This window comes from Planococcus salinus (assembly GCF_003719725.1).
Classification (GTDB): domain Bacteria; phylum Bacillota; class Bacilli; order Bacillales_A; family Planococcaceae; genus Planococcus; species Planococcus salinus.
Genome location: NZ_RIAX01000010.1, coordinates 55,001 through 135,890, shown reverse-complemented (window position 1 = coordinate 135,890; position 80,890 = coordinate 55,001). Strand labels below are relative to the sequence as shown.

Genomic DNA, 80,890 nt, shown 5'->3' with positions numbered 1-80,890 from the left:
CGGCGGTAACACGGGTTCGAATCCCGTAGGGGTCACCAAATTGTTGAACGAAGACAGCAATTTGCGACGACGCAGCGAAGCGAGGAAGGAGCAAACCCTCACACGCTTGTATGTATGGTTCGCAATTTAATTTTCATGGAGGATTAGCTCAGCTGGGAGAGCATCTGCCTTACAAGCAGAGGGTCGGCGGTTCGATCCCGTCATCCTCCACCATGTGTGTATTAGTCGGTGGGGTAGCGAAGTGGCTAAACGCGGCGGACTGTAAATCCGCTCCTTCGGGTTCGGCAGTTCGAATCTGCCCCCCACCACCAGTTTTATATTTGGCATTGGGGTATAGCCAAGCGGTAAGGCAACGGGTTTTGATCCCGTCATGCCCTGGTTCGAATCCAGGTACCCCAGCCATTTTTTATTGTTTTGAGCCATTAGCTCAGTTGGTAGAGCATCTGACTTTTAATCAGAGGGTCGAAGGTTCGAATCCTTCATGGCTCATTTTTCATTTATTTTCTGCGCCAGTTCAGCGCGGGGCCTTAGCTCAGCTGGGAGAGCGCGACGCTGGCAGCGTCGAGGTCAGGGGTTCGAGCCCCCTAGGCTCCATTGTTCCATGTGTATTGTACTATCCATGTGTAAAAAGCCCGTATCCATTCAAAATGGATGCGGGCTTTTTTTAGTTCCCGATGTATTCCGATTGTGGACGGAAAATAACGTTGTCCTGCTGCTGTTCAAGTATATGGGCAGTCCACCCGACGATGCGTGCCACGCTGAATGTGGGAGTGAACAATGCGGGGGGCATGTCGATGGAACGCATGATGGCGGCAGCATAAAATTCCACATTGGTATACAGAGCCCGTCCCGGTTTTCGGTTGTTCAGTAGGCGAACGATTTCTTTTTCAGCTGCCACAGCCAAATCAAGCCACGGATCTTCTCCGTGCAACTTCAGACATTTCTCCCGCAGTAAAATCGAGCGAGGATCTTCTGTACGGTAAATGCGGTGGCCAAATCCCATGATCTTTTCGCCGTTCTCCAGTTTTTCGGTGATGACAGGTTCAATCTGCTCGGGAACACGGATTTCCTCCAGCAAATCGATGACGCCGGACGGTGCTCCTCCGTGAAGCGGCCCTTTCATCGTGCCAAGAGCTGAGGTGATGGCAGAAACCATATCCGATTCGGTGGAAACCGTGACACGTGCAGCAAAGGTGGAAGCATTCATGCCGTGCTCCATTGTTAAATTCAAATAGGTTTCCAATGCTTCTGTCTGGGCAGCGGTCGGTTCGACTCCGGTTAGCATCCACAAGTAATTGGCGGTATGACCCAGGTCTTTTCTCGGTTCGATAATTGGCTTTCCTTGTTTTAAGCGGTGCAGCACAGCAGTCAGGACCGGAAGCGCTGCAATTAATGCCACCCCCTGTTCTTCCGCATCGGCGTCGACGAACGTTTGATGGGTGTAGGCGGACACCAAGGTCCGGAGTCCGTCCATAATGGGTGTTTCCGGTGGCAGAAGCCGTGCGATTTCCAGGATGTGCTCGGGAATCCGGCGGTGCAGCAGCAATGTTTGATTCCAGTTGTTCTGTTCGGTTCCCGATGGTAAACGGCCATGCCAGAGGAAGAAAGCGGTCTCTTCAAATGAGTGGTTGGCGATGGCTTTGTCGACCGTCTCCCCTCTGTAGCGTAATTCTCCTTTGTCGCCATCGACTGAGGCAATCCGTGTCTGTACGGCAACGATTCCTTTCAAGCCTTTCTGAAACATGGTGACTCCTCCTTTTTGTTTTATTTTACCCCTATCTTTTGATAATAAAAATTAATGATTTATAATCAAATTAATTAAAAATATGAAACATAAGGAGCAGCCATTATGGAGATAGCCTGGTTGAAAACCTTCGTAGATGCGGCGCAGACACTGAATTTCCGTAAGACATCTGAGCGCCTCCTGATGTCGCAGCCGGGGGTGACGGTGCATATCCGCTTATTGGAGGACAGCCTTGGAGTAGAACTGTTTAAGAGAGACAAAAACCGGGTGTCGCTGACGGAAGAGGGAAAACTGTTTCAAAAAGAAGCTGCAAGCATTTTGCATCAACTGCAGGAAAGCGTTGAAAACCTGCAGGCATTCGCTCAGGGGTACCGGAAAAAGTGGGTATTGGCCATTTCCCCATTGATGGCTGAAACGGTTCTGCCGTATGTGCTGAAGTCGTTCACTTTACATCATCCGGACGTGGAGCTGGTTATTCAAGTGGAGGAATCAGAGAAAATCGAAGAATTGGTCGAAGCACGGGAAGTTTCTGCTGGCATATCCGCCCTTCCTGCCACGAAGAGAAATATGCAGCACAAAATCGTTTATGAAGACCCCGTTTTATTCGTGCTGCCGCGAGATGCTTACGATGATGAGTCAGCACCTCCAGTTTCTGCAGAAGAAGCGCTGCAATCCTATTTGCTGTTTACACACCATCACCCTGTATACTGGGAAGAATTAGTGTTGAAGCTGCGGCGGCGTGTGACAAGGCTGCGGACCATGAAAGTCACACAGGCCCATATTGCCAAGCGCTTTATCCAGGAGGGGCTCGGGCTGTCGTTTTTGCCAAAATCGATGGTGCGTCGGGAGTTGGTGGAAGGGCGGTTGATGGAAGTGCATTTTGACTTGTTTCCATTGCCTTCTGTGGCCACGTATTTTATTTTTAAAGATATGGGGGAATTGGAGCAGGAGTTTTTGGAGAGGATTCAATCGGTGTATTTCAGTTAAGGTGAATAGAGTGAATTGCGAATAAATATACGTAATCGTGTCCGGTTGAGCCAAAGTACCTCCAACAGTTACAATAAGTCTATCTGAATAAGGGGGTATAAAATAATGAATAAACGAAATATATCGATTATCGGTGTACCGATGGACCACGGACAAAACCGGAGAGGCGTCGACATGGGGCCGAGTGCCATCCGATATGCAGGAGTGGTTGACCGGATTGAGAACCTTGGCCATACGGTAAACGACGAAGGTGATATTCAAGTCGGGCATGCGGATGGCAGTCTGGATATGGATACGAACCTTCGCAATTTATCGGTTATCACAGAAGCGATGGAAGAACTGGGCGAAAAAGTCCATAATGTGGCAGCGGCAGGAAACTTCCCGCTGGTTCTCGGCGGCGACCACAGCATTGCCATCGGAACGCTTGCAGGAATTTCAGCGAACCATGAGAATTTGGGTGTGATCTGGTACGATGCGCATACCGATATGAATACAAGTGAAACATCGCCTTCGGGCAATATCCACGGCATGCCGCTTGCTGCGAGTTTTGGGCACGGCCACGAGAAACTGACACAAATCCGCGGCTATGCACCGAAAGTGAAGCCGGAAAACATTGTCGTAATCGGTGCCCGTTCTGTCGATCCAGGGGAGCGGGAATTAATCAAAGAACGTGGCATCAAAGTTTACAGCATGCACGAAATTGATAAGCTGGGCATGAATGCCGTCGTTGAAGATGCCATCCGTTATTTGAAAGAAGAGCGCAACACCGATGCAGTTCATTTGTCGTTGGACCTGGACGGCATCGATCCGATTTACACGCCGGGTGTCGGCACGCCGGTGCCAGGCGGCATCAGCTACCGGGAAAGCCATTTGGCAATGGAAATGCTGTTTGACGCAGGAATCATTACATCCGCTGAATTCGTGGAAGTCAACCCGATTCTGGATGAAAAGAACCGGACGGCTGATGTGGCAGTCGCGTTAATCGGTTCGCTGCTTGGTGAAAAACTGGTTTAAAAACAGGCGAAAGCCTGTTTTTTGTTTGCCGAAAATTAATTGGAAAAAAGTTGGTTTCGTCTGCCTGTAATTTGATACGATAGAAAGGGAAAAATAAATGAAACCTTTTCAGGGATCACTCGTATATAAAGAACAGCCGCATGGGCGGAAGGAAATGAGATTATGGATGCGTTAGTCAATAAACGGATAAACAGAGTAATAAAAGGCGATCAGAACGCATTCGCCGAAATTGTGGAACTGTATCAGAACCAGCTGTATCAAATCTGTTACCGCATGCTTGGCAACAGGCATGAAGCAGAAGATATAGCACAGGAAGCTTTCATGCGGGCTTACGTTAATATTCACACATTCGATCAAAAGCGGAAATTTTCCACGTGGCTGTATCGCATAGCCACAAATTTATGCATAGATCGAATCCGCAAGAAGAAACCGGATTATCACCTGGACGCGGAAGTACGCGGCGCCGAAGGCTTGAACATGTATTCGTCCATCGCAAACGATGATGAGCTTCCAGAGGACGAATTGACGCGGATGGAAGTGCAGGAACGGGTGCAGTACGAGATAAGTCGCTTGCCAGATAAGTACCGTGCCGCTATTGTATTAAAGTACATTGAAGAATTGCCGCTGGCGGAAATCAGCGAAATTTTGGATTTGCCGCTGAATACCGTGAAAACGCGTATACACAGAGGGCGGGAAGCTCTTCGAAAGCAATTGAGCAATTTGTAGGAGGCGAGCACGATGAATACGTGTCCGGAAAACATCGTCCAATGGATGAACGATTATTTAGACGGTGATATTGCACCGGCTGACGAGACTGCGCTGAAAGAGCATTTGGAAAGCTGCAGCGCTTGTCGGAAACATTACCAGGAATTGAGCAAAACAATCGCATTTGTACAAAGTGCATCCCATATACAGCCGCCTGGAGATTTTGTCCAGGCGACGATGGCAAGGCTGCCGAAAGAACGCCAGCGGGCTGGTTTCCAGCGATGGTTCAGGCAGCATCCTCTTTTAACGGCAGCCGCGTTGTTCTGTATCCTGATGAGCGCCATGCTGTTTTCCAGTTTCAACGATGAACAGCAGTTTGCCTTTACGAAACAGCCAAATTTGGTTGTGGAAGGTGAAACGGTGGTCGTGCCGGAAGGGGAAGTTGTCACCGGCGATATCACCGTGCGAAACGGGGATTTGCGGGTGGAAGGTGAACTCCAGGGAGATGTCACCATCGTCAACGGGAAATACATGGCATCAAGTGGTGTCATCAGCGGAGAAGTTGAAGAAATCGACCAAGCATTCGAGTGGCTTTGGTATACCATCAAAAACGGCGTGAAAGACGCAGCCTCCATTTTCGGCTCAGATAACACTGAGACTGACTGAAAAAAACCTGTCCTTTTCCTTGGGACAGGTTTTTTCTATAAAGGCAAGGGTAATTCACTTATGATATACTAATTGATATGTAGATGTAGAAAAGCGAGGGTTGCAGATGCCGTTTCTGGAGAACTTAACAGACCTTACACCACTCGAACTTCTGGGAAATATTATAGATATTTTATTAGTATGGTTCGTGATATATAAATTGATTACCGTCATAAAAGGAACGAAAGCCGTTCAGCTGTTAAAAGGGATTTTCTTCATTATCATAGCACGGCTGGTTACGGAAGCGCTCAATTTGGAAACACTGAGCTGGATCATGCAACAAGTCCTCAATTGGGGGTTCCTGGCCATTATTATCATCTTCCAGCCCGAACTGCGGCGGGCATTGGAACAGTTGGGGCGCGGCAGACTGTTTTCCAGCAATACCTTGAACGAAGAATCTGAGCGGGACCGGTTGATCGAAGCGATGACCAAGTCGGTCAGCTACATGGCGAAGCGGCGCATTGGTGCATTGGTATCGATTGAGCGGGAAACGGGATTAAGTGAGTACATTGAGACAGGTATTCCAATGAATTCTGACATTACGTCAGAGTTGATGATCAATTTGTTCATCCCGAATACGCCGTTGCACGACGGAGCCGTCATTGTGCAAAAAAATCGGATTGCGGCGGCAGCCTGTTATTTGCCGCTGTCCGAGAGTCCGTTCATTTCAAAAGAATTGGGGACACGGCACCGCGCTGCTCTTGGGATCAGTGAAGTGACCGATGCCATTACAATTGTGGTGTCAGAAGAGACGGGCGCCATCAGTTTGACCGCGAACGGAGATCTTCACCGCAATTTGTCTTTGGAGGATTTTGAAGTGAAGCTGCGGCGCATCTGGTTTGGCGACGAAGAACAACAAACCACTTCTTCCCGGTGGAATTGGAGGGGGAAAAAGAATGGATAAAATGATGGACAGCCCTTGGTTTCTTCGGATCACGGCACTGCTCTTAGCCTTTCTTTTGTTCTTTTCTGTCCAAGGGGAGAATAATGACAACAACAATTCAGCCGATACGGGCACAATAGATGAAGTGATTGAAGATGTGGGACTTGAAGTGTTTTACGATAATACCAACTTGGTGGTCAGCGGTGTACCTGAAACAGTTGACCTTCATATTTCCGGACCGCCAAGCCGGGTCCAGACCACCCGCCAACTACAGGACTTCAGCCTCTTTGTGGATTTACGTGACCTGCCGCTCGGTGAACATCGTGTGCAGGTCCAAACCGAGAATTTGTCTGAACAGCTGACAGCCAGAGTGAATCCGGCTTTCCTGAATGTGACGATCGAGGAGCGGATCACACAGGAATTCCGGATCGATCCGGAGATGAACGAACGTTTAGTGGCTGAAGGGTTTGTCATCGACAGTATGACTGCCAATCCGGAAACGGTCAGTATTACAGGCGCTCAAAGTGTGATTGACGCCATCAGTTTTGTCAAAGCGTCTGTCAGCAGGGAAGAAGAAGTCAGTGAATCGTTTACGACAGAAGCGAGAGTCCGCGTCCTGGCCAATGATTTGAGCAAGTTGGACAATGTGGTCATCGTCCCTGAAGCAGTGGAAGTGGAAGTGGAAATTGAGGAATACAGCCAGGAGGTGCCGGTCAGTCTGGAACAGACCGGTACACCACAGGCAGGGGTCACGATTGACAGTTTAAAAGTTTCGAATGATACGGTCCGGGTGTATGGGCCGCGCAATGCAGTGGATCAATTGGAAGAATTAACAGTGGAAGTGGATACCGGAGCGATTTCGCCTACTGACACCGTCATGGAAATCGAATTGGAGGCGCCTGCCGGGACAAGGTCGGTGGCTCCGGGCGAAGTGACTGTAGAAGCCGGCATCACGGTGGATGAAACCGCCCGGCTTTCGGAGGAGGCACCGCTGATTCCTGCGCCGGTATCAGATGCTGCTCCAGACGATTGATGTTTCCTTAAATGCGAGAAAACCTTCACAAGGCTTCATGGCTTCTGTCCTGGGCCGAAGAAATACAGATTATAAAAGACGAATATACAAATTACAAGCAATCAACAGGCAGCTTGGAGGAGAGATGAGAATGGGAAAATATTTTGGAACAGATGGTGTGCGTGGCGTTGCCAACAGCGAATTGACACCTGAACTGGCATTTAAACTGGGGCGTTTTGGTGGTTATATCCTGACAAAGAGTTCAAAAGAGAAACCGAAAGTGCTGATTGGCAGAGACACACGGATCTCAGGCGAGATGCTGGAAGGTGCACTGGCTGCCGGATTGCTGTCAGTCGGAGCGGAAGTGATGCGCCTCGGCGTTATCAGTACACCAGGGGTTGCTTATTTGACGCGTGTCATGAGTGCCGAAGCAGGCGTCATGATTTCGGCTTCCCATAACCCGGTAGAAGACAATGGCATCAAATTTTTCGGTTCAGACGGCTTTAAGTTATCCGATGATCAGGAAGCGGAAATCGAAGAATTGCTGGACAGTGGAGAAGATACATTGCCGCGTCCGACAGGTGGCGATCTCGGTAACATCAACGATTATTTCGAAGGCGGCCAGAAGTACATTCAGTATTTAAAGCAGACGGTGGATGAAGATTTCGATGGCATCCATGTGGCACTCGATTGTGCACACGGCGCAACGTCCACGCTGGCCACCCATGTATTTGCTGATTTGGATGCAGACATCACTTCGATGGGGGCTTCTCCAAACGGCTTGAACATCAACGACAAAGTCGGCTCGACACATCCTGAAAAGCTGGCGGAACTGGTAATGGCAAAAGGCGCTGATATCGGACTGGCTTTTGACGGCGATGGCGATCGGCTGATTGCAGTCGATGAAAAAGGGCGAATTGTGGATGGCGACCAAATCATGTACATATGCGCCAAGCATTTGAATTCAGAAGGCCGACTGAACCAAAGTACAGTCGTGTCCACAGTCATGAGCAATATGGGCTTTTACAAAGCGCTTGAAGAACACGGCATGAAGAGCCGGAAAACGGCAGTCGGCGATCGTTACGTCGTGGAAGAGATGCGGAAAAACGACTACAATTTGGGTGGCGAGCAGTCGGGCCATATCATTTTCCTGGATTACAATTCAACGGGTGACGGCTTGCTGACAGGCCTTCAGCTGGTCAACATTATGAAAATCACCGGTAAAAAATTATCGGAACTGGCAGGGGAAATGACCATCTTCCCTCAAAAACTGGTGAATATCCGTGTCACGGATAAACACGCCGTAACGGACAATGCCAAAGTGGCAGCAGTGATCGAAGAAGTGGAAACCGAGATGGGCGACAACGGCCGCGTGCTCGTACGCCCTTCCGGCACCGAGCCGCTTGTCCGCATTATGGTCGAAGCCGCTTCTGCAGAAGACTGCGACACGTATGTAGAGCGCATTGCTGAAGTTGTGAGAGCGGAAATGGGAATGGAATAAATGAGTGGTGAGCCCAAAAGCTGAAAAGCTTTTGGGTTTTTTTTGGTTGTGGCCGTCTCTTTTTGAAAAGGGATTTTGTGAACGCGCATATAATTTCACGAACGCAAATAAAGTATCGCTGAACGTGCATATATTCAAATGAACGCGCATATAATTTTTTATGCGAGCATAAAAGAATGTAACCGCGCATAATGATGATTTTCTCGCCTGAGCATCCGAAGCCGCTCGGGCGCTTGCGCTTTCGATATCAAAAAGGTATGATAAAGTTGCCTGTTTAAGGCCGCATAAAAGGGGGAAAGAAGTAAAGTGCGTATAAGGAAGACAATGACAGCGCCTGTACTGGAAAAATCGGATGGACCAATCAGTTTCCAGTAGACGAGGAGGAGGAGTATCGAGATTTCGGCGGATACCTCCCGGCCGCGAAGCCCGGTCGTTATATTCATTCTTAAAGCAGTGGAGCAATCGGCTGTACAACGGAATGGATGGGCTCACCTGAAGCGTTTGTGCAGAAAAGCAGACGCTTGTTTTGATATTCAGAAAAACGGAGGAATTGACATATGTGTGGAATTGTTGGGTATATTGGAGAGAATGACGCGAAAGAAATTTTATTGAAAGGACTGGAGCGGCTGGAGTACCGTGGATACGATTCAGCGGGAATCGCCATCCGCAACGGGGAAGGCATTACAGTATTCAAAGAAAAAGGACGGATTGCGGATTTGCGCGACGCTGTATCGGACGATGTAAAAGGTTCGACAGGCATTGGGCATACACGCTGGGCGACGCACGGCAAGCCGAACAAAGTCAACGCACACCCGCATCAAAATGCTTCTGACCGCTTTACAATCGTCCATAACGGCGTGATCGAAAACTATCACCACATCCAGCGCGATTATTTGGCTGGAGTGGAAATGGAATCCGACACGGATACGGAAGTGATCGTTCAGCTGATCGGCAAGTTTGTCGATGAAGGCATGACGACAAAAGAAGCATTCAGCAAAACGTTGACCTTACTGAAAGGTTCATACGCCATCGCGTTATTGGATGCTGAGGAAGAACAGACCATTTTTGTAGCGAAAAACAAAAGCCCCTTGCTTGTCGGTTTGGGCGATGGCTTTAATGTGGTGGCATCCGATGCCATTGCCATGCTGCAGATCACGGACCAGTTTGTGGAACTGATGGACAAGGAAGTGGTCATCGTCCGCAAAGAAGGCGTGGAAATTTCAACGCTGGAAGGCGAAGAAGTGACGCGTGAGCCGTTTACAGCAGAGCTTGATATGAGCGATATCGAGAAAGGGACGTACCCTCATTACATGCTGAAAGAAATCGATGAGCAGCCGGCAGTAATGCGCAAAATCATCCAGGCATACCAGGATGACAATGAAAAATTGACCATCAAGCCTGAAATCCTGGATGCCTTGCAGGAAGCGGATCGCCTGCACATCATTGCAGCGGGCACGAGTTATCATGCCGGGCTGATCGGCAAGGAGTATATTGAAAAGATGGCCGGCATCCCGGTTGAAGTGCATATTGCCAGTGAATTCGGCTACAATACACCATTACTGACGGAAAAGCCGATGTTCATTTTCATTTCCCAGTCGGGTGAAACGGCGGACAGCCGCCAGGTGCTGGTGAAGATCAAGAAACTCGGCCATGCTTCCCTGACCATCACCAATGTGGCGGGTTCCACGTTGTCCCGTGAAGCGGACCATACGTTATTGTTGCATGCAGGACCGGAAATCGCCGTGGCTTCGACAAAAGCATATACGGCCCAGCTGGCGGTGCTGTCGATTTTGGCAGCTGTGACAGCGGAAGCCCGTGGCAGAGAGCTCGGCTTTGATCTGGTGCAGGAACTCGGCATTGTGGCGAACGCGATGCAAGCGCAAGTGGATGCCAAGGAAGAGATGGAGCAGATCGCCAGAGACTTCCTGTCGACAGCGCGCAACTGTTTCTTTATCGGCCGCATCTTCGACTATTTCGTCGGTCTGGAAGGTGCTTTGAAACTGAAAGAGATTTCGTACATCCAGGCGGAAGGCTTTGCAGGAGGCGAACTAAAACACGGAACCATCGCGTTGATCGAAGAAGGCACGCCGGTCATCGCCATTGCGACGCAGGAAGTGGTCAACTTGAACATCCGCGGAAACGTCAAGGAAGTGGCGGCACGTGGCGCGAATCCGTGCATCATTACGATGGAAGGGCTGCAGGAGGACGGCGACAACCACGTTCTGCCGAAAGTCCATGAAATGCTGACACCGCTTGTGGCGGTCATTCCGCTTCAGCTGATCAGCTATTACGCAGCACTGCACCGCGACTGCGACGTCGACAAGCCACGCAACCTGGCGAAATCTGTGACGGTTGAATAAATACGAAACTAACAGAGCCGGATCCTTTGGGGTCCGGTTTTTTGTACGTCGATATTGCTTGGAGCATCAATAAGCTGCGCAAGCCGCTGAAATGAAGGCCGTTGGAGTAATAAGGATTGTTCGAAACTGCTTCTGAAAGCAAAAGAACGTTCGTAACGCGTTTTGATGCGTTGACGGACGCTCTTACCTGGGTTTTTCAGCCAAAAAACAGCGGCGATTGTAAGTACTTCGCTTCGAATTCGCTGACTTTCAAAGGCTTGTCATACAGATAACCTTGGAAAATACTGCAATTGTTTGCTTGAAGAAATTCAGCTTCTTCCCTTCGCTCGACTCCTTCAGCCACCAATTCACATTCAATGCTTGTGGCCAGGTGGATGAGTGATTTCAAGACAGCTTCCGATTTCCGGTCCTGACCGATTTTTTGAACGAAGGATTTATCGATTTTAATTTTTGTGATGGGGAAATGGGTCAAATACGAAATCATCGAGAATCCGGTTCCAAAATCATCGATGGCAATGGAAATTCCTTTGGACTTACAGAGAAGCAAGTTTTCCAGTGTTTTTGGTGAATAGGTAAGTTCAGCCTGCTCAGTTATTTCAATTTCGATCAAGCTTGGTTTAATTTTGTATCGGTCCATCAGTTTGAAAAAGCTATCAAAGAAATCAGGGTTGCCGAGAAGGGAAGGCGTCATATTGATGGCTGTGCGAAGGTTCCATCCAAACTGTTTTTCCCATTCCTTGATTTGAGCAAATACTTCTGTAAGCAGGTGGGAAGTCAACGGAACAATATTTCCGGTTTCCTCGGCCAGTTGGATAAATTCGAGTGGTGAAAGCTCACCAAGCTTCGGATGAGTCCATCGCGAAAGTACTTCAACGCCGGTAAGATTCCCAGAATTTCCATCAATCTGTGGCTGCATGGTGTAGTGAAAACCGTTTGCCTTTAAATCCCCACCCAACCCTTCTTCAATAACGGAATTGCGGTTTCGCAGAGCTTTCATCTTTGGACGGAAAAAAACGCAGGAAGAGCCTCCAACGTTTTTAGCTTCGCTCATCGCGATTTCAGCATAAGAAAGCAATTCATCTGTTGTTTGCGCATCGAACGGGTGACATGCAATGCCCAGACTGAAGCTGACAGTGACTTCTTCTGAATTGGCTAAGTTGATGGGTTTGCAGAAAACTTGTTCAATTTGATGTGCAAATTCCGCTAAATTCTCACCTTTGCGGTATTTTCGGAGAATGATGAACTCGTTGCCATCCAGGCGGCCGGCGTAGCATGTTTCGTTTGTAAACACTTTTAGCTTTTCTGCTGTTCTTTTCATAATGGTGTCGCCGGCATGGTGTTGATGTACAGCGTTAATGAAGTTTAAATTATCGATGTGCAGGTGGAAGATTGAAAATTTATTTCCTTGTTCCATCAGTGAGCTGATCTTTTGGATCATCAATCGGCGGTTTGGCAGTCCAGTCAAATAGTCGTAGAAAGTAGATTCCATTAATTGTGCTTCTGTTTTTTTCCGTTCGCTCACATCTTGGAAATATATAGCCAACCGGCCTTTTTTCAGTGGACAGGCTTTGATTTGGAACCATGTATCAAGCGGTTTGTAATAATCGACAAATTCCACTATCTCCTGTTTTTTCAATACATGTTCATAATGGCGTTGGAAATTTGTATTTACCGCTTCTGGAAACACGTCAAAAAACCCGCGTCCCATCATACTTTCACGCTTACGTTGAAGAAGCTCTTCAGCGATGTCATTGAGGTAAATCACTTTCATGGAATCATCTAATAAGCAGAATCCTTCTGTCATGCTTTCCAAAACTATTTCTGCAGTAATCGGTTGAAGTGAATTTGAATAGGGGGTAATCGGTTTATGGTAAATAATCGCTCCGTTTGAATCTTCCGATGCTGATGAAATTCCTCGCACTTTCACTTGCAGCCATTGAGTTTCATTCTCTCCCAGAAGAAATGGATGTACCAGTTCGTGTTCATTGACCTCGTTTCTCAGCACTTGTTTAATTGATGAAAGCTCTTTTGCATTCCCTGCTTTTTCTAAACCATCAAGATAATTGGCTCCTGTCTGCCATAAGAGAGCTGATATCTCATGGGAAACACAAAAATCAATCCAAGACTGATTAACTCTGAGAATCGTTCCATTCCGATCAATGGCAACCAGAAATTCATCAATCGTATTTATCCATTCCTGAATTATCCCGTTATCCTTTTCCAATACATTAAACACTCCTTATTTGAATCTGTACAGTGGTCCTAAACCTGTTCGGTGCAGCCGGGGATTAGTTGTTTTTCGGAAAAAGAACCTGGATTCTTGCGAAGAAATGATCTTTAAGAAATCGGTGGACAAGGCTGCTGGCTATTTCCATATACATTTGTACTTGTTTGAAGAATTGACTACGATTTCAAATGTTCCCAGCAGCTCGCACATACTGTAGAAAACAAGCAACCGTGAACGGGACATGGTTTTGATTTTCTCGTCATCTATATAGCCGATTGAGTCAATTTTTTTATCGAAATAATGCTTTTCGGTATACAAAGGAGGATTCATCCAACTGCTTAATCCGGTTTTCGACAATTGAAAATCCGACAATTGAAAAATAGAGCCTTCAATATAATGGTCATCCCGCGAACAGATCAATATTAAACCGTGTTTTTCTGATACATTTATGGTTTCTTCCCGTGTCAAAAGCATAACTTCAATCGTTCTGCCGATGAACTTTTTCAAATTGTTCATTTCATATTCAAGTAAAGGTGGCTTCCTTTTAAAAATAAACATTCGTTTTAAACCTTTCTTTTTGTATTTAAAAATAGGTCTTTCTCTTTTAAAAATTATTTCCGCCGTAGAACTTTATCCAGCAGGTTTAATTGTAATAATAAGTATTATATAACTGTCTTGTATAATGGTTAATGGGTTGATTTACCTTAAAAATCCATTTTATATTTTTATTTTTACTGAATTTTAAAGTAATAAGTCTTTAAATTAGGATAATCGGTTGAAATTACGGAAGTGGAAAGACGAAAAAGGGACTTTTTAACAAGTCAGTTTTAGAAGAAAGAATCTTTCTACTTTCTGATAATTCAATAAAAAACTTTCTTCCGTCCATGCGACTCCATCATTCCTTAAAAAAACGAATTCAACTATTTTGATTTAGAATTACGAAATAAACTTAAGGCACAAAATAATTCAAAAATTTGTTAATAATAGATATAAGTAACTATTAATTTCACAAGAAATGACGTAAAATGATACAGAGACAGAAAATTCATAAAAATAAATAGACCTAATTTGGTGGTTAAAATAGTGACCGAAAGTTACTGGTTTTATTCTGCCGTATGACCAAACAGCAAACGGAGGCTCTGTTAATGGAAAAACAACATACAAGATATTCGCGGTTGGCACATATAACGAAACTGATCAATTCCAAATCCGAATTGCGTCCATTGCTGGAACATGTCATCACGGCGATCTCGGAAGAAATCATGCAATGTGATTCTGTCGGGATTTACTTGCCGCAGGAAGACGGGAAATTCAGGGGGTACGTCGGGAAACCGGAAGTCATTAACGGCATGACACTGGACATGCATGTGGTTGACACGGATTATGACTTGCTGGCAAAGGAAGTAATTGAAACGCAAAAAACAATTTATATACCCGACACAGCGAAAGACAATCGCCCCGATCCCAGAGCGGTCGGAGGCTTTGGGATAAAGTCGTTGCTGGCTCTTCCCATTTCCTATGAAGGGGAATTGTTCGGGCTTGTCTTTCTGTTCGACTATGGAATCCCCATGAATTTGACGGAGAGTGAAATCCAGACTGTGGAAGCATATGTCCACATGGCTGGAGTAGCGATCCGGAACGCCCAAAATTTGACCCGCAAAGAAAACCTGCTCACCGAAAAACAATTGCTTCTGGATCTTACGCGGGACTTATCCATGAGTTCTTCCATACCGGCTGTTATAGACAAATGCTTTTACTATGTCGGAACCGTTTTGAAGAATGACAATATTGGCGTCCATTTGCTGGACCCTCTGGCGGGGGCGAAGATAAAGCCTGCCAATTTAAGCGGGAAAAGCGATTGGACCGAGGAAGAGTGGCTGGAAAGGCATGACGAACTGCGTTTTGATCCGTCTGAGGATCCTGTTTTCCATGAAGTGATCCGAACCAAGAAACCATTGCTGATCAGGGATGTGTCCAAAGACGAAAGGCCGAACCAGGACGTTTGCCGGTCTTTTGGCATTGAAGGGATGCTTATGCTGCCGTTTGTGACCATGGGCAAGGTGCTGGGTGCTTTGATCCTTGTGGATTTTGAAAAAGGAGGACCGGGTTTTCAGGAAGCGGATATTCAATTGGCGCAGTCGATTGCAGACGCCACAGCCTCGACGCTTTCGAATCTGCTGTACATGGAAAAGCAGGAAGTTCTGATAGAAGAACGAACGTCCGAAATCCGTGTTAAAAACAAAGAGCTGGAACAAGTCGTAGCAGAACTGGAGAACCTGAGCCGTGAAAAAGAGCTGGTCTTGAATTCCGTGGGGGAAGGGATTTTTGGTTTGGACCTGGAAGGGAAAATCACTTTTTGCAACCCCGCCGGCGAATCGATGCTGGGTTATGAAAAAGGGGAACTCATTGGACAGTCGTATAACCTCATTTTTGACAAAGACAGTCATGCAAAGCAAAAATCGTTGCCTATGGAAGAAGATTTGAAGTTCCGCAAAAAGGATCAAACCCGTTTTTCCGTTGAGTATGTCTGCTCGGCGATCAAAGAAAATGGAAAGAAAATCGGGGAAGTGGTGACGTTCAGGGATATAACGGAACGGAAGCAGTTGGAGGAAGAGGTCCGGTATCTGGCTTATTATGACAGCTTGACCGATTTGCCGAACCGGATTCTGCTGGATGATATATTGAAGCAGGAAATAACCCGCGCCAAAGCTGCCGATCAGAAACTAGCCGTCCTTTACCTGGATCTGGACCGTTTTAAAATCATAAATGACAGCCTTGGTCATAGCTATGGAGACCTTCTTCTGAAAGCTGTAGCCGAGCGCATACGCCTCAGTGTGACGGAAGAAACAATCGTTTCCCGGCAGGGCGGGGACGAGTTTACAATCATACTGCCCAACTTCCGAAGCAGGTACGATATCTTAAATTTGGTTGATCAACTGACAGCTTCGTTTGCGGAACCGTTTTATTTAAATGGAAATGAAGTCTACATGAAAACCAGCATAGGGATCAGCTTGTTTCCTGAAGACGGGGACACGGCAGAAGTGCTGATTAAAAACGCCGATGCTGCCATGTATAAATCCAAAGAAAAATCCGGCACCTACCATCATTTTTTCAGAAGTGAAATGAATGACAGGAACCTGGAAAACATCATTTTGGAGAATGCACTGTACAAAGCACTGGAGAAAGAAGAACTCGTTATTTATTACCAGCCTCAGATTGACAGCCGAACAAAAGAAATGATCGGGGCAGAAGCTTTGCTTCGGTGGAACCACCCCACTGAAGGCATGATTTCACCGATTCATTTTATTCCGATTGCAGAAGAGACGGGGTTGATCGTACCGATTGGGAAATGGGTCCTTGCCAATGCGTGTAAACAGTTGAAGCAATGGCATATGCGGGGATATTCAAACATGACGGTTTCGGTGAATTTGTCCGGCAGGCAGTTTGAGGAAGACGATCTGATTTCCATGGTCAAAAGCATTTTAGTGGAAACGGATATCGCTCCGGAGTTTTTGCATATTGAATTGACTGAAAACCAGATTTTCAAAAATACAGAAGTGACCTTGGAAAAGATGAGAGAGTTAAAAAGGCTGGGCGTTAAAATAGCGTTGGACGATTTCGGCACGGGATATTCCTCATTGGGGTATTTGAAAAACTTCCCGATTGATACATTGAAAATAGATCGGTCTTTTATGTTGGATATTGTCAAAGATAAGGACAACGCCGCGATCACCGATACAATTATTACATTGTCACGGAATTTAGGGTTGAATGTCATTGCTGAAGGTGTTGAAACGGAAGAGCAATTGGCTTTCCTCAGAGCCAAACAATGCAGCATCATGCAGGGCTATTATTTCAGTAAACCGATAGAAGCCGGAGAATTGGCGAAGAAATATTTAAACCACCTATAAGCTGCCTGTTTTCTAAGGCTGCCACGCTAAAAAAGCTGAATCCACACGGGTTCGGCTTTTTTCATTTCAAATGCAGACAACCACGAACCATTTTTCATATAATCAAAGAAAAGGGAGGTGGTCCGCCATGAAAGCGCCGGAGAGCTTGTTAGTGGTTTGGAGGCAGTTTGATGATTTTCCGATGGAGACGTTGACGAAAGCGTGGATTTTTGCGCAAGGAGGTACAAAAAAGCAGCGCGATGTCGAGACGATGAAATGCCACCGGCAACGTTACGGCATTACGGGGAATTGTTTTGACCTGGCGATTTGGCTGCTCGACGCGTTTAAGGAAGCAGGAGTGGAAGCCTATCCGATCGGAGACGATTTGGGAACAGAAGATGCGCATGCCGCGGTCGTGGCGGTGGATGAAAAAGGCCGGCGCTTTTTATGCGACCTGGGCGACCAGTGGCTGCAGCCAATTTTAATCGATGGCCATGATGAAGCCTACACCGTTGCTGAACTGGCAGGTTTTTTTCCGGCGGCCACTGTTCAGGTCAAAACGACAGGAACAGCTGTTGAAGTGCTGTATCACCGGCCGAACGGCAAAACGTCGCAGCAATGGTATTCCGCAGAACCGGTCAGTATGACAGCTTTTCTGGAAGCAGCTGAGTTTTCACAGCGCCATGTCTATCCGAAAGCGTTGGTCGAAGTCCGTCTGCCGTATAAAGACGAAATCGCTCACTGGGAATTCGAGCATTGGGAAAGTTTTTTGAGCACCAGTGACGGGCTGTTTCCAGACCCACCGCTGGGCACTCTGGCGGAATGGGTCGAGCGGCTCCATGAAAAAACCGGCTTTGACCGCCGATTTTTGAAAGAAAGCCTGAATCTTTACAAAGAAATGAATCAGTGACCGCTTTTTATGGTAAAATAATTGTAATAATTTTGCTCTATTAGGTTATTAAATTCCATTTTTCCGTTAAGATTTCCTGTCATTTTCCGATATAAAAGAAAGTGCGAAAACCAAAAAATAACGCAGGACGACAAATAATGATCAGATAGGAGAAACTCATGCACAAGATGGACGAAGTGGAAACAGCAAAGTTTAACGACAACAAGCTGGCGGAACTGGCGGAAACGCTGGAAGGCGCTGACCGGCAGGTGGTCCGGGAAGCGCTCAGTGAAATTCTGCAGCTGCGCGAACAGGAACAAAAACTGCAGCAGGAGCTTCAGGAACAAAAGCGCCACCTGAAGGAAGCCGTCGCTTTCCTCAGCAACTGGGCAGAAGGGTTTGACAGCATCATCCAGAACCCGGTCAACCTGAAAAACGAAGACCTGCTGCAAACCCGCTACCATGCCCTGCGGGAATCGGCCAAGAACCTGGTCGCCAGCAGCCGCCTGAAAGTAAAAAACATCATGCGTCACCACGAATAAAGAGACTGCAACACGTCAGCTGCGCGGTAAGTTATAATAGAGGAATCAGTAAAGAAAAGGTGTGTATGCCGATGGGTTCGTTTGAACGTTTTTCCCAGTACATAACTGAAAACACAGAAGCACTGGCCAATGAAGTAGTGGAAAAAGTCCTTGCTGCGCTGCAGTTGGATATTCCCGAGCAGGAAGAAGGGCAGGCGATTGCGATGTATATCGGCTTGCTGGAGTTCTTCGCCGACTCATTGAAGGAAGGCGGCTGTGAAGCCGTGCCGGAAGCATTGATTGAGTGGAGCAAGAAAAATGCTGAAGTCCAGGTGGCGACAGACGGCCGCATTTCAGAAATCGTGAGGCGCTATCCGCCGACGCGCGAAGTGTTCAATGACCTGTTCACTGCCATCAGCCTGGAACTTGATTTATCGCTGAAGGATCATGCGTTCCTGATGAAGCGCATCAATGCCATCCTCGACATCAGCCTGAACGAAACATTTTTCGCGTTTGAGCGCCTGTCCGAGAAAATTCAGGCAGAAACGGAAAATGAGCTCGTCAAATTATCGGCACCGATTGTGCCGGTCAAAGACGATATCGTCATTCTGCCGTTAATCGGCTTTATCGACAGCGATCGCCTCGAACACATCAAAGGCAGCGTCATCCCGAAAATCGCCGAGAAAAGAGTCGACCATGTCATTACCGACTTCTCCGGCATCATGACCATCGATATGCAGACCGCTGAAGCCATGCATCAGATCGGCAGTATGCTGCGTGTCATGGGCATCCATCTTGTCGTCGCCGGGCTGCGTCCGGATCTGGTCCAGGCCATTGTCAGCAGCGGCATCGACATGTCGCGAACTGAAGCATATGCAACGGTCAAGCAGGCATTGGAAAGCATCCGCTGAGTCTTACAATTGCAGTCCAAACAAAACCCCTTCGCCTTTTTTTCCATCGGGAAAAAGGTGAAGGGGTTTTTAAATTCAGACAGGCGCTTCGGCATCAACCGGAAGCCGGTACAGTCTTTCGATGTCTGCCGGAAGCAGCGGTTTATTGAAGTAATAGCCCTGTGCCTGGTCGCAGTGGCGCTGCCGTAAGAATGCCAGCTGTTCATCGGTTTCGACGCCTTCGGCAATGACGTTCAATTCCAGATTATGCGCCATGCGGATGATGGTATCTACAAGTGCGGCGTCTTTTGTATCCGCCTGGATGTTGCGTGTGAAGTATTGATCGATTTTCAATGTATCGATCGGAAACAGCTTCAAATAACTCAATGAGGAATAGCCTGTGCCAAAATCGTCAATCGACAGATGAAGCCCCATCGACTTCAATTCTTTCATGGCCGTGACGGCACTGCTGGCTCCCTGGATGATGCTTTCGGTCAATTCCAGTTCCAGGTATTTGGGGTCAAGCCCCGATTGGTCCAATGCCTGTGACACCGTCGCTGCCAGGTTGCTCTGCGAGAACTGGCGGGCAGAGATGTTGACGGCGACACGGAACGGCGGCAGCCCTGCATCCTGCCAGGCTTTGTTCTGTCGGCACGCGGTGTGCAGGACATACTCACCCAACTGGACGATAATGCCGGTTTCTTCGGCAACCGGGATAAAATCGGCCGGGGACACGATGCCCCATTCCGGATGCTCCCATCGGATCAATGCTTCCACACCGATGATTCTTTCAGTTTTGATGTCAATCTGCGGCTGATACTGAAGAAAGAATTCGCCTTGCTCCAACCCTTTGCGTAAACCCGTTGCGAGCCTCGATTTTCTGGAGACGCTGTCGTTCATTTCCTGTTTGAAAAATTGGAAGCTGTTTTTCCCTTCTTCTTTGACGCGGTACATCGCCATGTCGGCGTGCTTTATCAACGAATCCTGATCGTTGCCGTCCGCCGGGTACATGCTGATGCCGATGGAAGGGGTGATAAAGACCTCTTCTCCGTCAATATGGAACGGTTCACTCAATTGATCCAAGATAAGCTTTGCCTGTGTTGCCGCTTTTTCATAATCGGTGCCCGGCAGCAGCAGGATGAATTCGTCTCCGCCCAGGCGGGAAACAGTATCCGTATCCGTCGTGATGAGCTGCAGCTGTTTGGTGACTTCCACCAGCAGCAAATCACCGATGGCGTGGCCGAACGTGTCGTTGACCAGCTTGAAATAATCCAGGTCAATCGACAGCAGCGAAAAATGCGCATCGTTTTCTTTGGACTGCCGCAGCGCGGAAGCCAGGCGGTCATTGAACAGGTGGCGGTTCGGCAGCCCTGTCAATGAGTCCAGGTACACCAGGTTGCTGATTTCTTTTTCGGTGGCCTTGCGCTCGGTGATGTCGCGGATAATGCTGCTGAAGAAAATCCCTTTGTTGGTTTCCCAGGCGCCCAGTGACATATCAAACGGAAACTCGGTGCCGTCTTTGCGAAGCCCTGTCAGCTCGACGGTTTTTCCGATGACACGCGGCTTTTTCGTCTCAAGATAGCGCGCCATGCCCTGCCGGTGAGCGGTCTTGAATTGATCCGGTACAATCAGATCCAGATTCAGTCCGAGCACTTCTTCTTTCGCATAGCCGAAAATCGTCTGCGCTCCTTGATTCCACTGCAAAATGTTGCCATTGCTGTCGGAGACGATAATGGCGTCGTTCGCCGATTCGATGACCGACTGGAATTTCCGTTCGGATTCGGCTGTTCTTGCACTGATCTTCTGATCGACGCGGACGTTCACCGATGCCAGGATCAGAATCATCAGCATGCTGATTCCGATGGCATATGCCAGTATCGGGCTGCTGATGGATGCGTGACCGGCATGCGGATGGGCGGCATCAGGCGAGAACATCGCAGCGGCCATGCCGGTATAATGCATCCCGACAACGGCCCCAGCCATGATGACGGCAGCCGCCACCTTCTGCCAATGAAAACGGGACATCTGCTGGACCGAAAACAGCAGGTAAAGGGCAATGAGCGACGTGGCATAGGCGATGATGACAGACAGCACCCACAGAAAAGGATCATACGTAATGGAGGCTGGCATCTGCATCGCTTCCATGCCGAAGTAATGCATCGAAATGATGCCTGTGCCGATAAACAAGGCGGCGATGACCAGCCGGAGGCGGTTGGGAGACGGCTTGCTGATGGTGTAAAAAGCGATGCCGCACGCCAGCAGGGCCGGGATGATCGAAATGATGACCATTGATATGTCATAGGTAACTTCCATGTCAAGCTGAAACGCCAGCATGGCGATAAAATGCATCGCCCATGTGCCGAGTCCCAGCACAATGGCACCCGAGCCAATCCAGCGGAAGCGGCGGATTCCTTCGGAGTCGGCAAGACGCGTACTGATGTCCAGTGCCACAAGAGAGGTAAACACGGCTACGAAGATGGAGAGGAGAATCAGTGAAAAATCATAAGAAAACGTTACGGTTTCCATTGGCTGCCAACTCTTTCTATCGGTAATATAAATTGAACTTAATACTCTTTACTTGTTGATATTCCGCAAAACAGCTCCGCGAAAACCCAGTGCTCCTGCATCGCTGCGCTGCTTCGTCGCAAATACAGGGCCGAAGGAAGTTCGGCCCATGTATTTCCTGCGGGCTTGCGCTGAACTAACTCGGGCTAACGCCCGAGTGGATTTCAGCACTTCGCTATCCCGCTGGAGTCTCCGCTGTTTTACTCCATATCTTTATGGAAGACTCCATATTTTTAATTCAACTTGTAGAGGTTAAAATCAGTGTGTTGAGAGGTCGGTAATGAGTATGTGTAGGTAATGATTTGAAAGTTGAAAGAATAACTGTTATTTCTTTATACAATACCCCCATTGTGTAAATAGAATAGCACGAAAAAGGTCTTATTACATCGTTTTTTAGTAAATTTTTGTATATTTTTTGTAAATTAACATTCAAATGGAAGCTGAAGCCAGCGGTCCGGTTAGCGTGTGCAAAAACTTACCGGAGAGGAACAGACCCAAGAAACGGTACAGACGTCTTTTTTCTTGTAAATTTCCAACAATACGGTTCAAGAAAAGAATGCTGTTGCCGATATAGGAAGTAAAGTCTGTTGCTTTTGCATCTGGATTGTTGATGGAAGAAGCATTGGCAAAAGGACAGTTATGAAAAACAGATAAAAGGGGACAGCCGATGGGAATTTTCAAGAAGTTTAATGCAGGGGTGGTGGCGGGGTGTGTAATCATGCTCGCCGGCTGCGACATTGAAATCAATATCAATTCAAGCAAGGAAGCGGAAGAAAAAGAAAATGCTGGGCAAGAAATGGAAAGCGCCAAACCGCAGAAAGCTTCGCTGGAACAGGAAATCAGCATCAACGGAATCGGGCTTTATGACTCTGTCGAATCAGTTGAAGACGAGTTTGGCATACCGAGTGACGAAATGGAAGAGGCGGGAAGCTACAGCTATGAATACCAGGGGCTCGGCATTTCGTTCGGTTTTGACAAAGAAACCGATGAAGTAAACGCCATCATGGTGGAAAGCGGCATTGCCAAGACGGGAAAAGGAGTCATGCTGGCGGATGAGTATGATGAAGTGATCAAACGGTATTCCGCGTTCAATGTGGAGGCATTTAACAACAGGTCCGTCGTTGTGCATGATGATCGCCACTTCCTGGCTTTTAATTTTGACCAGGACAGTGAAGTCGTACTGTTCTCCCTTATGGATACAAAATTCTACGAAAAGGAAACGGGCATGTCACTGGATGACTTTATCGGTGAGATGGAGCGGATTTCCAGGAGCCCGGTGATGGGCGTTGGCCAGGAAACCGTGGAGTATGAACAGGAACAGCCGGAGAAATTTTACGAAGTGGCCGAAGAAGAGCAGGAATGGGAAGCCCCAGAAGAGCAAGTGACGGAACTCGCAAGCTCCGCTGACACCACTGTCAGCTATGCTACAGAAGTCGAGGAAATGCATCTGTATGCGGCGCTGATCGACGGCAAACCGTCCAGAGCGCTGGAATTGCTGGATGACTACCAATACGATTTGAACTACCTGTTCAGTCCGTCGGGACACCCGTCGCCTTACTTCCAGACGACGTTTCTCCATGCGGCGGCAGAGTACAGCACATTGGAAGTGGTGCAAGAAATGGTGGAGCAGGGAGCCGATCCGGACACGCTGAACCCCGACGGCTACCCGGTGCTGTTCACTGCGATTCGCAACAACAAAACCGACATTGCGGAACATTTACTGGACTGGGGAGCTGATCCGGGCTATGTGGGCTACGACACATCCGAGAGAAGCATGTCCAACAGCGCTACGCCATTGATGCTGGCGGCAGAGCGGGGAAATGTGCCGCTGATTGAAGACCTGGTTTACCGGGGCGTGGATGTCGACCAGCAGAATGAAGTAGGTGAAACCGCCTTAATGTTCGCTGTCTATCATGATCGATTGAACGCCGCCCAGACGTTGGTGGCTTTTGGAGCGGATACACAAGTAAGAGACAATACGCATGCCCATACGATTTTTGATATCCCGGCTGACGAGTGGGGGCTTAGTGGGGAAATGGTGGAATGGCTGGGTTCTTTGGGTAGCGAGTTGAATTAAGCTTTCTGCTGTTTACTATTTATTCAGCAGCGACAGAAAAAGACGAGCCGCGTAGATGAATACGCGGCTCGTCTTTTGTATACTTGATTTTTTATTTTTGCAAAATGGCTTTCTGCTGAACGAAATCTCCAAGGAGGGGGATTTCGTCCTGGTCGCCCTTAAGTGCGGCTTCCTTCAGTATGGATTCGAAATCATTGGGGGCCACCGGTTTATAGAAAAGGTAGCCTTGGCCGACAAGACAGCCGTTTTCCCGCAGGATCTGCCGTTGGCTTTCAGTTTCGATGCCTTCAGCCACCACTTTGAGATTTAAATTTTGGCTCAAATCGATAATCGTTTTGACGATGGAATACTGGCCGGTTTTTTCCAGTTCGTCCATGAATGATTTATCGATCTTTATGGTGTCGATCGGCAGATTTGGAAGGATGGACAGGGAGGAATAGCCGGTCCCGAAGTCGTCAATGGACGTTTTGACTCCTTCTTTCATAAGGCTGTCCAGGATGTCCCTGCTTTCTTTGATGTCCTGCATCATGCTTTCGGTAATTTCGAGTTCCAGAAATTGAGCGTCCAATTGAGATGTCTGCAACGCTTTCTGGACGGTTTCCAGAAACTCGCCATGCTGGAATTGGAGGACAGAGACGTTGACAGAAACACATAGAGGAGGATACCCCTGTTCCTGCCATTGCTTATTTTGCCGGCAGGCTTCGTTTAGAACCCATTCCCCAATCGGGATGATCTGTCTCGTCTCTTCCGCAATGGGGATGAACTCCAACGGCGAGATCCAGCCAAGCTGAGGATGGTTCCAGCGCAGCAAGGCTTCCATTCCCACCACTTTCTTGCTCTGCAGATCCACTTTCGGCTGGTAGACAAGCGATAATTGCTCGTTCGAAATGGCCGTCTTCAAGTCGTTCTCAATTTGCAGTTTCCGCATCATCACCTTGTCCAGCTCAGCGTTGTAAAAGCTGAAGCTGTTTTTGCCGTTTTCCTTTGAAAGATACATGGCCGCATCGGCGTTTTTCATCAATTCTTCGCTGGTTATACCATGTGCCGGAAAAATACTGATGCCGATGCTTGGCGTGATGTTGATCTCATGGTCTTCCGAAAACATCGGTGGCTGAAACGCTGTTAAAATATTTTCTGCCAATGCCACACATTTGGCTTCTGTTGCACGGGCGAGGACAATGGTGAATTCGTCTCCTCCGATTCGGAAAAGCAACGCATCCGCCGTTAGCGATTTTTTCAGCCGCTCCGCTGTTTTCACTAATACTTCATCGCCGACGTGATGGCCAAGTGTATCGTTCACTAATTTGAAGCGGTCCAGATCGATTAACAAAAGAGCAACTTTACCATCCCGGCTGTTCTCTAAAACCGTTTCTATTTTTTCGATGAAACTCCCGCGGTTGTTCAAGCCTGTCAGTGGATCGTGGTAGGCCAGGTGCCTGAATTGATTGGTCAACTTCCTGTTTTTATAGAGTATTTGGAATTGGCGTCCCAGTACGATGAAAAAAGCTACGAGCAACCCGACGCTGAGGATGTTGAAATCCCAGTTGTAGCTATCAATGACCAGAAACAACAGAAGAAGAATGCTGGTATAAGGGATAAGGACGTCTTTGTTTCCGAGTGGATTCGGGACTCCCAACTTCGCTTCGTTCTTGTGATCGATCGCATAAAAACCGGTAATGCCGATAAAGAAAATGGCAAGCACCCAAAAAAGATCAACGATGTTACCAGGCTGGTAAGTTTCCGTATAAGCAAAATAAGAGTAAAGAAAGTCAGCTGCTACCTGACAGGAAAACCCCGTAACACAAAACAGCATGTACTTTTCTGCTTTGTTGTTCTGAATCAGGTAATACAGCACCGTGATGATGAACAAAATCGTTAAATCCACGATGGGGTAGATGACGGTGATGATCGTCACCAGCCAGGAATTTTCGGCCATGACCAGCACGGGATTAATGAGAAAGTGAAGAATGACGGTAGTGACCGTAATCATGACAATCACAATATTGAACGTATGCGGGTTGTCGTAAATAGAAGCGCTTACTTTTCTGGTTTTGACGAATAAGGCGGACATAAAGAACAAATAGGCGCACAACCAGGCGATGTAGGAATTCTCTTCATACACAACCGTTCCTTCCCTGATCTGTGCGTAGAGCCACAGCAAGTTGGAACTCAAGTAAATGGCAAGGCCGATGCTCAGCAGCAGCCAAAAAGCTTTTTCATGGCGCTTCTCATGTCGGTAAGCCTGAATCAGCCACACAAGGCTGATTATGCCCACCGCAATCTGAAGCACGATGACCCCGATCGATACCAGCCAGTCATTTCCTTTGAACAGCCACGCCCAACTGTAAAATATGCCGACGATCAATACAAAGCCCAATATGAGTACGTGTTTACGCTTAAACAAAGGTCATTCCCCCTGGTGTTGGTTGTTTCTTTATTTTTCTTTCTGTATAAGTTGATTTAATTATCTTCACTTGCCGATATTCCGCAAAACAGCTCCGCTTTCCTGCGGGCTTGCGCTGAACTAACTCGGGCTAGTCGCCCGAGTGGATTTCAGCACTTCGCTATCCCGCGGGAGTCTCCGCTGTTTTGCTCCATATCTTCATGGAATAGTTAATAGTTTAAAACCAACTTATGTAACTTCACCATGTTTCTGTAGTAATTAAAAAGATTACGGTTTGTGATAAACGCTGTAACATCCGACAATTATTATCATTAATATCCATTAAGTTAGTCTATTATACCTTTATATCGTTTGAATATATAGTCTTATTTTCTGTTATTTTTTGAATTTGAAATGAGTAGAATAAGAGAACGAAGGAAGATTGAATTGCTGAGCTTCGATGGAATAAATTATAGAAACGGATTGTTAATAAATGGCTTTTCCTATATCTTTATCTTTAGCGGCATTTACTGCGTATTTGAAAAGAACCATTCCGAACTGAATGCTGGAAAAACCAATTGTCACCATCGAAAGGAGCCGATCATGAACATCCAAACAAGCCAATTTGGCGAAATTGAAATAGCCGACGACCGCGTGCTGTCGTTCGCAAAAGGAATCCCGGGCTTTGAAGATATGAAAGAATACGTCCTGCTGCCGGCAGATGAAGAAGGCGAATCGCCGTTCTTTTTCCTGCAGTCGATCGAATCGGCGGAACTCAGCTTTTTCCTGGTCGATCCGTTTTCATTCTTCAAGGATTACGACATCAAACTGGAAGAGCAGCTGGTGGAGCGGCTCGAACTCGAAGAGCCGACAGACGCCATCGTCCTGACCACCGTCTCCGTCACAGGGGAGATGAAAGACGCCACCACCAACCTGAAAGCACCGATCATCATCAACAACACCAAAAAGCTTGGCATGCAAATCGTCCTGGACAACAAAACCTACCAGATCAAACAGCCCCTGTTCCAAGCTGCAAGGCAGGTGTAGCAGATGTTAGTACTGGGAAGAAAAAAAGGTGAATCCATCGTCATCGACGACGACATTGAAATCACCGTGACCGCGGTCGACGGGGACATGGTGAAGCTGGGCATCAACGCGCCGAAGCATATCACCATTCATAGGAAAGAAGTGTATTTGGAGATTCAGGAAGAGAACAAGCAAGCGACGTCGAATGTGATTGATATTGGGGATTTTTTGAGGATGAGGAAGTGAGGGAGGGAGTCTGCAGGGATGCAGGCTTTTTTCGTATTTCTCGCGCTGCGGAGTTAGACCCCCCTCGCGCCCCGGTGTCAGACTCAATTGTTCCTCAAATTGTGTCTGACGCGGGGGCGCAAAAACAAAACCGCTGCAAAAACAAATAATCTCTAGAAATATTTTCAAAAAAGCTAAACATTTTCAAAACACCTCCGATATAAAGAGTGTAAGGCAGTCCAAACGGATTTGGGCGCTTGCAAAATACAAAAAACATTACACGGAGGTAATACACAATGATTATCAATCACAACATCGCAGCACTTAACACGCACCGCCAAATGGGCAGTGCACAAAGCGCACAAATGAACAGCATGGAGAAATTGTCTTCTGGTCTTCGCATTAACAGCGCGAAAGATGATGCAGCGGGTCTTTCAATTTCTGAAAAAATGCGTGGACAGATTCGCGGGTTGGAGCAGGCTTCAAGCAATGCTCAAGATGGAATCTCTTTGATGCAAACAGCTGAAGGAGCGTTGAATGAAACACATTCAATCCTTCAACGTATGCGTGAATTGTCTGTTCAATCTTCCAATGGCACAGGTACTGAAGAAGACCGAAAAGCAATTCAAAGTGAAATTAGTCAACTTACGTCTGAAATTGATAGAATTGGCAATGCAACAGAATTCAATTCGAAAAAATTGCTAAACGGCTCACAAAATCAACAATCAACTTTGTCTGCAGCTGCTACAGGAATTAAGGGCGCTGAAGTAATAAATCCTATGGCAGAAGGTACTTATAAAATAAATGTATCTGCAGCCACAGAGGTAGCTACCGATATCGTAGCGGGCGGGACAGGCATCGATCAAGAAACCGAATTAACTGTAGTGTCAGATGGAACTAAAGTTGATGTAGGTTCTAAATTCACTATTAAAGTAGAAGGAGGGTCAACCTCCGATTATAAAGTGACTTTGTTGGATGAAGATGGAAACACTTTTGGTGCTGTCGCTGACGACGACGATAACAGTGGAACAATTACTTTTACTAGCGGCTCAGAAAGCATCGAAATTGGTGCTGGAATCATTTCTGGTCAAGGTACTGCAACATTCACTGTTGGAGAAAAGGTAAGCGCCGAAATATTGGACAGTAACAATAACAGTGTTGCAAGCGTTACTAATGAAGTTACTACAGACGGAAAATTAGATGTAGGTGGAATTAGATTAAGTGCAGATCAATCTTTAGCAGTAGATACTAATGGCACTGATACTGTAGAGGTTGATGGAGAAGCTATTAAATTCCAAATTGGCGCAAACGAAACCCAAACTACGACTTTAGCAATTAGAGATATGAGATCTCAGGCTTTGGGTGTATCTTCAATTGATCTATCTTCTAGAACTGGTGCAGAAGAAGCTATTACTGCAATTGATTCTGCTATCAAATCAGTTTCAGAAGAGCGTTCTAAACTAGGTGCTATGCAAAACCGTTTAGATCACACTATCAACAACTTGAACACATCAGCTGAAAACCTAACAGCAGCGGAATCAAGAATCCGCGACGTTGATTATACCGAAGCAGCATAAGCGAGCAGAGGTACAGTCGTCCTGACCGGTAACAGTCAGAGATTACGATCGGGTGAATTGCTGGAAACCCCTGATAGCTTTTATTGCCACAACGCAGCTGGAAACGGCAGACGTGACGGCTCTGAAAAAATAAAAGATTGGGCAATCAGCAGCCAAGCTCCTGTCTCGAAAGAGTGGAGAAGGTTCAACGACTAGGATAGACCATCTAAGGCGAGAGCTACGATGATGAAATCCGTAGGTGACACAGTGTCCATCAGCACTGATTGATCCGAAGTGCCCGGCCCCTACTAATACTAGAGGGTGAAGATATAGTCTAGTCATTTATGAAAGTAAATGTTCGCACGATGGCGAAAGAAATGATGAACCAAACGAAGAACTCGATTCTTGCACAAGCATCACAAGCGATGTTGGCGCAAGCCAACCAGGCGCCTCAGCAAGTTCTTCAATTGCTGCGTTAATATTAAAAATGTAAAAGGAGCCTGATATTGGGCTCCTTTTTTTAGCGATTTAGGAGGGTTTATGTGGCTTATCAAATGAGACAGTGGATGGAAACATATAGAAATCGTACTGATTTAACCAACCTATTATCACATTTAACTAAAGCAGAGGGGAACCTAAGTGCGACTGATGTACTAATAAAAATATTAAACGAAAAAGAACTTACTGGAAGTTCAAAAGGTTACATAATGGGGAACCATAAAGTTGTTTGTTTCCAAAACATCCCACTCCATTCAGTTGCTGAAAACGCAATATTGCACTATGAAGAAGCTGAAAAGACTTTCTCTCAAAAACTGAGATATTATCCGTGCGGGTTAGCTTTTCCAAAGGCAGCACTGTACCAATTGGTTGATGAAGAGGGAAGAATTATACCAGAAAGAGGAGTACGTCCAGTAATCTATGAAAAAAAAGAGTTGGCAAAGTCTTTATTACCAGAGGAACATTATTGGAGAATTGTTAATTTTGAGTTGAACGGCTACATAAATGAAGAAAAAGGCATGATAGATTGGACTCATGAAAGAGAGTGGAGACTGTGGGGTAATCTAAACTTTTACTATCAAATAACAACTGTTTTATTAAAAGACGCGGAGCAGTACAGGGAATTTATAAATAAAATTGATAAAAACATTCTAGCTCAATTGGCTGGAATAGTGGTTTTAGATAATCTTCTATATTAATGTATTAGCAATTAATGTATTAGCATTTCGTACAATTAGAAAAGGTAAATGAGAGGAGGGATTCAATGGATATCGCAGCCTTATCAATGGCACTCAGCCAAATGAACGTCCGGCAAGAAGCGAGCGTTTCGGTGATGAAGAAATCGATGGATCAGGCGGAGACGAATGGGGACAGTGTTGTTAAGATGCTGGAGCAGTCTGTTCAGCCGCATCTTGGTGGGTCGGTTGATTTGAAAGGGTAAGCTGGACTTAAACTGAAAGACAAAAAGCCATGGGATTATCCGTGGCTAAAATCGCTCCCTGTGCTGAAAACAATTCGGTTTATACATAATAAATACATGCCAAAACGCCGTGTCCAGGAACCCCAAAGGTTTCCGGCCACGGCGTTCGTATGTTTATCAGAAAAAGGAAATAGTCATAAAAGTGTCCAACACAGGGGCAATTTGGGAACTGCTGGCAGTAGAACGTCAAACATGCTTTCACAGGCCTAAAATTATCGCCTGAAAGTTAACTTTTTCTGGAAAATGACGATATAATGAGCAGAGAGTACCGGGTACATGGACTTACCCACTAACCATAAACGATTTTCAATCACTGATTCAATTAAAGATTTCCAGTGATTCATCAAGCATCAGGAGGCACAGAACATGATTGTTCGGCATAATATCGCTGCATTGAAGGTTCAGCGGAATTTAAATGAAAATAACCAGAATGCGGCAAGAAGCAGTGAAAAGCTGGCGAGTGGCTTGCGTATTGACCGGGCAGCGGACGAAGCGGCCGGTCTGTCGATTTCGGAGAAAATGAGAGCGCAGATTCGCGGGTTGGAACAGGCGCAGCGCAATATCCAGGACGGCATTTCTCTGACCAGTACAGCCGACGGGGGGGCTGTCTGGCATTCAAGAGCAGTTGCAGCGGGCAAGAGAACTGGCGGTTCAAGCTGCAAATGGTACGTTATCTTCTGAAGAGCGAGGAGCAATTCAAAAGGAAATTGAACAGATCAAACGAGGAATTGATGACATCGCCAATAACACGGATTTTAACGGAGTAAAACTGTTAAATGGGACAATGCCGGCTGGCTATACTAGAGGTACGTCTGGTGCTGTTGCTCCTGGTGGTTTTGGCAATGCACTAGCTCTGAACGTGGCATCGAATGGTGAATTGGATTTAAGAACAAATGAAGGTTACCCTGCTACGGGAAATGATGATGGTAAAATTCTGATATATGGCGGAGGCAGCACTTCTACGCCTTCTTTGTTGATTGGAAATGCCGCACATAATCTAAAAGAGAATGTATCGCAAAATACAGTGGAAGAAAACGGTGTCTTCAGAACTGTTTCCACTATAAACGACATTCACGTCACCCAAACCGTAAAAGTGGTGGATGACAAGTATGAATTTAAATACACGATAGAAAATAACAGTGCAGAAGACCAGGAGATCGGTTTTTATTTCCACATGGATACGATGCTGGGCACTGATGACTACGCTCCGTTTGTAGTGAATGACCATCCTGTTCTGAACGAAGAAGCTTTTATTGGAAGCAATCTCCCCGAAACATTCAATGTTTATAACAATAATGGAAATCCTGATATAAAGGCTGGTGGAGTGATAAAAGGAGCAGCGATTATTGAAGAACCTGCAGAACTGAGAATAGGGCAATACGGTGATGTTGCCGATGCCGCTGGATGGATCGATGATGGTAGTCCGGTTGGCGATAGTGGTTATGCGTTATTATGGTCAAACCGTACGGTAGCTGCCGGCGGTTCATTTAAAGTAAACACATTCTATGGACTGGACGTTCCGCCGACAATCGCGAACCCGTCAGAAGGGATAATTGAAGAAGGACCTTACGATATCCTTTTGCAGGTGGGAGCAAACAGCGGAGATCAGTTTAAGGTTCGGCTATCAGATGTGCGGACAACTAAGCTGGAAGTCGACGATATTGAAATCGATCCGTTCGCCCGCGCGATGGAAGCATTGGAGAAACTGGATAAAGCCATTCAAAAAGTATCGTCTGAACGCTCAAAATATGGAGCTTATCATAATGCATTGGATCATACTTACTCAAACGTGGAAAGCAGTGCGATTAACCTGACTTCAGCCGAATCCAGAATCCGTGATACGGATATGGCAAAAGAAGTTATGAACCATGCCAAGGCTTCTCTTCTTTCCGAAGCCTCACAAGCGATTCTGGCGCAGGCAAATCAGGTGCCTCAACGCGTTTTGGAGTTGCTTAAGTAAGAAGTAGTAACGGGCCCTGTGTCAATCACAATTTGAGGAACAATTGTGTTTGACACAGGGCCCTCGCGGTGAGGTGCTTCGACTGTTATTACTGAGATAATAGGTTGGATTGTGGCTTCATTTCTCTTTGTTGATGGGTCTAACAGTTGGCTGCCTACCAGGCACCGTCCGAATGAGAACGATAGAAGAATAAAAAGAAAAAAGCAGAGACAAATGCGTCCCTGCTTTTTCTTATGGGTTATTTAAGGTAATGTCGTGATCGCCTACGTTTCGGAAAATGATCTGGTCCGGATTATCGAATTCAAATGTGATTCTGACATCCATTGTCGGTGAAGCTTTCATAATCGATTTCTTACCAGTGCCTTGCATCTTTTTAACACGAAGACCGTCAGAATATGGCTTGCCATTCGCCAGAGTAGTAATAGCAGAATCTACTGCCGCTTGGTGAGCAGGTGATAATTTTTTATATGCACATTTAAACCTGGTAAAATTGCTCCCTGTGTTGAAAACAATTTGAGTTATCCATAATAAATACATGCCAAGAACGCCGTGTCCAGGAATCCCAAAGGTTTCCGAAAACGGCGTTCGCATGTTTATCAGAAAAAGGAAATAGTCATAAAAATGTCCAACACAGGGGCGATTTAGGAGCTGCTGGTAATCAAACTAAGTCGGTCAAGCGGAACCGTCATGTCTCCTATTTATTCGCCATCAGGTCATCTTGCTCAATCTCAATCTTCAGCCGCGCTCCAGTTTGGGTCTTAGCCAATATTCTCTGCAGCTTCTCCACTGTGATGTTCTGTGAACCATTTTCCAGACGGGAGATGAGCGGTTGGGCTACTCCTACTAAGTCGGCAAACTGTTGTTGGGTCAAGCCAAGCTGTAGCCTCAAGGTGATCAATTCTTTTCTTAACTGAAAATTCATTTGTTCTTCGGGATCATTCCATACCTTCTCGAAGTTTTTGTCCGTTGCCGCTCGTTGTTTTGCGTAGCGTTCTACGAAATCCATTTCATTCACCCTTTCTTTTTATCCAGTCCTCACGAATTCGAACAGCCCGCTGAAGTTCGTTTGTCGGTGTCTTTTGAGATTTCTTCGTAAAACCATGGGTAAGGAGTAAAATGGTTCCTTTCCATGTAAAGAAAAAGATTCGGTATATATTGCTACCATGCTTTACTCTCAGCTCATAAATTTTTTCGCGCTTAAAATAATCGATGTGGGGGTGGCCCCATCTAGGTCCAAACCGTTGTAGCAGTTGAATGTCTCTTAATATTTTATCGGTATCTTTTGCAGGAAGAGAGTCTAAAAAATTATCTATCGGAGAAAGTCCATCTTCTGTTTCGTATGCTTTTGTAGACTAATTTAAATTATCCATAATTAAATATACCTCATAAGTTATATTTCCTTTTATTATAAGCAACTAACCCTCTCTTGTCCAAAATCCATTTCTTCAATTCTTTTCTCCCTCGATTATGGGAACTTATAATCTGAGCCTTATCAGAAAAATGATATACTTGTATTAACAGAAAACGAAGACGAAGAAAAGTTCGAGTTGACGGATACGATGGAATTCCACTTTGTAGCGGACCCTGTGTCAGTCACAATTTGAGGAGCAATTGAGTCTGACACCGTGGCGCGAAGTGACGTAGTCTGACGCCAACCTGTTCCTTTAAGAGTTAAAAGGAATTTATAACACTCCAAGCGCCGGCGCGTCTATGGGGTAGGCGAAGCAAGAAGACAAGCGTTCTTTGCTTGGCTTCTTGCGGGAGCCATCCCCTAAGCGTCCGAAGCGTTTATAGAAAACAACCCCCAATATAATTTTTTTCCCACAATTATCCTATTCTTTTTTCCTCTCCCATCCTGTACACTAAATTCAAAACATTTCACATAAGGATGTGCACTTCTATTGACGAGTCCGATTTCTTCGAATTGGTTTTATTATACGACGATGGCTTCGCTTGCCAAGGCGATGCCTGCTGTTACTGCCACTGATTCTTCTGCCTCTGCTCCTGCCGGCCAAGAGGAGGACGTGAGTTCGTTGTTTTCGATGCTGTTGAATTCAATGCTGCAGGGGTTTGATGCGCCGGGTGCGGCACCGGCTGTAGCGCAGGAGACGCAAGCGTTCGCTCCGCTGATGAATGCGCCGGTGCCTGTGAATCTTCAGCAGGCCGCCGGTAAAGAAACGCCGGCTGGTTCGACGGACAAAGCCGATTTGAATTTCAAACCGGTGCAGTTTATGAAGCTGGAGAATACGCTTGACGGCAAGCTGAGCGGCAGCGCCGTGCATTTTATCAATGCCGGGAAAAAGTATGATATCGATCCGAATCTGCTGTCGGCGATTGCCATCCATGAGACGGGCAACGGTTCATCGAGGGCCGCCAATGAGAAAAATAATGTAGCGGGCATGATGGGCAAGAACGGCCTCCGGAGCTATGGTTCTGTTGAAGAAAGCATTTTTGATATGGCGCGCAACCTGCGCCAGAATTATTTGGACCAGGGCAAGACGACGGTCGCTGAAATCGGCGCGAAATATGCCCCGGTCGGCGCGGCAAATGATCCGACCGGCCTGAACAACCACTGGACGACCGGCGTCAGCCGCCAATTGAATAATCTTGTGTGAATAAAATCGATTCCAGCGAATCGGTTTTATTTTTTTGCGGAGATTATTTTATAAAAACGCTAAAAATTTCTCATGTTGTGCCGATATATAGTTGTAGTAAGAGCGGTTGACCGGACGGTGAAGATTCTTCCCCACCTTCATCCGCTGTTCATCAGGATGAAACAAGGGGAGAAGCGCCATGGAAGTGAAACAGACGCCCGTCATTCATTTTTCGAAAACGAGTGAAGTGCAGGCAGTGGAACCGGTGAAAATGCCGATTGCTGCAGAGGCTAGGAAGACGGAAGCCGCCGCTCAAGAACAGGTCACGAAAGAAGTGCTTGAACACAAAGTGGACGGCATGAACGACTTTTTGGAGCCGACGTCCACGGCGGTGAAATTTCAACTGCACGAGGAACTGAACGAATATTATATTCAAGTGGTGGATACCAAGACCGATGAAGTGCTGAAAGAAATCCCCAACCGGAAATTCCTCGACATGTATGCGTCGATGACCGAGCTGATGGGAATGATTGTAGATGAAAAACTGTAACAGACGAAACAAGATCGGAGTGAGATAGATGCGTGTGGGCGGATTGGCATCCGGTATAGATACCGATTCCTTAGTGAAAGAAATGATGGCGGCACAGAAGCTGCCGATGGATAAATTGACGCAGCAGAAAACCTGGACGGAATGGCAAAAAGACTCGTACCGTGACGTCAATCTGTCGCTGACCAGCCTGCGGACGATGGCGAGCGACTTGCGTCTCCAAAGTACATTCAACTCCTATACGGCAACAGCAACAGGGACATCAGAAACTCCAGGTAAAGTAAGCGTCGAGACTACCGCGAATGCAGTGAGCGGTTCGTATAATGTCAATGTCGGGAGCCTTGCGAGTGGGGCGAAAATGCATTCGGCACATACGATAAAAACAGTCAGTGATTCAAGTAAATCAGCTAAATCGAGTGATGTAATCGGAGTTGCAGGCAGCATAACCATCAAAGGCAGTGGAGCAACTGCTGAAGATGTCAATGTGGCTATCTTAGCAACCGACACTTATGAACAAGTGGCGAAAAAAGTCCAAGACGCGACAGCCGAAGCAGAGCCGAAACTGCGGATGAGTTTCGATAATACGACTTCCCGATTCTTCATTTCCACAAAAGGAATGGGCACAGATCAGAACTTCGATTTGACGTTCAGTGATGCAGCATTGGCAAAGCAAGTCATAAACCAACCTGATCCTAATAATGCCGGCTCATTTTTAACTACATTTTCTACAGAAAATGCAGCTGATGAAAATTTTATGACAGCCGCCGCCAATGGCTCGGTAACTTTTGAAGGAATCGAAGTCACAGATTTAACGTCCAATAAAACAACCATCAATGGGTTGACTATAAACCTAATGGAAGCAGGTAACGCCACGATCACGGTCCAAGCAGATCCAACAAATACGTTCGATAAGATCAAGAGCTTTGTCGACAAGTACAACGAAACAATTGCGGATATTGAGAAGCAGCTGGTCGAAAAGCGCTACCCAAGTTTTCAGCCTTTGTCGGACGAGCAGAAAAAGGATATGACCGATAACGAAATCGAGCTGTGGGAAGAAAAAGCGCGCAGCGGGTTGCTGCGCAATGATCCGATTCTGAAAAACGCCATCCAGCAGCTGCGCCGTTCTTTCACCGATGAAGTGGAAGGCATACCGGACGGCAATATCCAATTATTGTCGCAGATCGGCATTGATACCGGCAGCTGGTCGGAAGGCGGAAAACTGTTCATCAAGGAAGATGAATTGAAAGCGGCATTGGCCAATCAGCCTGATGAAGTGATGGCGCTGTTCACCAACCGCGTCGGAGACGAAAACGTCGGCGTCGGCGGCCGCGTGTATGAAAGCTTGAACGTGGCACTGAAAAGCTTGGGCGAAAAGGCGGGGAGCCCCACCAGTTTAGTGGACAACAGCCAGATCACCAAGCGCATCCGTCAGATGGACGAAGAAATCAGCAGGTGGCAGGACCGTCTCGTGCGCATCGAAGACCGTTACTGGAAACAGTTCACGGCGATGGAAAAAGCCATCAGCCAGATGAACTCGCAAAGCGCGTGGATTTCACAGAGTCTGGGGATGATGTAGATGGAACAGCAGCATGATTTGTTGCAGCAGCTTCTGGAACTGACCGAAGCCATCCTGGAAAAAGCGCAGACAATCGGTTCGAAAATGGAAGACAACCAAGTGGAAGATCTGGTGGAACTGCAGCTTTACTTCGACAAAAGGCAGGAAGTCATCGACCGGCTGGAAGCGTCAAGAAACGAATCGGCATTCGACTGGTCGCCGGAAGGCCAGGAGAAAATAACGCAACTGCAGGCGAGTGAACAGCAGCTGATTCCACTGATGACACAACTCCACCAGGCATTCGCGGGCCAGATGAACCGCATCAACCAAACCAAGCAATTGTCCAAAAAATACAGAGGCGCCTACCAAAGCGCACCGTCAGACGGCACGTTTTTTGACAGACGGAAGTAAAAAAGAGGGGGATCCACATGGTAACGATGAATCCATACCAGAAGTACCAGCAAAATTCAGTCATGACCGCTTCGCCGCAGGAACTGACATTGATGCTCTACAACGGCAGCCTGAAATTCATGAAACTGGCGAAAAAAGCGATGGCCGAAAAGAATTTCCAGGACAAAAACATCAACTTGATCAAAGCGCAGAACATCACACAGGAGCTGCGCGTCACGCTGAACCCGGATGTTGAAGTTTCGAAAAACATGGAGCCTTTGTACGAATACATCTACAACCGCCTGATCGAAGCCAACACCCAAAACGACGCAGCCATCCTCGAAGAAGCCGAAGGCCTGATGACCGAACTGCGCGACACCTGGAAACAAGTCATGGAACTGGCGAAAAAATAATTTTCTCGCACTTGTATGTAATGTATCTGTAAGTTGAACAAAAGAACTATCATAAACCTAATTTATTCCTACTGCATTGAGCGCCGGCGCGTCCACGGGCTGGGCGGAGCTGTGAGACGGGTGTTCTTCCCGGCTCATGGCGAAAGCCTTGCCCAAAGCGACCGAAGCAGTGGTGAGAGTGGGTTCTTTGCTCAACTTATCTAGTACAATACCTGGAAATACTAAGAACTGAAATGAGGTTTTTGATGTGGACAAGACATCATGGATAGGCATATTGCTTGGCGTGGGCGTGCTGCTCGGCGGCGTGGTCATGAAAGGGTCGGAACTGAGCGCTTTATACAACCCGGCGGCACTGGTCATCATCTTTGCCGGAACCGCCGCTGCCATACTGATCGGCTTCCCGATGGACGAGGTCAAAAAAATTCCGAGCCTGTTCAAAGTGCTTTTCACCGACCTGAAAATCATTCCGGTGAAAGAACTGATTCCGATGTTTACGGAATGGGCCATGGTGGCTAGAAAAGAAGGTCTTTTGGCGCTGGAAGACAAAGCGGAAGAAGTGGAAGACCCTTTTTTGCAGCGTGGCTTGAAAATGGTGGTCGACGGCCAGACGCAGGAAACCATCCGTGACATGATGGAGGAAGAAATCGCGGCGATGGAAGAACGCCACGAGCTCGGCGCAAAAATCTTCAGCCAGGCCGGCACCTATGCGCCGACACTCGGCGTTCTGGGTGCGGTCATCGGACTGGTGGCGGCGCTGGGCAATCTGGATGACATCGCGCTGCTCGGGAAATCGATTTCCGCCGCGTTTATCGCGACACTGTTCGGGATTTTCACGGGTTATGTACTGTGGCACCCGTTCGCCAATAAACTCAAGCGCAAATCGGAAAAAGAAGCGAAGATGAAACTGATCATGCTGGAAGGTCTGCTGGCGGTCCAGGAAGGGTTGCCGGCACGGACAGTCGAAGAAAAGCTGCTGACGTATCTGCCGGCAAAAGACCGCGTGCTGGAACCGGAAGAAAGCGAAGGTGTCCAAGTTGAAGCGTAAAAAAAAGAAGGAAGAGCACATGGATGAGTCCTGGCTCATCCCGTATGCCGATATTCTGACGCTTTTGCTGGCATTGTTCATCGTGCTGTTTGCATCGAGTAAAATCGATGCGCAGAAATTTGAACAGATTTCGCAGTCGTTTGACGGTGCGTTGAACGGCGGTTCCGGCGTTTTGGAGCACGAAGCTTCCGTCGAGCAGTACGGGGACATCGTGCAGTTTCCGTCACCTGCCGAAGTGGAGGAAGCGGAAGAAATGACACTCGAAGAAGATTACGAAGCCCTCGGACAGCTGGAGGAGAAGATCACCGGGTTTATTGAAGAAAAAGGGCTGTCATCCAAAATCCAGACTGAAATGACCGGCAAAGGGCTGGTGCTGAAAATCACGGAAGGGGTTTTGTATGCGTCCGGCAGTGCGGACATCACGGAAGGTTCCAGAGCGGTGGCAAAAGAGATTTCAAATTTGCTGGTGACCGACCCGCCGCGCAAAGTGTTCATCGAAGGCCATACGGACAATGTGCCGGCCACTTCCGCCGAGTTTCCGTCCAACTGGGAACTGAGTTCGGCACGGGCCATCAACTTCATGAAGATCCTGCTGGAAAATGACGAACTGGATCCGAAGAAATTCAGCGCTACCGGATACGCGGAGTATCATCCGGTCGCCCCCAACGATACTGCACAGGGCAAAGCGAAAAACCGCCGTGTCGAAGTGCTGATATCGCCTTATGAGGAATAAATGACGAAGAACAGAGGTGTATGATGAAACTTATACGGGTTACGTTAGTCAGTTTTATTGCTGTGGCCGTTTTGACAGGTGGAATCATGTTTTTTCTTGGGAAGGATGATGCGGGTTCCGCGAGCGACCAAGCTTTATCGGCTGAAGAGCTGGCCGAGTTGAGTGTCGATACGGACAGCATCACGACGAACCTGGCTTCCCCGAATCATTACGCGGTGGTCCAGTTCAATATTCAGCTGAGCAGCGTGGAAGCAAAAGAAGAAGCGGCAAAGCGGACGGCAGAAATCCGCGCAGCGGTGATCGCCACGGTGGCCGGTCTGACGAAAGAGGAGCTAACCGGAACGGACGGCATTGCGACGCTCGAACAGGAAATTTCAGCGAAGCTGGACGGCATTATTCAAAAAGGGAAAGTCGAGCGGGTGCTGGTGACGGAATTTAAAGTGCAATAATGCAAAATTCCGCTAAACATTCCGGCGGACCTGCCGATATAAAGACTATACAGGAAATCAGGTGATCATTTGCAGTCAGCTCAATTGGACAACTGCACGATTTGCGGTCAATTATTTCTGAAAGACCATACGGATTATTGCTTGCATTGCTACAGGAACATCGAGCGGCAGCACAAACAAGTGATGGCGTTTCTGAAAATCGAGCAGAACCGGCATGCCACGATCGACACAGTGAGCGAAGCGACAGACGTTCCGGTAAAGCAGATCGCGGAATTTATTCGTGAGGGGCGCATTTTCGCCAATGATTACCCGAATCTCGGTTATCCATGCGCTCATTGTGGTAAAGAAATAAAGCGGCAGATGCTGTGCAGTGATTGTTATCAAAAATTTACATCGGATGTCAGTACAGCATTGAAAAAAGACCGGCTGATCGCTGAAATGACCAATCCTCAACGGAAGTTGAATGAGGCGCATTACTGGCGGTTGAAGAAAGACAAATAAACAAACAGGGCGGTGAAGGAATGAATATCGATAAGACGAACGGTTCTTCCTTTATTCAATCTTACCAAAAAATGATGCCGGTCTCGAAAGTCGAGAAAACGAGGCCGGTCCAGACGGAAGATCAATTGCAGATTTCAAGCCAAGCGAAAGAGATGTTCGAAAAGAAAACAGAAATGGATGCCGGCAGACAGGAAAAGATCAATGCGTTGAAAGCGCAGATCCAAGCCGGTGAATACCATCCCAGCAACAAGGAGATAGCCGATAAAGTACACGAGTTCTGGTTCGGCAAATAACACTTCGCCTGAACGAAGAGGAGGATGCCGGATGCCTGATTTACTCGTCACCACCATGGAAAAACTGATCAGCCTGCACAAGCGGCTGATTGACTGTGCCGATCAAAAGAAAACAATTTTAATCGAACGCCGCGTCGATGAGCTGAACCGGCTGGTGCCGGAAGAAGCCGAACTCATCCGGCAGCTGGAAAGCCTCGACAGCGAACGGCAGCAGCTGATGGCCGATCTGTCGGAAAAACAGACAGCTTCGAGCTTCGGGGAGTTTATCGAACAACTGCCGGACGGCGCAGCGAAAGACAAGCTGCAGTCGCAATTGGCGTCTCTGCAGCAGCTGATGGCTGAGCTGCAGGAGAAAAACAGGACCAACGAACAGCTGCTGAAAGACTCCATGCGCTTTGTCCATCACATGATTGAGCAAGTGACAAAGTCGAAGCAGCAAAACTTCAACTATCAATCTCCCAACAGCCAACAAAAATCACCGACGAACAATCGCGGCTTTTTCGATACAAAAGCCTGATTGAAGGTAGAAGGAAGGGTCAACCATGGTTTCAACATTTCACGGATTAGAGCTGGGCAGACGCGGGTTAACAGCGGGGCAGGCCAGCATCGCCACAACAGGCCACAACATTGCCAACGCCAACACAAAAGGCTATTCACGCCAACAAGTGAACAACGTCACCGCACAGCCGCTGGATACGTGGACAACGGGGAATGTCAATCCGGGCCAGCTTGGTTCCGGAGTTTCCGTCGAATCCATCACCCGTGTGAGAGACCATTTCCTCGACCGCCAATACCGTGACCAGTCGGGGACACTTGGCCAGTGGCAGGCAAAGCAGGCCACGTTTGATCAGCTCGAGACTGTGATCAACGAACCAAGCGATACGGGCTTGAATGCAGCGATGGACCGGCTTCAAGGCGCCTGGCAGGACCTGGCGAACGATCCGGCAAGTCCGTCCGCACAGGCTGTAGTAAAAGAACGCGGGCAGGCCTTTTTGGAAGTGGCTGAATCGATGGACGTTTCCATGGGGGCGGTGCTGTCGGATATTGAGCGGCAGACAAACGCAGCTGTCAGCGACGCCACGGAGTACCTCAAGCAAATTGATGCGCTGAACCAAAGCATCAAACGCACCGGCACACAAGCGAACGATTTGCTGGACCAGCGCGATGCTGCAGTGGAACAGCTGTCCAAACTCGCCACCATCAGCGTGATAGAAGACAAAGGCATGTATACCATCAGCCTGAACGGGACGGCGGTGGTCAAAGGAACGGCTGGTGAAGAAACCGCAACAACAGCCGAACCCGACGTAGCCGCTCTTCTCCGGTCGTCAACCGGCGGCAAACTGAAAGGCCTTGCCGATTCCAAAATCTTGGCTGAAAATCAGCGCACAGCCGTGGCGAATATTGTGAGCGATTTTGCTTCCGCCAACGGCATAAAAGAGGAAGACGGGTCAAAAGGCAATTTGTTTATTCAAAACGAAGACGGGTCGCTGGAAGTGAACCGTTCCGGTGACAGGCTGACGGTACCGGAAAATCTGGAGACGGATTTGGAGCCGATCAAAAAATCGTATCAGGCACTGGTCAGCGAACTGGGCGCCAAAAGCCAGTCGGCCACCAGCTCGATCGCCAATTACGAAGCCACTTTGCAGGCCACAGACAACCGACGCCAATCCGTGACGGGTGTCTCGCTTGATGAGGAGATGGCGAATTTGATTAAATTCCAGCATGCTTACAGCGCGGCGGCACGGCTGGTGTCCACAACGGATCAAATGCTTGATACGATCATCAACCGCATGGCTGCGCGTTGATGATCGCTGGGGGAGGTCAATAGAATGAGAATTTCACATCAAATGCTGCATCAGAATTCACTGGCGAATATGAACAAAAGCCTCGGGCGTTTCGACAAAGCCTACAACCAGGCCGTGACCGGCAAGCAGATCCAGAAACCGTCTGATGATCCGCACGGCGCGGGCAAAGCGATGCAGCTGAAAAGCGCGATTGCTGCCAACGATCAGTATGAACGGAATACGAACGAAGCCAATTTATGGCTCGATGAAACCGACCAGACGGTTTACGGCATGGTCAATGTGATGCAGCGCGTGCGCGAACTGGCGGTTCAAGGTAACAATGACACCTTGTCCTCAGAAGACCGCACCGCTGTCGCCGGGGAAGTGGAAGAATTGACCGAACAGCTCCGCCAGTTTGCCAACGTCAAAGTGAACGGCCATTATTTGTTCAACGGACAGGACACCGCGAACCCGCCGTTTCCGGATGGCGGCACAGGCCACGGATTTGATACAAACGCCAAAGAGTTCACGATTGCGGGCGGCATGAAAATTCCCGCCAGTGTCACCGCTGACCGGTTGTTCGGCAGCGGCGATGACGAACTGTTCGCGGCTCTTGGGACTTTATCAGAAAACATCCGTTCCGGAGAAGATGTGCCACTTGAAGACATCGACACCGGAATTGACCGTCTGTTAGCCGTTTCCGCGGAAGTCGGCGTCCGGCGAAACCGCGTCGAAGCTGTCAGCCAGCGCATCCAGGACAGCAGTCTCCAACTGACATCGATGCTGTCGAAAATCGAAGACGTCGATTTGGCGGAAGCCATCACGAAGTTGAAAAGCGAAGAAAGTGTGTACCAGGCAAGCCTGTCCGCCTCGGCCAAAATCATCCAGCCGAGTTTGATGGACTTCCTGAGATAAACTGATGACTCGCGTGCCACAACGGACAACGTTGTGGTGTTTTTTTATGGGAATTTAGAGGAACGCGAATAAATCTTCTGGAACGCAAATAAATCCTCCGCATCGCAAATAAGTTTCCCGGAACGCGAATAACTCCGCACCATCGCAAATAAATCGAATTCATCGCAAATAAAACGCCAAAAAGGCCGACACGGAATCGATTCCGTGTCGGCCTTTTTCTCATCCTCTAATCGTATTCACCAAGCCCATCATGTCATCCGCGAACGAAATGGCTTTTCCCTGTGACTGGATCAGCCGCTGGGTGGCAATCAATTCGGTCATTTCTTCTGTCATATCCACATTCGACATTTCCAGCGAACCTTGTCTGATCCGGACGGCGCCGCTGTCCGGGCCAGCCAGATTCAACAATTGCAGATTGCCGCTCGCTACTTGCTGTGCTTCCGTTCCAGGAAGCTGGTAGCGGTTGCCGCCGGCTTTTTCAAGCAGATTCGGCCGGTCGATGGTGGCTACACTCAATTGAAATTCCGCCGGTTGTTTGCCGGCATCTTTGAATGTCACTTGCATGGTGCCGTTTTGGTTTACCTGAATCTGGTCGTAATCGTTATCAAACGAAATCGGCTGGTTGTTGCTGTCGAGTACGGCGTCCCCGGTTGCCGTCACCAGATTGAGCTGATTGGAATTCAGCACCGGCTGTACCTGGAATGAACCATCTCGTGTATAAAAAACAGTGCCTTCCGATGCCACACGGAAATAACCGGTGGATCCTTCAATGGCGAAATCGAGCGGCCGGTTTGTTTGGACGAGCGATCCCTGTTCATGCCGGAGCGAAGTTTGTGCTACTTTCACGCCCGAGCCGACGCGTATTCCATTCGGCGTTGTCCGGCCGATTTCGTTTCGCAGGCCGGCCTGTCTTTCAATCGACTGAACGAGCGTATCGGAAAAGTTGGCTTCCTGCCGCTTGTAACCGTTTGTGCCGGCGTTGGCCACGTTGCCTGCGAGGACGTCAATTTTTTTCTGCAGCTCACGCATTGAAGTAGCGGCAGAATTCATTTGGATATTCATGGTTGAGCTCCTCCTTGCTTATACACGGCCAATTTCATTGACGGCTTTTTCCATGCTGCGGTCATAGGCCTGTATAACTTTCTGGTTTGATTCGAAGCCACGGTAGGTGTTCATCATATCGGTCATCGTTTGCGTCAAATCGACATTCGATTGTTCGATGACTCCCTGTTTGACAAAAGTAGCTGTGTTGTTTAACAGGGCGACTTCATTGACGGACTGCGGAATATTTCCCGCGCCACCGTCCCAGCGCAAAAGTCCCTGCCCTTGTTTCACCAGTTGACCGGGCTCTTCCGTATAGCCGAGCCATAAGCTGCCGGCACCGGTTCCGTCCTGACGTGTGATTTGGCCATCTTCCTGAACGGTAAATTCTTTGGAATCCACTTGGATCGGCTGCAGATTTTCGCCTAGTACACGCTGTCCTTCGCTGGTTGACAGGAAGCCTTCTGCATCCACTGAAAATTGGCCGTTCCGTGTATAGCGGACTTCATCGTTCTCCAGTGCTACTGCGAACAAGAGTGTTCCGCGCTGCTGAGTGGCGGGGTTGAGCGGCAGTGAACCATCGAGCAGTGAAAAGTCGGTGGAATTGCCGGTGTCTTTCAAAGAACCCTGCACAAAAGAAGGAATGCCTTCCTGTGCATAAACTCCTGTATTCAACGTCCCGATGGTTTTGGGCTGCGTTGGAATATCGGAAATGTTATTGTCAGTCCCCATCGCCTTCAGCAATTGGGAGGGAAACGAACGCAACACCGTTTGATCTTGTTTAAAGCCGGGGGTTTGGGCATTGGCCAAGTTGTTTGTTAAAATTTGCTGTTTTCTATTGTTCGCCACCATGCCAGCGGTGGCGGTGTATAATCCACGAAACATAAAGGAATCCTTCCTTTCAAATGCAATAAAGTTATTATAGCGTCGATGTTGCGAGATGGAAAGGACAAATGTAATAATAAGTTGGAAAATAAAGTAGAAAAAATTTTTTCTTGAAAAATTACACAAACGAAAAAACATGTGATACTATGTTTTGGTATAAATCTTTTAAAATGCTACAAAAGTTTGATTTTCAACGATATTTTTTATTCGACATTGCGAAAAAGGCAAACTTTTCGAAAGAAAAGGACGCAAAGCCACGGGCCTACGTATGAAAATATAAGGTAGCCGGGTTACCGAAAAATGGGCAGATTTTATTAATCCACCCCTTTTTTGGGTGGATTTTTATATAGCAAATAAATAATATGCAGGAGGAAGAAAATGAAACTATTTACCCCCACTGTCCAGTCGCTTGAAAATGCGCTGTCGACTGCCACATTAAGGCAGAAAGTCCATTCTTCAAACATTGCGAATGTGGATACGCCCAATTACAAAAGCAAACGGGTGGATTTCCAATCGGCTTTAAACCAGGCGATGGACCAGCAACCGTTGGCCAGCCACAAAACCAACCCGCATCACATTCCTTTCAGTAACGAAAACACCCAATTTGCCCCGGAAATAAAAGTGAATAACACGACCAAGTATCAAAACAACGGCAATAATGTGGACATGGACCTGGAAATGGCGGAACTGGCAAAAAACCAGCTGTGGTATAACGCGGTAACTGAGCGGATCAACGGCAAATTCGGCAGTTTGCGCTCAGTGATCAATGAAGGGAGATAACAGAAATGACTTTGTTTAACGGCTTCAACATCAGTGCTTCGGGACTTACCGCCAATCGGCTGCGAATGGATGTCGTATCATCAAATATAGCGAACGCCAATACGACACGAGCGCAGCTTGTGGACGGCGAATGGGTCCCGTACCGGCGGAAATCCGTATCACTTGCACAAAACGGCGTTTCGCCATTTGAACAGCAATTGCAGTCAGTGATGAGTAAAGGGACTGAAAAAGTGTCGGGCGTAGCGGTTTCGAAAATCGAAGAAGACCCCACCCCTTTTACCCCTTCGTATGATCCATCGCATCCCGATGCGGACGAGAACGGCTATGTTTATTTGCCGAATGTGGATCCGATCAAGGAAATGGTGGATCTGATGTCGGCAACACGTTCGTACGAAGCCAACGTGACGGCATTGAACGCATCAAAAAGCATGTTTATGAAAGCACTGGAAATTGGCAAATAATTATTAAAGTCTCAGGAGGCCCATGATGAATACTATCAGTCAGATTCAAACTCCTTTTCTGCAGGATCAGTTTATCCCGAAAGCGCAAGCGGATAAAAAAGTGGAAGGGTTCAGTGAAATGCTGAAACAGCAATTGGAAAACGTTAACCAGTCGCAGAAAGCATCCGACGTGCTGACCAACCAGTTGGCGGCCGGAGAAGCGAAGGACATTCATGAAGTGATGATCACTTCTCAAAAAGCGAGTCTGTCGCTGCAGTTGACGACGCAAGTACGCAACAAAGTGGTAGAAGCATATCAGGAAATTATGAGAATGCAAGTATGAATTCAACGAGTGGGATGAGGAAAAGATGAAGGAAAGGTTAACGGGTTTTAAAAACAAAGCAAAAGAGTCATGGAGCGGCTTGTCTCCCGCCATGAAGTGGACCATCGCCGGCTCTTTCGCCGGGACCATCCTCTTGCTTTCCATGCTGGTGTTTTTCACCACCCAATCCGCTTACTCGGTATTGTACTCGGGCTTGTCCCCCGCAGAAACAGGGGAAATCAAAGCGGCCATTGAAGAGCGGGGAATTCCTGTGGAGGTTTCGGCAGACGGCAAAACCGTCAGTGTGCCAAATGAAGAAATTGCCAATTTGAAAGTGGATCTGGCAGCGGAAGGCATACCGGAAAGCGGCAATGTAAATTACAGCATTTTCAGTGAAAACATGGGGCTCGGCATGACGGACCGGCATTTTGATGTGGTGGAACGCGATGCCATGCAAAATGAGCTGTCGGGGTTAGTTCGCCAGATTGAAGGCGTGTCGGATGCCAATGTCATGATCACGCTGCCGAAAGAAAACATCTGGGTGACAGAAGAAGAGCAAGTGGCTACCGCTTCTGTAGTGGTAAGCGGGGAACCATCTTTTCAATTGGATCAGAAGCAAGTGAACGGGCTGTACCACCTCATCAGCAAGTCGGTTCCGAACCTGCCGACAGAGCAGATTGTTATCATGAACCAAAACGGTCAGGTTTTCCATATGCAGGAAGAAAATCAGCTGGATACGACCTTATCCGTCTACCAGCAGCAACGGGACATCCAACGGGACATCGAACAGGATATCCAGCGGGAATTGCAGCAGATGCTCGGATTGCTTCTCGGGTACGACAAAGTGGTGGTATCCGTGATGACCAGTATGGATTTCACAAAAGAAAAACGGGAAGAAAACCTGGTCGAGCCGGTGAACGGCGAGACCAATGAAGGCATCGACATCAGTGTGGAGCGGATTGTGGAATCCTATTCAAGCGAAGGCGGCGATGTGGATGGCGCAACCGGGACGGACGACACTGAAATCCCGAACAATCCAGCCGTTGACGGCGAGGGAAATGTCGACTCTGAAAAAACGGAGGAACGAATCAACCGGGAAGTCAACCGGATCAACCGGCAGATTGAGATGAGTCCGTATGTCATCGATGACATTACCATCAATGTGGGAGTGGAACCGCCGATTGCGGAAAACCCGGACAGTTTGACGGCGCAGAACATTTTCGATATTGAAAACCTGTTGAAGAACACAGTGAGCACCACCTTGAGCATGAACGGAGCACCAGTGGATGAAATTGATTTGGCCAACCGGATTTCGGTATTCGCTACAGAATTTCACGGCAAACCGGCAGTGGCGGAAGAAGAGCCTGTAACTGCCTGGTTGGATAAGCTTCCGAACAACCTGGTGCTGGTGATTGCAACGGCTGTCGTGCTGCTGGTAATCTTGATTGTCCTGATTGTGCTGCTGCGCAGAAGCAAACGGAAACGGGAAGAAGAGTTTGACCGGGAAATCTTTGGACCACCGCTCACTCCGCCTGTGATGGACGGAAACACAGCAGAGGCAGTGGAAGAAGAAATCGATTTATCGGATTTCGACTCGAAAACCAATCCTAAGCGAAAGACAATCGAAAAACTAGCGAAAGAACGGCCGGAAGATTTTGCCCGACTGTTGCGTTCATGGATGTCAGAGGAGTAGGAGAGAACTAGATGGCTAAAAATACGGCAGGGTTAAGCGGTGTCCAAAAAGTGGCGGTATTGCTGGTGAGTTTGGGCCCTGAAGTATCTGTGGAAGTGTTTAAACAGTTAACAGAACCCGAAATAGACAAACTGACGATGGAAATCTCCAATGTCAGGAAATTGAAAAACAGCCAAACAGACCAGGTGCTGAACGAGTTTTACAGCATGCTGCTTGGTCAGGATTTCATGAGAGAAGGCGGTTTGGACTACGCCAAAGAAATACTGGAAAAAGCGCTGGGGAAAGAAAAGGCGATGGATACCATCGGACGCTTGACGAACATACTGCAGGTCAAGCCATTCAGTTTTGCCAGAAAAGCGGATCCGAAACAATTGCTGACCATACTGCAGCATGAGCATTCGCAGACCATTGCATTGGTGCTGTCCTATCTGGAAGCCAAGCAGTCCTCGCAAATTCTGTCGCAGTTGCCTCAGGTGCAGCAGGCGGAAGTGGCCAGGCGCATCGCTTTGATGGAAAGTGCTTCTCCAGAAGTCATTTACGAAGTTGAACAGATTCTGGAACGGAAACTGTCGGCAACCGGATCGCAGGATTATACGGCCACCGGCGGAGTGGAAGCGATTGTCCGTGTACTAAGCAACGTCGACCGCGGGACAGAAAAATCGATTCTTGCCGAACTCGAAAACGAAAGCCCTGAACTGGTCGAAGAAATCAAGAAACGCATGTTTGTATTTGAAGACATCGTCCATTTGGACAAACGTTCCATTCAGCGTGTCATCCGTGAAGTGGCGGATGAAGATCTGACGTATTCGCTGAAAGTGGCAAGCGAAGAAGTGAAGAATGTCATCTATGGCAATATGTCCACGCGAAGAGCCGATCTGATCCGCGAAGAAATCGACATGATGGCGCCTGTCAAACTGAAAGACGTTGAGAAAGCGCAGGCAACGATTGTCACATGGATCAGAAGCTTGGAAGAAAGCGGCGAAATCGTCGTATCACGTGGTGAAGGAGACGATATGATTGTCTAACATCATCCGGTTCCACCAGCCGACGCCCATCGAAAAGAAAATTATCCGCACGAAAAAAATTGAACACCAGGGTCCGATTTTATTGGGAAAAGAGCTGGACCCGATTCAAAAAAGGAAAAATTTGCTTTCGGAAATTGAAATTTTGGAAAAAGACTACAAGGATTTGCAGCAGCAATTGCAGCAGGAACAGGAAGCGGCCCATGCCGAAATTGCGGAATGGTGGCAGGAAAAACGCCGGGAAGCTGAGCAGGAAGCGGCCCGTCTTGCACAGGAAGCGACGGAAAAAGGCTTCCATACCGGCCTTTCCCAAGGGACTTTGCAGGCTGAAAATGACTTTCGGGAACAGCGGCAAGCCATGCAGGAGCTGATTGAAACCGCTCATGAAGAAAAAGCGAGAATCGTCCAGCAGTCGGAACCATTCCTGTTGTCACTGAGTGTCAAAATCGCTGAAAAAGTGATCAAAGAAGAACTGAAACAAAATGATGAGCAATTGTTGAATATCGTCAAACAAGCGTTGCGGCACATTGAAGAGTCCGAAGACATCGTGCTGCAAGTGGCTTTGGAAGATTACCCCTATGTTTTACCCTTTTTGGAAGAACTTAAAACATATGTAAGGGCAGAATCTGAACTAAAAATAATTCCGGTCATTCACCTGGCAAAAGGGGACTGCATGATTCAGACAGCGAACGGCTCGTATGATGTGACGATTGACAGCCAATTGCAGGAAATAAAAAAGCAATTGCTCGCTTATTGTGAGGAGAAGACCACCGATGAACCTGCGCACCGATGAATATTTGACCTTATTGGAAGAAGTGGAGCCGGTAAAAAAACATGGCAAAGTGATTCAGGTGATCGGTTTGACCATTGAATCCCGTGGTCCCAATGCCAAAGTCGGCGAACTTTGCCTGCTGTATCCGAATCACTACGATCCGCCGGTGGAAGCGGAAGTCGTCGGGTTCAAAGAACACAAATTATTATTGATGCCGTTAAAGGACATTGCACAGATCGGACCGGGCTGCCTGGTTGTCGCAACCGGTGTTCCGCTCCAGATCAAAGTGGGCCCTTCCATTTTGGGGAAAGTGCTGGACGGGATGGGCAATCCGCTGGATGACAGCACTTTGCCGAAAGGGCTGAAAAAATACTCCACCAACAACAGTCCGCCAAATCCGTTGCAGCGGCCGCGGATCGATAAGCCGCTGGAAGTGGGCGTCCGTGCAATCGACGGCTTGCTGACGGTCGGACAAGGTCAGCGGATTGGTGTGTTTGCAGGGAGCGGCGTCGGAAAAAGTACCTTGCTCGGAATGATTGCCCGCAATACGGAAGCCGATATCAATGTCATTGCATTGATCGGAGAACGAGGCCGTGAAATTCGTGATTTCATCGAACGCGACCTGGGACCTGAAGGCTTGAAAAAATCTGTAATCGTGGCAGCGACTTCCGACCAGACGCCTTTGCAGCGCATCAAAGGGGCATTAACAGCGACTTCCATTGCGGAATATTTCCGCGATCAAGGGAAAAACGTCATGCTGATGATGGATTCGGTGACAAGGTTTGCCATGGCGCAGCGGGAAGTGGGACTCGCTGTTGGCGAACCGCCAACAAGCAAAGGCTACACACCGAGCGTTTTCGCTTTGCTGCCGAAGCTGCTGGAGCGCTCAGGCACTTCCGGTAAAGGGTCGATCACCGCTTTTTATACGGTGCTGGTCGACGGCGATGACATGAACGAGCCGATAGCCGATGCAGTCCGGGGAATTCTGGACGGACATATTGTGCTGGACCGGCGCATCGCCCAGAAAGGCCAGTTCCCGGCGATCAATATTATGGCAAGCGTCAGCCGTGTCATGCACGACATTGTTTCACCGGAACATCAGCAGGCGGCGGTCGGTCTAAAACGTCTGCTGGCGGCTTACGATTCGTCAGAAGACCTGATCAATATCGGCGCTTACAAAAGTGGCACCAATAAAGAAATCGACGATGCCATTCGTTCGTATCCACTCATAAAAGATTATCTGCAGCAGGGGATTTACGAAAAGACCAAGCTGGAAGACAGTATTGAGAAGCTATCAGCACAATTTGGAGGGGGATAAAAAGTGACACCATTTGATTTCCGTTTTCAAAAAATATTGGATTTAAAGGAAAATGAAAAAGACGTTGCCCAAATCCAAATGGCAGATGCCATCAAACAACAGGAAGAAGGCCATCGCAGAAATGAAGCCATCTACCACAAAATCAGTGATGCAGAGCGGCTGCAGGAAGAAAAGCAACAAAAAGGCGTCCCGATTGCCGAATTGAGGATGCTGGAAAATTACATCCAACAAGTTCAGCGGCAATTGGTGTACTCCAATGATGAACTGGCACATTTACAGAAACATGTGATGAAAACGCAAAGCCAGCTAACGAAAAAAGCACAGGAAGAAAAGACCTGGGGGAATTTGAAGCAGCAAAAACAGGACTTGTTCAACGAACGAAACAAAGTGGCGGAACAGAATTATTTCGATGAATTGGCAAGTGCCCGGTTTCACCGGACCGCACAATCCAACCTGGCGGAGCGATGGTAAGCCCGCTGCCGACTGCCAGTCTGTCTTTTCAAACTCCGGCACCGCAGACAGGCAAAATACCGAAAGCGCTGGGCGCAACAGATCAACCAACGGAAGGCACCGCTTTTTCCATGTTGTTCAGTTCTTTATCCGCAGCGGTCGACTTGCCGGCAGCCGGCGAAAGCGCGGACAATCCGTTGGGTGAGTTGGCAGACCTGCTGAAAGAAGCTGTTGCAGCACTGGAAGAATTTACTTCGGAGGCACGGGAAACGGAGGAAGAAATGATAGGAACGGCGGAAGCGTTGCTTCAGGCCTTATCGCTGCTTTTGAAAAAAGCAGAAGGTCTGCCGGTAGCCAAAGAGCTTCCACAACCGCTGGTCCACGGGTTTACTGAACAGCTGCAAGCACTGGCGCTTCTGGAAGAGAATACAAAAACGGGAAAAACTTCATCAACGGATCCATTGTTTCCGTTAATCGATGCAGAAGATGCAGAGCAACTCTTGAAACAACTGGCAGCCCTGGTCCAACAGGACGATGCGCGGAAGCAAACAACCGGCGGGCAACAGCTCGTGCAGAAGCTGGAAGAACTGGAGCAGGTGCTGAAGCAGTGGGTGGCAGCGGAAAAGGCAGCAGATGGACAAAAGCAAGCGGCACCTTCACCGGATGCCCTGCCGGCCAACCGACAGGCGTCAGAAGTGTTCCGTCAATTGCCGGGAACGCCGATGGAAGTGGACATTCCGCAACCCTTGCCGGCTTCTGCGCCTGACACTGTCAAAGCGGAGGCGTTGACCGGCCGCTCTGAACCAGCTCCCCCAACGCCGACTGTGCGCATGGCTAACCTTACGGAAGAGTTGGGCGAAGTATTGAAAGGCTCTTTCCGGTTGACCGGAACAGGAGAAAACACACAGCAGATCCGGGTGAATATCGCACCTGATCACTTGGGGCACCTGGACATTCGCCTGACGCTGATCAACGGAAAAATGGCAGCGCAAATCTTTACGAGCAGCTTTGCAGCTAAGGAAATGCTCGAACTTCAAGTAAATCAACTGAGGGCGTCCCTGCTTCAGCAAGGTGTGGCCATCGATAAAATCGAAATTACGCAGCATAATCCGCAACAATCATTCAGCCAGCAGCACGCGTCTCCTGAACAGCGTTTTGCCCAGCAGCAAAAGCCAGGCAGCCAATCGTTTAGAAACGGCTACCGGCAGTTTGAAGAAGAAGCGGCCGCCGCTGTGATTATCGAACCTTCAGCCGGCAGCAAGATGAAAGTGGATTACACCATTTAAAAAGAAAGGAGTGTTTCCATGAACGTAACGAATCCGACTGCGGTCCGTTCACAAGCACCTGCTGCAGCCAAAACAGCCGAATCCCAAAATGAAATGGGGAAAGACGCTTTTCTGAAAATCCTGGTAACACAGATGAAAAACCAGGATCCACTGGAACCGCTGAAAGATACCGAATTCATCGGACAGATGACCCAATTCAGCAGCTTGGAGCAATTGACCAATCTCAACAAAACAATGGACCAATTCATGGAACATCAAGGAAAAGGAACATTGGCTGATCACGCTGACCTGATTGGCACCACTGTCCACTGGAACCAGGGAACTGAAGACCAGCCACAGAATGGACAGGGCGTGGTAAAAGCCGTAACGATGAAAAACGGGGACATATTGGTGGAACTGGAACAACAGGACATGAAGATACCGATCCATACACTCAGCCGTATCGAAAGACACGAACAAACACAAAATGAACAGGAGACTGTCTGATTCATTTAAAACAAACAGATGGTACTTGAAAGGGGAAAATACTATGCTTCGCTCCATGTATGCAGGTGTATCAGGGATGAAAAACTTCCAGACAAAATTGGATGTCATCGGAAACAATATTGCAAACGTCAATACAATCGGTTTCAAGAAAAGCACCATCAACTTCCAGGAGATGCTGAGCCAGAATATATCCGACAGCGGCACCAATCCGATGCAGGTCGGGCTGGGTTCTACCACGGCAGCGGTCAACGTGCAGCATACACCGGGTTCCATGATGTCAACTGGAATCGGCACGAACCTCTCCATCATGGGGAATGGGTTTTTCGTCGTGCAGGATCCGGATGTGGCGGAAGAGACGGGGGTAGCAGGTGGAGAAGGTCAATTCTTGACGCGGTCCGGGAATTTCACGGTGAATGCAGACGGTAATCTGGTCACAGCACAGGGCTACAATGTCCTGGACAGCGAGGGAAGAAAAATCAACATCGATTCGAACGAGTATGACTCATTCGCCATTACACGTGATGGCCGTCTCATTGGGAAGCCGTCGGATGGGGGAGAAGACGTATCAATTTTGGGGGACCGCACTGTTGGAATTGTCATACCCGAGAATCCGTCGGGTCTGCGCAAATTTGGTGGCTCTCTGTATGAATTGACGGGCCAGGCAAACGCCGGTGCGTTGAACATCGGGACGGTCGCGGACGCCAAAACGGAAGTGGGCTCCGGCCAACTGGAAATGTCGAACGTTGACCTGACTGAAGAGTTTACGGAAATGATTGTGGCGCAGCGTGGTTTCCAAGCCAATTCCCGGATCATTTCAACGTCTGATGAAATCCTGCAGGAAGTTGTCAACTTGAAGCGCTAAGGGGGCTGAGAGAGAAAAGCGAAGGCTTTTCTCGTCATTGACATGATCGAATTGACCAAACTGAACCAAACGAAATTTACATTGAATGCGGTATACATTGAAAGACTGGAAACAACTCCGGACACGGTAGTGACGTTGGTGTCAGGTAAAAAAGTGCATGTATTGGAATCGGCGGAACAAGTCGCAGAACAAGTGACGGCTTATTACCGGAAGATCAATATATTGCCTGTTTTGCAGGAGCCGGACTTGTCGGAATGAGGAGGAAATTGCCTTGGCGGACTTTTTATCAGATGAAAACATCAATGCCATCCTTTCGTCTTTAGAAAAGGAAGAAGCGGAACAAGGGAAAGACGGTAAGGGCAGAAGCGTGAAAACCTATGATTTCAAGAAGGCTTTGCGTTTTTCACAGGAACAGATCCGGACATTATCGAGGATCCATGAAAATTTCGCACGTCTGTTGACGTCGTATTTTTCAACGCAGCTGCGGACATTTGTCCACATCGCGGTCACTTCGGTTGACCAGCTTCCTTACGATGAATACATCCGCAATGTGCAGAAACAGTCCATTTTGGGCGTATTCAAAGCAGATCCTCTTCCAGGCAGCATGGTCATGGAATTTTCCCCTGAAGTCACCTATGTCATGTTCGACCGGCTTCTCGGCGGACAGGGCGTCATGTCGCCCAACAATAATGATTTGACAGAGATTGAAACGAGCATCATTCAACGGATTTTCATGAAAGCGTTGGACAGCTTTGAAGAAGCCTGGTCTTCCGTCCTCAAGCTGTCACCGGAACTGAAGGAAATAGAAGTGAACCCGCAGTTTTTGACCATGTCACCTCCAAATGAAACCGTCATTTCGGTATCATTGCAGGCCAGAATCGGCGATGCCGAAGGAAGCATTATCCTTTGTTTACCGCATGTGGTACTGGAACAAATATTGCCGAAGCTGTCGGCACGCCACTGGTTGGCAAACCAGAAAAAAGAGATGGAAAGCCACGAAGTGGAAGCGCTCGAAAAAAAACTGCAGTCGACAAAACTCCAAATCAAAGCGATCTTGGGAACTGCTTCGGTCCAGGTCGGTGATTTTTTGAACCTGTCCAAGGGGGACGTTATCCGTTTGGATGAATCTTACGATGATCCGGTCACTGTCTGGGTCGACGGCAAGCAAAAGTTTTCAGCGCAGCCGGGAGTATCGAAAGGACGAGCGGCTATTCAAGTCACAGAGGTCCGCAGAGAAGGAGATGAAATGAATGATTGATGAAAAATTGTCTCCGGATGAAATCAGCGGATTACTGGGCCAAGTGAAAGCGGAGGGAAAAAAAGTGCCTGACAAGTCATTATCGAAGATGGAAAAAGAGGTTCTTACAGAATTGCTGAGTGTCTCATTGGGCAGTTCAGCTGCTGTGCTGTCACCGTTGTTTATGGAGCGGGTATCATTCACTGCACCTGTGTTGTCGGTAAAACAGAAAGACCGGCTTTTGGACGATGCGCCAGCGCCTCTTTTTATCGTGCTGGGAGAATACACGGGAAGCGCAGGTGGCCTGCAGGTTTTGACTTTTGCCCGAAGTGACGTCCGCACTTTTGTGGAAATGGCGGCAACAGACGCAGAAGACACCTCGGCCGAAGACCAGGAATTCCAAGTGATGCAGGGAGTGGTTCAGCAGATGTTCACGGCTGTCTCCAGGGCCATGGGCACTGTGCTGGAACAGGAACTTTCCTATTCTTTATCAGGGATGGACGTTATTGAAAAGCAGGAAGATTTCCCTGTCGGCAAATTTACTGCAGAAGAATGGTTTGCCGAAGCCCGTTTCCAATTGAAGATCGGCGACGAAGAAAGTGTGGACTTCCACTTGCATCTCCCTCTTCCATTAGCCAAACAATGGATTGGGGTATTGACCGATTCACTGGATGAAGAAGATTTTGGGGGGACACAGGAAATGGACAATCAATCCAACGGACAATCAAATGAACCAAACAAAGCGGAAACTACAGGTTCTTCGCATCATATACAAAAAGTCCAGTTTTCAAACTTTGACGATACGGCAACCTCACATTCAGAGCCGAACAACCTGGATATGCTGTTTGATATCCCGCTTCAGGTAACGGTGGAACTGGGCAGGACCAAAAGAACGGTCAAAGAAATCCTGGAAGTATCAAAAGGGTCGATCATCGAGCTTGATAAACTGGCGGGCGAACCGGTCGATATATTGGTCAACAACAAATTAATCGCGGTAGGGGAAGTTGTCGTCATTGATGAGAATTTCGGCGTCCGTGTCACAGACATTCTAAGCGCGGCAGATCGGATTTCAAAGCTTCGCTAATACCTGACGTAAGGAGTACACCAAGAGTGTTTCAAAAAACCTTTCTTTCTATTATGGCCATCCTCCTGCTTTGTGCCGTTTCGGCATTTGCAGCTCCCAGTGTTTCAGCAGCGGCAGATACGAAAGTGTCTGACTGGTTGAATGACGGGCAGGACGGCCAGCCGACAACTGAAGAAACAGAAGAAAACGGGGAAGCGGCTGTGATGGAAGAAAAAAGCATGGCGGGGATTTTGGGTCAGCTGGTTTTCTACACGCTTCTTATCGTTGTGCTGATCTACGGTCTCATCAAGTTTTTGGCCGTCAGACAGACGAAAATGCATCCGAATCAGGCTGTGCAATTAGTGGGAGGCACATCTCTCGGAAACAATAAGTCGCTGCAGCTTGTAAAAGTGGGGAACAAAATGTTGCTGATTGGAGTCGGCGACCAGGTCACGCTGATCAAAGAATTTGCGGAAGGCGATGAAGTGGTCGTATCTGACGCAGAGGCAAATCAGCAAACAGTGCGTGTAGCTGATGCCATCACCGGGTTGGTGAACAAAGTGAAAGGCGTTCCTGCTGAAAGCAAAACAGGGAATGGCTTTGAGCAGTTGTTCAAGCAAAGCCTGAACAAGCAAAAGGTAAAACAGCAGCAGCTCAAACAGGAACTGGCGGACGATGACGATCAGGAAGGTCGGTCGTCATGATGCTGAACGCCCTTTTGCTGTCCATCAATATCCCCGGACTTGATATCGGAACAGACGCTCCAGAAGACGTGGCGGTAACGCTTCAACTGCTGTTCCTGCTGACCATTTTATCACTGGCACCCGGTATTTTGATCATGATGACCAGTTTCACCCGCATCATCATTGTCCTGTCATTCGTGCGGACGGGGCTCGGGACACAATCGATGCCGCCCAACCAAGTGCTGATCGGTCTTGCCTTATTCCTTACCTTTTTTATCATGTCACCGATCGCGCTGGAGATTAACGAAACGTCATTGCAGCCGTATTTGGCGGGAGAAGTCTCACAGCAGGAAGCACTCGATACCGCTGTGTTGCCGGTCAAGGAATTCATGGCCCAGCATACACGGGAAAAAGACCTGGCACTGTTCTTTAAATATGCCGGTCAGGAAAAACCCGAAAGTGTTGAAGAGATTCCGCTGACTTCGCTGGTTCCGGCGTTTGCCATCAGCGAACTGAAAACCGCGTTCCAAATCGGCTTTGTCATTTTCATCCCGTTCCTGATCATTGATATGGTGGTCGCCAGTACGCTGATGGCGATGGGCATGATGATGCTGCCACCGGTGATGATTTCATTGCCGTTTAAAATTTTGCTGTTTGTGCTGGTCGATGGCTGGTACTTAATCATAGAATCGCTGCTTGTCAGCTTTTAGTGAAGGGAAGAGACCGATGACTCCGGATATGGTAATCAAATTAGCAGAACAGTCGATTTACACAATCATCCTCGTGTCTGCCCCTTTGCTGCTTGTGGCATTGGGCGTCGGATTATTGGTGAGTATTTTTCAAGCTATGACGCAGATACAGGAACAGACTTTGGCATTTATCCCAAAAATATTAGCTGTATTCATTGCGCTGGTGGTATTCGGGCCTTGGATGCTGACAATCTTATTGGATTACACGAGAGATTTGTTTCAGCAGCTTCCCCGGATCATTGGATAGAGCGTGAATAATGGACTCGATTTTAGAACTTCTTCCATACTTCATGCTCACGCTTATCCGGCTGCTCAGTTTTTTCCTGATAGCCCCTTTGTTTTCGATGAAAGGGATTCCCAATCAGTTCAAGATCGGTTTTGCTGTCTTCACCGCTTTGATCGTCGTGACGAACGCCCCGGGCGAGCAGCCGATCTTATTGGACGGCACGTATATGTTATTGATTTTGAAAGAGATTGCTGTCGGTCTGGCGCTTGGATTTACAGCCGCTTTGATGTTGTACACGGTGCAGGTGGCCGGTGCATTCATCGATTTTCAGATGGGCTTCGCCATCGCCAATGTCATCGACCCGCAGACAGGAGCGCAGGTCCCGATTATTGGGCAGTTCAAATACATGCTGGCACTTCTTTTTCTGCTGGTGGTGGATGGCCACCACTTATTGCTTGATGGTGTCATGCAAAGTTTCCGGACGTTTCCGGTGGAACTCCTTTCCTTGTCTGTGGAAAGCGAAGATATCGCTCATTTCATCACCTTACTGTTTCTGGAGATGTTCATGATCGCCTTGCAGATGGCTTTGCCGATTGTGGGCGCTTTGTTCCTCATTGACGTGGCACTCGGAATCCTGGCGAAAACAGTGCCGCAATTGAACATCTTTGTCATCGGCTTCCCGTTAAAGATCTTTGCCGGTTTTATCCTGCTTCTCGTGTCCATGCCGATTTTCTTTTATCTGTTGCAGCTCTTGTTTGAAAAAATCATCATCAGCATGTCGCAGTTGATCCGCTTGTTGGGAGGGACTTAAATGCAGAAACGATTGTCTCTCGACCTCCAATTCTTTGCTGGAGAAAAGACAGAAAAAGCGACACCGCAAAAAAGGCAGGAATCAAAACGGAAAGGCCAAGTGGCCAAAAGTCCGGAAGTCTCTGCAGCCATGATCATGCTCGGCGGTGTTCTCCTGCTTTACTTTTTAGGAGGCTGGATGCTTGAGCAGATCATGGCGGTCTACCAGATCAACTTCAGTCAGTTTATCGATTGGGAATGGAGCCCTCAGAATATCCGGACGCTGTTCGAGCAAATGACATTCAGCGGCATGAAAATCGTAGCGCCCATCATGCTCATCGGGCTGGTCTTCGGGGTACTCGGAAATTACATCCAGGTCGGGCCGTTGTTCACAGTGGAGCCATTGAAGGCAAAGCTGGAACGGGTCAATCCCATCAAAGGCGCGAAACGGATATTCTCCATTCGCGCATTAGTGGAACTAGCAAAATCCTTACTGAAAATCGCCATTATCTCTTCAGCAGCCTTTGGTGTTTTATGGCTCGGGAAAGACGAATTGTTTTCACTTTCCCAACAAAGCATTGGACAATCCCTTTCGTTTATCGGGTCATTGGTTTTTCAAATGGGACTGGTGGCATCGCTTATTCTCTTGTGTTTGTCCGTATTGGATTATATGTATCAGAAATACGAATTCGAGAAAGGCATCCGGATGTCCAAACAGGACATGAAAGATGAATTCAAGAAAGCGGAAGGGGACCCCCTCATCAAATCCAAAATAAAAGAACGGCAAAGGCAAATGAGCATGAATCGCATGATTCAGGATTTGCCGAATGCGGACGTCCTCATTACAAACCCTACGCATTATGCCATCGCGATTAAGTACGACGCGGAAACAATGGAAGCGCCAATGGTGATTGCCATGGGAAAAGACCATCTCGCGTTGAAGATCAAAGAAAAAGCGAAAGAACTGGAATTGGTGATCATGGAAAACAAACCGCTTGCCCGTGCTTTGTACCAGCAAGTTGAAATTGGAGACCATGTGCCGGAAGAGCTGTTTATGGCAGTGGCTGAAGTATTGGCCTATGTCTACCGGTTAAAAGGAAAAATCAACTGAGCATGGAGATTAATTAAGTGGAATCAAGCTGATCAGTACCACTTAGAAAGCAAGAGGAAGGGGAAAACGTTTTGAAAATCAGAGATTATGCTGTATTAGTATCGGTGATTATGATTGTGGTGATGATGGTCATCCCTCTTCCGCCACTGCTGCTGGATTTATTGATCATGATCAACATCAGCTTGGCGATCACCATTATTCTGGTCGCGATGAATACAAAAGAAGCATTGCAGTTCTCGATATTCCCAACCCTCCTGTTACTGACAACGTTGTTCCGTTTGGGTTTGAACGTCTCCACGACCAGGTCGATTCTGACCAATCAAACCGGTGGGCAGGTAATTGAAACGTTTGGCTCGTTTGTGGTCGGAGGAAGTGCCATTATCGGGATTCTGGTCTTCCTGATTCTGGTCATCATCCAATTTCTTGTCATCACCAAAGGTTCGGAGCGTGTGGCGGAAGTGGCTGCGCGTTTCACACTCGACTCGATGCCCGGCAAGCAGATGAGCATTGACGCAGATCTCGGCGCCGGCATGATTTCCGATCAGGAAGCCAAGAAACGGAGAGAAAAAGTCAGCCAGGAAGCCGATTTCTACGGCGCCATGGACGGTGCCAGCAAGTTCGTCAAAGGAGATGCCATTGCCGGCATTATCATCACCATCATCAACATCATCGGTGGTCTGCTGATCGGCGTCATTGTACATGGCATGGCGATGGGCGAAGCGGCACAGCTGTTCACCCTGCTATCGATTGGGGACGGACTGGTCAGCCAGATTCCGGCCCTGCTGATTTCAACCGCCACGGGGATTGTGGTGACAAGAGCCGCTTCAGACGGCAATTTGGGATCCGATATCACCAAACAGCTTTTTGCCTATCCGAAGATGCTGTATGTCGTAGCGGGCACGTTGGCGCTGATCGCGTTTTTTACACCGATCAATCCGCTTCTGGTGCTGCCGGTCGCTGGAGTCATCGCTTTTGGCGGCTACCGGATGCAAAGCGTCCTGGCCGTGGAAGAAAAAGAAGAAAGCGAAGCAGCGGGCGGAGGACAGGAACTGGAAGAGCTGAAAAGCCCGGAAAGTGTCATTGATCTGTTGCATGTGGATGCCATTGAATTTGAGTTCGGCTACGGGTTGATTCCGATTGCGGACAAGAACCAGGGAGGCGACTTGCTGGACCGTGTCATCATGATTCGCCGCCAGTGCGCCATGGAACTGGGCGTGGTGGTGCCGGTGATCCGGATCCGCGACAATATTCAGCTTCAGCCCAATGAATACGTCATTAAGATCAAAGGCAACAAAGTGGCTGCCGGAGAAATTATGCTGGACCATTATTTGGCCATGAGCCCGGGGATTGACGACGAGAACGTCGAAGGAATCGAAACCGTCGAACCGGCATTCGGCATGCCGGCCTTATGGATCCGGGAAGACATGAAAGAAGAAGCCGAAATGGCTGGTTATGCGATTGTCGATCCGCCTTCGGTCGTGTCGACGCATCTGACAGAAGTCATCAAACGCCATGCCCATGAATTGATTGGCAGACAGGAAGTAAAGGCATTGATCGACAATGTCCGGGAAACTTCGCCGGCCGTCATCGAGGAATTGATCCCTCATTTGCTGGGCATCGGGGAAGTGCAGAAAGTATTGATGAAGCTTCTGAAAGAAAAAGTTTCGATCCGCAATTTATTGGTGATTTTGGAGACGTTGGCGGATTATGCGTCTCAAACGAAAGATTCAGATTTACTGACGGAATACGTCAGACAGGCGCTGTCGAGACAAATCACGCTGCAGTACGCCGACCAGAACGGTCCTCTTCAAGTGATCACTGCGGGTGCAAGCCTTGAAAAGAAATTTGCTGATTCCGTCCATCGTACCGAACAGGGCAATTACTTATCGATTGATCCGGAATCATCACAATCGATTTTCCAAAAAATTTCGGAACAGGCGTCTCAGCTGCAGCAGGCCGGTGTGCAGCCGGTGTTATTGACTTCGCCTGCCATCCGCATGTATATGCGTCAATTCGTCGAGCGTTTTGCACCGGATCTGCCGGTGTTGTCTTATAACGAACTGGAACCAGAAATTGAAATTCAAAGTGTTGGGGTCATCAACATTTCTGCCGGGGTGGTGAATGTATCATGAGGTTAAAAACGTATACGGTCAATAATATAACGGAAGCCATGCCGATGATCAAAAGAGATCTAGGATCGGAAGCACTTATTTTAAACACGAAGAAAGTAAAGAAAGGCGGGCTTTTCGGTTTTTTCCAGAAAGAAAAGCTGGAAGTGATCGCCGCGATTGAAACACGCGCAACTGAGAAAACAGAAAGCCGTGAAAAGCCGCAACAGCAGCCCCAAAAACCTGTGGAAGAGAAAGTGACCAGTGAATTGATCGATGAACTGAAGAATATTAAGCAGTTTATGATGCAGTCGATTGACGACAAAAGTCTGCCGGAATCTCTGGCGTCTCTGAATCGCCGCCTGGTCAAACAGGATATTGATGCGGGCATCCGGTCGGATCTGATGGCCAAGCTGCTGCTTGAGACAGGCAGAAACCCGGAGTGCACGGAACAGCAAATAGAAGAACTGGCGCGTCAGGAAATCATCCGATTGATCGAAGGCCATCAACAGTCACGAAGCAGCAAAGATCCGGATTTCATCTGCTTTATCGGACCGACCGGCGTCGGGAAAACGACGACGATTGCCAAAATTGCAGCCGATTATATGCTGCGGGAAGGCAAGAAAGTGGGATTGATCACTTCGGATACGTATCGCATTGCGGCGGTTGAGCAATTGAAAACCTATGCCGGCATCCTGGATATCCCGATCAAAGTAGTGGAATCATCCGCGGATTTAAACGAAGCAATGGAAGATCTGGCAGAATGTGAAATCATCCTGATGGATACGGCGGGTCGGAATTACCAGCAAAAGCAATATATCGAAGAACTCGAGCTGCTGCTGCCGGAAAACAATAAAGTCCAAATCAATCTCGTTCTGAGTCTCACGTCCAAGTATGAAGACATGAAAAAAATCATTGATAATTTTCAGACGATCAAAATGGATCAATTGCTGTTGACCAAAAAAGACGAGACCAGCTCATCGGGAGCCATCCTGAACCTGGTCCATGATTACTCCATTCCGATTCGGTATATAGCCAACGGCCAAAACGTTCCAGACGATATTCTAGCGGTGACTCCGGAGCTGATAGCGGACTTTGTATTAGGAGACGATGACAATGGTTGACCAAGCAAAACAATTAAGAGAGAAAGTCCTCCAAAAAAAGCCGAAAGAAGAGCGGAGGCAAACACGTGTCATCGCAGTCACCAGCGGCAAAGGCGGCGTCGGCAAGTCAAACTTTGCATTGAATTTTGCATTAAGCCTGGTCCAGCAAAACAAAAAAGTGCTGATTTTCGATGTGGATCTGGGATTTGCCAATATCGATGTATTGCTGGGCAGGGTGCCGAAGGAATCCATTGCGACGATGATTGAGAAAGATTTAACGGTGAGGGAAATCATCGAAGAAGGACCAGACGGGCTGTCGTTCATTTCAGGGGGGACCGGCTTTTCAGAAATGCTGGAGCTGGATGAAGCCAAACTCGACAAGTTCTTAAAAGAGCTGAGCACACTTCAGGGCACCGTGGATTATATCATTCTGGATACAGGCGCGGGGTTGTCCTATGAAAATTTGCGTTTCATCCTGGCGGCAGATGACGTCATTCTGGTCACAACTCCGGAGCCCACTTCCATCACTGATGCCTATTCGGTCGTGAAAATGATTCATGTCAAAGACCCGAATGTCCACGTCAAACTGATGGTCAATCAATGCACAAGCGAAAAAGAAGGCAGAGAAACTGCTGAAAACTTCAGGAAAGTGACCGAGCAGTTTTTGGATATGCAGGTGGAAACACTGGGTTTCATCCCTACAGATTCAAATGTGACGAATGCGGTGAAAAAGCAGACGCCGTTTCTGCTGGCATATCCAAACAGCCAGGCTTCACGAGCAGTACAGGAAGTGGCCAGTGAATTCCTGGAACTTCCAGTCCCTTATAAACTGGGATTCAAAGGGTTTTTGCTGAAGATGTTATTTAAATAACAGACAAGTCGATCAAATGGATGGTGGTGAAGCTCATGGTGAGCAACAAATTTTCAACGGAAGAACTTGATTATTGGGAAGACTGGAAAACGCGGCGGGATCCGGAAGCTGGCGACTATTTGGTTGAACGGTACCTTCCGTTGGTCGATTATGTCATACAGCGGTTTATGATCAATTTGCCGAAATCGGTGGAAAAGGATGATATCCGCAGTCTCGCTTACGAAGGTTTGCTTGATGCGTTTGATAAGTTCGATATAGAAAGAGATTTGAAATTTGAGACCTATGCCACATGGCGGATCAAAGGTTCCATCATTGACGGGCTGCGGCGCAGCGATTGGCTGCCTCGTTCTGTCAGGGATAAAGTGAAAAAGGTGGAAGAGGCCTATGCCATTTTGGAACAGCAGCACAGCCAGTCGGTGACAGACGAAGAAGTCAGCCGGTATTTGGGAATCACCAAAGCAGAGTTGAACAAAACCGTTTCAGATGCCGCTTTATCGACGATGATTTCCATAGACGAAACCAATTACGACGGCCAGGAGCAGACAGGAAAGCACAGCATCCTCCGGGCAGACGCCGCACTGTCACCGGAACGTCATGTCTTCAACCAACTGATCAAAGAGTCTTTGTCACAAGCCATTGCCCGTTTGCCGGAAAAAGAAAAGCTGGTCGTGTCGTTATGCTATTTTGAAGAATTGAAGTTAACTGAAATCGCGGAAGTTCTCAGCGTCAGTGTTTCGAGGGTGTCGCAATTGCATTCGAAAGCGATGCTTCGCCTGCATGCGGCCACAGTGGCCATACACGAAAATTACTAAGCCGGATAAGGCTTGAAAGTCGGGTGAACAGCATGGAATGGGTATTGATCGGACTAATCACAGTCGCCGTTGCGGTGAATATCGGGTCATTCATTGTTTTGGCACAGTTCAAGCAGCAAAGGGCCCAAATGCAGCAGGATGCAGAGTCGGCCCAGCACAGCATGGAGCAATTCATTGCCAATGTGGAAAAGGAAAATGATGAACTTTACCGGGAGCTTGCCGGTTACATCAAAGGAAAAGAAAAAAAACTCGAAGACCGGATTCGGCTGTTGGAAGAAAAGATGGGCTCGGAAAATCCGGCCACTGTTGCCGCTGACACGGAACCTTCAGTTGAAACCGGTACAGGCGAAAATCCGGCACTCTCTGTTGAGCCCCCCGTGACGGGCACGAAAAAAGAACGGATTACCCAATTGCACAAACAAGGGTTTTCGCCAAAGCAAATCGCCAGGGTTCTGCAGGTGGAACACGGAGAAGTGGAATTGATGATCAATATGTTCAACAAGAAGCAAAGTTATTCAAAAGTAAAATGAGGTGCTTCATTTGCGAATTGAAAGCCAGACAAAAATCCCGGGTGACCGGTTGCAAAAAAACACAGTCGGCACCAGGTCGACCGCCTCTTTTGCCAATGTGATGAGAAAATCGCAGGCAACATTGCATATGGAGACGTTAAACCAGTTAATGGCTGCAATAGACGCCGAAGGACAAAAACTGTCAAAACATAAGACGCTGGAAAACTTAAGGGATTATAAAAATTCGGTCAAGCAGTTTCTCGGCGAAGCCGTCCATCACGGCCTGCAGTTTTCGGAGAAAAAAAGTTTCACTATGCATGGTGATGTAAAGACTCATCAATTAGTGGAAGTTGTCGACCAAAAATTGATGGAGCTTCACGACGCAGTCCTGCAGCAGGAGCATGAAGGAATTGATACCTTGAGCCTGATTGGAGAAATCAAAGGCTTGCTCGTGAATATGTATATGTAAGAAGGGAGGAAAGGAAATGAGTGACAACCGGCGCGAATTTTTCCGTCTGGTTTTTGATCGGATGATTGAAGGGGAAATCTCCGTACAAGAACAAGCTCCTGTACTTATGAAAATTGATAATATCAGTGTAGGTGGACTCGGTTTCGTATCAGCGCTTGATATTGCGATGCCTGAAAACGTTGAATGCGGATTTAATTTGTTGGGCCATTCTTTTTTAATTCGCGGCAAAATCATCCGGAAAGTCCCGCAAACGAATTACATCGAATACGGCGTGGGATTTGATATTGACCAGGACACTGCTTCCGAACTGTTCAAGCAATTGAACTATTACCATATCCGCCAGCGCAAAAGAACGCTGCCAAAATAAACGGAACCCAAAAAGCATTGCAGAAAGTTTTCTGATGGCAAGAAAACTTGTGCAATGCTTTTTTATGTGGTCATCTGACGATCAGGACAGAACAGTCTGTCTGGTTCAGTACTCTTTGGCTGACGCTGCCCCTCATCACTTTTTCCATCCGGTTTAAGCCGCGGCTTCCGATAACCACCAGGTCGAAGCGGTTGCCATTGATATACTCAACGATTGCAGGTCCGGGCCGGCCGTAAAGCACCTTGACATCGTAGTAAACCTGTTGGGCCTGAAGCGCTTGTTCAGCGGCCAGGGTTTTTTTTCTGCGGCTGAGGTCCAATTCGACTTGACTGGCACCCGCCAGCGCTTCCTTTGACGTTTCCGTCTGGACTACATGCAGAATCGTGACTTGCGTCTCGCGACCGGCAGCGGCAAGCCTGGCAGCTTCTTTGGCAGCACGCATCGACTGCTCCGAACCGTCGACTGCCAATAAAATAGAATCGTACATGAATCTTCCTCCTTTTGTAAGGCGAAGTTGTCTTGTTGTTTTCATTGTACCAAGCCATTTGCAGGGCGTCTCTTCATCTGTTTTCAAAAGTGAATAATTGTAATAGAGGCTGTCTCAAAAGTGAAGGCTCCTGTCCATTTCAGCGGACGCTTGCCGCGGGCTTGCGCCGAGCTAACTCGAGCTAATCGCTCGAGTGGATCTCGGCACTTCGCTATCCCGCAGGAAAAACCCGTGCTCCTGCATCGCTTCGCTGCTTCGTCGCAAAGGTATTTGCCGAATTCTTCGGCCTATACCTTCGCCGCTTCCATTCCCATCCGCCAATAAAGAAATAAAGATACTACAGCAATATAATCCCATAGAAAAACACGACGGAAAATCATTCATTCTCCGTCGTGTTTTTAAGTTTTGAGGCTTATGAGACAGCTCCTTCTTTGTGAAAAGTAAAGGGTGAACTTCTCCTTACTCCTCGATTTCCACTTCCTCTGTCACGTCTGCACCGTTGAAAAATTCACCGGAAATTTCAGAGATGGTGCCGTCTTCCAGCATTTCCCCAATGACACGGTTCACATTTTCCGCTAATTCCTCATTGTCCTCGTTCATTACGACGCCCACTTCCGAAGGGCTGTATTTCAGATTCGGATGGATGGTGATGTCAAGTTCCGGGAAGTTGGCAATCGCCAAGGTTTGTAAATAGTAATCGTTTAAAATGACATCGGTGCGGCCTACAGCAACATCACGCAAATAGGTCTCGTTCGTGGCATTGTCATAGACCACTTCTTCTGCTCCATATTCTCTTGCTGTTTCCATGTAAACGGAAGTTGAAGCACCTGCTGCTTTTTTGCCTTCAAGATCTTCCAGCGTTTCAATTCCCGACAAATCATCTGAACGGACAATGGCGGTGCCGTAGGAATATTTGAACGGCGTAGAGAACATGAAATGTTCTTGTCGGTCTTCAGTGATTTCAATGTCGTTCGCAGCCATATCCACTTGCCCTGTTTGCACAGAAGTCAGCATTTCATCAAAGCCAAGCTCTGTGAACTCGACATCCAGTTCAAGACGCTCCGCGATTTCTCTCACAACTTCCACTTCAAATCCGGTCAGTTCATCGGTCCCTTCTTCGCGGTAGGAAGTCGGGAATAACGTGCCGGATGTGGCGACCGTCAAAACGCCTTGTTCCTGGATTTCGTCCCATGCAGTCGCTGGTTCTTCAGAACTGTTATCGCTGTCGTTGCCGTTGCCGCAGCCTGCTAAAAGGGTGGCAGCCAGGATACCTGAAATGGCTGCACCCATTTGTTTTGTAAATAAACGTTTCAATGCCTCTACCTCCTGTATTCATTTCTTTTTAAAAGATAGCATTAAGGCCGCAGAGGGGCAAAGGTTTCGGCTCTCGAAATTAAAGTTGAAAAATTCTGATTTCCTTAGTTGACCAGGGTGGTCTATGGGTGTATATTTAAGTCGACCAAGGTGGTCTAGGAGGGAAGAGAGGTTGAGGGAATGGAGAAATTTGAAAACCTCGAAATGGACAAACAACAGAAGATCCTGGAATCCGCTATGAAAGAATTTGCGGAAAAAGGCTTTGAGCAAGCTTCGACAAACCGCATCGTCAAAGAAGCGGGGATCGGGAAAGGGATGCTGTTTTATTATTTCAACAGCAAAAGGGATTTGTACGAATATTTATTGGCGTACTGCATGGACATTGTGGTGAATGAGTATTTTCAGCTGGTCGACACAAGCGAAGCTGATTTTATTGAAAGGCTCCGGCATACAGCGGAAGTCAAAATGGAGGTTCAGGCCAAACACAAATATGTTTTCAACTTTATGGGCACGTTCATGCTGAAAAAAGAGGAAGACCTGCCGGCGCATCTGCAAAAAAGGTACGAAGAATTATACAGGCTGGGAAATGCTTTACTGTATGAAGGCATCGATACGTCGTTGTTCCGCAACGACATTGATACGGAAAAAGCGTTCAAGCTGATTCGCTGGTCCATTGAAGGGTATCAGAACGAATTATTAGTGAGGCTGGAAGGGCAGAAAATGACAGAGATTGACCTGGATGTTTATTGGCAGGAGTTTTATGAATATCTCGACATTCTGAAGAAAAGTTTTTACAAGGAAGGGGAGAGCGGGAGATGACGGTTTTAAAAACGGAAGGACTGGTAAAAAAATTCGGTAGTTTTCCGGCTTTGAACGGAGTCGACATCGAAGTGGAAAAAGGGGAAGTCTACGGCTTTATCGGCCCGAACGGTTCAGGGAAATCGACCACCATCCGTGTGCTGCTCGGTATTCTGAAAGCGACGGAAGGACAGGCAACCATTTTTGGGATGGATGCCTGGAAAGATGCAGTCAAAATCCACAAGCGCGTGGCTTATGTACCGGGAGATGTTAACCTTTGGCCGAATTTGACCGGCGGCGAAGTGATTGACTTGTTCGTCAAACTGCGCGGTGGCACAAATAAAAGCCGACGGGAAGAATTGATCCGCCGATTCGACCTGGATCCGGGCAAAAAATGCCGCACCTATTCCAAAGGGAACCGGCAAAAAGTGGCGCTGGTGGCAGCTTTTTCGTCTGATGCCGATTTGTATATCCTGGACGAACCGACATCCGGTCTTGATCCATTGATGGAACGGGTTTTCCAGGAATGTGTAATGGAAGCGAAAGCGGAAGGCAAAAGCATATTGCTGTCGAGCCATATTTTATCCGAAGTCGAAAAGCTGTGCGATAAAGTGGCGATCATCCGGCAGGGGAAAATCATCGAGAAAGGAACGTTGAAAGAGCTCCGTCATTTAACAGGAACAATTCTGCTTGTGGAAACGAAAGAACCGATGCCTGAATTGGCCACGGTGAAAGGGGTCCAGGGAATCGAGGAAAAAGAAGGGGCGCTGTCTTTTCAGGTGGATCAGCAGGAATTGGACAATGTAGTCCGTTATGTCAGTCAATTTGGCATCGTGCGAATGGAAAGTTCACCGCCGACTCTTGAAGAGTTGTTCATGCGACATTACGAAGGAACAGGCACAACGGAAAGAGCAGGAGTGGGAGGCGAAGTGTGATGGCCAAGCATTTATATGATGAAACCGGCAGATTGACCCGTTTTGTCCTGCGCCGTGACCGGATCCGCATACCGCTTTGGATTGTTTCTTTTGCTGTGGTGTCAGCGGTGGTGGCAGTCGCTTTCACGGACCTGTACCAATCAGATCAGGAACGGCAAGCCATCGCAGAAACGATGAGAAACCCCGCAATGACCGCCATGGTCGGGCCAGGATACGGCCTTGACAATTACACGGCCGGGGCAATGATGGCGCATCAAATGCTTTTGATGACGGCAGTGGTCGTCGGCCTGATGAGCATTCTCCTGGTGACACGACATACGCGGACTGACGAAGAAGACGGGCGTATTGAAATGATCCGCTCACTGCCTGTCGGGCGCTTGTCGAATTTGCTGTCGACTTTGCTTGTCATGGCACTGGTCAATGTGCTGCTGGCTGTTGTGGTCGGCTTCAGCTTATATGCATTGAACATCGAAACCATGGACCTGGAAGGGTCACTGCTTTACGGAGCTGCTTTGGGGGCGACGGGGCTGGTGTTTGCAGCCATCACGGCCGTCTTTGCGCAGCTCTCGCAAAACGCCCGCAGTACCATCGGCTTTGCTCTGGGCATATTGGTGTTGGGTTATTTTGTCCGGGCAATTGGCGACATCGGAAACGAAGCAGTGGCATGGCTTACTCCGCTCGGCTGGATTTTGCGGGCCGAAGTTTACGTCAATAACTATTGGTGGCCTGTATTGGTGACAGTTGGAGCTGCCATTGTACTGTCTGTATTGGCGCTGTATTTAAACTCAATCCGCGATTTGGGATCCGGATTTTTTCCGGCAAGACCAGGACGGAAAGTTGCATCTCCGTTGCTGCAAAGCCCCTTTGGCCTGGCACTTCGCCTGCAGCGCACAGGCCTGATTGCCTGGGCATTCGGGATGCTGTTGCTCGGCGCTTCTTATGGCTCTGTGCTGGGAGAACTGGAGTCATTCTTCGGGGATATTGAGCTGATGCAGCAACTGCTGGTCCAGACGGAAGGGTTTTCGATGACGGAACAGTTCATTCCCATGCTGATGTCGGTCATGTCCATTATCGCTTCGATTCCGGTGCTGATGACGATTCTGAAATTGAAAACCGAAGAAAAGAATGGCCGTTTGGAACATATTGTGGGGCGTGCAGTGTCGCGCAATCGTCTGATGGGAGGTTATGTTGTACTCTCCCTATTGGTCAGTGTTGTCATGCTGTCATTGACCGCTTTTAGTTTGGGCGCAACCGGAAATGCGACGATGGAAGAGCAATTGCCTTTGGGAATGTTTTTCACAGCTTCCTTTGCTTACTTGCCGGCTGTCTGGGTAATGATCGGCATCGCGGTCCTGTTGATCGGCTGGGCGAAAGGCCTGAGCGGTTTTATCTGGCTGTATCTGACATTCTCCTTTGCCGTTGTCTATTTGGGCGGGCTGCTCCAGTTTCCGGAGTGGGTGCAAAAACTGTCCCCTTACGGTTATGTTTCCCGGATCCCGATTGAAGACATGGATTACGGAACAGCAGCGATATTGACGGGAATTGCGGTGCTTCTGATAATTGCCGGGTTTATTGGGTATAATAAAAGAGACATCGGCAATTAACAGAAAGGAAGGATTTTACATGGAGCAGCAACTGCCGAAAATCACCCCTTTTTTAATGTTCGCCGGACGGGCGGAAGAAGCGATGAAGTACTACACATCGATTTTTGAAGACGCGGAAATCACCAGTATTGTGCATAACGGAGACGGAACGGTCATGCAGGCGACCTTCAAATTGAACGGCCAATTATTCATGTGCATCGACAGCCCTATTGAACACGATTTTTCCTTTACTCCAGCCATTTCGTTGTATGTGACATGCAATACGCAAAAGGAAATTGAACAGGCCTTTGAACAGCTGTCGGATGGCGGTGAAGTATTGATGACACTTGATGCTTATCCTTTCAGCGAAAAATTCGGCTGGGTCAACGATAAATTCGGGGTTTCCTGGCAATTGAATCTGCAATCCACGCCGCCAACTTAATTTTTGAAAAATCCCCAGAAAGCAGCAGCTTCGCTTCTTCCTGGGGATTTTTATTGGCTATTTCCGTTTTTCTATGCCGAAGCTGAGTGAAAGCACATAAACTTTTTTGAACGCGCATAAATGCCGCTAACCGCGCATAAATTCCAAACCTTCCTACAAAAAAATCCACGCAACGATCGGTGCGATAGCAGAACCGATGACGGCGCTGAGTGTCATCGCCAGGGAACTGAGGGAAGCTTCTTCCGGCCCGTATTCAAACGCTTTCGCGGTGCCGAGGCCATGGGCGGAAGTGCCAAGCCCGATGCCTCTGCCGATTGACGAATCGATGTGCAGCCATTTCAGGAAATGAGGACCGAAAATAATGCCGGCAAATCCAGCGGTCATGACAAATACCGCAGCCAGCGAAGGAATGCCGCCCAAACCTGTTGCCACTTGCATCGCCACAGGCGTCGTAAGGGATTTGGGGAGCATGGTCAACACCAGCTCTTCCGAAAAGGCCAGCCATTTGGTGAACAGGACGCCGCTGACCATGCCGACAATCACACCCACTGCAATACCGGCAGCGATGGACAGCAGGTTGGCTGTCATCAAATCACGCTGTTTGTAGAGCGGAATGGCCAATGCGACAACAGCCGGTCCGAGCAACTGGGCAATCCAATCGCCGCCAGCCATATAAGTGTTATACGGTATGTTGAAGAACAGTAAAATGAGGACGATGGCGATAGTGGCAGTCAGCACCGGATTCAGCAGGGTTTTTCGGTATTTCAGATAAAGGATATTGGCAACTAGGTAAATGACGATGGTCAATCCTGCAAACAGGACTGCCGGCAAGCTGAATTCCATGATCAATGATCCTCCTTTTTATCAGTAAAGCGGGAGATGTACTGGCTGGTCCATCCCGATGCGCCCATCGCCAGCAAAGTGCTGACAATGACAATGACGATGAGCCACATGCCTTTTCCGGCGAACAATTCCCCGTAGTCCATCACTCCGACCGTCGCCGGAATGAAAAACAGCGGCAAAAAAGCCAGAATGAGGCGCGAGCCGGATTCAATCCACTGAAGCGGATAAATTTTCAGGAGCAAAGCCACAAACAGCAGCAGGAAACCGATGATGCTTCCCGGAAGAGGCAAATCGAAGAACAGCTGCAGCCATTCTCCTGCTAGATAAAAAGCGTAAATGGGTATAAGTTGGAGAAGGGGGATGATGTATTTCAAGTTGCATCGCTGCCTTTCTGTGTATCAAGTTGAGTGATTGAGTAGATGAATGTTTACTATATGTCGATATTTCGCAAAACAGCTCCGCTAAAACCCTATGCTCCTGCATCGCTGCGCTGCTTCGTCGCAAATACAGGGCCGAAGGGTGTTCGGCCCATGTATTTCCTGCGGGCTTGCGCTGAACTAACTCGGGCTGGGCGCCCGAGTGGATTTCAGCACTTCGCTATCCCGCTGGAGTCTCCGCTGTTTTGCTTCATATCTTTTATGAAAATAGTGAAACGACATATACTTGACTATTAATTAGTAAATTTCTTAGAATCAGCCAGCATGCATAATGCAGTCAAAATAATTCATAGAAACTAGCTTCTTTAGTTCGGCCTATAAATTAAGAGATGAACGCGTTTTTAGCATACCATTCATTATAAAGCAGATAATCAACTCTTTTAAGGTTCTTTTCTTATTTAAGCAGAAAAGCCAAGGTGGCGCAGTTTGGAATAAAGGCAAAGGAGTTTTGTGATGATCAGTGAGTTGTTGGGGTTTGTTGTGTTGGGCTTGTCACTGTCGGTTCCGGTCGGCGCGATTACAATTGAAATGGTCAAGCGGGGCCTGCGGGGCGGTTTTTGGCCGGCTTGGTTTGTCGGTCTCGGCGGCATGTCGGCTGACGTGGTGCTGATGCTGCTGATTTACTTCGGAATCGCAAACTTTTTGACTGGACCTGTAGCACAAATTGTCATTTGGCTGTTCGGTTTTGTGGTGCTGGTTTATCTGGGGTATGACAGCATACGGGCGGCTTTTCGGAAGCTGGATGTGGGTGGTGCTGTTTCGAAACCATCTGAATCGCTCCTGCAAGCCTATACGTCAGGGTTTCTGATTGCCATTTCCAATCCGTTGAATATTGTGTTCTGGATTGGCATTTACGGTTCTGTACTGACCACCACGCTGCAGTCGGCAAGCGGCTCCGCGGTGCTTTTGTACAGCAGTGCCATCTTTATCGGCATTGCCGCGTGGGACGCGGTGGTGGCGGGGTCTGTCCACTTTGGCAGAAGCTTTACCGGCGAACGCTTCATGCAGTGGTTTTCAGTTGGCGCAGGCCTTGTGTTGATCGCTTTCGGTTTGTCGTTCGGTTGGCAGGCGGCTGTGGGAATGCTTTCACTGTAGAACGTGAAACTTTGCGGTGATTCAGCCGTAAGCAGTTATAACGACAAAGGAGGAAGGGCAAATGAGCAATTATACAATCAATGAATTTATTCGCAAAACGCAGCAGGACGAACGGGAAAATGATTATTTTGAGCTGGAAACAGAACGCATTCTGGAAGTGAACCTGGACGGCATGGTGTGGGCGAAAACGGGGTCCATGATTTCCTATACCGGCCAGATCAAGTTCGAAAGAGAGCGGATGATGGAACATGGGATCGGCTCGATGTTCAAAAAAGCGGTGACAGGCGAAGGAACTTCGTTGATGAAAGCGAATGGCCAGGGCCGTCTGTATTTGGCGGATCAAGGAAAGAAAATCACCATTTTCGACTTGAACAACGAATCGATCACTGTCAACGGCAACGATCTGCTGGCGTTCGAACCGGGAATTGAATGGGACATCAAATTGATGAGAAAAGTGGCGGGCATGATGGCCGGCGGCTTGTTCAACGTGACACTGAGCGGAAAAGGAAGAGTCGCCATCACCTCCCATTACGAGCCTTTGACTCTGCTTGTGCGTCCCGGCCAGTCCGTAATCACGGATCCAAATGCCACCGTCGCCTGGTCCGGCCATTTAACACCTGAATTCCGGACCGACATCAGCTTCCGGACATTTATCGGACGCGGCAGCGGGGAATCGATTCAAATGGAGTTCAAAGGAGATGGATTTGTCATCGTCCAACCGTTCGAAGAAGTGTATACGGTCGGCAACGGCTCTTCCTGATCCGGTTTGAAGCTCACCTAACCGGGAATAAGAAAAGCGGAAGCGCCCGTGTAGATTCGCCGGGCATAAGACAGACCAGCGAAGTGGCGTTCTTTGCCACACAGCTGGGTTGGTTTATGACCCAAGAATCTGGGCGCTGGAGTCTGGACAATAAGAAAAGCGGAAGCGCCCGTGTAGATTCGCCGAGCATAAGGCAGACCAGCGAAGTGGCGTTTTGTGCCACACAGCTGGGTTGGTTTATGACCCAAGAATCTGGGCGCTGGAGTCTGGACAATAAGAAAAGCGGAAGCGCCCGTGTAGATTCGCCGAGCATAAGGCAGACCAGCGAAGTGGCGTTTTTTGCCACACAGCTGGGTTGGTTTATGACCCAAGAATCTGGGCGCTGGAGTCTGGACAATAAGAAAAGCGGAAGCGCCCGTGTAGATTCGCCGAGCATAAGGCAGACCAGCGAAGTGGCGTTTTTTGCCACACAGCTGGGTTGGTTTATGACCCAAGAATCTGGGCGCTGGAGTCTGGACAATAAGAAAAGCGGAAGCGCCCGTGTAGATTCGCCGAGCATAAGGCAGACCAGCGAAGTGGCGTTTTTTGCCACACAGCTGGGTTGGTTTATGACCCAAGAATCTGGGCGCTGGAGTCTGGACAATAAGAAAAGCGGAAGCGCCCGTGTAGATTCGCCGAGCATAAGGCAGACCAGCGAAGTGGCGTTTTTTGCCACACAGCTGGGTTGGCTTATGACCCAAGAATCTGGGCGCTGGAGTCTGGACAATAAGAAAAGCGGAAGCGCCCGTGTAGATTCGCCGGGCATAAGACAGACCAGCGAAGTGGCGTTCTTTGCCACACAGCTGGGTTGGCTTATGACCCAAGAATCTGGGGGCTGGAGTCTGGACAATAAAAAACCATCACCCTGTTTGCTGTGCAGAAAGGAGCTGTGGTATGGCGATAGAGAAAAGTTTGACGGAGGTACTGGATACCCAATTCCGTGATCAAGTGGGAAAGCGGGTCCGGCAAAATTATGAGACAGACCAGGTGCTCTACCATTACACAAGCTTGAACAGTTTAATGGGGATGGTGGAAACAAACCGTGTATGGATGAGCAAAGGAACATTTCTAAACGATTCCAGCGAGCTGTTTTATTTTTCAAGCATTGTCCAAAATGTTATTGAGAAAATGAAAGAGACTGCAGAGCAGCCTCTCTGGAAAATGTACATCCGCGAATTGGAAAAAGCCATGACGTATTTTTTATCGGAAATTGAAAAAAGCGGCCTGGAAGTGTACATCTTTTCTTTATCGCATACACAGGATTCCCTGGCGCTGTGGTACAACTACGCCAAAGGAGAAGGCTATAATATCGGTTTTCACGCAGGCGACCTGCTGGAACGGGGGAATGGCTTTTCGAACAGCCCCGGTGCCTTGCATGGATACGTCATGTACAGTAAAGAAAAACAGGAACAGGTACTGGAAGAATTACTGCTGGAAACGTTCGAGTTGATCCAGGACTATGAAGAAAAAGAGGCGTTGGAGGCGTTGCCTGATCATTTCTTTTCCGTAATCGCCACATGCGCGACGTTCTTCAAAAATCCAGCTTTCAAAAGCGAGGAAGAATATCGATTGGCGTTGATCAAGAGAAAAGGTGACGAACAGGTGGACATCGAATTTCGGGCGCGAAACGGCATTATCATTCCCTATATTACCGTTGAGTTTGACCATAAATTGCCTATCAGCGATATCACCATCGGACCTAAAAACAATATCGATGTGGCCAAAAGCGGTATCGAGCATTACTTGAAAAGCAAAGGCTATGATTTGGAGCATGTCGCCATCAATAAATCAGTCGCTGCACTTCGATATTGAATCCCTTATTCAAAAGGAGCTGTTTGTATGTATTCTGATTTGGCAGGAAAGACGGCAGTTGTCACTGGATCTTCGAAAGGGATCGGAAAAGGCATAGCCGAACGGTTTGGAAAAGAGCAAATGAACGTGGTAGTCGATTACCTGACCGACCCCGAAGGTGCCCATGACACGGTAGAGACAGTGAAAGCCAACGGCGGACAAGCCGTAGCTGTAGAAGCTGATGTGTCGAAAGAAGAAGGAATCCGGAAGCTGATGGAAGCGGCAGTGGAGCACTTTGGTTCGCTTGATGTGCTCGTCAACAATGCCGGATTCAGCAAAGGTGCCCCTTCAGAAGAACTGAGTCTTGAAGAATGGCAGCGTGTACTGGACGTCAACCTGACCGGCGCCTTTATCGCCAGTCGAGAGGCCTTGAAGCATATGAAGGAAAACGGTATTAAAGGAACCATCATCAACATTTCGAGCGTCCACCAAGTGATCCCGAAAGTGGAGAACGCACATTACGGTGTGACGAAAGCCGGCTTGCGGATGCTGACCGAAACACTTGCCCTGGAACATGCCGAAAGAGGGATACGGGTCAACGCCATCGCGCCCGGCACAATCGAAACCCCCGCCAACCCGGCAGAAGAGCAGCCGGAAGAAGAAAAGAAAAAGACCATGGAGAAAATACCGATGAAGCAAATCGGACGCCCTGAACAAATTGCCGCCGCAGCTGCCTGGCTGGCGTCTTCAGAAGCCGATTATGTAACCGGCACCACGCTGTTTGTTGACGGTGGCATGACACTTTATCCATCACAGCTGAAATAAGGGTGCGGAAATGGAAACAGCCACTCGAGGAGACTCCTCGAGTGGCTGTTTTTGTGGAACCTTACCAAGCCCGTATGATACCTTCGTTGTCATGGAAGTTATTTCAAAAAAACAGTTAAAAAAACGGTTAGACGAAATAAACAGATTTTTTTAAAATTTTGAAAGAAATCACTTGTGTTTTCCTAAAAATATTGTATTATTACTTTATGCAATATATCGCATACTGTTTTTAAGAATACTAAGATACTATATTAGAAATATTATCTTATCAAAAATATTTAGTAAGGAACTAGTATTCCTTACACAACAGGAGGAAAAACAGATGGACAGCAAAATTTCTTTTAAATCATACGGTATTATCGGCATGATGTTATTCGCCTTATTTTTCGGTGCCGGGAACTTGATTTTCCCAGCACAATTGGGTCAATATGCGGGAGCGGAAGTATGGATCGGCATTGTCGGATTCCTGATTACCGGCGTCGGATTGCCGCTTCTTGGCATCATGGCAATCGGTTACTCAAAAAGCAGTGATTTGCAGGATCTCTCCAGTCGCGTGCATCCGGTTTACGGTGTCATTTTCACGGCGTTGCTGTATTTGACGATTGGACCGTTTTTTGCTCTTCCAAGAACCGGAGCTGTAGCATTCGAAGTGGGGATTGCTCCTTTTGCCGCAGAAAGTTCCTGGGGCACCGTACTTCTCGTATTTTCAATCATCTTTTTCGCAATCGCCATGTTGCTGTCGTTAAATCCATCAAAAATGGTCAACAGCATCGGCAAACTATTGTCCCCAGCCATTTTGGTGACATTGGCCGTCCTGTTGGTTGCTGCTTTGTTTGCTCCAATGGGCAGTCTGGGAACTCCGCAGGGAGGATATGCAGAAAATGCCTTCATGACCGGGTTCTTTGAAGGATACAACACAATGGATGCCTTGGCATCTTTGGTTTTCGGCATTATTGTCATCGCTGCTGTCCGCAAACTGGGTGTTCATTCGCCTAAAGGGATTTTGTCGGCTACACTGAAAAGCGGGATTGTCGCGGCAATTTTGTTGGCGGTGGCATATACCGGCATTGCTTACTTGGGGGCAACAAGTACAGGCACCCTTGGTCTTTTGGATAACGGAGGACCCGTGTTGAGCGGGGCATCTTCCCATTATTTCGGAACTTTCGGGGCGCTGTTGTTGGCCGTCATCATCACGCTGGCATGTTTGACGACAGCAGTCGGCTTGATCGTGGCCAACTCGGAGTTTTTCCATAAGCTGACACCCAAAATCAGCTACAAAACGTATGTAGTCATTTTCTCTCTGTTCTCATTGGTAGTTGCCAATGCTGGATTGTCAAACATCATCACTTATTCAATTCCGGTATTGATGTTCTTGTACCCGTTGGCGATTGTGTTGATGGCTCTTGCCTTTTTGTCTCCGCTGTTCAAGCACGATCGTAGCGTGTACGTCTCGGCGATTACGGTGACTTTCTTTGTCGCTGTCGTTGATGGCTTGAAAACTTTAACTGGATCGCTTGGCGTTGCCAACTCGTCATGGCTGCAGTCCATCATCGATTTCTATGCAACCGTACTGCCGTTTTACAATGAAGGGCTTGGATGGGCGATGCCGGCATTGGTCGTTATTGCGGTTACCACACTTATTGCACGCAGCAGAAAAGCTGTTCACGCAACGACGGCTTCAAACGAAGCATAATTCAAGAAACACAGGCCAGTCCAAAATGGGCTGGCTTCTCATAAAAAAGCTGTTCCGGAAAGCACATTGCTTTTCCGGAACAGCTTTTTTTAACGGAGTAATCTTGAAGTTATTTATATATTGAAGAAACACAGGGGAGAAGAGTCTACTGCTCCTGCATTGCTGGCCTTGGTGCAAAGATATGGCCCAAGCTTCTTTGAATTATATTTTCCCTGCTGAAGTCAGTTCGTCAACGGTACGGACCCAATTGGCTTTCATCAGAGCGGCCACTTTGTCGGCGTCTTTTTCTTTAAAAGCTTCAATGATTTCTTGGTGTTCCTCGCATGACCGTGTCGTCAGAACGAGCTTATTGTGATAGAACTGCCTTCTGACATGAGCTTGGAGACGGCCAAGCATGACGCTGATATAGGGGTTGTCGGCAGCATCCACAACGATCTGGTGGAACTCTTCATCGATTTTCAATGCCGCAAAATCGTTGTTTTTTTTGATGGCATCGGCAAAACGACGGTTGGTTTCCTCGAGCAGTTCGAAATGTTCTCCGGTTAAATTCGGAATGGCCAGTTCACCGGATAATGCCT

At 48.0% G+C, this 80,890-nt stretch carries 84 protein-coding genes, 5 tRNA genes, 1 pseudogene and 1 riboswitch (1 of these 91 only partly in view); of the genes and pseudogenes, 75 read left to right on the top strand and 15 right to left on the bottom strand.

Going from position 1 to position 80,890, the window contains the following annotated elements; translation table 11 throughout:
• Positions 1-137: 137 nt before the first annotated feature.
• From EEX84_RS13325 to EEX84_RS13305, 5 genes are all read left to right on the top strand, one after another.
• Positions 138-213: transfer RNA gene (locus tag EEX84_RS13325), tRNA-Val, on the top strand.
• Positions 214-227: 14 nt separating this feature from the next.
• A tRNA-Tyr gene (locus EEX84_RS13320) sits at positions 228-311 on the top strand.
• 16 nt (positions 312-327) lie between these two features.
• A tRNA-Gln gene (locus EEX84_RS13315) sits at positions 328-402 on the top strand.
• Between the two features lie 14 nt (positions 403-416).
• Positions 417-489: transfer RNA gene (locus EEX84_RS13310), tRNA-Lys, on the top strand.
• Positions 490-521: 32 nt separating this feature from the next.
• A tRNA-Ala gene (locus tag EEX84_RS13305) sits at positions 522-594 on the top strand.
• A gap of 70 nt (positions 595-664) precedes the next feature.
• On the opposite strand, the gene EEX84_RS13300 is transcribed toward EEX84_RS13305, so the two are convergent.
• Positions 665-1,744 (bottom strand): citrate synthase/methylcitrate synthase, encoded by a 1,080-nt coding sequence (locus tag EEX84_RS13300; protein WP_123166135.1) that lies wholly within the window; start codon positions 1,742-1,744, stop codon positions 665-667.
• A gap of 105 nt (positions 1,745-1,849) precedes the next feature.
• Between EEX84_RS13300 and EEX84_RS13295 the strand changes: the two genes are divergently transcribed.
• From EEX84_RS13295 to glmS, 8 genes are all read left to right on the top strand, one after another.
• Positions 1,850-2,731 carry a LysR family transcriptional regulator gene (locus EEX84_RS13295; protein ID WP_123166134.1) on the top strand — a complete coding sequence of 294 codons (882 nt, stop codon included), beginning with the start codon at positions 1,850-1,852 and terminating at the stop codon, positions 2,729-2,731.
• Positions 2,732-2,836: 105 nt separating this feature from the next.
• On the top strand, positions 2,837-3,745 hold the full coding sequence (rocF, locus tag EEX84_RS13290; RefSeq protein ID WP_123166133.1) for an arginase: 909 nt from the start codon (positions 2,837-2,839) through the stop codon (positions 3,743-3,745).
• Positions 3,746-3,907: 162 nt separating this feature from the next.
• A complete protein-coding gene (sigW, locus tag EEX84_RS13285) occupies positions 3,908-4,471 on the top strand; it encodes an RNA polymerase sigma factor SigW (protein WP_123166132.1) in 564 nt (187 codons plus the stop codon).
• Between the two features lie 12 nt (positions 4,472-4,483).
• A complete protein-coding gene (locus EEX84_RS13280) occupies positions 4,484-5,116 on the top strand; it encodes an anti-sigma factor family protein (RefSeq protein ID WP_123166131.1) in 633 nt (210 codons plus the stop codon).
• Positions 5,117-5,222: 106 nt separating this feature from the next.
• Positions 5,223-6,059: a diadenylate cyclase CdaA gene (cdaA, locus tag EEX84_RS13275; RefSeq protein WP_123166130.1), complete on the top strand. Its 837-nt coding sequence runs from the start codon at positions 5,223-5,225 to the stop codon at positions 6,057-6,059.
• Positions 6,052-7,071 (top strand): CdaR family protein, encoded by a 1,020-nt coding sequence (locus EEX84_RS13270; protein WP_123166129.1) that lies wholly within the window; start codon positions 6,052-6,054, stop codon positions 7,069-7,071. The genes cdaA and EEX84_RS13270 overlap by 8 nt, the downstream gene beginning before the upstream one ends.
• Positions 7,072-7,201: 130 nt before the next feature.
• On the top strand, positions 7,202-8,551 hold the full coding sequence (glmM, locus tag EEX84_RS13265) for a phosphoglucosamine mutase (RefSeq protein WP_123166151.1): 1,350 nt from the start codon (positions 7,202-7,204) through the stop codon (positions 8,549-8,551).
• A 557-nt stretch (positions 8,552-9,108) separates the two neighbouring features.
• The gene (gene glmS / locus EEX84_RS13260; protein ID WP_123166128.1) at positions 9,109-10,911 is read left to right on the top strand and encodes a glutamine--fructose-6-phosphate transaminase (isomerizing); all 1,803 of its coding nucleotides are present in this window, start codon (positions 9,109-9,111) and stop codon (positions 10,909-10,911) included.
• A 196-nt stretch (positions 10,912-11,107) separates the two neighbouring features.
• On the opposite strand, the gene EEX84_RS13255 is transcribed toward glmS, so the two are convergent.
• A complete protein-coding gene (locus tag EEX84_RS13255; RefSeq protein WP_240033990.1) occupies positions 11,108-13,135 on the bottom strand; it encodes an EAL domain-containing protein in 2,028 nt (675 codons plus the stop codon).
• A gap of 141 nt (positions 13,136-13,276) precedes the next feature.
• Positions 13,277-13,696 carry a hypothetical protein gene (locus EEX84_RS13250; RefSeq protein WP_123166127.1) on the bottom strand — a complete coding sequence of 140 codons (420 nt, stop codon included), beginning with the start codon at positions 13,694-13,696 and terminating at the stop codon, positions 13,277-13,279.
• 587 nt (positions 13,697-14,283) lie between these two features.
• Here EEX84_RS13250 and EEX84_RS13245 point away from each other — a divergent pair.
• The 4 genes from EEX84_RS13245 (at position 14,284) to EEX84_RS13230 (ending at position 19,349) form a co-directional block, all read left to right on the top strand.
• Positions 14,284-17,049, top strand: coding sequence for an EAL domain-containing protein (locus EEX84_RS13245; RefSeq protein ID WP_123166126.1), 2,766 nt, complete (start codon positions 14,284-14,286; stop codon positions 17,047-17,049).
• Between the two features lie 127 nt (positions 17,050-17,176).
• Positions 17,177-17,938, top strand: coding sequence for a hypothetical protein (locus EEX84_RS13240; protein ID WP_123166125.1), 762 nt, complete (start codon positions 17,177-17,179; stop codon positions 17,936-17,938).
• 158 nt (positions 17,939-18,096) lie between these two features.
• Positions 18,097-18,459 carry a hypothetical protein gene (locus tag EEX84_RS13235; protein ID WP_123166124.1) on the top strand — a complete coding sequence of 121 codons (363 nt, stop codon included), beginning with the start codon at positions 18,097-18,099 and terminating at the stop codon, positions 18,457-18,459.
• Positions 18,460-18,530: 71 nt separating this feature from the next.
• Positions 18,531-19,349, top strand: coding sequence for an STAS domain-containing protein (locus EEX84_RS13230; protein WP_123166123.1), 819 nt, complete (start codon positions 18,531-18,533; stop codon positions 19,347-19,349).
• Between the two features lie 75 nt (positions 19,350-19,424).
• On the opposite strand, the gene EEX84_RS13225 is transcribed toward EEX84_RS13230, so the two are convergent.
• Complete coding sequence (locus tag EEX84_RS13225; RefSeq protein WP_123166122.1) at positions 19,425-21,854, bottom strand: bifunctional diguanylate cyclase/phosphodiesterase; 2,430 nt, start codon at positions 21,852-21,854, stop codon at positions 19,425-19,427.
• Between the two features lie 706 nt (positions 21,855-22,560).
• Between EEX84_RS13225 and EEX84_RS13220 the strand changes: the two genes are divergently transcribed.
• Positions 22,561-23,970, top strand: a complete 1,410-nt coding sequence (locus EEX84_RS13220; protein WP_123166121.1) for an ankyrin repeat domain-containing protein — start codon at positions 22,561-22,563, stop codon at positions 23,968-23,970.
• A 91-nt stretch (positions 23,971-24,061) separates the two neighbouring features.
• Here EEX84_RS13220 and EEX84_RS13215 read toward each other — a convergent pair whose 3' ends face one another.
• Positions 24,062-26,374 carry a putative bifunctional diguanylate cyclase/phosphodiesterase gene (locus EEX84_RS13215; protein WP_240033989.1) on the bottom strand — a complete coding sequence of 771 codons (2,313 nt, stop codon included), beginning with the start codon at positions 26,372-26,374 and terminating at the stop codon, positions 24,062-24,064.
• A 582-nt stretch (positions 26,375-26,956) separates the two neighbouring features.
• Between EEX84_RS13215 and fliW the strand changes: the two genes are divergently transcribed.
• The 8 genes and pseudogenes from fliW (at position 26,957) to EEX84_RS13175 (ending at position 32,597) form a co-directional block, all read left to right on the top strand.
• Complete coding sequence (gene fliW / locus EEX84_RS13210) at positions 26,957-27,400, top strand: flagellar assembly protein FliW (protein WP_123166148.1); 444 nt, start codon at positions 26,957-26,959, stop codon at positions 27,398-27,400.
• Between the two features lie 3 nt (positions 27,401-27,403).
• Positions 27,404-27,625, top strand: coding sequence for a carbon storage regulator CsrA (gene csrA, locus EEX84_RS13205; protein ID WP_123166120.1), 222 nt, complete (start codon positions 27,404-27,406; stop codon positions 27,623-27,625).
• Positions 27,626-27,900: 275 nt separating this feature from the next.
• Positions 27,901-29,181 (top strand): flagellin N-terminal helical domain-containing protein, encoded by a 1,281-nt coding sequence (locus EEX84_RS16750; protein ID WP_123166119.1) that lies wholly within the window; start codon positions 27,901-27,903, stop codon positions 29,179-29,181.
• A 344-nt stretch (positions 29,182-29,525) separates the two neighbouring features.
• Positions 29,526-29,639: pseudogene (locus tag EEX84_RS13195) on the top strand (flagellin); the annotation flags it as partial.
• 63 nt (positions 29,640-29,702) lie between these two features.
• The gene (locus tag EEX84_RS13190; RefSeq protein WP_123166118.1) at positions 29,703-30,356 is read left to right on the top strand and encodes a DUF2971 domain-containing protein; all 654 of its coding nucleotides are present in this window, start codon (positions 29,703-29,705) and stop codon (positions 30,354-30,356) included.
• A 65-nt stretch (positions 30,357-30,421) separates the two neighbouring features.
• Entirely contained in the window at positions 30,422-30,598 is a 177-nt protein-coding gene (locus EEX84_RS13185; RefSeq protein WP_123166117.1) for a YjfB family protein, read from the top strand.
• A 405-nt stretch (positions 30,599-31,003) separates the two neighbouring features.
• Positions 31,004-31,318 (top strand): flagellin N-terminal helical domain-containing protein, encoded by a 315-nt coding sequence (locus EEX84_RS13180; RefSeq protein WP_240033988.1) that lies wholly within the window; start codon positions 31,004-31,006, stop codon positions 31,316-31,318.
• A complete protein-coding gene (locus EEX84_RS13175; RefSeq protein WP_240033987.1) occupies positions 31,263-32,597 on the top strand; it encodes a flagellin in 1,335 nt (444 codons plus the stop codon). The genes EEX84_RS13180 and EEX84_RS13175 overlap by 56 nt, the downstream gene beginning before the upstream one ends.
• A 231-nt stretch (positions 32,598-32,828) precedes the next feature.
• On the opposite strand, the gene EEX84_RS13170 is transcribed toward EEX84_RS13175, so the two are convergent.
• From EEX84_RS13170 to EEX84_RS16785, 3 genes are all read right to left on the bottom strand, one after another.
• On the bottom strand, positions 32,829-33,134 hold the full coding sequence (locus EEX84_RS13170) for a cytotoxin (RefSeq protein ID WP_123166116.1): 306 nt from the start codon (positions 33,132-33,134) through the stop codon (positions 32,829-32,831).
• Positions 33,135-33,291: 157 nt separating this feature from the next.
• On the bottom strand, positions 33,292-33,603 hold the full coding sequence (locus tag EEX84_RS13165; RefSeq protein ID WP_123166115.1) for a helix-turn-helix transcriptional regulator: 312 nt from the start codon (positions 33,601-33,603) through the stop codon (positions 33,292-33,294).
• Between the two features lies 1 nt (position 33,604).
• Positions 33,605-33,910 carry a type II toxin-antitoxin system RelE/ParE family toxin gene (locus EEX84_RS16785; RefSeq protein ID WP_123166146.1) on the bottom strand — a complete coding sequence of 102 codons (306 nt, stop codon included), beginning with the start codon at positions 33,908-33,910 and terminating at the stop codon, positions 33,605-33,607.
• Positions 33,911-34,498: 588 nt separating this feature from the next.
• Here EEX84_RS16785 and EEX84_RS13155 point away from each other — a divergent pair.
• From EEX84_RS13155 to flgL, 13 genes are all read left to right on the top strand, one after another.
• Entirely contained in the window at positions 34,499-35,212 is a 714-nt protein-coding gene (locus EEX84_RS13155) for a glucosaminidase domain-containing protein (protein ID WP_123166114.1), read from the top strand.
• A 178-nt stretch (positions 35,213-35,390) separates the two neighbouring features.
• Positions 35,391-35,741 (top strand): flagellar protein FlaG, encoded by a 351-nt coding sequence (gene flaG / locus EEX84_RS13150; RefSeq protein ID WP_123166113.1) that lies wholly within the window; start codon positions 35,391-35,393, stop codon positions 35,739-35,741.
• Between the two features lie 28 nt (positions 35,742-35,769).
• On the top strand, positions 35,770-37,314 hold the full coding sequence (gene fliD, locus EEX84_RS13145) for a flagellar filament capping protein FliD (protein ID WP_123166112.1): 1,545 nt from the start codon (positions 35,770-35,772) through the stop codon (positions 37,312-37,314).
• Positions 37,315-37,704 (top strand): flagellar protein FliT, encoded by a 390-nt coding sequence (gene fliT, locus EEX84_RS13140; RefSeq protein ID WP_123166111.1) that lies wholly within the window; start codon positions 37,315-37,317, stop codon positions 37,702-37,704. It begins immediately after the preceding gene.
• 17 nt (positions 37,705-37,721) lie between these two features.
• Positions 37,722-38,096, top strand: a complete 375-nt coding sequence (fliS, locus tag EEX84_RS13135) for a flagellar export chaperone FliS (protein ID WP_123166110.1) — start codon at positions 37,722-37,724, stop codon at positions 38,094-38,096.
• A gap of 247 nt (positions 38,097-38,343) precedes the next feature.
• Positions 38,344-39,141, top strand: a complete 798-nt coding sequence (gene motA, locus EEX84_RS13130; protein ID WP_123166109.1) for a flagellar motor stator protein MotA — start codon at positions 38,344-38,346, stop codon at positions 39,139-39,141.
• Between the two features lie 19 nt (positions 39,142-39,160).
• Positions 39,161-39,874, top strand: a complete 714-nt coding sequence (gene motB / locus EEX84_RS13125) for a flagellar motor protein MotB (protein ID WP_240033986.1) — start codon at positions 39,161-39,163, stop codon at positions 39,872-39,874.
• 23 nt (positions 39,875-39,897) lie between these two features.
• On the top strand, positions 39,898-40,323 hold the full coding sequence (locus tag EEX84_RS13120) for a flagellar basal body-associated FliL family protein (protein ID WP_240033985.1): 426 nt from the start codon (positions 39,898-39,900) through the stop codon (positions 40,321-40,323).
• A 69-nt stretch (positions 40,324-40,392) separates the two neighbouring features.
• Positions 40,393-40,824, top strand: coding sequence for a flagellar protein (locus EEX84_RS13115; protein ID WP_123166106.1), 432 nt, complete (start codon positions 40,393-40,395; stop codon positions 40,822-40,824).
• Between the two features lie 20 nt (positions 40,825-40,844).
• Positions 40,845-41,117, top strand: a complete 273-nt coding sequence (gene flgM, locus EEX84_RS13110; RefSeq protein WP_123166105.1) for a flagellar biosynthesis anti-sigma factor FlgM — start codon at positions 40,845-40,847, stop codon at positions 41,115-41,117.
• A 31-nt stretch (positions 41,118-41,148) separates the two neighbouring features.
• A complete protein-coding gene (locus EEX84_RS13105; RefSeq protein WP_123166104.1) occupies positions 41,149-41,634 on the top strand; it encodes a flagellar protein FlgN in 486 nt (161 codons plus the stop codon).
• Positions 41,635-41,659: 25 nt separating this feature from the next.
• The gene (gene flgK / locus EEX84_RS13100; RefSeq protein WP_123166103.1) at positions 41,660-42,922 is read left to right on the top strand and encodes a flagellar hook-associated protein FlgK; all 1,263 of its coding nucleotides are present in this window, start codon (positions 41,660-41,662) and stop codon (positions 42,920-42,922) included.
• Between the two features lie 24 nt (positions 42,923-42,946).
• The gene (gene flgL / locus EEX84_RS13095) at positions 42,947-43,816 is read left to right on the top strand and encodes a flagellar hook-associated protein FlgL (RefSeq protein ID WP_123166102.1); all 870 of its coding nucleotides are present in this window, start codon (positions 42,947-42,949) and stop codon (positions 43,814-43,816) included.
• A gap of 219 nt (positions 43,817-44,035) precedes the next feature.
• On the opposite strand, the gene EEX84_RS13090 is transcribed toward flgL, so the two are convergent.
• Both EEX84_RS13090 and EEX84_RS13085 read right to left on the bottom strand, forming a co-directional pair.
• Positions 44,036-44,878, bottom strand: coding sequence for a flagellar hook-basal body protein (locus EEX84_RS13090; RefSeq protein WP_123166101.1), 843 nt, complete (start codon positions 44,876-44,878; stop codon positions 44,036-44,038).
• An 18-nt stretch (positions 44,879-44,896) separates the two neighbouring features.
• Positions 44,897-45,742: a flagellar hook-basal body protein gene (locus EEX84_RS13085; RefSeq protein WP_123166100.1), complete on the bottom strand. Its 846-nt coding sequence runs from the start codon at positions 45,740-45,742 to the stop codon at positions 44,897-44,899.
• A 213-nt stretch (positions 45,743-45,955) separates the two neighbouring features.
• A riboswitch (cyclic di-GMP riboswitch) is annotated at positions 45,956-46,040 on the top strand.
• A gap of 80 nt (positions 46,041-46,120) precedes the next feature.
• Between EEX84_RS13085 and flgB the strand changes: the two genes are divergently transcribed.
• From flgB to EEX84_RS12955, 26 genes are all read left to right on the top strand, one after another.
• The gene (gene flgB, locus EEX84_RS13080) at positions 46,121-46,522 is read left to right on the top strand and encodes a flagellar basal body rod protein FlgB (protein WP_123166099.1); all 402 of its coding nucleotides are present in this window, start codon (positions 46,121-46,123) and stop codon (positions 46,520-46,522) included.
• 5 nt (positions 46,523-46,527) lie between these two features.
• Entirely contained in the window at positions 46,528-46,983 is a 456-nt protein-coding gene (flgC, locus tag EEX84_RS13075) for a flagellar basal body rod protein FlgC (RefSeq protein ID WP_123166098.1), read from the top strand.
• Between the two features lie 25 nt (positions 46,984-47,008).
• The gene (gene fliE / locus EEX84_RS13070) at positions 47,009-47,305 is read left to right on the top strand and encodes a flagellar hook-basal body complex protein FliE (RefSeq protein WP_123166097.1); all 297 of its coding nucleotides are present in this window, start codon (positions 47,009-47,011) and stop codon (positions 47,303-47,305) included.
• Between the two features lie 25 nt (positions 47,306-47,330).
• A complete protein-coding gene (gene fliF / locus EEX84_RS13065) occupies positions 47,331-48,977 on the top strand; it encodes a flagellar basal-body MS-ring/collar protein FliF (RefSeq protein WP_123166096.1) in 1,647 nt (548 codons plus the stop codon).
• 11 nt (positions 48,978-48,988) lie between these two features.
• Positions 48,989-50,002: a flagellar motor switch protein FliG gene (fliG, locus tag EEX84_RS13060; protein WP_123166095.1), complete on the top strand. Its 1,014-nt coding sequence runs from the start codon at positions 48,989-48,991 to the stop codon at positions 50,000-50,002.
• A complete protein-coding gene (locus EEX84_RS13055) occupies positions 49,995-50,792 on the top strand; it encodes a FliH/SctL family protein (RefSeq protein WP_123166094.1) in 798 nt (265 codons plus the stop codon). Before fliG ends, EEX84_RS13055 begins: the two co-directional genes overlap by 8 nt.
• Complete coding sequence (fliI, locus tag EEX84_RS13050) at positions 50,773-52,089, top strand: flagellar protein export ATPase FliI (protein WP_123166093.1); 1,317 nt, start codon at positions 50,773-50,775, stop codon at positions 52,087-52,089. Before EEX84_RS13055 ends, fliI begins: the two co-directional genes overlap by 20 nt.
• A 3-nt stretch (positions 52,090-52,092) precedes the next feature.
• The gene (gene fliJ / locus EEX84_RS13045) at positions 52,093-52,560 is read left to right on the top strand and encodes a flagellar export protein FliJ (protein ID WP_123166092.1); all 468 of its coding nucleotides are present in this window, start codon (positions 52,093-52,095) and stop codon (positions 52,558-52,560) included.
• On the top strand, positions 52,554-53,825 hold the full coding sequence (locus EEX84_RS13040; protein WP_123166091.1) for a flagellar hook-length control protein FliK: 1,272 nt from the start codon (positions 52,554-52,556) through the stop codon (positions 53,823-53,825). The genes fliJ and EEX84_RS13040 overlap by 7 nt, the downstream gene beginning before the upstream one ends.
• 18 nt (positions 53,826-53,843) lie before the next feature.
• Positions 53,844-54,311 carry a flagellar hook capping FlgD N-terminal domain-containing protein gene (locus EEX84_RS13035; RefSeq protein WP_123166090.1) on the top strand — a complete coding sequence of 156 codons (468 nt, stop codon included), beginning with the start codon at positions 53,844-53,846 and terminating at the stop codon, positions 54,309-54,311.
• 43 nt (positions 54,312-54,354) lie between these two features.
• Positions 54,355-55,173, top strand: coding sequence for a flagellar hook-basal body complex protein (locus EEX84_RS13030; RefSeq protein WP_123166089.1), 819 nt, complete (start codon positions 54,355-54,357; stop codon positions 55,171-55,173).
• 42 nt (positions 55,174-55,215) lie between these two features.
• Positions 55,216-55,431: a flagellar FlbD family protein gene (locus EEX84_RS13025; RefSeq protein WP_123166088.1), complete on the top strand. Its 216-nt coding sequence runs from the start codon at positions 55,216-55,218 to the stop codon at positions 55,429-55,431.
• A 13-nt stretch (positions 55,432-55,444) separates the two neighbouring features.
• Complete coding sequence (gene fliM, locus EEX84_RS13020; protein WP_123166087.1) at positions 55,445-56,431, top strand: flagellar motor switch protein FliM; 987 nt, start codon at positions 55,445-55,447, stop codon at positions 56,429-56,431.
• Positions 56,424-57,494 carry a flagellar motor switch phosphatase FliY gene (gene fliY / locus EEX84_RS13015; RefSeq protein ID WP_123166086.1) on the top strand — a complete coding sequence of 357 codons (1,071 nt, stop codon included), beginning with the start codon at positions 56,424-56,426 and terminating at the stop codon, positions 57,492-57,494. The genes fliM and fliY overlap by 8 nt, the downstream gene beginning before the upstream one ends.
• Positions 57,495-57,520: 26 nt before the next feature.
• Positions 57,521-58,177, top strand: a complete 657-nt coding sequence (locus EEX84_RS13010) for a flagellar biosynthetic protein FliO (RefSeq protein ID WP_240033984.1) — start codon at positions 57,521-57,523, stop codon at positions 58,175-58,177.
• The gene (gene fliP / locus EEX84_RS13005; protein ID WP_123166144.1) at positions 58,177-58,866 is read left to right on the top strand and encodes a flagellar type III secretion system pore protein FliP; all 690 of its coding nucleotides are present in this window, start codon (positions 58,177-58,179) and stop codon (positions 58,864-58,866) included. Before EEX84_RS13010 ends, fliP begins: the two co-directional genes overlap by 1 nt.
• A gap of 16 nt (positions 58,867-58,882) precedes the next feature.
• Positions 58,883-59,152 carry a flagellar biosynthesis protein FliQ gene (gene fliQ, locus EEX84_RS13000; protein WP_123166085.1) on the top strand — a complete coding sequence of 90 codons (270 nt, stop codon included), beginning with the start codon at positions 58,883-58,885 and terminating at the stop codon, positions 59,150-59,152.
• 10 nt (positions 59,153-59,162) lie between these two features.
• Positions 59,163-59,942: a flagellar biosynthetic protein FliR gene (fliR, locus tag EEX84_RS12995; RefSeq protein WP_123166084.1), complete on the top strand. Its 780-nt coding sequence runs from the start codon at positions 59,163-59,165 to the stop codon at positions 59,940-59,942.
• On the top strand, positions 59,943-61,031 hold the full coding sequence (gene flhB / locus EEX84_RS12990) for a flagellar biosynthesis protein FlhB (RefSeq protein ID WP_123166083.1): 1,089 nt from the start codon (positions 59,943-59,945) through the stop codon (positions 61,029-61,031).
• 71 nt (positions 61,032-61,102) lie between these two features.
• Complete coding sequence (gene flhA, locus EEX84_RS12985) at positions 61,103-63,163, top strand: flagellar biosynthesis protein FlhA (RefSeq protein ID WP_123166082.1); 2,061 nt, start codon at positions 61,103-61,105, stop codon at positions 63,161-63,163.
• Complete coding sequence (flhF, locus tag EEX84_RS12980) at positions 63,160-64,263, top strand: flagellar biosynthesis GTPase FlhF (protein ID WP_123166081.1); 1,104 nt, start codon at positions 63,160-63,162, stop codon at positions 64,261-64,263. The genes flhA and flhF overlap by 4 nt, the downstream gene beginning before the upstream one ends.
• Positions 64,256-65,113, top strand: a complete 858-nt coding sequence (locus EEX84_RS12975) for a MinD/ParA family protein (protein WP_123166080.1) — start codon at positions 64,256-64,258, stop codon at positions 65,111-65,113. Before flhF ends, EEX84_RS12975 begins: the two co-directional genes overlap by 8 nt.
• A 35-nt stretch (positions 65,114-65,148) precedes the next feature.
• Positions 65,149-65,925, top strand: coding sequence for a FliA/WhiG family RNA polymerase sigma factor (locus EEX84_RS12970; protein WP_123166079.1), 777 nt, complete (start codon positions 65,149-65,151; stop codon positions 65,923-65,925).
• Between the two features lie 32 nt (positions 65,926-65,957).
• The gene (locus EEX84_RS12965) at positions 65,958-66,455 is read left to right on the top strand and encodes a DUF6115 domain-containing protein (RefSeq protein ID WP_123166078.1); all 498 of its coding nucleotides are present in this window, start codon (positions 65,958-65,960) and stop codon (positions 66,453-66,455) included.
• Positions 66,456-66,465: 10 nt separating this feature from the next.
• Entirely contained in the window at positions 66,466-66,903 is a 438-nt protein-coding gene (locus tag EEX84_RS12960) for a YaaR family protein (RefSeq protein WP_123166077.1), read from the top strand.
• 16 nt (positions 66,904-66,919) lie between these two features.
• Positions 66,920-67,270, top strand: coding sequence for a PilZ domain-containing protein (locus tag EEX84_RS12955; protein WP_123166076.1), 351 nt, complete (start codon positions 66,920-66,922; stop codon positions 67,268-67,270).
• Between the two features lie 70 nt (positions 67,271-67,340).
• Here EEX84_RS12955 and EEX84_RS12950 read toward each other — a convergent pair whose 3' ends face one another.
• Both EEX84_RS12950 and EEX84_RS12945 read right to left on the bottom strand, forming a co-directional pair.
• Positions 67,341-67,757, bottom strand: a complete 417-nt coding sequence (locus tag EEX84_RS12950; protein ID WP_123166075.1) for a universal stress protein — start codon at positions 67,755-67,757, stop codon at positions 67,341-67,343.
• Between the two features lie 459 nt (positions 67,758-68,216).
• The gene (locus EEX84_RS12945) at positions 68,217-69,047 is read right to left on the bottom strand and encodes a transporter substrate-binding domain-containing protein (protein ID WP_420812577.1); all 831 of its coding nucleotides are present in this window, start codon (positions 69,045-69,047) and stop codon (positions 68,217-68,219) included.
• A 204-nt stretch (positions 69,048-69,251) separates the two neighbouring features.
• Between EEX84_RS12945 and EEX84_RS12940 the strand changes: the two genes are divergently transcribed.
• Genes EEX84_RS12940 through EEX84_RS12925 form a run of 4 tightly spaced genes read left to right on the top strand, consistent with a single transcriptional unit; the run spans position 69,252 to position 72,829 of the window.
• The gene (locus EEX84_RS12940; protein WP_123166073.1) at positions 69,252-69,890 is read left to right on the top strand and encodes a TetR/AcrR family transcriptional regulator; all 639 of its coding nucleotides are present in this window, start codon (positions 69,252-69,254) and stop codon (positions 69,888-69,890) included.
• The gene (locus EEX84_RS12935; RefSeq protein WP_123166072.1) at positions 69,887-70,804 is read left to right on the top strand and encodes an ABC transporter ATP-binding protein; all 918 of its coding nucleotides are present in this window, start codon (positions 69,887-69,889) and stop codon (positions 70,802-70,804) included. The genes EEX84_RS12940 and EEX84_RS12935 overlap by 4 nt, the downstream gene beginning before the upstream one ends.
• The gene (locus EEX84_RS12930; RefSeq protein WP_123166071.1) at positions 70,804-72,408 is read left to right on the top strand and encodes an ABC transporter permease; all 1,605 of its coding nucleotides are present in this window, start codon (positions 70,804-70,806) and stop codon (positions 72,406-72,408) included. Before EEX84_RS12935 ends, EEX84_RS12930 begins: the two co-directional genes overlap by 1 nt.
• A gap of 19 nt (positions 72,409-72,427) precedes the next feature.
• A complete protein-coding gene (locus tag EEX84_RS12925) occupies positions 72,428-72,829 on the top strand; it encodes a VOC family protein (protein WP_123166070.1) in 402 nt (133 codons plus the stop codon).
• Positions 72,830-72,982: 153 nt separating this feature from the next.
• On the opposite strand, the gene EEX84_RS12920 is transcribed toward EEX84_RS12925, so the two are convergent.
• Both EEX84_RS12920 and EEX84_RS12915 read right to left on the bottom strand, forming a co-directional pair.
• Entirely contained in the window at positions 72,983-73,672 is a 690-nt protein-coding gene (locus tag EEX84_RS12920) for an LrgB family protein (RefSeq protein ID WP_123166069.1), read from the bottom strand.
• Between the two features lie 2 nt (positions 73,673-73,674).
• Entirely contained in the window at positions 73,675-74,046 is a 372-nt protein-coding gene (locus tag EEX84_RS12915; protein WP_123166068.1) for a CidA/LrgA family protein, read from the bottom strand.
• Between the two features lie 516 nt (positions 74,047-74,562).
• Between EEX84_RS12915 and EEX84_RS12910 the strand changes: the two genes are divergently transcribed.
• The 6 genes from EEX84_RS12910 (at position 74,563) to brnQ (ending at position 80,312) form a co-directional block, all read left to right on the top strand.
• Positions 74,563-75,204: a LysE family translocator gene (locus EEX84_RS12910; protein WP_123166067.1), complete on the top strand. Its 642-nt coding sequence runs from the start codon at positions 74,563-74,565 to the stop codon at positions 75,202-75,204.
• Positions 75,205-75,265: 61 nt separating this feature from the next.
• Entirely contained in the window at positions 75,266-75,964 is a 699-nt protein-coding gene (locus EEX84_RS12905; protein ID WP_123166066.1) for an AIM24 family protein, read from the top strand.
• Positions 75,965-76,080: 116 nt separating this feature from the next.
• Positions 76,081-76,947 carry a hypothetical protein gene (locus EEX84_RS12900; protein WP_123166065.1) on the top strand — a complete coding sequence of 289 codons (867 nt, stop codon included), beginning with the start codon at positions 76,081-76,083 and terminating at the stop codon, positions 76,945-76,947.
• Positions 76,898-77,815, top strand: coding sequence for a DUF2971 domain-containing protein (locus EEX84_RS12895; protein WP_123166064.1), 918 nt, complete (start codon positions 76,898-76,900; stop codon positions 77,813-77,815). The genes EEX84_RS12900 and EEX84_RS12895 overlap by 50 nt, the downstream gene beginning before the upstream one ends.
• Positions 77,816-77,842: 27 nt before the next feature.
• A complete protein-coding gene (locus tag EEX84_RS12890) occupies positions 77,843-78,619 on the top strand; it encodes a glucose 1-dehydrogenase (RefSeq protein ID WP_123166063.1) in 777 nt (258 codons plus the stop codon).
• 322 nt (positions 78,620-78,941) lie between these two features.
• The gene (brnQ, locus tag EEX84_RS12885; RefSeq protein ID WP_123166062.1) at positions 78,942-80,312 is read left to right on the top strand and encodes a branched-chain amino acid transport system II carrier protein; all 1,371 of its coding nucleotides are present in this window, start codon (positions 78,942-78,944) and stop codon (positions 80,310-80,312) included.
• Positions 80,313-80,513: 201 nt separating this feature from the next.
• Here the strand turns inward: brnQ and EEX84_RS12880 are convergent, their stop codons facing one another.
• Positions 80,514-80,890, bottom strand: the 3' portion of a protein-coding gene (locus EEX84_RS12880) for a GntR family transcriptional regulator (RefSeq protein WP_123166061.1). 286 nt of this gene lie beyond the right edge of the window; 377 of the gene's 663 nt are visible here — the last part of the coding sequence; its start codon lies beyond the right edge, outside the window; it ends in the stop codon at positions 80,514-80,516.

Coding starts and splice junctions, on each gene's coding strand:
- EEX84_RS13300 (WP_123166135.1), bottom strand. CDS start 1,744: ATGTTTCAGAAAGGCTTGAAAGGAATCGTTGCCGTACAGACACGGATT.
- EEX84_RS13295 (WP_123166134.1), top strand. CDS start 1,850: ATGGAGATAGCCTGGTTGAAAACCTTCGTAGATGCGGCGCAGACACTG.
- rocF (WP_123166133.1), top strand. CDS start 2,837: ATGAATAAACGAAATATATCGATTATCGGTGTACCGATGGACCACGGA.
- sigW (WP_123166132.1), top strand. CDS start 3,908: ATGGATGCGTTAGTCAATAAACGGATAAACAGAGTAATAAAAGGCGAT.
- EEX84_RS13280 (WP_123166131.1), top strand. CDS start 4,484: ATGAATACGTGTCCGGAAAACATCGTCCAATGGATGAACGATTATTTA.
- cdaA (WP_123166130.1), top strand. CDS start 5,223: ATGCCGTTTCTGGAGAACTTAACAGACCTTACACCACTCGAACTTCTG.
- EEX84_RS13270 (WP_123166129.1), top strand. CDS start 6,052: ATGGATAAAATGATGGACAGCCCTTGGTTTCTTCGGATCACGGCACTG.
- glmM (WP_123166151.1), top strand. CDS start 7,202: ATGGGAAAATATTTTGGAACAGATGGTGTGCGTGGCGTTGCCAACAGC.
- glmS (WP_123166128.1), top strand. CDS start 9,109: ATGTGTGGAATTGTTGGGTATATTGGAGAGAATGACGCGAAAGAAATT.
- EEX84_RS13250 (WP_123166127.1), bottom strand. CDS start 13,696: ATGTTTATTTTTAAAAGGAAGCCACCTTTACTTGAATATGAAATGAAC.
- EEX84_RS13245 (WP_123166126.1), top strand. CDS start 14,284: ATGGAAAAACAACATACAAGATATTCGCGGTTGGCACATATAACGAAA.
- EEX84_RS13240 (WP_123166125.1), top strand. CDS start 17,177: ATGAAAGCGCCGGAGAGCTTGTTAGTGGTTTGGAGGCAGTTTGATGAT.
- EEX84_RS13235 (WP_123166124.1), top strand. CDS start 18,097: ATGCACAAGATGGACGAAGTGGAAACAGCAAAGTTTAACGACAACAAG.
- EEX84_RS13230 (WP_123166123.1), top strand. CDS start 18,531: ATGGGTTCGTTTGAACGTTTTTCCCAGTACATAACTGAAAACACAGAA.
- EEX84_RS13225 (WP_123166122.1), bottom strand. CDS start 21,854: ATGGAAACCGTAACGTTTTCTTATGATTTTTCACTGATTCTCCTCTCC.
- EEX84_RS13220 (WP_123166121.1), top strand. CDS start 22,561: ATGGGAATTTTCAAGAAGTTTAATGCAGGGGTGGTGGCGGGGTGTGTA.
- fliW (WP_123166148.1), top strand. CDS start 26,957: ATGAACATCCAAACAAGCCAATTTGGCGAAATTGAAATAGCCGACGAC.
- csrA (WP_123166120.1), top strand. CDS start 27,404: ATGTTAGTACTGGGAAGAAAAAAAGGTGAATCCATCGTCATCGACGAC.
- EEX84_RS16750 (WP_123166119.1), top strand. CDS start 27,901: ATGATTATCAATCACAACATCGCAGCACTTAACACGCACCGCCAAATG.
- EEX84_RS13185 (WP_123166117.1), top strand. CDS start 30,422: ATGGATATCGCAGCCTTATCAATGGCACTCAGCCAAATGAACGTCCGG.
- EEX84_RS13180 (WP_240033988.1), top strand. CDS start 31,004: ATGATTGTTCGGCATAATATCGCTGCATTGAAGGTTCAGCGGAATTTA.
- EEX84_RS13170 (WP_123166116.1), bottom strand. CDS start 33,134: ATGTATTTATTATGGATAACTCAAATTGTTTTCAACACAGGGAGCAAT.
- EEX84_RS13165 (WP_123166115.1), bottom strand. CDS start 33,603: ATGGATTTCGTAGAACGCTACGCAAAACAACGAGCGGCAACGGACAAA.
- flaG (WP_123166113.1), top strand. CDS start 35,391: ATGGAAGTGAAACAGACGCCCGTCATTCATTTTTCGAAAACGAGTGAA.
- fliD (WP_123166112.1), top strand. CDS start 35,770: ATGCGTGTGGGCGGATTGGCATCCGGTATAGATACCGATTCCTTAGTG.
- fliT (WP_123166111.1), top strand. CDS start 37,315: ATGGAACAGCAGCATGATTTGTTGCAGCAGCTTCTGGAACTGACCGAA.
- fliS (WP_123166110.1), top strand. CDS start 37,722: ATGGTAACGATGAATCCATACCAGAAGTACCAGCAAAATTCAGTCATG.
- motB (WP_240033986.1), top strand. CDS start 39,161: ATGGATGAGTCCTGGCTCATCCCGTATGCCGATATTCTGACGCTTTTG.
- EEX84_RS13120 (WP_240033985.1), top strand. CDS start 39,898: ATGAAACTTATACGGGTTACGTTAGTCAGTTTTATTGCTGTGGCCGTT.
- flgM (WP_123166105.1), top strand. CDS start 40,845: ATGAATATCGATAAGACGAACGGTTCTTCCTTTATTCAATCTTACCAA.
- EEX84_RS13105 (WP_123166104.1), top strand. CDS start 41,149: ATGCCTGATTTACTCGTCACCACCATGGAAAAACTGATCAGCCTGCAC.
- flgK (WP_123166103.1), top strand. CDS start 41,660: ATGGTTTCAACATTTCACGGATTAGAGCTGGGCAGACGCGGGTTAACA.
- flgL (WP_123166102.1), top strand. CDS start 42,947: ATGAGAATTTCACATCAAATGCTGCATCAGAATTCACTGGCGAATATG.
- EEX84_RS13090 (WP_123166101.1), bottom strand. CDS start 44,878: ATGAATATCCAAATGAATTCTGCCGCTACTTCAATGCGTGAGCTGCAG.
- EEX84_RS13085 (WP_123166100.1), bottom strand. CDS start 45,742: ATGTTTCGTGGATTATACACCGCCACCGCTGGCATGGTGGCGAACAAT.
- flgB (WP_123166099.1), top strand. CDS start 46,121: ATGAAACTATTTACCCCCACTGTCCAGTCGCTTGAAAATGCGCTGTCG.
- flgC (WP_123166098.1), top strand. CDS start 46,528: ATGACTTTGTTTAACGGCTTCAACATCAGTGCTTCGGGACTTACCGCC.
- fliE (WP_123166097.1), top strand. CDS start 47,009: ATGAATACTATCAGTCAGATTCAAACTCCTTTTCTGCAGGATCAGTTT.
- fliF (WP_123166096.1), top strand. CDS start 47,331: ATGAAGGAAAGGTTAACGGGTTTTAAAAACAAAGCAAAAGAGTCATGG.
- fliG (WP_123166095.1), top strand. CDS start 48,989: ATGGCTAAAAATACGGCAGGGTTAAGCGGTGTCCAAAAAGTGGCGGTA.
- fliI (WP_123166093.1), top strand. CDS start 50,773: ATGAACCTGCGCACCGATGAATATTTGACCTTATTGGAAGAAGTGGAG.
- EEX84_RS13040 (WP_123166091.1), top strand. CDS start 52,554: ATGGTAAGCCCGCTGCCGACTGCCAGTCTGTCTTTTCAAACTCCGGCA.
- EEX84_RS13035 (WP_123166090.1), top strand. CDS start 53,844: ATGAACGTAACGAATCCGACTGCGGTCCGTTCACAAGCACCTGCTGCA.
- EEX84_RS13030 (WP_123166089.1), top strand. CDS start 54,355: ATGCTTCGCTCCATGTATGCAGGTGTATCAGGGATGAAAAACTTCCAG.
- EEX84_RS13025 (WP_123166088.1), top strand. CDS start 55,216: ATGATCGAATTGACCAAACTGAACCAAACGAAATTTACATTGAATGCG.
- fliY (WP_123166086.1), top strand. CDS start 56,424: ATGATTGATGAAAAATTGTCTCCGGATGAAATCAGCGGATTACTGGGC.
- fliP (WP_123166144.1), top strand. CDS start 58,177: ATGCTGAACGCCCTTTTGCTGTCCATCAATATCCCCGGACTTGATATC.
- fliQ (WP_123166085.1), top strand. CDS start 58,883: ATGACTCCGGATATGGTAATCAAATTAGCAGAACAGTCGATTTACACA.
- fliR (WP_123166084.1), top strand. CDS start 59,163: ATGGACTCGATTTTAGAACTTCTTCCATACTTCATGCTCACGCTTATC.
- flhB (WP_123166083.1), top strand. CDS start 59,943: ATGCAGAAACGATTGTCTCTCGACCTCCAATTCTTTGCTGGAGAAAAG.
- flhF (WP_123166081.1), top strand. CDS start 63,160: ATGAGGTTAAAAACGTATACGGTCAATAATATAACGGAAGCCATGCCG.
- EEX84_RS12975 (WP_123166080.1), top strand. CDS start 64,256: ATGGTTGACCAAGCAAAACAATTAAGAGAGAAAGTCCTCCAAAAAAAG.
- EEX84_RS12970 (WP_123166079.1), top strand. CDS start 65,149: ATGGTGAGCAACAAATTTTCAACGGAAGAACTTGATTATTGGGAAGAC.
- EEX84_RS12965 (WP_123166078.1), top strand. CDS start 65,958: ATGGAATGGGTATTGATCGGACTAATCACAGTCGCCGTTGCGGTGAAT.
- EEX84_RS12955 (WP_123166076.1), top strand. CDS start 66,920: ATGAGTGACAACCGGCGCGAATTTTTCCGTCTGGTTTTTGATCGGATG.
- EEX84_RS12950 (WP_123166075.1), bottom strand. CDS start 67,757: ATGTACGATTCTATTTTATTGGCAGTCGACGGTTCGGAGCAGTCGATG.
- EEX84_RS12945 (WP_420812577.1), bottom strand. CDS start 69,047: ATGGGTGCAGCCATTTCAGGTATCCTGGCTGCCACCCTTTTAGCAGGC.
- EEX84_RS12940 (WP_123166073.1), top strand. CDS start 69,252: ATGGAGAAATTTGAAAACCTCGAAATGGACAAACAACAGAAGATCCTG.
- EEX84_RS12935 (WP_123166072.1), top strand. CDS start 69,887: ATGACGGTTTTAAAAACGGAAGGACTGGTAAAAAAATTCGGTAGTTTT.
- EEX84_RS12930 (WP_123166071.1), top strand. CDS start 70,804: ATGGCCAAGCATTTATATGATGAAACCGGCAGATTGACCCGTTTTGTC.
- EEX84_RS12925 (WP_123166070.1), top strand. CDS start 72,428: ATGGAGCAGCAACTGCCGAAAATCACCCCTTTTTTAATGTTCGCCGGA.
- EEX84_RS12920 (WP_123166069.1), bottom strand. CDS start 73,672: ATGGAATTCAGCTTGCCGGCAGTCCTGTTTGCAGGATTGACCATCGTC.
- EEX84_RS12910 (WP_123166067.1), top strand. CDS start 74,563: ATGATCAGTGAGTTGTTGGGGTTTGTTGTGTTGGGCTTGTCACTGTCG.
- EEX84_RS12905 (WP_123166066.1), top strand. CDS start 75,266: ATGAGCAATTATACAATCAATGAATTTATTCGCAAAACGCAGCAGGAC.
- EEX84_RS12900 (WP_123166065.1), top strand. CDS start 76,081: ATGACCCAAGAATCTGGGCGCTGGAGTCTGGACAATAAGAAAAGCGGA.
- EEX84_RS12895 (WP_123166064.1), top strand. CDS start 76,898: ATGGCGATAGAGAAAAGTTTGACGGAGGTACTGGATACCCAATTCCGT.
- EEX84_RS12890 (WP_123166063.1), top strand. CDS start 77,843: ATGTATTCTGATTTGGCAGGAAAGACGGCAGTTGTCACTGGATCTTCG.
- brnQ (WP_123166062.1), top strand. CDS start 78,942: ATGGACAGCAAAATTTCTTTTAAATCATACGGTATTATCGGCATGATG.